The following is a 115,343-nucleotide window of genomic DNA, read 5'->3' on the forward strand; positions in this document are numbered from 1 at the left end:
AAGGAGTTTGAGCAGGCGCCAGAGCTCCGCTATGCCTCTATCGGTTTTGCCGCTATTGATATCGATAAAAACGAACTGATCGCCAGCCGAAATCCAGAACAATCCCTAATCACGGCTTCTACCATGAAGGCCATTACCACCAGCACGACTTTGGCCCTTTTGGGCGCCAATCATCGTTTTGCTACTTATCTGGAGTATGATGGTTATATCAAGGATGGGGTTTTGCATGGCAATTTGTATTTCAAAGGAACGGGCGACCCCTGTTTGGGCTCTCCTTATATGGAGGATATTCCCAGTTTAGATGATTTGGCCAATGAGTTTTGTGAGGCGGTCCGCAAGGCGGGCATTCAAAAGATCACGGGCCTCATTATTGGCGATGGCAGCTATTACGACAATTCGATTATGGTGCCTACTTGGCAATGGATGGATATGGGTAATCATTATGGGGCTGGGGTTTCTGGCCTCAATTTGCACGATAATCTTTTCTATATGCGCTTTCAACTGAGCGCCAGCCAAAGTCGTGGTCCTAAGTTTTTGGGCTGCGAGCCAGAGGTGCCCGGTCTAGAGGTTATCAATGAATTGGAAACGGGCAAGCCCCGCTCTGGCGATCAATCCTATATTTATACGGCCCCTTATCACCCTCAAGCTTGGATCCGGGGCAGCCTGCCTCAGGGCAGCAAGAAGTTTCGGGTAAAGGGGGCTGCGCCTAATCCAGAGTTGTTTGCAGCGCATTGGCTTTGGCGCTCGCTCAATGCGCAGGGGATTCGCTGTTTGCGCCAACCCGTAACGCATAGAAACTATAAAATGGCTGAAAAGCGCCGCCGTTTTCATACGCATTATTCGCCTCCTTTGGCCCAAATTATTCAGCATGTGAATGAGGCCAGCCGAAATCTCTATTGCGAGTCTTTTCTCAAAACCTTGGGCAAAAAATTTAAGCAAGAGGCCTCTACCGAGGCGGGCATTGGGGTCCTGATGGACTTCTGGCAAAAGCGGGGCGTTTCAACTAAAGGCTTTTTTATGCAGGACGGCTCTGGACTCTCTGCCCGCAATGGTGTACCCGCCAAAACCATGGCCCAAATTATGCGCAAAGTGTATATTGATCAAAAAAGCTTTCCCAATTTCTATAATCTATTGGCTGTGGCGGGTAAAACAGGAACTTTTAAGTACCTTGGCCGCAAAACGGCCCTAGAGGAAAATCTGCACGGCAAAGGCGGCTCTATGAACCGAGTTCGCTCTTATACGGGCTATATCAAAAGCCGATCGGGCCGCAGAATTGCGTTTTCTATTATCGTCAATAATTATAATTGTGCATCCTGGACCATCCGCAAAAAGCTAGAGAAAGTCTTGCTGGCTATGGCCGAATATAATCAGTAGGATTTGGGGCCTCCGCAGCAAGCTGCGGCGCTACGTTTCGCAGCTCGCTGTTCGCTCGGCCCTGCGCCAGCAAGCTGGCTGGGTCTGGCCTGACGGCCACTGCTGCACATCGCTAGGCCAATAGCGCCTGGCTGTATTTATAACTTAGAACTTATGGCAAAATTTTCAGATCATTTGGGGCTTTGGGCCTTTAAAACGGTGCGCTTTAGCTTTCGGCTAACGCCTTTTTGGCTTTTATATGCCTATTCTAATTTTCTTTATTTGGTCCTTTATAAGTTGTTGGGCTACCGCAAGCAGGTGGTCCGCGACAATTTGCTGCGTTGTTTTCCAGAAAAAACGGAAGCAGAAAGGACCAAAATCGAGCGGCAGTTTTATAGCCATCTTTGCGATATCTTTTTAGAGAGCCTTAAGGGCCTAAGCATGAGTGAAGAAGTGGCTAAAAAGCGCTGGAAGGTCGTCAATGGCGATATTTTTGACCCCATTGCCCAAAAAGAAGGGGCGGCCGTTTTGGCTGGGGCGCACTACAACAACTGGGAGTGGGGCGGAGCTGGTCTTGGCTTTCAGACGCCTATGCTCAGTATGGTCATTTATAAGCCTATGGCCAATAAATTGATTGAGGCCGAGATGTTCAAGGGCCGCAGTTTGTCGGGTAATGTGATTGTACCTACCTATGAAACGGCCAAGCAATTTGAGGCGCATCGTTCGCAGTCTCCGCTTTTGGTCCTCATAGCCGACCAAAACCCGAGTAGCGTAAAAAAAGCGCATTGGGTAGAGTTTTTTGGCCAGCAGACGGCCACAATTCACGGCCCCGCCCGCTATGCCCAAGGCTATACTATTCCCATCTATTATTTTGATGTACAAAAAGTAAAAAGAGGAGTGTATGAGGTCCATTTTGAAGAGCTCATTAAGGACCCTCAGGCGCATACTGCCGAAGAAATCAGCCAAATTTACATGGCCAAAGTAGAAGCTCAAATTCGAAAGGATCCCGCCTATTGGCTCTGGTCGCATAAGCGCTGGAAGCACAAGCCGCCGCAGGCTTAGGGCCAAAGAAAAAGGGCAGAAAACCATGGTTTTCTGCCCTTTTTTAGGCTGGAGCGGAGCCTTGTTTTGGTCCTTTTTGCGTCTAGCAGGCCCGAAGGGCCGAGCAGGCTTGCGAGCTGCGACACAGCCCGACCCGCCCGCAGGGCGGGGCAGCCCCAAACCCTTAAATCAGTTCTAAATCTCGCTGTACAACAATGACTTCATAGCGATCTTGGATATGTGCTCGGAGAAAAAGCTTTCCTTTTCGGCGAACTTCTTTGAGGAGATTTTGGACCTCTTCGGTCCAGAAATCTTTGGGGGTTTTGAGGTAGATGGTCCGCAGCTTTTTTTTGCGCCAGTAGGTAATTTCTAGCTTTTGGATCTTGAAATTTTGGCCTTGGATACTGCGGACAAAAAGCGATTCATTTTGGAGGAGCGTCTTTAGTTCCTTTTTTTTGAGTTGGTTGCTTTGGCTGGGGCCCGACCAGAGCAATTGGTACTCTTTTTCTTGGGCCGCATCTAATAATTTATTGAGTTGGAAGCGGATGGGCAGCTCGATCCAGCTTTTGCTTGCTTGGCCATCTTTTAGGGCCGGTTGAAAGCCCTTGATTCCCCTGAGCGTTTGCATAACGGCCTCATTGATGGCTTTATTGACCCCTTTTAGGATTTTGACTTTAGCGATTTGGCCCTCTTCATCCACCTCGAAGGCGGCGACCACTAGGCCCTCCACTTCTTCTTGCAGGGCGGTATCGGGGTAGGGGCAATGTAGGTGAATATATTCTAGGAGTTTTTTGCGGCTGCAATCCTCTTGTTGGGCTAGGCTAATGAGTGGGTCGCTACAAGAGGGGAAAAGTGCGGGGCGATTTTCTTGGGCCCAGAGCGTGGCGGAGAAGAGGAGGCAGCAAAAAAGGCTATAATAAGGCATAGTGTAGAGGTATTGGCCAAAAAAAAGACGGCACAGCCGTCTTTTTGTTTAATTCTTAAACTTCACGTCAATCTCCCACTCCATATCTATGGGATTTCCTTCGGGGTCGGTGCCCGGAATCCATTTGGGCATGAGATTGATTAAGCGGATGACTTCTTCATCGCATCCATGTCCTAGACCTTCTTTTACGCTTGGGGCGCTGATAGAGCCATCTGCTTTTACGGTAAAACTGGCCACGACAGTACCTTGTACATTGGCGTCTTTGGCGGCCTGAGGGTGTTTGAGATTACTAAAAAGAAACTGCAGCATTTTCATATCTGCGCAGTCATAATCTAAGGCATCCTCACAACCGGGAAAGCGAGGCTCTTCTCCTTCTTGGGCGTGTACTTGGCTAAGGCCAAGGCTGCTGATGAGGAAAAAAAGGGCAAAGATTTGTTTCATAATATCGTTTTTTTCTAGGCCCAAAGAGGGGGAGCTGGGCAGTCAGTAGTTCTTAATAAGTCTTATTTTGTAGGCAGAGATTTGTTCTTGCTCTCCTCTCTGAAAATCATACCAAAAAGACCTATTAGTAATATCTATTGTGTGGGCCATTGTCGGCCGAACTGCATTATTTTGCTTTTGCGGTATAATTTAGGGCAAAAATCGCCTCAAATGGCCATATTTGGAATAAAAGTTTTTATTACAACTAATAAATTAGGTATTCCACCTAGGCCCGAATACTGGCTTTTTCCAGTTCAATTTCTCCGGGAGAGCAGTCTCTCCAGGGAACGACCCCCGACCAGGGCCCTATTAATTTGTATTTTCGATCTTGGAATCGGAAGTGCAGGGGCATTTTTTTGAGGCACCAGGCGGCTCTTTCCTTAATTTCTTCATTGGTAATTTCAATATCTTCTAGGGTTACTTTGGTCCCCTCTAATCGTCCTTTGATATTAAAATAGCCAAACATGCGCCCGGCCCGAATCATGCCTGTACCGACAATATCTTGCCCATTGAGGCTGAGTTCTACTTCATAGTAATAGGTTTTGGCAATGCCTCCTTTTTCTTGGGTGAGTTTGCCGGTCCATTTTCCAGAAAGCATCAGGGGGGCCATTACGGCTAGTTCTTTTTCTTGGGCGCTGAGGCTGGGCAATAAGAAGAAGAGGCTAGTCAGCAGTAGGAAGAGTCGCATAAGGCATTATTTTTTTATCCAAGTTTTTGCTTTTGGGGTCGACCAGCTTTGTAGTTGTCCCAAGCTATCGACATAAATGAGGTGAGCTTCTAGATCTTTTTGTTGGGGCAGTAGTTTTTGGGCGCGTTGGAGGCCCATAGCCATGCAGGCGGTAGCCCAGGCATCGGCTCGTCCACAATTGGGGGCAAAAATAGAAGCGCTGAGTAGTTGGCTTTTTTCTGGATAACCCGTTTTGGGGTTGATGGTGTGGGCGTATTTTTGGCCCTCTACTTCATAAAAGTTACGGTAATTTCCAGAAGTGGCCAAACTATAGTCTTTCATCTCGACAATATTCTGAATTTCTTTTAGTCCCGCCTCTGTTTTGGGTAAATTAATGCCAATATACCAGCCTTGGGCGCCTTCCTGATGTCCCCGCAAACGCAGCTCTCCCCCAATTTCAACCATATAGTTCCGAACGCCTTTGGATGCTAAATAACGGCCTAGTTCATCTACGGCATCGCCTTTGGCTAGGGCGCTAAAATCGAGTTCGTTTCCAGCTTTATTTTTATACAAATAGCCTTTGTCTAGCTCTAGTTGGGCAAAGGCACAAAGGGCCCTTAGGCTGTCTACTTTTTGGCTATCTACGGCAAGTACGGGCCGTTTTTGGGTATAGCCAAAGCCCCAATAATTGACCAAAGGCATGAGGCTGGGGTCTAGCCAAGCTTCACTTTCTTGAAATACTTGTTTGGCCAAGAGGTAGTTGCGCAAAAAGTGGGGGTGCTCATCTATTTTTATGCCCTCTTTGGATTGGTTCCACTGACTAATGGTGGAGCTGGGAATATAGGTCGATACTTCGGCATTAATGGCCCCGAGTAGGGAGTCGATGGCTGGACCAAAGTTGCGCCCTAGGCTGTCTTGGTAATTAATGCTGTAGCTGGTGCCCATGGTCTGCCCACTGAGTTCTAAATATCCCGAATTTTGAGGAGATTCGGATTGGCAACTCAGTAGTATTAGGCTAAGGCTGAGGTAGATAAGTTTTTTCATGCTGTTGTTGTTTTTTTGGGGCCTCCCGCAGCTTTGCTGCGGGCGTTACGTTTCGGGGCTCGCAGGTCTGCTCGGCCCTGCGCCGCCTTCGGCGGCTGGGTCTGGCCTTCGGCCACCCCTACACATCACTAGGCCAAGGCGCTTCGCGCCTTTCTGGACCAAAAATGGCCCAAGCTCCCCCAATGGATTCCTTAGGGAATCCATTGGAGGGGAGGGTGGGCGGGTTATATTGATGAATGAGGAGCGAAGCGACGAATACCTTTTTAGGGAATCTGAAAAGCAGCGCTCATATTTTGGCGAATACTTTGGACGATCTGGCTAGAATCATCTCTGTTAAAGGCGATGCCTCGCAATAAATCCGAATAATCTAGGGCTATATTTAAGTTGAGATCTTCATCAAAAGAGCCCGAAAGGGCCAAGGGGAGTTCTACCCAAAGGGTGTCGCTCAGGACATATTGGCTGCTATCGTTGCCCACTACCGCCTGCATTTGGGCCGATTGATAGGCAGAGTTTTCATATAAACTAGCCGTAAAACTACTGCTGAGGGCCAAACTGCTTTCTATCTCATTTGGGGCCAAATCGGCCCAGTCGGCAGGGGCGCCCACCAAAAAGCGGAGGCGATCAAATTCTCTGGCTTGGTCAAAACTGCCCAAATCATACAAAAAGCTATTGTTTCGCCAAATGACAATATCGCTAGGCAAATAACGGCTGCTGCCATTGGCCAAAGGGTAGAGGAGGCTATCTTGTACCTGCCACCATTGGCCACTACTATCGCGGAGGGCAAAGGAAGATACAAAAAAGCGGAACTGCTCTAATTGAAAGCTATCGCCTTGCATATCGGCATACTTACTAGACCAACTAAAGCTGCTGGTATCGGCCCAAATGCCCGAGCGATTGAGGCGCAAATTAAAATACTCGCAACAACAGTCTGTATCGGCCTCGGGGGCGTAGTTCTCGGCAATGGGGTCGGTGCAGCCTTCTTCCAAATCGCAGGAGCTAGCCAAAAGCAATAACCCTAAGGTCCAAAATAAATACTTCATAAATTGTTTATTTCGCTTTAAAACTCCATTCAAAATAGAAGCGAGAGACCAAAATATCTTGTCCATCAGGGCCAGTCATATAGCCCTCTGAAATGATCTCAATTCGCTGGCCCTCTCCAGTATCTATAGCTTTTTGCATACAGGCCTTAATCTCTTGGCCTTGTTCGCAGACAAAGCGAGCTGTTTTATTGACCTTAAAGTATTCGGCTCGCATACCGGTAACCAACATAGACATTTTGGGCCCTTTGTAGAGGAGCATATTGGCCAAAATTCCGGTAGAGAGTTCGGCCGCTGCAGCTTGGGCCGCAAAATAAGTGGATTTAAACGGATTTTTGGAGTACCAGTTAAAAGGCAAATGAACAATAGAGCGCTCAGGCGTTAGGGTTTTCATTTTGACCCCCATAAACCAAGCTGCGGGCAGCTTGCTGAGCAAAAATAACTTTTGCTTGAGGGGCGACAAAAACAATTTCATAAACTCGGGGGCATATTGCCCTAAAATAGGAGCTTGCATAATACAATATGATTGATGGTGATTGATGATGACAAGAGTTGGGATGGGCTGGCGGAATAGCCAGCCCTAGGGCCGCAGGCCCTAAATGGCCTAGCGCTGTGGAGGGGTGGCCGAAGGCCAGACCGAGTTTTGAGCGCAGCGAAAAACGAAGGGCCGAGCGAGCAGCGAGCCCCGCAACATAGCGCCCGCAGCTTAGCTGCGGGAGGCCCCAAAATATCCACTTAAGGATAAAGTAAATACTTTTGGCGCAAGACCTTATACTCTTCTAATTCTTTGGCCCAACGGGCTCGGATTTGCTTCTCATTTTCGCCCTTTTGGATGGCGTTTCGGAGCCAGCTATTGCCCACTAATTTATCGAAAAAAGCCTTTTGAGAAAAGAATTTTTGCTTCAAGTTGGCGGGGGCCTCCTCATAAGCCTTTAAAAAATACTGCAGGGGGATTTGTTTTTGGGCCTGCAGGCTATCGAGGGAAATCAGAGAGAGGTCCTCGCCCCAGCAAAGCTGTTGATTTTGGACCGGAGACTTGGCCCCGGGCATGGGCGCAGGCTTGAAGGAATATTGGCGGCTGGGAAATGCCGGATGGCCATAGCACTGAAACTGTTTTTGGGTGCCTCGACCAACCGAAAATTGGGTGCCCTCAAAAAGGCAGAGCCCCGGATAGAGGTAAATGCTGCGCATATTGGGCAAATTGGGAGAGGGCTTGATGGGCAGCTCATAGTACTTATCATGTCGATAATTGAGGCAGGCCACATATTTCAAATCGCATTGCAGGCTATCGCTCAACCAAAACTCCTCATTAATCATGCGGGCGTATTCGGCCAAAGTAAGGCCATGCACAATCGGGACGGGGTGAAGGCCCACAAAACTGCGCTGCTCCTTTTCCAAAATAGGTCCATCTATATAATGGCCCAAAGGGTTGGGGCGATCGAGGACCAAAAAGGGAATTTTTGCACGGGCGCAGGCCTCCATCATATACGTCATGCTAGAACTATAAGTATAAAAGCGAACCCCCACATCTTGGATATCAAAAATAACGAGGTCCAAATCGGCCAACTCTGCGGCCTTGGCCTTGCGGTTTTTGCCATAAAGAGAAACAATGGGCAAGCCCGTTTTGGGGTCTTTGGCATCTAAAATCTTTTCGCCTCGGTCTGCCGTTCCGCGAAAGCCATGCTCGGGGGCAAAAATCTTTTTTACATTTAGGCCCAGGGCCAACAAGCTATCTACCAAATGCGTTTCCTTAATGGTCGAGCTATGATTGACCAACAAACCTAGCCGCTTGCCTTTGAGGAAAGGGAGGTAGTGGTGCATTTGCTCGGCCCCTGTTTTAATCTGGTTATCAAAGACTTCTGTTTGAGCAGGGGCTTCTTTGGGCGGCCAAAAAAGGAAAATAGGTAGACAAATGGCGACAAAAAGGAAGTAAACTGGGCGCATATTCTAGATTTTGGCTGAAGATAGCGTCTTTTGCCCTTAAAAAAAAGTAGCCCTTTTAGCGACTAAAATAAAATGAGTTCGAGATCTTTGTGCTCTCAAAAAGTAATGAATGAAATTTGGTAAACTGACAGATATCACTAAAGTAGATTTTTCGCTGCCCAATTTGGCCGAGCGAAGCACTGCTCTTTTGGCCAAAGAACAGCCAGAGCAGCCAGCGGTCTATATTGGCTGTACGGGCTGGGCCATGAAGGAGTGGGTAGGGCGCTATTATCCGCCCAAAACAACGCCCAAAGATTATTTAAAAGCTTATGCCGCCCAATTTAATGGCATAGAACTCAATTCTACCCATTACCAATTGCCCAAAGTAGAATTATTGGAACGTTGGCGAGAGGAAACGCCCCAAAGCTTTCGGTTTTCGCCCAAACTGGGCCAAAATATTAGCCATGCCGCCGACCTAGGCATCAATCTGGGCCTAGGCCCAAGCTTTGCCGAACGAATGCAGGAACTCGGCCCCCGCTTGGGTTGGGGCTTTATGCAGTTGCCCCCGCATTTTGGTCCCGCTAAGCTGCCTTTGCTCGAGCAGTTCCTCAAACAATATCCCCAAAGCCTTTTCCCGATCTGTATAGAAGCCCGCCAAGCCGATATCTTTGCAGATCCTGCTGCCCGCAAAGACTATTTTGACCTTTTGCAGCATTATAAAGTAGGCACTTGCATTACGGATGTCGCTGGCCGAAGAGATGTTTTGCATCTGGAATTGACGGCCCCCGTTTTGATGCTCCGCTTTGTGGGCAATGGCCTGCTTCCTAGCGATTACCAAAGAGTAGATGCTTGGATAGAAAAAATAATGAGCCTGCAAACCCAAGGCTTGAAGGAGTTTTATCTCTTTTTGCATGAACCAGACAACCTCCTGGCCCCAGATATTTGTCAGTATATGGCGGAACAATTGGCCAAAAAAACAGATTGGTCCATCAAAATTCCTACACCTTATCAAGACCCTCAACTCCAACTATTTTAATGAAATCTATGCCCTATATCATCCTTATTTTAGCTCTTTTCGTAAGTCATTTAACACAAGCTCAAAATATTAAACTCTACCCAGAAGATAGCGTCTTTGTCGATATCAACGGCGGAAGAGTGTATTTGCTGCATCAGGTAAAGCGCAAACAAACGCTTTACTCCATGAAAAACTTTTACCAAATCAAGCTAGCCGACCTCTATTATTGTAATCCAGGCCTCTCTAAACGTAGCCTCAAAGTTGGCGAAAAACTACGCATTCCCATTAGCGCAAAGGCCATCTTAAGAACTAAACCTCGGCCCTATATTGATAGCAATTATGTGAAGGTGTATTATCAGGTCAAAGCAAATGAAACCCTCTGGCGAGTCGCTCGAAAACATTTTAATGTCCCCGTAGAACTACTCCAAAATCGTAATCAACTTAGCTCAGCCGTCCTCTATGAAGGCCAACGCCTACAAGTAGGTTGGTTCTCTTTAAAGGGAGTTAGTGACAGCCTAAGTAAACATACAGGACTGGAGGGCGCCCTGGCCGAAGAAAACCGAAAGTGGCGAAAAAAGTATGAAATGGGCCTGATGAGAGGCAAAACCGAAAAAATGGAGGAGGGCAGAGCCTGCTGGCCCAAATATGAACAACTTAGTCAGCAAACAAATGGCCTATATGTTCTGTATGATGGCGCCCAAGTCGGAGACGTCATTTTAATCGAAAACCCTATGATTGAACGCCGAATATATGCAAAAGTTCTAGGATCTGTGCCCGATACGCCCTTTGCAAGAGGCTCTATCGTTATGCTTTCTCCTATCAGCGCTCAAGCATTGGGAATCCTTGACGCTCAAGCATATGTGAAAATTAGAAAGCTTGTTAAATAATAGATTTTTAACAAGTTGATATTTGGATTTATTCCTGATAATAAAGAGATTGTGATGATTTTGACGGCTCAAAAGCCTGTGAAAATATAATTTATTAACTATTTTGTGACAACCAACGACTTAAAACTAACCTAACGATCAGAAAATCCTCAATGTCCCCTCATTCAGGATCTGTTTTGCTAACTTAAAAATGGACAGTATGAAGTATAAAAGTTCTTATCTGCTCTTCTTGTTCAGTTGCCTTTTAACCTACTCCTGTAGCTCTGGTAACGATATGGATTTGCTCAACCTCCCTAAAGAAACCGTCTATATTTCCGATGGATTTTTTGAGGATGAAGACCTAGACGGTCAAGAAATTAGTACCCTCACCGAACAAACTCGCCCCAAGGCGGGCCCCCTAAAAATGGCCCAGCTCAACCGCCCCTACAAAAGAAAAAGTAATAAGCCCGAAGAGCTGGCCAAGGCTTCTGTTTGGTATGCCATCAATGCCGTTTATCCAGAGCCTTTTCAGTCGCCAGGACTAGAGGTGCTCAAGGCCGATCTAGACGCTAGCCAACTGGTCATGGATCTCAAAATTTCTTGGCGAGACCAATGGGTGAGCCACCCCTATATCATCAAGGGCCAACTAAAGGTCCGACCCGACGGTAGCCAAGGGAGCTTCCGCATCAAAGAGAAAAACCTAGAGGCCGAAGCCCTAGAACTTACCCATGCCAATAGCCCCGCCCTGATCGAACTGCCACAACTTTAAGATCTGGCCGCTTTCTAAAGGCGCAAAGGTAGCTTTCGTAATTATTATTTACGGAAGCTGCTTTTTTTTTGGATCTTTGGGGCCTCCGCAGCTGCGCTGCGGCGCTATGTTGCGCAGCTCGCAGGTCTGCTCGGCCCTGCGCAAAAAAAGCGAAGCTTTTTTTGCTTGGTCTGGCCCTTCGGGCCACTGCTCCACAGCGCTAGGCCAAAAAAAACGCCTTGCAGGCGCCAAAATGCGGCCTGCGGCCGCAACAAAAAGGACCAAATTCCTTCGCATCACATCAGAACGCTAAAATAAAATGGCAAAAAAAGCAAATTATCAGCTCATCGCAGAAACTAAGGATTTTATTATCGTGAATAAGGCCGCTGGCCTGCTCAGCATTCCCGACCGCTTTCGCCCCGATGAAGTCCCCAATCTCTATCATATGCTAAAAGCTGATTTTGGCGAAATCTATATCGTCCACCGCCTAGATAAAGATACTTCTGGCATTATCTGCTTTGCACGAACAGCCGAAGCACACAAAAACTTAAGCCTTCAGTTTGAAGAGCGGAAAACCAAAAAGACCTACTGGGCACTGGTCCTTGGCCAACCCTATCCAGAAGAGGGCCGCATCGATGCCCCTATCGCCAAACATCCTACTATTGCTGGCCGTATGGCCGTCGCCCGAAAAGGCAAACCCTCTATTACCGATTACTCGACCCTAGAGAGCTTTAAACAACATAGCTTGCTCGCTTGCGATATCTTGACCGGCCGCACACACCAAATTCGCTTGCATCTCAAACATTTGGGCCACTCTTTAGTGGTAGACCCTAGCTACGGAGGCCAAGATCAGTTTTTCCTCTCCGAAATTAAGGGCCGAAAATATCGATCGGCCAAATATGCCGAAGAACGTCCCCTGCTAAAAAGAGTGCCCCTGCATGCCTACCAATTGCAAATTGCAGATCCTAGCTCTGGCGAAAGCTTGAGCTTTCAGGCAGAACCCCCAAAAGATATGCGGGCTACCCTCAGCCAATTGAGAAAATGGGCCAAGGCCTAACTGCTGCTTTGCTCGACTGCGGCAAGGCCGCAGTTTTTGTTGGCCTAGCGCTGTGGAGCAGTGGCCGAAGGCCAGACCCAGGCAGCTTTGCTGCCGCAGGGCCGAGCGAATAGCGAGCTGCGCAACATAGCGCCGCAAGGCGAAGCCGCAGCGGAGGCCCCAACAGAAAAAAATAAAACAAAAAAGCGCTAATCATCTCTGAGACGATTAGCGCTTTTTGAATAGGGGAGAGGGCTTAGTTTACCTCTACCCAACCGCCAGCTTTATTGGCAAAAATGCTGTGGTCATACATGGCCTCACAAGACTGATGAGGCAGGTAAAAGCGGCCCTTATAGGCAGCGTTCAAGTAAATTTTGAAGGTCATTTTTTGGCCTGCGCCCAAATCAAAGAAGCTATAGACCCGATCATCGCGAATATCCTGATAATCGGCTCGGCTATTGCCTGCGCCCAAAGCGGCATTCATGCGGTTAGACAAAATCTCCCAACCGGCGGGAAAAACCTGCTCTAGGGCCAGTTCTTCATAGCGGCCTCTTTGGCCGGGGTTGGCCACCTCTACAATCGCAATAAAGTCGGTCCCTTGCTTGATTTGTTTAATATCGAGCTTTTTGCCCTCCAAATCTTGGTAGTTCACCCTCAATTTAAGGTCATTGCTAATTTCTTCAGTTTCATCTTGCAGGGCTTGTCCCTCTAGCAAAACCTGAACAAAAAGCGGTCCTCCACCAGTATTTTTCACTTTGAGGGCTTCGGATTGACTACCAACGGGCAGCTCCGTTTCAAAAATAGGGGCTTGCTCCAAGCTCGCACTTTCGTTGAGCTGGGCAAAGCTAAAGCTATAGCTATTTTTGGCCTGAGCACCTCCTTTTTGTTGTTTGACAAAATCGGCTGCGGCCAAAAGGGCGTAGGCGGTAGACTGCGTAGAGTACCAGCGATCTGAGCTGAGTTTTTGGGCCAATTGCTGCAAGACTTTGGCGGCCTCGGTTTTTTGTCCCAAACGGTTGAGCGTTTCTAGAATCATGGCCTCATCTCGGAGGTCAGAACCATAGGTGTAGCTCATTTCTCGGTAGCTACCGACTTCTTTTGGCAGGTTTTTGCTCATGTTTTTGGCCAATTGGCTATTGCCCGTCAGGGCGTAGGCTGCCGCCAAGCGCCATTTGGCATTGCTGGGGAGCAAAGGCTGATTGCGAAGCAAGTTCATGGCCGCCAACTCCGATTTACCGGCTAGGGCCAAGGTATACAGACGATAAGCTTGCATCAAAGGGGCATTGGACTGTTGGTTGAGCTGTTCGCCTCTGGGCATTCTCCAAATGCGAGACATACTCTTTTGGTAATTGCTCCAGTTGTCGAGCATGGCTTGAGGGACCAAATAGCCCTCTTTTTTGGCTGCCAGCAAAAAGTGACCAGCATAACTGCTACCCCATTCAGAGGCTTCGCTTCCACCGGGCCAGTAGGCAAAACCACCCGTGGCAGTTTGGAAGCGGGCCAAACGCTTAATGGCCGCTTTTACATTTTGCTCGACTTCGGCCGATTCTTTTTTGCTTAATGGCATGAGCGAGCCCAAATACAACTGCGCAAAAACAGCAGAAACAGTTTGCTCAACGCAGCCATAGGGGTAGCGTTTGAGGTAGTGCAATCGCTTTTGCAGATTGAGGGCGGGAATACGAGAAAGCTCTAGGCTAGCGCGGTTGGTACCAGGCATTCCAATGCGGGCCAGTGACTCTTCCCAGTTTTCGCCGGGCTGCAAGACGGCCGCATAAGTTTTGCTAATCCGTGGATTGGGGTTGCGTACTTGGACCTCTAGCTCGTAGCTAGCTGTTTTACCAGCAGCTTGGGCCACAACCTTAATTTTGGCTACGCCCAAACCTTCTGCGGCCTCAATATCAAAGGATAGCATTTGCTCTCCGACTTGATCAAAGCGGAGTTTTTTGCTTTTCTCTCCTTTAATCTGTAGTAATTCATTGGTCTCTAGGCGAACTTCTACATCCTTAATGCCTTTTTCCATGGCAAAAACGGTAACGGGAAGGGCCAAGCGTTCCTTGGGCGATAGCACCCTAGGTAAGGAGGCCAAAGTCATAAGGTCTTTGCGTACAGGAGTTGTTTTTTCTGCCTGTCCATAAGCAGCATCTTGAGCCGCCACTAACATGGTCCGAACCGAACCGATGTAGTTCGGAATTTTCACTTGATGTTCGGCTTTGGCTCCAGCTTTTAGCTCAAAAGGACCCAAATAGCGAACCATAGGTTTAAAGCGGTTGGCTTTCTTGGCTTGGGCGGGGTCCATGCCGCTACCCCCACCAATAGTAATGATTCGATCTAGTTGTTGGCCAAAGGCACCCAAAACTTGCTCATAGAGGTCCCAGGTTTTTACGCCCAAGGCTTCCTTTTTATAGAATTCGGGCCAGAGATCAGGCGTTTTGAAGCGAGTGAGGTCGAGTAAGCCCTCATCTACCATGGCAATAGTGTAGGTCATTGGGCGGCCTTTGGCCTCTTGGACCTTAATGCTAACGGTACTATTGGGCTGTAATTTACTAGGCATCTCTAGTTGGGGCTCTAGGCGAGTGGCGGGATCTTCTACACGGATCGGAATCACCCCATAGCTGCGGATAAGCAGGTCGTTGAGGCTATTCTGATGAGGTTGGACCAAGCTAATGTGCGCATAAATGGTGGGGCTCATTTGGCCATTCACCTTAAAGCGAATCTCTTGGATGCCCTTGGGGTTATCCTGAATCTTAATCCAGCGATGCTCTAAAATCTTTTTGCCATTTTCTAAGCTCAAAAGGGCACGGCCCGTTTTGCCTGCGGGCAATTGAAGGACCACCTCTTCGCCAGGGGCATAGACCTCCTTGTCTGCAGAAAAAGCAAGCATACTAGCGGCAGAACGATTACCAAAATCGCTATCATCCCAAGGCGAACCTGCATAGAAGAAGTCACCCGTACAGTGTCCGCTGCTTTCTTCGGTAATTCGGACCATATAGCGGCCCCATTCTTCGGGTGTAACTTGATAGAGGGCTTTACCCTGGGCATCTGTGGTCAATTCTATGGTAGAAATAGCCCCTTTATGGTAGCTACTGCTAAAACGAGAGAGGTTTTCATAGCCATTGTCCCACCACCAGCGCCAGTCTAGGCGATAGAGTCCAACTTTGACCTTTCGGTTGGCTAGGGGCTGCCCATTTTGGTCCAGCACCACTAAGTTGATTTTATTGCCATCTTTCACCTTGAGCGTTTTACGTCCCCCTGCATCTTTGGGGATCTCAATACCGACATAGGCGGTAAAGGGAGAAAAAGGCATAGAGAAATTATCTACGCTAAAGTCTCCGCCAGATTCAAAGGCGCGGACATTAAAGCCTGCGCGGAGTTTACCTGCAGGTAGGGCCTCCATTTTGATTTCGCCCTGAAGTTGGGCAAAGCCCTGTTCGTTTAGGCTGGCATCAAAGAGGGTAAAAGGGCTGCGGCTATAGTTGAGGCGAGTAGGATCATCAAAAACAAAGTCGGGATATTGCTCAAAATCAGTAGGCATGGGCTCTAGGCTCATTTGTACTCGGCTGCGGATTTTGGCCGCAGGGGCACCATGTAGCCATTTCACCTTGAGGTCGGCCTTAAGTTCTCGGTCTTCGGCCATGAGTTCCTCTTTTCCAAGGTCCAAGTCAATTTTGAGACGGTTGGGTTTTACCGTTTCAATCATGATTCTTTTGCTAAAGTTGAGTCCACCAGCGGCTACCTCCGCCGACCAGTTTCCGGTGGGGGCATTGTCTTCGGTCTTTATCTTAAAGCTATAGACCCCATTGAGGTGTTGCCCTTCTGTGCGGCTATAAACAATTTGTCCGCGAGGGTTGCGCAATTGCAACTTTAGGGGATATTGCATGGGCAGGGGCTCTTCTTTGCTTTCCAAAACTACGGTTAAGAACAGAGAATCACCAGGGCGCCAAACGCCTCTTTCTCCATACAAGCTCCCTTTTAGGCCCTTAACGGTTTGGCTGCGGCTACCGCCTACTTCAAAGCGGCTTAGCGAAAGGTTGCCGCCTTTAGGCATGCGCAAATAGCCTTTTTGCTTATTGTATTCGGCAACGACCAAGCTAGGTTCATATTTGGTGGTCGTTTTGGCAAAGCCATCACTATCTGTTTGTAGTTCGGCCATCAGTTGCTGAAAACGGTCATAGATTTTAACGGTAGCTCGGCCAATCGGCTCGGTAGTTCTTAGATCGGTTAGGGCAACAAGCACTTCTTTATTCGGTCCTCTTTTGGCAATCATTCCAATGTCGGAGGCCAAGAGGTTGCGGCGAACAAAGCGGCTATAATTATAATAGTCATCCGTACAAGGGTCATTTCGGCGGCTATAGTTGTAGCTATAGAACTCTGGCCGCTCAAAAAAGCTAATGAGCTCTTGGCTTTCTTCATCTTCCTCATAAAGCGCTTGGGTGCTTTCTAGGCCCAAAGAGGCCGAAGCGCCACAACCAAAGGCTTGGTATTCTTTTCTAAAAGCGATAGCGACCTGATAAATAGCGCCCGGCTCTTGCTTAATGAGTTCGTCTAGGGCCAAGGCGTAGCGGGTCCATTCATTGGGGTTGGCATTGGGGGCCAGCTCTTGCAAAGAAACTCTTTTTTGGGCCACCACTCTGCCCATATAATTGAGGTATTCATCATTGAGGTCATTATTTTGCAAAAATTGCAATACATTATTTTCATAAACCTTAATGACCTGCACATCTACGGCCTTGAGGTTGATGGCCTCAAAGGGGAAAAATAGCCCTTTGTTGTTGGGCAAAATGCTTCCTCGGCCCAATAAACGAACAGCAGGCTGCGCAGAGCGGAGCTCTAGGCTAAATTCTGCTTCTCCCTTGAGCTTATCTCCAGAATAAGAACGGAGGTCCTCATTAAGGACCAATTTAAATTCGCCCGTCGTATTTTTATTTCTAGGAATACATTTGAGCTCGTTCTTTTCAACAAAAATGTCAAAACGACGACTTACCTCATAGTCCGACTGAAAAATGCTGATATAATCTAGTTCTTGCAAACTATTGTTGGGCAGAATAATATCATTGTTAGTTGTTGGCGTAGTGTACTGGGCCAAGGGCTGAGAAAACTGAATAGAAAAGTAGGGATAGCCCGATTCATCATTCAATACCTTAACTTGGGCCACCTTAAACAGCTCAGAAGGCATGCTGATGGTATCTACGCCCTTTTTATCTAGGCCCAAAGCTTGTCCGTCCCAGCGCAAAAAGAGTTGGCCATCTTCGCCGCCTTTTTTGAGCTGAATATTTTTGATGGTAAATTGATGGGTTCTTTGGTCGGCCAAATGTTTCCAGACCAGCTCTAGGTTTTCTTGGCCCGGATAATCTACCTGCAGGAGTTGCTGCACCAGTTCGGGGCTAGCCACATCGGCGGTATAAAGGGCGCCTTCTAGCTCTAGTTGATCGGCTTGGTTGGCCTTGGGGATAAAAATCCGGTGGCTGCTAATTTCAAAATCTTGGGGTAGGGCCTTAAAGGCGAATTTAAAGTTTTCTAGGCCTTCGGGTAGCTTTTTAAACAGCTTATTGAGGTCCAAAATAGCCCGAAAGCTTTGCTTTTGGGGCAGATTTTCTGCAGGTTCAAAGCGGAGCGTAGCGGCATCTTCCCAAAAGAGTTTTCCTTTTAGGGCGGGCTCAAAGCTCAGCAGTTCGGCATTGGCGGCTTGGCCAATTTGGGCCTTGCTGGCCAAATCGGAAGAAAAGCGAATGCGGATGGGGTCGGCTGCAGAAATCAGGCCTGCGGTATAGGCCGAAATATAGTTTTTGTAGGATTCATCGGCTGCTTGAAACAGCTCTTCTTCTGTGGGCGGCTTGTTTTTTTTGCTACAAGCAGAAAGGCCAAACAGTAAAAATCCCGAGAGCAGTAGACTGCTCCAAAATAAAGGGGAGATAAGTTGACGCATGGGTAAGTATAATAGAGGTTAAGAAAGTTTTGTTTTGGGGCTGCCCCGCCCTTTGGGCGGGTCGGGCTGTGTCGTGGCTCGCAGGTCTGCTCGGCCCTGCGCAAAAAAACAAGTTTTTTGCTTGGTCTGCGGCTGCGCCGCCCCACTATCCATCCCTCAGCCAGGCGCTGCGCGCCTAGGCGGCGGCTTTGCCGCCTTTTGGGCCAAAGGCTCAGTTAATTAAGATAAAGCGATTCCTTTAGAATCTAAACAGAACGTCATTTTATCTGCCGAGAAGCGAAGAAAAAAGGCTGGGGCGGGCCAGTATAGGCGGCGCAGCCGCCTTGGCCCGAAGGGCCAAATGGCCCAGCGCTGCGGAGCGGGTGGCCGAAGGCCAGACCGAGCCAGCGAAGCTGGCGAAGGGCCGAGCGAAGAGCGAGCCCCGCAGCATAGCGGCGGCCGCCCCTCTGAAAAGGGCGGCCGCGGGCCCCAAATCCAACTAGTTAATCAAACCGCCCACATTAGAGGCAAAGAGCTTGATGGAAATGGCTAAAAGAATGACGCCAAAGACCTTGCGAATCACGTTCAGGCCCGATTGGCCCAGCAATTTTTCGATGCGGCCAGAGAGTTTAAGGACCAGATAGACCACGATTAGATTAACGACAATGGCAATAATAATATTGGGTAGGGCGTATTCTGCCCGCAAAGAAAGCAGCGAGGTCATGGTTCCGGCCCCCGCAATCAGAGGAAAGGCAATGGGCACAATCGAGGCCGTTTCGGGGGCATCTTCCTTATAAATTTGGATGCCTAGCACCATCTCGATGGCCAAGAAAAAGATGACAATAGCCCCGGCCACCGCAAAAGAACTAACATCAATACCGATGAGATTGAGAATTTCTTCTCCTACAAATAAAAAGGCAATCATAATAATTCCGGCCACCAAACTCGCCTTTTCGGATTGAATATGGCCCACCTTTTTGCGCAGGTCCAAAATGATCGGGATACTACCAATAATATCAATTACCGCAAATAAAATCATGCTAGCCGTAAAGGCATCCTTGAAATTCATAAACAATTGTTTTAGAGCTATTTTTTATGATTACTCAATAGATAGTAAAAAATGAGCGCAAAGCTATAAAAGTTCCTTATTTTCTGCGAGTCGTCTACGTTATGATAAACTAAAGTAAGTCTTAATTTAAGGCTAAGATGAGGTGATTGAGCAGGGCTTTGTTAAACAAAAACAAAAAAACACTTTTTTATTTGGCTGTCAATTTTTATATTTGTAAGTTTGTACTGTAACTATTACAGGTTCATAATAGTTAGTTAGGTTAATGTATTTTGGCAGAAGCGGGAGGCCTGAGGAGGTCGCCCGCTCTTTTTTTTTTGGACCCATTTTCCCTTAGGGGCAAAAAAAAACCTAGTTGCATAGCAACTAGGTTTTTTTTATTGGCTAAAGTAAAGGCTTAGTTATTGGCCTTAAATTTAGCGAGAGCGGCATTGAGTTTGGGCACCACATCGAAGAGGTCGCCAACAACGCCATAATCAGCAGCTTTAAAGAAAGGTGCTTCTGGATCTTTGTTGATCACAACGATCACCTTAGATTGGTTCACCCCAGCCAAGTGTTGAATTGCTCCAGAAATACCGATAGCAATGTAAAGCGTGGGACGGATAGCCACCCCAGTTTGGCCTACATGCTCATGGTGTGGGCGCCAGTGTACATCGGCCACTGGGCGAGAGCAAGCGGTAGCGGCACCAAGTGTACCAGCTAGTTCCTCGATGATTCCCCAGTTTTCGGGACCTTTCATACCGCGGCCAGCAGAAACCACCAATTCGGCTTCGGGCAAAGGAACGGCACCAGTGACGGTGTTCAATTCTTTTACCGTAATGCGGCCAGTAGCGGCATCTACGCTTACTGATTCAACAGCAACAGCAGCGCCTACCTCAGTGGGTCGGAACGTATTTCCGGCGATAGTCACTACTTTTTTGTCTGTTTTGAGGGCATAAGTGGCAAAAGCTTTACCAGAGAATACCCCTTTGCTGATATGCAAACCGCCATCGGCCACAGTAGGAATGCTAGTTGCGGCGGTCACCAAAGCGGCATCGAAGCGAGCAGCTAGGCGGCCGGCCAAAGACTTTCCAGAAGAAGAGTGAGCAAAAACGATAAGGTCAGCGCCAAATTTATCGGCCGCTTGGCCCAAAATGCTGGCATAAACCTGAGCGTCAAAATCGTTGCTAGCGTCTACATTGTACACTTTAGCAGCGCCATAAAGGCCCAAATCGCCAGCGCCATCGGCTTGGCCAATTGTAAGGGCGATACATTCTGTACCCATAGCTTGGGCAGCCTGATAACCGTAGGCTACGGCCTCTTGGGCAATTTTCTTGATACTGCCTGTTAGGCTTTCGGCAAATACTAATACAGCCATAATATATTGAGATAATTTTTGGTCAAGGAAAAATTAGATGACTTTGGCCTCATTGTGCAAAAGTTGAACGAGTTCGTCCATATTGTCTGCATCAATAAGTTTAACATCGCCTTTTTCGGGCGGGTAGGCATAGCTCACCAATTCGGCACCTACAGCAGCTTCTACAGCGGGAACCACTTTGATGGGCTTACGCTTGGCCATCATGATACCGCGCATGTTGGGGATGCGTTGTTCGGCCATTCCTTTGGCGCAGCTCAATACAAATGGAGTATCTACAGTAAGTACTTCTTTACCGCCTTCAATATCGCGCTGAACAGTAGCAGTAGTTCCCTCTACGCTCATTTCGATACCATAAGATACGAAGGGGAGGTCGAGGTATTCAGATACCATAGCAGGTACTTCAGAACCGTTGTAGTCAATGGTTTCTTTACCAAAGAAAAGAAGGTCAAAACCTTCTGCTTTGGCATATTCTGCAATTTGTTTGGCAACAAAAAGCGAAGACTTGGCTTCGGCATCAATGCGCACGGCATTGTCTGCACCAATAGCAAGTCCTTTGCGGATCACCGCTTCATTTTCTTTGGGACCAACATGCAAAAGGGTAACGGTTCCACCTACTTGCTCCTTGAGCTCGAGGGCGCGCACAAGGGCATACCACTCATCGTAGGGGTTCATAATAAACTGTACACCATTTTTGTCAAATTGGCTGTTATCTGCCGTAAATTTAATCTTGGCAGTGGTATCAGGTGTCTGGCTAACACACACTAATAACTTCATAGACGTTAGAATTGAAATTATATGATAATTGTTGGCCAGCGGGCTGGCCAAATTTTTTTTTGCTTTTTCGAGCTTCGCCAAATATAGAGAGTTGAAGCTGAAAATTATAATGCTAAACTACTTTTTTTGTTCACTGAACTATGGGCCAAACTATAGTAAATTCAGGCCTTCCAGCTGGCTTCTACCTCTTGCCAACGCTTTTTGCGTATGCGGTTGATGATGAGGTCTACACTTTCTATGACTAAATCATTGGCCAAATTATCTTTTTCGCCTTTGCTGTGCTCGCTCATCTGAAAAATAACCTCCAAAACAGCGGCCACGGTGGTTTCCAAAACCACCAAATGCTCTTTGTTGGCTAGGTCGGTGGTCAAGCGGTCGATCACCCCAAAGGTAATGCTCGAGACGGCCTGCTCTACATCCTGCTGTATAGATTTGCCCAAAACGGGAATCTTCTGCAGCTGCTTGAGCTCTTTGTTCCCATGCGTGATTTCCTCAATAATATCTTTTAAGTAGGCCTGTATTTCATAGCGATGCCGATGATAATGCAGTTGCAAGCCCGCCTGAATATGCCCAGCCGCCCAGTCAGTTAGCTCCGCATGCTTGGGCCGAAATACATCCTGGGCCAAGGCTTTGGACAAGGGCGTCCCCCGCCGAATCTCAATTTTGGCCTCTTCCAATAAAGAAATCGCTACCCGATCAGAAATCTCCTCTACCGCAATGTTATAGTAATGAATGACTAAACGAAATAGGCTGTAGTTGTACAAATTGATGAATTTCCATTTGTGCAAACTATACAATAATGCAATGACCCGCAAAAAACGCAAGACCCGAAAAGAACTCAAGGGAATACAACCCAAGACATCATACCAATGCACAATGGGGTAGAAAAACCATTTGGCATAACGCTTTTTCCAAATGGCCCAAACCCAACGCAAACTAATTTCTACAATAAAAAAGGTCCCGAATATCGTCGACTCATAAAGCAAAAAACTCTGATGCACTTCCTCAAAGTACCAACTGCTAAATTGAGGCAAAAAAGCATCAAAGAGTTGTTCCCGAATGAGCTTGATGCCAAAAATTTGATCAAAGGCAATCCAACTCAAGTCCAAAACGACCAAAATTAACATCAATAGGTCCAGTAATATCGCCTGCCGATGGGCTATTTGTTCTCGCTGCTCTGCTGTACTCATATTCTTTTCTGCTGCTTCTTTTTTATGATTTGGGGCTGCCCCTTCCGCAGGGTTGAAACCCAGCGCAAAGCGGCATCGCTTTGCGAGCTTATACAAAATGAGGGTTAAAACCCTCATGAATGATTGCTCGGGTCGGGCTGTGTCGGGGCTCGCAGGTCTGCTCGGCCCTTCACAAAACTTCGCTAGCGCTCGTTTTGTTCGGTCTGGCCTTCGGCCCCCCCTTTCCATCCCTCAGCCAGGCGCTGCGCGCCTTCTGGATCCACTAGTCGGCCAAGCCCTTGAGCAAGCTTCTTCTGTTGTTTTGCTCCAAGACCTTAAAGGTATAATTATACAAATTTTTTTGGTCCTTCTCATGCGCCTGCTCGCTCAATAGGGTCCAGTCTTCTGCCTTGAGTTCAGGAAAAAAGGTATCGGCCCCCTGTAAGTCAATTTCTACTTCTGTCAAATAAAGTTTATGGCAAAAAGGAAGCGCCTGCCGATAAATTTGCCCCCCGCCAATAATAAATACTTCTTCGCAGCCCTCCTTTTTTAGGGTTTTCAAACTCTCCCAAAGAGAAGGAAAAACCTCTATGCCTTCTGCACCGTATTTCTTTTGTCGGCTCAATACGATGTTGCGCCGCTTGGGCAAGGGCCGCCCCAAAGAAACAAAGGTTTTTCGGCCCATAATGATGGGATGCCCTAGGGTGGTGGCCTTAAAGTAACGCAAATCAGCCGGCAAATACCAAGGCATTTTATTGCCCTTGCCAATGGCTCGGTTTTGGTTGCAAGCCACAATAGCAGATATAATCATAGCAAATGTTTGTTAGCAAAATAAAAGAAGTTCGTAACTATTGTTACAAGGAACAAGTTGGCAAAAGTTTAAGTTAAGTAAAAAAAAGTAGAGTTAGGGACTAGTTGAAATGCGGTCCCCAAAAAAAAGAACAATGAAAGCAAAATTTATTCGCCATCTGCAGGCAGAAATCGCTCAAAAATTACCCGGACAAGCCGCACAAAAAGAAATGATGGGCCAAGCCCTCGCCCGAAGAGCAGACCAAGAGTCGCGCTTCAAATTGCCCAAAAAATATAAAGAAGCGGCTACTTTGCTTTTGCTGTATATGCACAAAGGAGAATGGCATACGGCGCTAATGCAACGGCCCGCTTCGCCTTATCCCCATAGCAAGCAAATTAGTTTTCCTGGTGGGGGACTAGAGGTCTTTGATGCCGGCCCCGCCGCCGCCGCCCTCCGAGAAACCGAAGAGGAGTTTGGCGTTTTGGCCGAAACTGTAGAGCTCTTAGGCCCTATGACTCCACTCTATATTCCCGTGAGTAATTATTTGGTTTATCCCTTTGTGGGCTACCTAGAAGAACGACCCCATTTTGTCCCCGATGCCGAAGAAGTGGAAGAGATTATCGAAATCCCTTTGGCCGAATTGCTCGATTCTACGAACCGAAAATCTAAGGATATTCAAACCTATAATGGCCGCATTTTGCCCAATATGCCGTATTTTGACCTTTGCGGAAAAACGGTTTGGGGCGCCACTGCTATGATGCTCAGTGAGTTTGTGGCCCTTTGTAAGGCCTTGGCCCAAGAAGCCGCCTGAAGAAATTAACCCCCCAAAAAAGGGCTGTCGATAACCGACAGCCCTTTTTTTATGGAAAAATATCTTACTTTTAGAAGGCGGGGCCCAATGGCCTAGCGATGTGTAAGGGGGCGGCGAAGCCGCAGACCAAAGCCGCCAAAGGCGGCTGCAGGGCCGAGCAGAGAGCGAGCCCTGAAACGTAGCGCCGACGACCGAAGGGAGGCGGAGGCCCCAAAAATAAATTGAATCAACAACAGCAGAAATAAATACAGCAGCTTAACGCTATGGGAAGAATTGGAATTGAGGGCATGGAGTTTTATGCCTATCACGGATTTTATGAGGAAGAACGCAAAATGGGCGGCCGCTATCGCCTAGATGTGTATGTGGAAACGGCTACGGGCAAGGTGGGCAAAACCGATGAATTGGGCGATACCGTGAATTATGAAACCATTTATCGGGCGGCTAAGGTAGAAATGGCCAAGCCCTCCAAGATGATTGAACATCTGGCCCAGCGGATTATGGACCGATTGCGCTCTATTTTGAGTAAGGCGGCCGATATTGAGCTGCGCCTTTCTAAGTTGGACCCACCCCTGGGTGGTCCCGTTAGCCGCACTTTTGTTGAGCTGCGGCAAAATTTTGTGGTCAAATGTGGCAAATGTGGCAAAAGCTTTTTGCAGCATGAAGCTGGCGAATGTTGGGAAAAACATGGTTTGATTTATCCCGAAACCAAGGCCACCCTCATCCGAAATCATGGCCCCAATATTTGTGCAAATTGTATTCAACCCCACCTGATTAAAAATAAAGATTAGATGTCTAGCTCTCCCGCCAATCGTTTTTTAGCCCCCGTTTTTCAAGCACTCAGTCCCCGCCTTTGGGAGCTGAGTACGAGCCCCTATTTTCAGGGACAGGTCCTTATTGTTGGGGCTGGTTTGGCTGGCCTGACGGCGGCCTATATGCTTAAGCAGCAGGGCTTACGGCCCATTATTGTAGAGGCTAAAAAGCGTCCCGCTGGCCGCTTGGCCAATCTCCGAAACTGGGCCGATATGCCGCTAGAACTAGGCGCGGAATGGCTGCATGGGCAGCGCTCTACGCTTTTCCGCTGGTTAGATGGCCAGTACCAAAACCAAATTGTAGAAGATGAAGGGGAGGAGTTTGTGCCTTACAAACAGCAGTTGCGGGCCCTAGAGGATTATCCCGGCGCAGAGGTTTTGCTCGAGCGACTCAATGAGTTGGGCTATGAAGAAGCGCCCATTAAAGGCAATTTATTGGATTGGGCCGAGCAAAATGGCATTGATCAGGCGCTTTATCCTTTGCTGGAGTATTGGGCTGGCGAATGGGGCTGCTCGGCCAAGGAGTTGGGTATAGAAGCCCTAGCCAAAATCAATAGACAATGGTCTTCTGGCGATCTGGACTTTAAGGCAGAGCCCTCGCTCTATGATCTTATTGATGAGTCGCTGATCCGTCCGCTCCGCCCATATTTGCAGTTGGGCCAAGTCGTAAAACATATTGATTATAGTGGGGCGCAGATTAAGGTCTTTACTCAAGATCAAACGATTGTGGTGGATAAGCTGCTACTGACCGTTCCCCTGCCTGTTTTGCAAAAGGAGAGCATTAGCTTTGCGCCCAGTTTGCCTAGCGCCAAAACTGCAGCAATTCAGCGATTGAAAATGGGCGATGGCCTGAAAATCTTCTTTAAATTTAATCGCCTATTTTGGAGCGGCGATATTATTGGGGCCAAAATGGCCAGCAGTTATATTGATACGCAGGCCTATAAGTCGGGCAAGGATGCTATCCTTTGCGCCTGGGCCTTTGGCGAAAAGGCCGAAATTCTACGAAATATGGGCCAAGAGCTCGCTAGCCGAGCCATTTTAGCCGAATTAGATAGCCTTTATGTGGGGGCGGCCAGCAGCCATTTTGAAAAATATTATTGGCAGGACTGGAGCCAAGAGGAGCACATCTGGGGCGCCTATTCTTATCCCTCCAATAGTGAGCAGCCCGGCGATAGAGCCGAACTACAAGCTCCGATCGATTATAAATTGTATTTTGCTGGCGAAGCCTGCCACCCTAAGGGGCATATCCAAAGCCTTCATGGGGCCTTTGAAACAGGTTATGAGGCCGCCCTACAAATCTTGATGGACCTAAATGTATCTTAATGAAAACGACCTATAGAGGAATTCAAAAATCTTTGGCTCACCCCAAAGCCCAGGCCTTATTTAAAGGCGATTTTTTCTGGGATAGCCGCGACCAACTAGCACCTTTTGGGGCCATGGAGGGCTACCAAAGCCTAAAAGCTTATTTGCTTTGGCGAGAAACAGCGCCCCAAGCAGATCCCCTAGAGTTTGTTAGCGATTGGATGAGCAAAAGGAGAAAGCTGAATCTGGCCCAATATGGTCCTCATTTGCTCAACCGAAAAAAGCTAGAAACGCAAATTGCCGATCGCCGCTTTCGCGATGAGTTAGAAATTCTCTCTACCGATAGTTATCTTCTGGCGGCCTGCTTGGCCCCTTTGGTCCTTGAAGGCGAGCTGCCCCGAAGCCTTTGGCCCTATCTGCAAACCGCTATGGACCGCCTGATGCTTTGGAACGAACTGCAGCCCGAATTTGGCCCAGAATGTAGCCAGCAGATTATGTATCTCTACCAAATAAAGCAAGAACTACAGCCCATTTTTAGCGCCCAATAAATCTTAGCCACTATGAGAAAACTCGCCTTAATTGGCCTTTTGGCCCTCTTTATTTCGCCTAGCTTTGCCCAAGGCCTCTTGCCGCCCAAAGATAAAAAGCCCAGAGAACGCATCCTCTCCAATAAGTCGGAAGAGGGGATGACGCACCTCATTATCCGACTCGAAAAACCAGCATACAGGGCCCAAAGAGCAATTGGCTATAAAGAGGCCCGTGCTAAGCTGAAGGTAGAGTTTACGGTCTATGATATCCGAAATCGAGGTACCGATTTAGGCAATACCTATATTGCCTACTATGATCCCAAAGGAGATGAATGGGGCATCTATTTGCCGCATAATACAGCCTTTAAAGTGCGTATGTCGCACCCCAGTTTCAAAACGATTACTCGCAATTTTATTACCGCCGAGCATCCTGCCGACCTCATGGAGGAGCGCCTAGAGGTAGAGGAGGTCCCTTATACTTATCATAAGGGCGTAAAAACCTATTACCTCAAAACGATGCTCCGCTTTTCCGAAACAATTGTGGTCCATTTTAATGGGGGCGATCCCATGGAGCATATGACTTATCTGCAAGAAAATTTCAATGCCGAAAAGGTCCAAAAGCTACCGCATGTCAATAGCTTTTTCTTGACCCTCAATATCCAGAGCCAAGAGTCTTTGGCGGAGATTCTGCTGCGGCAAGCTCTAGGCGACAAAGCCTTGCCTGAGGGCTATTATTTTGGTCCAGCCATTACCGAGGCGATTGAGAAGTTGCAAAAGTATCCTTTTACCAAATATGCAGAGCCTAGTTTTGTCGTTTGGCCCAATAAGGAGCCTTATCTCTCCAAAAATGATTATAGCCAGCTCTCTAATATGACTGCCGACTTTAAGAAACGAAAGTTTACGGAGCATATCCTCCTGAACCCCGATGATTTCGAGAAGAGTAAGGATTATAAGCATAAGCTTTTACTAGAATTACAAAAGTAAGGCGCCAAAATCTCCTCAACAGTTTACTGTTGGGGAGTTTTTTTTTGGGCCCGCGGCCGCCCTTTTGAGTAGGGGCGGCCGCCGCTATGCTTCGGGGCTCGCTGCTCGCTCGGCCCTGCAGGCAGGCTTTGCCTGCCTTTGGTCTGGCCCTTCGGGCCACCCGCTCCGCAGCGCTGGGCCCTCAGCGGCCCTTCGGGCCTTCGCAGAAAAGCGGTATTCGTCGCTGCGCTCCTCATTCGTTTTCACGACCCCGCCCACCCGCCCCTCCTCGGGAGTCCCTAAGGAATCCCTCAGGGGTACTGTTGGCGGGGTTTTTTAGAGACTGTTTAAAATTTTGTGTATGGGTTAAAAAAGGGGTAAAGATTAGGAGGTTTAATATCAATTTAATTACTTAGAAAAAAAGTACCGCTATGGACAAGAAACAAGAAGAGTTATTAAACCGCCTACTAGGAGATGTGAAGAACATTGAGGAGCTAGACAAGCTAACAGATGACCTCAAAAAACGAGGAATTCAAAGTTTGTTAGAAGGAGAAATGTCAGCGCATTTAGGGTATGCTCGTGGCGAAGAAGTCCAAGGAGAAAATCGCAGAAATGGCCATTCTTCAAAGAAGATCAAGACGGAAAGTGGCAAATTACAAATAGAAATACCAAGAGATCGAGAGGGTAAATTTGACCCTGTAACAGTCCCCAAACACAAATCGATGACGGCTAAGCTGGAGAGTGTGATTACACTATTGTATGCTAAAGGTATGAGCCTGTCTGATATAGTAGAGTATATGGATGAAATTTATGGTCAGCAGTACTCTAAGAGTCAAATTACAACCATTACTAATAGCCTCTTAGATAGTATTCGAGAGTGGCAAAATCGGGTTCTTGATGAGAAGTATGCGATTCTTTGGATTGATGGGATTCACTATAAAATTAGAGAGGATGGGCAGATTAAAAGCAAGGTTTGCATGATTGTACTTGGGGTTAATTTAGCAGGCTATCAAGACATTATTGGCATGTATCTCTTTGAAAAAGAGACTGCTGCAAATTGGGCCACAACTTTGAATGACATTAAAACAAGAGGGGTAAAGGATGTTTTATTTATCTGCTCAGACAATCTAGCTGGCTTGGACCAAAGCGTTGAGGCCGTCTTTCCTCAGGCAGCTCATCAAATTTGTGTGGTCCATCAAATTCGCAATTCTATGAAGGTTGTTGAAGCCTCTAATAGAAGAAAAGTGGCCAAAGATATTAAGCTCATTTATACAGCTCCTAATGAAGCTGAGGCCAGAAATCGGCTTCAAGATTTTGAAGAAAAATGGGGTGATCGCTATCCTTACATCATTAAATCTTGGGAGAAAAACTGGGACAATCTCACTGTCTTTTTATACTATCCTCAAGAAATCAGAAAGCTTATTTATACCACAAATATTATTGAAGGCTTTAATGCTGGCCTGAGAAAATATACCAATAACAAACGCTCATTTCCAAATGATGCTGCGGCTATAAAATCTATCTATTTAGCCGCCATGCAAATTCAAAAACGATGGAAGGTCAAACGAGCTGGTTGGACCAAAGTTTTCAGCCAGCTTTGTGTCTGTTTCCCTGACAGAGTCATCTAAATTTTACCACTCGCCTCCTAGTCTCTATGACCAAATTTTATTCTGATACACAAAATCCTGAACAGTCCCGGTTTTTACAAAGAAACAACCCCATCTCCTAGGCCCTCAACTCCCAGGATTAAAAAACAACCGTCTAGCGCCCAGCTGCAGCCCAGCAACAAGCCTGGCCTTGCGCCAGCCTTCATCTGCAGTTGCAAAACGGTCCTATACAGTCGTTCAGAGGCAATCTGCAACTGCAAAACAGCTCTGGGGAATCCCTGGAGCTAATCTGCAACTGCAAAACAGCTCTATACAGTTGTTCAGAGCTAATCTGCAACTGCAAAACGGCCCTATACAGTCGTTCAGAGGCAATCTGCAACTGCAAAACAGCTCTGGGGATTCCCCAGAGCTAATCTGCAACTGCAAAACAGCTCTATACAGTTGTTCAGAGCTAATCTGCAATTTACAAACTCCTCCGGGCGTATCTCTAAGGTTCTATCTTTTTTTTCTGGACTCCCCCTACTATAGTTTAACTATAGCCGCTTAGAATCGAAATATAGCGGCCAACTAATTTTTGGACCAAAAAAAGGCGCAAAACTCAAGTTTTGCGCCCTTAATGAGACCTTCCTCTAGGCTTCCTTTTTTTTGGACCAAAAGCGCCTCCTGTCCAAAGCGCATCTTTGGCTATACCAATTTTTAAGCCCTAAGACTCAAAAACAATCTTGCCCAGGCTATCATCTCCTCGATGCTCTTGGCGCAAACGGCTCATTTCCTCTACCTCTTCCTTCAGGCGATCAAAGCGATAGACCAGTTGGTTTTGAGAATTTAAGCTCGACTCTCCCCCTAAGTCATGAATCACTTCCTGCATCAGGGCTTCTACCTGCTCCTCCTTGAGCTTCTCCTCGGTTTGGGCTTGGTCGTTGGCTACCTGGGTCAGCATCTTTAGACTAATAGGAACACGAACATGCTGAAAGATCACTTTCATCAATCGTTTGCGGGCATTTTCTTGCCGCTGCTTTCGCTTGAGGGGCAAGAGCCTAAAGTAGCGAAAAGCGGGAATCAAAAAGAAGAGCAGGGAATAAGTAAAGGGAATCGCCCCCAAAACGACTTGGGCCAAAAAGGGACCGTTCGCAATGGGAATATCAAATTCGGCAAAAAAGTTAGGCTGGGCCAAAAAGAAGAGCGAAAAAACCAAGTTCAAGCTATTCATGCCCACAATGGCCCAATTTCGTCCAGTTTTATTGCCCGTAAGTTCATATTCGGGCTCGTATTCATCCCAATAATAGATAATAGGGGCCTCATCGGGGCGGTTGGCCGAGCGGTTTAGCTGGCTAAAGTCGCCATAAAGGACCGCAGAACGCTCCGAAATCTTGGCTTGGCCATCATAACGGCCCAAAAGCTCTGTCATAAAGTTTTCGGCCTCATCTCTGCGCCAACCGGCCAAAGCCTGTAGCTCTGCAGTAGAAACCAAGCCCTTGTTTTCTTTTAGAAAACTGGCCACTTCTTTATGGTTAGCATAGGGATCTGGCTGATAGCGAACTGGTCCAAAAATAAAGTCATAAACAGAGGCCACAAAGCCTTTTTCCTCCTTAGAGCTTTTGCGATTTTTACGCAACTTGGCCAATTGGCCAGGCTTCTCTACATAATGTTTATAGGGATAACCATAGTCGTCGCGGCTGCGGTAGGTATAATCATAGCCCAAAATGGTACTCCACTCAAAAATGGAGATAAAAACTCGAAAAAGGACCAAAAAGAGCTTGCCTATTCCCCCCGATTTACTATCATTATCTGAGTTGCCCCCTTGCGATAAGAGACCGACAATCAAAGCAATCAGGATGACCACAAAAAGCACAAAATAAATGAGGAGAAAAACGGCCGTGACAATTCTATAGAAGATCTTGAAGCCTTTCCAGAACCAATCGGCAAACTCTGCTAGGCGTTCGCCAAAGCTTTTTTCTGTACGGCGGTGCAGGCCCGTAAAATCATAGATTAAATCGCCATTTTCGGTCACTTTGAGCTTGCAATCGTAGCGTTGCATCAGCTCTCGAATAGCCGACTCGCTCTCAATAATAGGCATACCCGTACTAGCGGCAGCATCCTCTAGGGTAAATTGTTGGTTGCTTTTGAGCAAGTATTTTTCTAGGCGAAGATTGACTTCTTTTTGTTCGTATGACATGGCTCCAATATTTGCGTTCCGAGGCGGCGAAGCCGCCGGCTTAGGGATGGATAGCGGTGCCGCGAAGCGGCAGACCAAAGTTTTTTGAGCGCAGCGAAAAAACTGCAGGGCCGAGCAGACCTGCGAGCCGCGGCACAGCCCGGCCCGCCCGCAGGGCGGGCAAGCCCCTAAAAAAACAGCAGCCTAGAAAAATAGACTGCTGCATCTTGTTTTAGGTCCAGCCCAATTTCTGGAATAAGGTATAAATTTTTAGGCCCAAATAGGCATCTGTGGCGGCATAAAAGTTTTGGGCTTGGCTGAGGGGCTCTCGCTCCCAGTTCGAGGTCTGTTGGGATTTCGAAATCCGTTTGCCCAGAAAAATCGCCGTAAGATTGCGGGCCCCCATTTGCTGAATGCCGTTGGCCTTGGCAATATCGGCAATGTCCTTAAAGCCCTTGGCTTTAAAGGGCCGCAGCCGCTGCAAATCACGGATGTCGTCTCGGAGAGCGGGGCCTGCCTTGACAATTTTGGGGTTCTCGAAGAGGGCCTTGAGGCCATCGCTAAAGCCAGATTTGAGGTTGCGAATCAGAAAAACCTTATCGGGCATGGCCAATTGGATGAGCGAAACGGGATGATATTCGCCCTTGCGAAAAGAGGGTTTACTCTCGGTATCAAAGCCCAAAATTTTGCATTGATTGAGGGCCAAAAGGGCCTCTTCTAGCTGCTCTTCGGTTTCTATGGTAATAATTTCGCCCTCAAAATGCCAGAGGGGGAGTTCGTTGACCTCTGCTTTAGAGATCTTGACGGGGTATTGCATGTTAATGAGTTTATTGGGGCCGTTTTATGGCCCAAATGAGGTAGTTTAGCTTAGTTCTTTAAAGGCGCGGTATAAATCGGCCCATTCTTTCCGCTCTTTGACCACCGTTTCTACATATTCTTGCCAGGCTTCTTGGTCTTGGCTGGGGTCTTTGACCACCGCACCAATCAGGCTAGAGGCCAAATCTCTGGCCCGCAGTTCGCCATCGCCAAAATGAGCGGCTAGGGCTTGGCCATTATTGACCACCGAAATCGCCTCGGCGGTACTGAGGGTAGAGCTGGGCTGCTTGATTTTCTGACGGCCATCTTGGGTCACGCCCGAACGCAGTTCTCTAAAAATCGTCACTAGGCGCTCAATCTCTTTGAGTGGGGCCATTTTGGCGGGAATCTCTAGGGCGGCGCCCAGCTTTTCTACTCGCATTTTGACAATCTTGACCTCCTCTTCCAAAGAAGCGGGCAGGGGCAAAACGACGGTATTAAAGCGGCGTTTGAGGGCCGAAGAAAGTTCATTGACGCCCTTGTCACGGTCGTTGGCCGTGGCAATCAGGTTAAAGCCTTTTTGGGCCTGAACTTCGGTGTTGAGTTCGGGAATCGGCAGTAATTTCTCCGACAGCATCGTAATGAGGGTATCTTGCACATCGGCGGGCACACGGGTCAATTCTTCTAGTCGGGCAATGGCCCCATCTTGCATCGCCCGCAGCAGGGGAGAGGGCACCAAAGCCTCTGCAGATGGGCCTTTGGCCAACAATTGCGCATAGTTCCAGCTATAGCGCATGGCCTCTTCGCCAAGGCCGGCCGTGCCCTGCACCAAATAGGTCGAGCTGCCGCTAATGGCCGCGGCAATATTCTCGCTGACCCATGATTTTGCCGTACCGGGCACCCCCATCAACAGCAGGGCGCGGTCGGTGGCTAGGGTGGCTACGGCCAGCTCAATCAAGCGGCGGTTGCCAAAATATTTGGGCTCAATTTCGGTCCCATCTTCCAAGCTTCCGCCCATAACAAACTGCACCACCGCCCAAGGCGAAAGCGCCCAATTATGGGGTTTGGGGTAGCTATCCATTTTTTTGAGGGCCTTGAGTTCCTCTGCATAAAGCACCTCGGCATGAGGGCGCAACAATTGTTCTGCTGCCTTTTTTCGCTTAGCCATATAGTATTGTATTAGATAATCGTCAAGCTATTTTTTTGGGGCCTCCCGCCTTCGGCGGGCGCTACGTTTCGCAGCTCGCAAGTCTGCTCGGCCCTGCGGCGCGGGGCGCCTTGGTCTGGCCTACGGCCACTGCTCCACATCGCTAGGCCTGCGGCGGCTTCGCCGCCTGTCCGCTGCAAGTCCCTAAAGGGCCTTGAGTTGGGCCAGTTCTTTACGGAAAGAGATTTGGGCGCTAAATTGGTCCAATTCCTTTTGCCAGGAATAATCCAGTTGAGGCCAGTCATTAAGTAGTTCTTTGTCCTCAAACAGACTTTCGTCTAGGGCAAAGGCCGCTCGTTTGAGCAGGGTTTTGTGGTTCCACTGAAAAACGGAAAAGCCCTGGGCCAAACTGATTTTCATGGCCTCTAAAACCTGCCGGCCCAATTCGGCCTCCCAGCTTTGGCCCTCTTGCAAAAGCAACTGCATAATAGGATCTTCATCATCTATGCTTCTTTTGCCCGAGGCCCGAAGGTAAGCCATGGCCAATTCATTAAAAAATGAACTGGGCAAATCATAATACAGAAATTCTAGGGAAAAGAAAAGGGCTTGTTTCCCTTTAGGTTCATTTTGCATAAAGAGCTGATGAAAGGCCATCAGCCAATCTAAATCTTTGAGGCGGTGGGCGGCCTTGCTCCAGCCCCAAATCAAAGCCTGCCGATAGTCAGAGTTTAGGGCCAACTGCAGGCAAGCCATAGGCGAAAGTTCCCAGTTTTTGGCCCAATAACTGGGCGCTACCGAGGCGATCATTTGCGCCAGCCAATTGCTGTTTTTCCCTTCGCTAAAGGCTTGGTAATGCTCCCGAATGCCATCTTTTTTGAGCTGGGTACTCAGTTTTTCGGGAGCGGCTACCTTTAGTAGTTCTCCATCATACTGAATCAGTTGTTCGAGGGCGGTTTGCATTCGCTTTTCGAGGGCGGTATTGGGCAAAAGCAATAAAAGCTCTACAGCGGCTTGCCTGATCTCTTGGCGGCGGTCGTTTTGGACCTCCTCCAGAAAGGCTTCATCAGCCTTAGAGAGCTCAATATGCAGCAGTTCGAGCACTTCTAGACGCTGTTTTTTGCTCCATTCTTTCCAATACTGCTGAATCACTTTTAGGGCATTGGCGGGGTCCAAGCGTCGCTCTTGCTGTAGCCAAAAGAGCAGGCTAGAGAAGTCGGCTTGGGCCAATTCTTCTTCCTGCAATTCTTTGATGGCGGCATAGGACCAACTTCTTTTGAACTGGGCTAAATAGCGGCCCGTTTGTCCCAAAACAGAAATAATAGCGGGCCGCAATTCTTTGTGGCGGCTGCCAAAGGTTAAGATATCGGCTAAATTATCGGGCGCCACTCGCCAGTTTTGGCTATGGGCCAAATCGATCCAGGCGGGCAAGAGTTCTTCTTGTCTGCGGCTAAGGATTTGTTGCAGCATCCAGCTGGCTTTTTGGGGTGCGGCCTGCTGCTCATCCTGAATTTTCTTGGTTTTTTGGGCTTCTTCGGGCAGTTGGCCCAGGGGCAGCTCTGCTTTCTTAAAGAGCGATTGGGCCGCCAAAGCCTGCAAATATTGGAGCTCTAGTTGTTCTTGGCCAATCTGCTGCAGTTGCCAATGCTCCAATTGGAGCTGGCTTTCTTTGGGTAAGGGGCCCGCTTGGGCGCTGCCCAATAAAAGTTGTTTGATGATGAGGTTCCAGCTTTGCATAAAACTTAAAGCGCTTGAGGTTGACCTTGTTTAAAGATAGAAAGGGGACGGAATTGGCCGTTTTGCCATTCGCCAATCAGATGAATGTCGGCTTCGGCGGCATAGGCCAAGATGCGCCAGAGGCTCTGCTCTATTTTGGTCTGAAAGGGAAGAAATTGCCCATTTTGGTCCAAAAGGATAAAACGTTCATCGGCCTGCTGTTCTAAGCGAAGGTTTTGGACCAAGAACAATTGGTAATTGAGCCAGGGGTTTTTCCCTAGGGCTTGGGCGTATTCTGTTTGGGCTTCCTGCCAGTTTTCGGCCATCCGAATTTGGAAGGGGCCTTTTTGAGCGCTTTGCTGCTGCTCTTGCAAGATAGCTCTTTGGGGGTAGGCACTGGGATAATAGTAGAGTTTTGCGCTTAAGAGCTGGCCCAAAAAGTAGTTTTGCTCAAACCCACGGCTACCAAAGCTATAATCAATGAGTAGGGCGTTTTTGCCTGTTTGCAGGCCTTGCAGCCAAACTCTGCGCATATTTCGGCCTTCTGCATCAATTTCTTCTAGTTGGGCCAAGACTAGCCACTGATCTTCAATGGGGGCGTTTTGGGCCACAATATCTTTTTTGCGCTGCACTCGGCCCAGGGCATCCAGTAAATCTTCTAGCTGTAGGGGCGAGAGCTTCTCTCTTTGCTTAAAGCTTTGCAGCAGCAGTTGCAGCTCGCCAATTTTCTGGCCCAGAAAATCCATCCAGTTGCTTTGAAAGGGAAGGAGTTGGGCGGTTTCTCGCAGGGCATAAGCCAGGCGGCTCATTTTTGCATCGGTCATTTTTTGGGCCAGCTGTTCCCAAAAGCTTTTGTCTTGGACGGGCAATTGGGCAAATCCCTGTCGGCTGAAATCTTGTAGCCATTGTTCTAGTTCTTCCATGCCGGCTTCCATTTGGGCTAGTTTTTTGGCTTGGCGCTTGGCTTTGGCCAAGCGCTTTTTTTCTAGCTCTTTTTGGTCCAGCGCTGCAGCGGGGCTTGTTTTGGCCGTTTGGGGTTGCTGCTGCAGATACCAATGGAGGATATTTTTTGGGGGCGTTTTTTGCCGAAAAAGCGGGGCAGATTCGGTAAAAAGGAAGAGCAGGGCTAGGGCGTGTTTGCAATGTACTTGTCTTTGGGCGCAGTTGCAAAGCAGTTCTGGCCCTTTGAGGTAGATCTTAACTTCATAGGCCATACTGCCGATGCCGGCTCCTTTGCAATAGCCCCAGATACAATCTTCATAGCGGCCCAGGGACTCCCATTTTGGGGCCTGGGCAAGTCGACGTGCACGATTTTCGGTAGCTACATCTGGGGCAAGGGCAGAAATTTCTGAGGGCGTCCAATTCATGGGCAAAAGAGAATATTTTTGGGCTTTAAATGTACAAAATAGCAGTGAAGAATGGAAGGTCTTGGCCTAGCGAATCAGCAAATGGCCTTTTTCCCAAAAGAGGCGGAAGAGGGGTTTCTTTTTATCGTAAAAGCTACTTAAAGGGGTGCCTAGGTCAATTTGCAAGGGATTTTGGCCCAATTCCAACTGGTAAAATGCGCCCTGCTTGCTAATTTTGGCCCCTTTGGGGAGCCGTTCGGCCAATTCGGCCCAGCTTTTTTCTTGCAAAACATCTTTGGTCAGCTCCCAATTTCTGCGATTTTGCTGATAAACGCCTAGGGTGAGCGTTTGGCCATTTTCGTTTTGTTCTTCGGCCCAGACCATCAGTTGCATATTGGGGTAATAGGTTAGCACTTGAAAGTAGAGGCTGAGCTTTTTGCCATCTCCCGAAAAGTCGTCAAAAAAGACCTGCATGGCTTGGTAGCGCTGCATTTCTCGGCCGGCTAAACTAAGGCCAGAGGGGAGTGGAGTGGGCTCATTTTCGGCCAGAAAATAAATGCCTGTTTGTTCGTCTTGGGTAAAGGGCAATTCCTTTTGTCGTTGGGGGAGGTTATTTTGGGCCAAAAAGTCGCGATAAATGCCATTAACGGCCTCGATGAGTTGTTCGGGATTGCGTTTGCTGGCATTTTGTTGTCGCATATCGGCAAAGCTACGCAACTTATCTTCTCGGTAGTAGATGCCGTCTAGGCGGCCTTTTTGGCCCCAGCGTGCCCGCAAAAATAGTCGCCAACTTTGGGGGCTTTCCTGGCTTTCAAAGGACCAATATTGCCCTTCCTGATGATATTCGCCAATTAAGGGGAAGCGTTGTCTGCGGTTAATATCTATATAATAGGCTTCTAGTTGCCCATCGGCCTTTTCGGTCCAAATAAGCTCCATGGGTTCGCCACCCAAAATCCCTTTATAGACTTCATAGTATTGTGCCTTGGCCCAAAGGCTAAGCAAAAGGAAACAACAACTGAAATAAATCTTTTTCATATTCTTCAACTAATTTTTTCTGTTTTTGGGGGCTGCCCCTTCCGCTGGGTTAAAACCCAGCGCAAAGCGGTATCGCTTTGCGAAGCTATATAAAATGAGGGTTGAAACCCTCATGAATTATCGGTCGGGTCGGGCTCTGTCGTGGCTTGCAGGTCTGCTCGGCCCTGCACTGCCTTTGGCAGTTTGGTCTGCGGCTTCGCCGCCCCACTTTCCATCCCTCAGCCGAGTCGCTTCGCTCCTTGGCGGGCGCTTTGCGCCCTTTGGTCCAAAGGTACAAAAAAACGCAAGGCCATCCAGATAAGATGAGCTTGCGTTTTGCAGGCGGCGCAGCCGCCGCAGGCAAAAGCCAAATAGAAGTCCTGTCTCTTCTATCCTTTGATTTAATTTCTTGCTATTCATCGTTATTTTTTGCGGCCATAGCGAGGGCTATGCCTTTAAAAAATGCCTTGACTAGCTTAAAATTTTTATCAAAGAATGGTCGAAGCGCAGAACTTCCATTTGGCCTAGCGATGTGTAAGGGTGGCCGTTAGGCCAGACCCAGCAGGCGAAGCCTGCGCAGGGCCGAGCAGACCTGCGAGCCCTGAAACGTAGCGCCGCAGCTTTGCTGCGGAGGCCCCAAAAAAGGATTAGACTTGCACGGCCATAATGGCTTCATAGGCAGAATCCCAGAGCATTTTCCGCATTTGCAGGGCTTGGAGGACATATTGTTCGGCTTCGGCCCATTTTTCGGGATCTTGGCCACAGAGTTGGGCCGTCATAGAGAGGGCCAGGTGGCTGTGGTGGTCGCCATCCACCTCAATGTGGCGGTCTAGATAATACTTAAAGAGGCTGAGGTCGTTGGGAAAGCGGGCGTTGAGGTCGTCTACCATGGCTTGGAACATATCGGGGATCAGGTCCTCGCGGCCAAAAGTGAAAACGGCCGCCATGATATGGGGTTTGCCTGTGGCGATCACCTCAAAGGTAAAGTTGACAAACTTTTGGGCGCCCTCGGGAATCTTGGCAGTTTGCAGGGCTTCTTTTACCGTTTGGCCTTCTTCAAGGGCCTTTAGCAGGGCTTGAATTGGGCCTAGATCGGCCTCGGCCTTTTGCATTGCCTGCAGATAGAGCTCAAAATGGCTAATATGGCTGCCATCGGGCAGTTCGTCAGACTCTTCGCCCACCACAATTTCATTGATGAGAAAGCGGGTTTCGGCATTGCCTGTTGGGCGCCAGGGGAGCTGCATGCAGGTCAGCTCAATTTGCAGGGCTTTGAGCAGCGACATAAAGTCCCAAACGGCCAGCACATGATGCTGCATAAAGGGGTGCAGCTCTTCGGGCTTTTGGATACTTTTATAGAGTGGGTGTTGGATAATTTGCGCTTCGATGGGCGCAATTTTGGCCTGAAGGGCCTGAATTTCCTTGGGTAGATTGGCCATAAAGTGGTATAGATTATTCTTCGTCAATAAGTTCTATATCAAACCCATAATCTTCAATGGTTTCGATAATTTTTTCGGCTTTGATATCATCGCCTTCCGCATAGAGTTTTTTATCGGCATCGGCTAGGTCGAGCCGCCAATTCAGTCCGGGAATAGCGTTGAGTTCATCTTGCACTTTGGCTTGGCAGTTGGCGCACTGCAAACTGGTTTTAAAAACGAGTTTCTTCATTTTAGAGCGTACTTTTAGAGTAGAATAGAAAAAGGAGAAATTGGTTTAGTTAATATCTCGATTTTCGTCTTTTAGGTGTTGTAGCAGCAATTTATCTAGGGGATCGGCTAGGGGTTCTGCATTGGGGGGCTGAGGGTTTTCCTCTTGGGTTTCTATGCTAAAGTGGTTATTAAACTCCTCTTCGCTTTGTTGCATTTCTAGGAGCATTTTGCCAAAGTCATGCACTTGTTCGAGGTGTTCGTAGGATAATTTTTCGATAAGTTCACGACATTTATTTTGTAAATCTTGCTTAGTCATCAGCTTGTTTTTTTTGCAATTTGTAGATCGTTCGCCAAAAGTAGAGGTTTAATTTGATGAGTAGGTAGAAGAGAAAGGCAAAGGGGCGGAGCAGTTGAAAAAATATATTTTTGCGCAGGGAGATGGCTGGGGTATAGAGGTTGAAAAGGCCGTAGTAGAGTTTTGTTTGGTAGTTGAGGACCACTTTTCCATCTTGTTGATATTGTTCAAAGAGGATGCGCAGGCCTTTTCGGGCGCGTTCGTATTCTTCTTGTTCTAGGCCAAAGGCTTGGGGGCAAGCTTGGTAGTGGGCTTCTAGTAGGGGCCAATCGAGTCGGAGCTGATTGGCAAAGCTTTGGGCTTTGTAGTTGCTGGGATAAAGTTGGTCAAAGTTTTCTTTTTGGGGGAGGTGGGGGTAGCTGTTTGGGCCGTGTAATTGTCTGAAAAACTGGCTAAAGGCCCAAGAAAAGCTGCGTTCATTTTGGTCCTCTAGTTCGTGTCTGAGTACAAAAACATAGCTATTGAGGCGAAGCAGGCGTTGGAGTTCTTTTTTCCAAGCGGCAGGGGAGGCGGGCAGGGGGTCTAGAATACAGACCATATCGATACTATCATCATCTAGTGGAAGTTGGGCTAAATCGCCTTTTTGCATCCATATTTCTTGGCTGGGGTCTAGTTCTTCGGCTAGGGAGATGGCGGCCTGATCGGGCAGGAGCAGGCAAAGCAGATGCAGGCGTTTTTTCCAATGCTTAATAAGTTGTAGGGCATCGGCACCGACACAAAGGGCCAGGTAGCGGCGAGAAATCTGCAGTTCTTCGCTTAGAAAGTCGAAAAGGCTGATCGGGATTTTGGGGTGGGCCATCAGTTGGGCCCGATAGTTCTTGGCCATTTAGTCTTGTTTTTGAGTAGATGGCAGCGGCTGGCTGCGGGACTGTGCTGGCTGTTTTTTTCGGCCCAATTTGCGCCAGTTTTCCCAGATTAGCCGAGCATCTTCTGACCAATAATAGTCTTTGGCATAAAATAGATTGATGCGGTGGAGGCTGTGTTCTTCATCGGGCAGTTGGGGCAGGCTATCGGCAGGGGAGAGGACTGAAGGGCGGAGCTTGGGCAGATGCTGTAGTTTGCTGTCTCCCTTGGCATAGCCCAGCCAGCTTTTTTGGCCCCAAAAAACAGCCCAAGCATTGGCGATAAAGCCGAGGGGAGAGGCGCAGCTCCAAGCTAAAATAGGAGAAAAAAGCAGGAAAATGAAACTGCTGCTCAAATCCAACAGCCTTTTGTTGCGTTTGGCCATGGTTTCGGCAATCTTGAAGCCCAGCTCTAGGGTATAGAGGTCGCCTGCAGAGTTTTTGGAGTTGGAGCCCACAATGCTCAGGCTGTCTTCGGCCACAATTTTATAGGCGACTTCTGGTCCCAAGCGGTTCATCCAATAAATGATTTGTTCGGCCCGCAGGTCTTTGGCGCAAAAGATAATCTCTTTGATTTTATAGATTTGGACCAGCTCTTCTAGTTGGTAGATCGCCCCCAAAAACTGCTTGAAGTCGGCCTCAGATTCGCTAGGCGCTACGGTGCCAATGAGGTTATTTTGCACTCTAGCTTTATAGAGTAGGCGTTGCACGCGCTCGCTTTCCGACAAGCTGCCCAAAATGACTACATTATGCAGTTGTTGGCCTTGTTCTAATGGTCCCTTACCCAAAAGGGCCAAGAGATAGCGCCAGCTCCAACTGCTGCCAATGGCCCAAATCGTGCCCAGTACAATCAGCATACGAGAGGCCCGAAGATGGGAGGGTAAAAAACCATAAACCGCCGCAATGAGCAGGCTGCCCAAGGCAAAGCCCGAGACCAGTTGTCCCGCCTTGAGCTTTTGGTCATAGACCCCACGAAAAAAGGCGGTGGTCAGCCAAATGCCTATATAAAGCGGATAGTTAAAGTAGATTAAGCTGGGCTTAAAGTAATCGGGATCATCAAAACGGAGATTGGCCCAAATATCTTTGAGCAAAAAGAGGCCAATAAAGATGAGCAAAGCATCCAATAATAAGGGAAACAAGCGCTTGCTCCAATTGGCCAAAAGCGTAAGGCTGGCCCGAAAATAAATGGCGGCCCGCAACATGCCCACATAAAGCCCAGCCTGAGGACCACCAAAATGCTTTTGGGCAAAAATAATCATGGCATTATAAAAGGTCTTGACATAATTCAAGCTGCCCTTTTTGGTGCTTTCTCCCTTATAATGAATAATGGTGGTGCCCGCAAAATAATAATTCTTATAGCCCGCTTGGACCACCCGATAAGAGAGGTCAATATCCTCTCCATACATAAAAAAGGCCTCATCCAAGTAGCCGATTTGCTCCAAAACAGATTTGCGCAAAAGCATATAGGCCCCCGAAAGTACTTCAATTTCATGAGTCTCATCGGCGCTGAGGTAGCCCAAATGATAACGATTGAAGCGAGTGGATTTGGGAAAGAGCTTAGAGAGCCCAAAGGCTTTGTAAAAGGCCACTTCAGGACTAGGAAATCCCCGCTTAGATTCGGGCAAAAAACAGCCCTTGCCATCAATCATTTTTACGCCTAAACCGCCTGCTTCAGGATGCGCATCCATAAAGGCCAAGGGAGCCGATAAACTATCTTCTCGGATAACGGTATCGGGGTTGAGCAAAAGCACATATTCTCCCTTGGCTTGCGCAATTGCTTGGTTGTTGGCCTTAGAAAAGCCCAAGTTTTGGCTATTGGCCATGAGCTTGACCTCAGGAAACTTCTCCCGCAACATTTGCACAGAATCATCTACTGAGTTGTTGTCTACCACAAAAACCTCTACGGCTAAGCCCTTGGCGGCCTTACGAACGGCCAAGAGCGCCTGCTCCAAAAAATATTTCACATTGTAGTTGACAATGACAATGCTCAGTTTCATGCTCAATTTAGCTTTGTTTGTAGGGCAAACGGCCCAAAATAGAACGCCCTAAGGTCAGCTCATCCGCATATTCTAGCTCTCCACCAAAAGAAACCCCTCGGGCAATGGTCGAGATTTTAATCGTTTTGCCTTCTAGCTGCTTAGAGATATAATAAACGGTAGTATCGCCCTCAATGCTAGGGCTCAGGGCCATAATTAGCTCTTCTACCTCATCTTTTTCAATGCGCTCTATCAAAGAGGCAATCTCAAGTTCGTCGGGGCCAATGCCATCAATGGGCGCAATGAGCCCCCCCAAAACATGATAGGTTCCCTGAAATTGCTGGGTGTTTTCAATGGCCATGACCTCCTTAATGCTTTCTACCACACAAATAACTTGCTTGCTGCGGGCAGGCGATTGGCAGATGCTGCAGATTTCTTGGTCCGAAATATTATGGCATTTTTGGCAAAACTGAATCTTTTGCTTCATATCGAGCAGGGCCTTGGCAAAATCAACCACCTCCTCTTCTTCGGCTTGCAAGAGGTGTAGGGCCAAACGAAGGGCCGTTTTGCGGCCAATACCCGGCAGTTTGCTAAAGGCTTGTACGCCTTCTTCTAATAGTTGAGAGGAAAGGGGCATCGCTACTTTATTTCAAAGAAATTTTAGAATGGGCGCAAGATACAAAATTTGTAAGTTTTCTTTTTGTGCAGATCGAGGAGAAGAATTTGGGGCTGCCCCTTCCTGCGGTCGGGTCGGGCTGTGTCAGGGCTCGCAGGTCTGCTCGGCCCTGCGCGGGCTACGCCCGCTTGGTCTGGCCTAACGGCCACCCTTATCCATCCCTCAGCCAAATAAGGCAGCGCTGCGCGCCTTTTAATAGTTAATTGGGCCGAAGCCGCCCGCCCAAAAGGGAACTAGCCCGATGAGCGGCCTACTTGCCTGTAGCAGGGCGGCGCAGCCGCCGACCCAGGGCTAAACGAACTGCAGCCCGCAGGGCCGAGCAGGCCTGCGAGCTGCGAAAGGGAAGGACCCTAGGGCGCTTTGCGCCCTAGGGGAGGCCCCAAAAAATTCATTCCTTAATGAAAATAGCGGAAATCATGCTGGTTTTCGATCTTCTGAAGACTTTCAAAAATGAGCTGAATCACATGCTTGACATCTTCCTTATGGGCCATCTCTACGGTGGTGTGCATATACTTGAGGGGCAGTGAAATAAGGGCCGAGGGCACGCCTGCGTTGGAGTAAGCAAAGGCGTCGGTATCGGTGCCCGTCACTCTAGAAGAAGCCGAGCGTTGGAAGGGAATTTCCTTCTCTTGGGCCGCCTCAATAATAAGCTGGAGCAATTTGTTGTGCACCGCAGGGGCATAAGTGAGATCGGGGCCATCTCCGCCCTTGATATCGCCATGTTTGGCAATGCTCACTAGGGGCGTGTGGGTGTTGTGGCAAACATCAGTGACGATAGCCGCATGAGGTTTAATGCGGTTGGCAATCATTTGAGCACCGCGGAGGCCCACTTCTTCCTGAACGGCATTGACGATATAGAGCGCAAAGGGTAATTTGACCTGTTCCTCATGTAGCAAACGGGCCACCTCGGCAATGCAGAAACCGCCCATGCGGTTATCGAGGGCGCGGCCCATATAAAAGCGGTCATTGAGGACCTCAAACTCATCGTCGAAGGTAATCACACAACCCACATGAATGCCCATTTCTTCTACTTCTTCTTTAGAATCGGCTCCCACATCAATAAAAATATTGTCGAGTTTGGGGGCCAATTTAGCATCCTCGCCACGGCGAGTATGGATAGCGGGCCAGCCAAAAACGCCGCGGACAATCCCTTGGGGCGTATGGATATTGACACGTTTGGAGGGGGCAATCATGTGGTCAGAACCGCCATTGCGAATCACTTTGAGGTAGCCATCTTTGGTAATTTGATGCACAAACCAAGAGATTTCATCGGCATGGGCCTCAATGACCACACGGTAGTCGGCAGTGGGGTTGATCACACCCACTACGGTGCCGTAGTTATCGACAAAATACTCATCGATATAGGGTTTAATATAATCTAGCCAAAGTTTTTGGCCAGGGGTTTCGAAGCCCGTAGGCGAAGCATTGTTGAGGTATTTGGCCAAAAATTCTTCAGAAGCTGGCGTGATAATATTCATAAATTGTGACATTTTGATGAGGCCCTTAGGGCCTTGATTTTTGATCTAAAACAAGCTTAAATATAAGCTTTTCCCGCTCATTGGCAAGGACAGATAAAACAAAAAAATAAAGCCTTAGTTTGCAGCAGCTTAGGCGGCTGCTGTAAAATAAAAGTTAAGGAAACTTAAACTTTAAGACAATAGGGCTTTTAAAATCAAACAGAATAAATTATCTTGCTAAGGCAAACGAACCGCATATATTACTGCGATTTTAAAACCAAAACAGCAATCTATTATGAGAATTCTACAACAGAAACTTTTTCTTTTTGCCTGCCTGCTTATGGGCTTCGGTCTATCTGCCCAGCAGTTGGAGCACCCCATGTTGGTAGAGGTCAACTCGCCCTCTAACTTGGCGGGTTCTTATATCTATGGTTTTCAGTCGGATTGGGGACCTACCTCTTTGGCTGCAAGTGTAACTGGAGAGGCCGTTTGGGCCAGAACTGCAGTAGGCGATTCTATTTCTTGTGACTCTGTAGTCAATGATTTGACGGGCAAGATCGCCCTTGTTCGCCGTGGCGCTTGTAACTTTAGCCTAAAGGCCCTAAATGCACAAACTCAAGGAGCTATTGGTTGTGTGATTTGTAATAGCCAGCCCGGTGGTGGTGTAATTAACATGGCCGGAGGTACTTCTGGTGCTTCGGTAACCATCCCCACGGTAATGTTGAGCTATGAAGACTGTGAGCTTTTGGCCAATGCCATTACTGCCGGCGACTCTGTAAGCATGACTTTCCGTAAGCCTGCTATCGCTAATGCGGTAGGTACTTTTGCCTATGGTACGCCAGAGGACCACATCCAAACGCTAGATGGAATCAATGTAGATGTAATCAATGCTAGCGCTTCTTCTGCTAGTGCTACAGTTACCGCTATTGTAACTGATCCTGCTGGGGCTACTCAAACTTTGACAGAAACCCTAACTATTGATGCCGATACTACTGTTAATGTAACTTTCACACAGACTTATACGCCTGTAGATACGGGGATGTATCAAATGGCTTTCTTTAGCTCTTTGGCTAATGATACTGTATTTGAAAACTTCCGCATTACAGAGCATAGCTTTACACTTGATGAAGGCGATGAAGATGAGTTCACTTGGATCGGGGTAACTGACCAAGGCTTTGCCGATGCTGGCTACCGCTTTGATATGGGGAATGCTTATATCGCTGGTCCCAATGGTGGTTCCGCAGCTTGGGCTTCTTTTGCACTAGACAATGGTTCTGAGTTTATTGGCCGTTTTTTCGATATCATACTTTATGATATTACTGGCGCTACTGGTCAAGATGCAGATTACTCTACTTATAGACCTGTCGGTGCTGCTCGGCACTTCATCACTGCTGCTGATACCCTACCCAATACAATTATCACTGATCGTTTGTACGACGTCTATGATGGAGCCGATACTGTTGTTTTGACCGCCAACACCCAGTACCTCCTTGTGGTAAAATACCAAGGGGATAGCACAATTCCTACTTCTCCTCGCTTTACTTATGGCGGAACTGGAGATTTCATTAGCCTAGGTTCTACGGTATATACTGACCGTCTCTATCCTGGTGGATTTACTGGTGGCTACCGCCCCGTTATCCGTCTACATCAAGCTGCTTTTATGGCAGGAACGGCAGTAACGCCTGTTGCTCAATTGGACCAAAACAGCTTGGCTGTTTTCCCCAATCCTGCTAAGGACTACCTCAATATTCAGTTGTCTCTAGAGGAGCAAATGGATGCTCAAATTAGCTTGATCGATATCCGTGGACAACGTCTTCAGGAAATTAGCTTGAATGGCGCTCAAAACCAAACGGAGCAAATCAATATCAACGACTTGCCTGCTGGTGTCTACTTTATCCGCTTGGCCACTAGCGAAGGAATTGCGGTTAAGGAGTTCATCAAGCAATAGTAGATAGATCTTAAAAAGCTGTACACAATAGCTTTCAGTGCCGTCTCCCGACAAAGGAGGCGGCTTTTTTTGTGCCCTCTCTTTTTTTTAAGATATTCGCCCCCTAACCAAAATACAATAACTGTGAAGTGGGTTTATTTTTTACGCCATGCCAAATCTTCTTGGGAACAGCCCGAACTAGACGATATTGATCGCCCGCTCAACCCCAGAGGAGAGGAGGCCGCCCAACTCATGGCCCAGTTGTTTAAGCGCAGAGAGCTGCCGCTGGACCATATTCTCTGCTCTCCAGCAGAGCGCTGCCAACAAACGGCTCTGCATTTTTGCCAAGCCCTTAATCGCCCCGCTGGCGATATCGAAATTAGTTATCGCCTCTATGAGGCCGAGCTCCCACAGGTCTACCAACGCCTCCGAGAGTTGCCCAATCATATCAATAAGGTCCTGGTTGTGGGCCACAATACTAGCGCCACCAACTGGGTCAATGCCTTCAAGCCAACGCCCATCGATAACCAACCCACGGCCGGCCTGAGCCTAACCATTTTTAGTATCAATGATTGGCAGCTACTAGACCGCAGCAATGGAGAGTTCGCTTTTTGGGATTACCCCAAGCTCTATAAAAAGAAGTACCGACAACTAGATTTAGATCTACAGCCCCCCTTAGAAGAAAAAGAATTTTAGGAATAATTTGGGGCCCGCGGCCAACTAGCTGAATGCTAGTTGGCCGCCGCTATGCTGCGGGGCTCGCAAGTCTGCTCGGCCCTTCGCTGGCTGCGCCAGCTCGGTCTGGCCTGCGGCCACCCGCTCCGCAGCGCTGGGCCGCTCAACAGCTATTTCTAAGCTAGATTTCCCGCTTCGGCCAAGGAAAAAGGCGCAAAACCTAGGTTTTGCGGAGACTGTTTAAAATTTTGTGTATGGGCTAAAAAAGGGGTAAAGATTAGGAGGTTTAATATCAATTTAATTACTTAGAAAAAAAGTACCGCTATGGACAAGAAACAAGAAGAGTTATTAAACCGCCTACTAGGAGATGTGAAGAACATTGAGGAGCTAGACAAGCTAACAGATGACCTCAAAAAACGAGGAATTCAAAGTTTGTTAGAAGGAGAAATGTCAGCGCATTTAGGGTATGCTCGTGGCGAAGAAGTCCAAGGAGAAAATCGCAGAAATGGCCATTCTTCAAAGAAGATCAAGACGGAAAGTGGCAAATTACAAATAGAAATACCAAGAGATCGAGAGGGTAAATTTGACCCTGTAACAGTCCCCAAACACAAATCGATGACGGCTAAGCTGGAGAGTGTGATTACACTATTGTATGCTAAAGGTATGAGCCTGTCTGATATAGTAGAGTATATGGATGAAATTTATGGTCAGCAGTACTCTAAGAGTCAAATTACAACCATTACTAATAGCCTCTTAGATAGTATTCGAGAGTGGCAAAATCGGGTTCTTGATGAGAAGTATGCGATTCTTTGGATTGATGGGATTCACTATAAAATTAGAGAGGATGGGCAGATTAAAAGCAAGGTTTGCATGATTGTACTTGGGGTTAATTTAGCAGGCTATCAAGACATTATTGGCATGTATCTCTTTGAAAAAGAGACTGCTGCAAATTGGGCCACAACTTTGAATGACATTAAAACAAGAGGGGTAAAGGATGTTTTATTTATCTGCTCAGACAATCTAGCTGGCTTGGACCAAAGCGTTGAGGCCGTCTTTCCTCAGGCAGCTCATCAAATTTGTGTGGTCCATCAAATTCGCAATTCTATGAAGGTTGTTGAAGCCTCTAATAGAAGAAAAGTGGCCAAAGATATTAAGCTCATTTATACAGCTCCTAATGAAGCTGAGGCCAGAAATCGGCTTCAAGATTTTGAAGAAAAATGGGGTGATCGCTATCCTTACATCATTAAATCTTGGGAGAAAAACTGGGACAATCTCACTGTCTTTTTATACTATCCTCAAGAAATCAGAAAGCTTATTTATACCACAAATATTATTGAAGGCTTTAATGCTGGCCTGAGAAAATATACCAATAACAAACGCTCATTTCCAAATGATGCTGCGGCCATAAAATCTATCTATTTAGCCGCTATGCAAATTCAAAAACGATGGAAGGTCAAACGAGCTGGTTGGACCAAAGTTTTCAGCCAGCTTTGTGTCTGTTTCCCTGACCGGGTCATCTAAATTTTACCACTCGCCTCCTAGTCTCTATTGACCAAATTTTATTCTGATACACAAAATCCTGAACAGTCCCGTTTTGCGCCTTTTTTTATGCCCAATTGTTAGCACTTTGTTAAAAACTGAAAAAACGCAACAAAATGAAAAAAGGCAAAAGTTATGTCTGGAAGTAAACTAGTTATGTCTGGAAGTAAACTAGTTATGTCTGGAAGTAAACTAGTTATGTCTGGAAGTAAACTAGTTATGTCTGGAAGTAAACTAGTTATGTCTGGAGGTAAACTAGTTATGTCTGGAAGTAAACTAGTTATGTCTGGAAGTAAACTAGTTGTGTCTGGAAGTAAACTAGTTATGTCTGGAAGTAAACTAGTTAGGTCTGGCGGTAAACTAGTTAGGTCTGGCGGTAAACTAGTTAGGTCTGGCGGTGAACTAGTTCGGTCTGGAGGTAAACTAGTTAGGCCAATCATCGCCTAGGGGCTTGTCCCTAGGCAGCAAAAAGGAGAAAAACAAAATTTTAAACAGACTCAAAAAAAAACTGCCCCTCGATTAGCTCGAGGGGCAGTTAAATCAAATAGAATGAGCGGACTTATTCATGGCGTCCTACAGGCTCGAAGGCAATGGCCAAAGCAGCGGGATTAAATCTGGCCTAGCGATGTGCAGCAGTGGCGCGCAGCGCCAGACCGAGCCGCTGAAAGCGGCGAAGGGCCGAGCGAACAGCGAGCTGCGGAACGTAGCGCCGCAAGGCGAAGCCGCAGCGGAGGCCCCAAAACAGCAGCGAGCTGCGCAACGACAACAAGAACTTTAGTTCGCAGTTCGACGACCGAAGGGAGTAACCGCCGCATTTAAACCACTAGCGGAGGCCCCAAAACAGCAGTTAGAACAGCATATTGAGGAGGAAAAAGAGGACGAGAAAGATCCAGAGGGCATCTAGGAAATGCCAATAGACGGTGAGGAGTTCTAGGTGGAGTTTTTTGGCGGGGTCGGAGAAATAGACCAATACGCTAACGGGTTCTTTCATGCGGACCGAGGCCACATACATAAAGTAGAGCAGGAAGGGCAGGCCGCCAAAAACGTGGGCAAAGTGCAGGCCCGAGAGGGCGTATAGGTACTGTTTGCCATTGCCAATATTTTCGCCCATCAGGGCATCTTTGTAGAGGGTCCAGGCGAGTACCTGCATGACCAAGAAAATGGCCGTGAGCAGAAAGGTCAGGTTGAGGGCATTTTGGTACTTCTTAGTTTCATCCTCTTTATAGGCTGTATTGGCGGCCTTGATGGTCAGGCTGCTGAGGAGGAGCAAAACCGAGTTGGCGATAAAAATGGGGGGTAGGTAAACGCCCTGGCCCACCTCATTGGCCGAGCGGGTATAGACATAGCCGATGGCAAAGGCGACAAAGAGGAACGTGAGGCCTACCAAAAGGAGGTAGAGATAAATTTTTTGGTAGGGGAGATTAAAGACCGGCTTTTCGTATTGGTCTTGGGGGTACTGTTTTTTATTGGCCATAAGTTGGTGCAGTTGAAAAATGAGGTCAAAATAAACAAAGGGCTGCCATGAGTTTAAGCAACAAGAATCACAGAAGACAGCTTTGAGAAAAATAACTTATGTTTGCCTCTTAACAAACATATAAGAAAAGAGTTGGGGCAGCCCAACGCAAAAGCAGAACTTATGAATCGATTACTAGCATTTGGCTTTTTATTATTGAGTCTTTGGTCTTGTCAACCTAGTCCGCAGGCGCCAGGGGGCGCTAGTCCGGCCCCAGCGGCAGAAGAGCAGCTTTGGACAGCGGAGCAGTTATTGGCAGATCTGCCAGCGGGTCAGGGGGGGCAATTGGTGCGTCATCAATTTTATCAGCTATCCTATCGTTTGGATGCCAAAAATGCGGAATGGGCCATGTATCGGATCGACAGCCAGTCGGTAGCGGATGAGCGGGCGCCTAGGCGTTCTGGTTTTATACAGGACCCTGAATTAAAAGGGCAAACGGCTAGCGATGCTGATTATCGGGGTTCGGGTTTTGATCGGGGGCATTTGATTCCGGCCGAGGATATGGATTTTGATCCCAAGGCCATGGACGAAAGCTTTTATTTATCTAATGTATCGCCTCAGGACCCCAGTTTTAATCGGGGGATTTGGAAAAAGCTAGAGGGGGATTTGCGAGATTGGGCCTTAGAGAAAGGCGATTTATTGGTCATTACTGGGCCTGTTTTGCCGGCGCAACTGCCTGTGGATGCTCCAAAAATTGCGGGAGACATCTTGGTGCCTTCGGCCTTTTACAAAGTCATTGTAGACCTAAAGGCTCGGAAGAGCATTGCCTTTTTGTTGGCTAATGAAAAGTCGGATGCAGACTTAAGCAGCTTTGCTTTGAGTATTCGGGAGTTAGAGAATAAGACGGGCCTCAACTTTTTCCCTAAACTATCGGTGCAGCAGGCAGATGCTCTAGAACAGCAGAAAGAACTAGGCGATTGGTTGAAGGAATAGAGGGGATTTGGGGCAGAGAAAAAGAACAAAACTTTTTTTTTATCAAAAGTTTTGCATTTATGTAGAATGCTTCTATCTTAGCTAATAGAAAACGACAGTATTGGGGCCAATTCGCTTTTGGTTCTTTAATACAAGCGTTAGAATTTGATTGATTTTTGGTGATTAGAAGGTTTGTAAACTCGGTTTACAAACCTTTCTTTTTTTTCAGCAAAACTGTATATTCAGGGCCTTAATACTACAACTATGCGTCAATTTTTAGAAACCGAACAGAAAGCCCTAGAAATCAACCTCGACCCTAGGATTTACGGCTCCTTTGCCGAAATTGGGGCGGGGCAAGAAGTGGCTCGATATTTTTTTAAGGTAGGCGCTGCGGCGGGGACTATCGCCAAAACGATTTCGGCCTACGACAAAGTGGTCAGTGATGACATTTATGGGCGAGAGCCTTCTGGCCGCTACGTTTGCGAGTCGAGATTGTATAAAATGCTAGACCATGAGTATGAGTTGTTGTTGGATCGATTGAGTGGGCAGCGGCCCGACCTCTGTTTGTTTGCCTTTGCCGATACCATTACCACCATCAATTACCACCGCACCATTAAGGGTCAGGGTTGGATGGGCATGCGCTTTCAGTTGAGTCCGCATGCAGAGCCCAATGAAATTGTTTTGCATATAGAGTTGCAGGATGGCAATGCCAATTTGCAGCAGCAGGCGGTGGGCATCTTGGGGGTAAATTTATTATATGCCTGTTATCGCTATCATGCGGATTATAAAGAGCTTTTGGCCTCTTTGCTCGATAAGCTGGAGGACCGGATTCGGATTGATGTGGTACGCATGAAAGGGCCCGATTTTGAACATATTGACAACCGCTTATTGCTCTTATCTTTAATAGAGCAAAACCTAACCGATGTGGCTGTTTTTGATAAGAAGGGGCAGCCCGTTCATATTTCGGAATTCTTGTATAAGAAAAACCTCTTGTTGGTTCGGGGCAACTACAATCCGTCTACCTTACTGAGCCTAGATATGATTCGGGCCTCGGCGGCGCAATTTAGGGCCGACTTTAGTCGGCGGGCTATGGACTGCTTTGTCATGACCGAGATGACCCTTGATAGTCTGCAGGGAGAAGAAAACACCACCGATGAGAAAAACTTTTTGGAACGGGCGCGGCTGCTCAATCATTTGGGGCAGTATGTAATGATTACCGACTGCGACCGCTACCACAAGCTCATTCAGTACGCCTTTGATTATCGGATTCAGCATTTGGGTTTGGTCCTTGAAAACAATTTGCTGCTTAGCTTGCTATCGGGCAAATATGAGCGGAATAAAGATGGGCGTCTGCTCACGGCCTTTGGCGAGGTATTTACCCGCAATGTGACTCTTTATGCCTATCCAGAACTCAAGGAAGGCAGCGGAGAGCTGTTGCAAACGCATAATTTGCCCATTCCAGAAGGTATGCGCAACCTTTATCAGCATTTGCTAGACCAGCGGCAGATTCGAGATGTAGAAGGCTATAATGAGGATGTTTTACATATTCGCTCTAGAGAAGCCCTACGCAAAATACAGGCAGCAGAAGAAGGCTGGGAGGCCATGTTATCGGATCGTGTAGCGCGTTATATTCAGGAGAGAGGGGCCTTTGGTTTTCCATTAGAAAGCATGGAGTTTGACTATTAACCGATAGGCCAAAAAAGCCAAAGAAAAACTTAAATAGGGGCACATTTTTTGATAGGCAAACGGCCGAAGTTAAATAGCATGGAAAAACAATAAATCAATGAAAACCAAAGGACTAGCGCCTGTACACTATCTTTTATTTTTAGTCTTCTTACTCCCTACTGGCAGTTTTGCCCAACTGCAGTTTAAGTTTCAGCCCCGAGAGCAAGAAAAAGGGGCCTTCCGATTTTTTGAGCCCAAGGCCGAAGGCATTTCTCCGATCAATTTATTCTTTTTGGCCAAGTTCTCAGAACTGATGTATTTAGAGCGGATGGAGTACCAGCTGCGCTATCTAGAAAATGGCTATCAGCCAGTAGACAGCATTCCAGACTCGGAGTGGATCAAGCAATATGCAGCAGTTAATGACGACAATTTTCAGGAGGCTTTTCAGCTGCGCTTTGCTCATTATTTTGATTACCCCCGGCAGTTAACGGGCATGAAAGAGGAGCAGCCTCCGCAGACCAAGAGTACTTTCCACTTTATGCGGAAAATGGCCTATTTGGGGGGCAAGAAAGATCAGGGGTTAGATCCCGAGTTGATGATTGTCAATACGCCTAGAGCAGTCGTTTTGGTCTATAGAGGCACCGATAAAGTAGAAGAAAACGAATGGAGCGAATGGAAGGGGACCGATTTCAGAATTCAGTTGGTTCAAGCGGGGGGCTTTCTCATCAATACTAAGGTGCATAAGGGCTTTTGGCAGAGCTTTGACCTGATTCGAGATGAGTTGATGCGAACCTTACAGCAAAAAGAGTTTAAACACAAACCTATCTGGATTACTGGACATAGTTTGGGGGGCGCTATGGCTATTATTTCGGGGGCCTATCTAAAATCGGCTGGCCTGCCCGTGCAAAATGTCTATACTTTTGCTTCTCCCCGAACCATTGGAAATAAGAAGTTTGCCGAAAAACTAGCGCAGCTACTACCGAATAAGGTCCACCGATTTGAGTATTATCTTGACCCCGTGAGTATCCTTTGGGCGCCGGGCTACACCAATTGCGGGCAGCGGCATTGGTTTGATGCTGAAGATCTTGGGGGCTATCAATTGCATGAAAATGTAAGAGAACGCTATACTCCGCTTTCTCCTTTCAAGTTTCATAAACACCCTTTTAGAGATAAAAGAACGCTGGGCGAACTTCGCCTGAAAAAGGAAATGGAAAATGCTTGGTTGCCGGCCTTGCCTATTCGCGTTTGGTATCATAATCCGCAGTTTTACGTAAAAGCAGCCTATGAGCAGCTCACCGAAGAGCAAAAGAAGGTCTTACCCGGAGTAGACGATAGTTTTCCCTATCTCTACTTTGGCGGAAAATCTGGCATGCCAGGCTCTAAGTAGTTGGCTATTTTAGAGCTAGCAGCTCTGCCCTAGAAAAAGGCCCAAAACTAAGGTTTTGAGCCTTGTCCAAAAAATACTGGGTTCGCTTAAAAAAAGAGACTAAAAAGATGTAACAAAATGAAGCCCTAGCCATTTATAAAATGGCTAGGGCTTTTTTTAGAATGCTAGCCTTTGCTGTTTTTTAGGTTGGTCAAAATAATATATCTGTAAAAGGGGGCTTTTATTGCCTTAAATTTTGCTATATAATGCCCTAACTACTTACTTTTACATTGACTTTTGGTCAAAAAATCAGCAAAATTCAATTGTCTAACTAAAACTAACGTTCATGAGATTACTCTACACATTACTTCTTTTTACCGGACTGACTACAGGTCTTTTGGCCCAAAAACCAGCCAACGCGCCCCGAGCTGCCCAAAATCAAACTAGTTTTCAACGCACGCCCTCTGGCCATATTCGCTGCGCCACTGTTGAAATGGAAGCTGAACGCATGCGCAAGCAGCTCAAAACAAATTATGTAGAAGATTTTGAACGCTGGATTGCCCCTAAAGTAGCGGAATACAAACAAAAAGCGGCTAGAAGCGGGGCCAAATCAGTGGTCTATAGAATTCCCGTGGTGGTGCATGTACTACATAATGGCGACCCCGTAGGCACAGACGAAAATATTTCTGATGCGCAAATCTTGTCACAAATTCAAGTGATGAATGAGGACTTCCGAAAACTGGCGGGGACTCCTGGCGATGGATCTGGGGTAGATGTGGAGATCGAGTTCTGTATGGCCCAATATGATGAAACAAATGGACCATCAACTGGAATTAACCGTGTAAATATTGGACAAACAGGGGTTACTAGAAACCAATTAGAAAATACGATTAAGCCTAACACACAATGGGATCCTACTCAGTACCTAAATATGTGGACCTGCCGTTTTGTGGCACCTGATAATGGACTTCTTGGTTATGCTCAGTTTCCTAGCGCCTCTGGCCTAGGAGGAATGCCCGCAAATGGTGGTGCCGCAAATACAGATGGTGTGGTGATGCTTTTTAGTGCCTTTGGTTCTTCGGCGATTGCGCCCGGCGGAACCTATAACGCACCCTACGATTTGGGCAGAACAACTACTCATGAGGTGGGCCACTGGCTTGGCCTTCGCCATATCTGGGGCGATGGAGATTGTACTTTAGATGACTTTTGTGCAGATACTCCCGAATCAGATGACCCTAACTATGGTTGCGCTACGGGCCATGTTTCTTGTGGGACTACAGATTTGGTCGAGAACTATATGGATTATTCCAATGATGCCTGTATGAATAACTTTACTGCCGACCAAAAAGCAAGGATGGTCGTGGTCATGAATAACTCGCCTCGTCGGATGGAACTAGCTAGCTCTACCAAATGTGCACCTCCAACTCCAACTATTGCCTTTGATTTGGACCAAACGGCAGTAACCGAAGGGACCGATTGTAATTTTCAGGAGTTTACCCTAGATCTCAATATTGCTCTTCCTCCTTCTGATGATGCGGTGATTACTTTTGTTCCTTCTGGAACGGCTACCCAAGGCGAAGATTATGACTTTTTTCCTAGCTCAGTCACTTTTTTAGCTGGCCAACAAAACACCCAAACCCTAACGGTTCGTATCTATAATGATGGAATTATTGAAGCAACTGAAGACTTTACTATTGGCATGAATCTAAGCACCGTAGGCGATGCCGCAATTACGACAACCGATAATCGCCAACATGTATTTACGGTCCAAGATGACGATTATGCGCCTATCGCCAACCAATTAGTTGATGTTATTAACGTAGACTTTGAATCTGGTGCTGGCGGATTTACTACCTCTGGAAATACAGCAAATAATATGTTTTCTTTAGGTACTGCCGCTACAGCTTCTAGTCAATATTGGACCATCGACAACAGCAATGCAACTACTTTTGCCTATACCAATGATGATGGCTGCAATGCCTGCGATAAGTCTGCAGATTACCTCTTCTCTCCCGTCTTTAGCTTGCAAAATGCTAATTCTACAACCTTTAGCTTTGATCATGCTTTTGCCGATGAAGCCCCCGAAACTGGCATTGTATCTATTTCTACCAATGGCGCCGCTGGTCCCTTTGTTCCCCTCCTAACGCTAAGCAATACTAGCACAAATGGTGGAAATGGTCTTCGGATCACACCTTGGGTAACCGTCAATAGTAACCTAGATGCTTACCTTGGCCAAAATAACCTTATGCTTCGCTTTGAGTATAGCGATGGCGGCGACTGGATGTATGGCATGGCCCTAGATAATATCCTTTTGCAGGCTACCTTTAATACGGATATCCAAGAGGCTGTAAATACGGCCAATAATGATGACCTTCCCCTTGGGCCCAACAATATGGTGTATTTCTACGATCCCGCTACTTCTAATGTGATGGGAAGCATTGAAAATACTTCGGCCTGGGACTATGGTTGTACCACCCTAGAGGTAGACCGCTCTACGGCGAGTAATGCTGGACCTACAGCTCCTTTCATTGATCTCCTTGCGGCCAATGCCCTAATGGCCAAAACCTTCTATCTAGATCCCTCTAGCAATAATGCTTCAGGAACCTATAACGCAACTTTCTATTTTACAGAAACAGAAATTGCCGCTTGGGAGGCCGCTACTGGAAAAACAAGAGCCGATCTCAAAATTGTAAAGGTGGCCAATAATCCAATTTCAGATGTGACGCCTGGCAATTATGCGAGCTATAATATCGAGTATGTTCCAGCAACTATAGCTAGCTTTGGGGCCAATGGCGTAACGCTTTCGGCTAACTTTAGCACTGGCTTTTCTGGCTTTGGTTTTGGGGATCCTAGTCCCACTTTATTGTCTAATAACCTACTCTCTTTTGAGGCCAAAAGAGCCGGAGACCAAGCTTTGCTAAGCTGGGAAACAACCGCCGAGGAAGGCTGCAATAGCTTTAGCCTACAGCATTCTGCAAATGGAATTGACTTTGAAGATCTTTTCCAAATTACGGCAGAAGGCCAAGCTGCTAGCTACCAGAAAGTTCATGCACGGCCGCTCAATGGCTATAATTATTATCGCCTCTTGCAGCATTTTGATAATGGCAGCACTTACTACTCTTCGGTCCGTGTACTCGATATGCGCCGCAATACTTTAGAGGCCATTCGCCTACAACCCAACCCCGCCCGAGAGCAAATTAACCTGCTATTTTACAGCAACTACAATAGTGAAATCCAAATTGAAATTGTAGATGCTTTGGGCCGACAAATTACGCCTCCAACAAGAGTGAGCGTGAGTGAAGGGGAGAACCAATTCCAGTTCCCACTTCAAGATTTGGCCGCCGGAATTTACTTCTTGCGCATTCAGCAAGGCGGACAAAATTACCACCGCCGCTTTGTCAAACAATAATAGGCAGCTACGGCTTGATTATTAAATAGACAGCTCAACAGTTTTGTTGGGCTGTTTTTTTTTGGGGCTGCCCACTCGCTTCGCTCGGGTCGGGCTGTTTCGCAGCTCGCTGTTCGCTCGGCCCTTCAGCGCTGCGCGCTTCGGTCTGGCCCTGCGGGCCACTGCTGTCCATCCCTCAGCCAGATTTAATCGCGCTGCTTTGGCCATAGTTTGCTATGAATTTTTGGCTAGGCCAGCTATTTTTTAAGGGCATAGCCTTCGCTATGGCCGAGAAAAATAGGGCCGACTAGCGGGAAATTGCTGCAAACTATAAAAGTGAGTGCGTTTAAATCTGGCTATTGCCTGCGGCGCTTCGCGCCTGTAGGGCGCAGATTTGGACCTCATCAATATATTATTGCGTAGCAATACCGCTTTAAAGGGCCGAAGGCCCGCGGCTGAGGGGCTGTAGCAGGGCCGCCGAAGGCGGCAGACCCAGCGGGCGCAGCCCGCGCAGGGCCGAGCAGACCTGCGAGCTGCGCAATGGCCCGACCCGCCCGCAGGGCGGGGCAGCCCCAAAAAATTAAGAAAAATAGAAGGAAGATATTTGGGTTTTAGATTTCCCTTGGGCTGCTTATCTTTGGAGCTTATATAAAAAATGAAACATGAAACGGATCGGATTACTAGCCATTATTTTAATCATCTTATTGGGCTTGGCCTATTGGCTTTGGCAAGGGCGCGAGGAGTACAAAGACAGCTTTGCAGAGGTAGAGCATACGCAATTTGCGGTAGAAAATGCTCGGGAGGTTTTGCATAAAATCTTTTTGGCCGATAAGCAGGGCAATCAGGCCCTTTTTGAAAAGCAGTCGGATGGCAGCTGGACCTATACCAATCAGGCGACGGGCAAGGTTTTTCGGCCTAGCCCCAATGCCTTTAACAACTTGATGGAGACCGTAGAAAAGGTAAGGGCCAGAAACCGAGTGCCTGCGCCTTCGGTCAATTCGGTCCTCAAAGGGATTGGAAGTATTGGCATCAAGGTAGAGCTCTACAACAAACAAGATAAAAAAATGCGGACCTACTACATTGGTGGTCCAGCCGATGCCGGGCAGGCTACTTTTGCGGTCATGGAAGGTTCTGAGGTGCCTTATATGGTCTATTTGCCTAAGTTTTCGGGCAGTATTGACACCCGCTATACTTGTAGAGAAGAGGCTTTGAGAGATAAGGCCATGTTGCGCATCAACCCCAAAAAAATAGCTTGGTTAGAGATGGAATATTACTCGCCAGAGCAGCGGCCCTATTCTTTTCACATTGATTGCAATGGGGGAGAGGACTATAAATTGCGTCCTTTATACCAGATGCCCAATGGAGAGGATGTAGCCCAGGGGCAATTGAAAAAAGAGTATATTTCGGCCTATTTGGAGGAAATGGAATTCATGGGGGCCGAGCGTTTGATTTATGATGCGCCTTTGCGGGATTCTATTGTCAAAACGGTTCCTTTTGCCCAATTGCGCTATGAATTTGAGAATGGAAAAAAGGAGCAATTGAGCATTTATCCGGTGATTAACCCTTCTTATGATCGTGGCGATGGTCGTCCGGGTTTGCGCGAGCGCATCATTCGATATTTTGTCGATCGGGATGAGGATCATTTTTATTTGGCCCAGAATCTCGTTTTGCAAAAGCTGCTACGTCCATATGACTTTTTCTTAGTGACGGAGGCTCCCCAGGCTCCTCAACAATAAACTTATGCCCAATCGATTTACTACCGACGAACTGGCCAACTTATTACTGCTGCTGCGGAGTTCGCAGCCCGAAAATGTAGAATTGGCCTTTAGCCTTTTGGCAGAAGGGCCGCAGCCTCCCCAGCTGCTGGCCGCCCTTTTTTATGTCTATCAGTTTGCGCCTACTGCTTCCATTGCCGAGGCGGCCGAGCGTTTGCTGCGGGCCAATCCGAGGCTAGCGGCTTCGGGGGTAATGGATTTTTATTGGCAGCAGATTAGCCGATCGCTTCTTTTATCTTCTCAGGAAAAGACCTTGGCCCAGCAGCTTCATCTTTGCGAGGCCGAGGCCGATTTGCCTGCCAAGCTATTGGCCGAATGGCTTTATGAGGACCATAAATTGGGGGCCTACTATTTATTGGATGGGGGCCGAAAGGCCGATGCAGATTTGAGTTTTTGCCAAAAGGGCGATTTGATCGACCTTTCTCAAGCGGGCCTAGAAGAGTTTCCCTTGGCCGTTTTGGCCCATAAAAATCTTCGGCATCTTCGGCTCAATGATAATTTTTTGCGCCGCCTCCCGCCAGAAATTGCCGAGCTAGAGCAGCTAGAAGTCCTAGAGCTATCGGGTAATCAATTGCGTAAATTGCCCAAGGCGTTGTTGTCGCTCAAGCAGCTCAAGCGCCTAGAATTAGGCCGCAATAACCTCAAGCAATTTCCCAGCTTTTTGGCCGAGCTTCCTCAGCTAGAAGCCTTAGAACTGACCGGCAGTTGCCAGGTAAATTTGCAAAGGGGCTTGGCCCTGCCCGAAGAATTTTGTCGCGCGCCAAAGTTGCGGCAACTAGGCTTGGCCAATTACAAACGGCCCTCGCAGAGCCTCAAAGCCTATACGCCCTTTCATAATTATCCGCATTTTAGCGAGCTTCAGCTGCCTGTAGGGCAGCGTCTTCCCTTAGAGCAGCCCTTGGCCATGGCCGCCTTGGCTTTTGAGCAGAACAAAGAGGGCTTGGCTTTTTTGCTTCGCTATAGCGAAGACTCGGAGCAAAAACGTCGCTTATTGGCCCATTTTTATCAGGAAGAAGCCAAAACCATGGACCTTTCTGGGCAGTATTTAGAGCATCTTCCCGCTGAAATTGCCGATTTTGATATTGAGATTTTGGACCTTAGTCAGTGCCGCCTAGGCTTGGTGGGCAGTTACTACAAACAAAAAGACGAGCTCTCGAAAGGGGCGAAGCAGGTAGACCGAGAGCGGCTTCATATTTTGGGACAATTGAAGAATATGCGGGCCTTGTCCTTAAAAAACTGTAGCCTTACGGCTCTGCCCGCCTCCTTATTTGATTTGCCCAATTTAGAGGATTTGGACCTCTCTTACAATCTCTTAGAGGAGTTTCCAGAAAACTGGGCTGGCCTGCCCAATTTGCAGCGCCTTTCCTTTTATCAGAGCTTTTCGGTCTATAGTCCCTCTTTAGAATTGCCCAGCAGTTTTTTGCAACTCAAGCAATTGCGAGAGCTTCGGTTCTATTTGCATCGGGCGGCCAAAGAGGGCGTAAAAGAGCAGATTAAGGCGCATTTTGGGCCAGAATTACAATATTTACTCGATTAGTTTTGCTTTTCCCAGGCATAAACCAAAAGAATCATGCGGTCATAGGAGGCCAAGCCCTCTTCTACGCCTTGCATTTGCAGGTAGGTTTCGTAGGCAATGCCATGTAGGCCTGGAACAAACTCAAAGTAGGGGCCCATTTGCGCATAAATGGCGGCTAAATCTTGATGCACCCCTCTGTCGATTTGCGCTCGCAGATAGCGATAATAGCCGTAGTCACTATACTTTAGCTCGGAGAAAATGTAGCGCCAATAGGCCAGTTGGCCGGTATAGCGGATAAAGGCATTGGGAGAGGCCCTACAAGCCAAATAAGCCAAAAAATTGCAGCTAGCCTCATCGCCAAAGCCGTAGCCATGGGCCAGTTCATGCGCAATGGTAAAGGGTTGTTGCAAAGGGTGTAGGGCCGATTCTATATGGGCTTCTCCCGTAAAGGGCCAATAAAATCCAGAGGCATTAAAGCCATAGCCCAAGCCCTTGGGCTGCAAGGCCCGCAATCTAAAATTTGCCTGATGCGGATAGCCCAGTTTGGCCAGCTCAGCCTCCAAACAAGTACGCAGATGAGGCACTAGATCTTTGGGCAAAATGGCACTATCTAAAGCAAAACTATCTAATGGACCAATTTCGGCTCGGGCTTGGGCTACTGCTTCAAGTATTCGGCTGCCCTCGGCCCGCATTTCTTCTTGAGAAAGTGGGCGAACGGCCAATTTTAGTTGTTCTTCTAAGGGAATTCTTGCATAATTATAGCCCCAAAGGCCCAAAAAAAGACTAACAATTAGGCCTATGAAATTGGCGGTGGCTCGTAGCTGTAAGCCTAAAAATGCTCGCCAACTGCCAAAAGGCCGGGCCTGAAACATGGCCCAAATCCGATAGCTGGCCCAAAGAAAAAAGCTGGCCCAAAACAAATAAAAAGCTGCAAAAGGCAGGGGCGAAAAAAGCGCATCTAGTCCTTGGCGGATCCATAAAAAGAGGCCTCTGGCGTAGTAGGTCTCGCAATGGGCCGGAAAAAATCCCCAAAAAACTCTTAGCAAAAGGGCCAAGAGGCCAAGCAGGAAAGGGAAGTAGTTTTTCAGGAAAAACCGCATATTTTCTATATTTTGGACAACTGATTAAAACGAACTCATTTTGGGGCAGCCTAGCGCCCTTTAGCAATAATACTCAAGTTATGGATTTCCTTTTGGCGCTCAAAGCCTTTTTCTTGGGCTTGATTTACCTAGGCGGTATTTTTGCCTTGGCGGGCTTTCTTTTGCCCATTTTTCCGCTCCCCCTGCTCTTGTATATCCGTCAAAAGTTACTCTATTTTAGTGATAAGGTGGCCGTAAAAAATGAGGCTAGAGGACGCCAACTATGGCGCTTTTCTAGGGGCCTAATGATGGGCATTTCGGCCCTTTTGCTCTTGGGCCTTATGGCTTACGCTAGCTACAGTTTTCAGTGGGTTTTGGGGCAGTATATCGCTGTAGAAACGCCTGCTTTTTGGGGCTATTTTGCCTTGGGGCTGGCCCTTCCTCTTTTGTATTACTTTTGGGTGGTTTGGAAAATGTACAAGCGGCAGTTGGCTACTTTCTAATGTATAATTTGGGGCTGCCCCGCGCGGCCAACTGCGGCCCAAGGGCCTTGTTGGCGCTTAGGTCGCTCCACTTCGCAGCTCGCAAGCCTGCTCGGCCCTGCAGGCTTTTTCGCTTTGCTTCAAAAGCCTTGGGTCTGCCGCCTTCGGCGGCCCTGCTTCGGCAGCTCAGCCTGCGGCGGCTTCGCCGCCTGTCCGCCGCAGAGGGCCAAATTATCTTGCATAAAACATCAGCTTATGAAAATTACCTTAGTCCAAGCAAATTTGCATTGGGAAGATGCTTCGGCCAATTTGGCCCATTTTGACCAACTTTTGGCGCCTTTGGCCCCCAAAGAAAGTGATTTAATCATCTTGCCCGAAATGTTTACAACGGGCTTTAGCATGAGTCCCCAAAAATTGGCCGAGCCCATGATGGGGCCCGCTATGCAATGGATGCAGCAAAAAGCCCAAGCATTGGAGGCGGTTTTGGCGGGCAGCCTCATTATTGAGGAAGGGGGAAAGTACTACAATCGTTTTGTTTGGATGCCTCCTTCAGGCGATTACCTCTGTTACGATAAAAAACATCTATTTACGATGGCCCAAGAAGAGTTGCATTATGAGGCGGGCCAAGAAAAAATAATCATCGCCTATAAAGGCTGGCGGATCTGTCCTTTTGTTTGCTATGACCTTCGCTTTCCGATTTGGAACCGAAACCGCCAAGAGGAGCGCTACGATTTGGCCATTTATGTGGCCAATTGGCCCGATAAGCGCAGCGCACATTGGCGGGCGCTGCTTCAGGCAAGAGCAATAGAAAACCAAGCTTATGTTGCTGCCGTAAATCGGGTAGGGGTTGATGGTACAGATTTGTATTATTCTGGCTACAGCAGCCTAATTGCTGCCGATGGCAAAATATTATTTCAGTTAAAAGATAAAGAGCAAATAAAAAATATAAAGATATCTATAGATGAATTATTAGCTATACGGAAAGGGCTCCCTTTCTTGAAGGACCAAGCAAAATAGACTTTTGTATAGAATTATTCTATTTAGAGCCTTAAAGGGAGTGAAAACTTAAATTATATACTATAATTAATTATTATATAGTATATTTGAAGACTTGTTCTTCATACATTTTTAGGGGTTAGTACCTGCTCACATTTTTGTGGGCAGGTCTTTTTTTTTACATATAGTGCGTGAAAAATATACATCATGTCATTTTCAGGTGAAAAACTGTTAAAAAATAGTAATTCGTTGAATTTCTATCAAAATACATTATATTTGGACTACTTGTTCTTCATACATTTTTAGGGGTTAGTACCTGCTCGCATTTTTGTGGGCAGGTCTTTTTTTTGCCCTAAGGTAAGGGTTGGGCTTGGCGGCGCAGCCGCTAGGGCCCGAAGGGCCCATGGCTGAGGGATGGAAAGTGGTGCGGCGCAGCCGCAGACCCAGCGGGCGAAGCCCGCGCAGGGCCGAGCAGACCTGCGAGCCACGGCACAGCCCGACCCGCCCGCAGGGCGGGGCAGCCCCAAAAAAAGAAAATAAAAAAGGGAGCATCGGAAAAAAATCCAATGCTCCCAAAATTTTAGAGAAAGAGGGCTTAGTTACCTCGACGTTTTTGCGTTTTGGCTTCTTCTTCCTTTTCTTCCTCTGTTTTAGTAGTACTTCCACGACGTTTTTGGTCTTTAGTCGAGGTTTTTGTCCGCTTATTGCTTTGCTTTTTATCGTTTACCGTAGATCCACTATTGGTAGAGCTATTTTGGTTATTATTATCAGCTTTGCGGTCGGCGGTATTGCTTGTTCCTCCTCCGGCATTATAAGTAATGGCAAAGGTTTGTGTGGTACTTCCGTTATTGTTTGTGGCGGTAATTTCGAGCAAGTTGCTACCTGGGCGCAGGCCAACATTATTAGCTTGGAAATTGATGCCTGAAAGTTGGAAGTTCGACATATTCTGGCCGTTGAGCTTAAAGCGAACTTGGCTACGGTTGTCTACATTCGTGATGGTAGCGCGAACATTGACGGTACGGACCGAGCTCGTTCCAAGGCGAGGGCTAGTAAAGGTAACAGAAGGTTTGGGGCGGCTATTGGCGCCATTATTTCCTCCTGAATTTCGAGGGTCCTTGGTATTGTTATTTCCGCCGATGGTGCTAGAGTTTCCGCCAGAAACATTGAGAGAGCAATCGGCTAGGCTAGCGCGTTTATTTTCGGAGTCGTTACCGCCAGCAGTTTGTGCAGAAACGGTAAAAGTGATTGCGCCAGAGCCTAGATTGCTTACATCTACGCGGGCGTTCAAGCGGCTACCGGCTAGGGTAAAGTCAGAAACTCTACGGCCATTAACTTGGAAGCTCACTTCATTTTTGCTGCTCACATTAAGGACCTCGGCCGAAACGGCGGCGAAGCACTTATTGAGGTTGGGGCTAATAATTACATTGAGGTTGCGTACATCTGGAGTTGGAGCGGGTTTATAGATCAGGGTAACGGCATCGCTAGCGGTACCCGCGCTATTTTGTCCAGAAATGCTAATGCTATTATTGCCTTGGCGTAGGGGGACATTGGTTGCGCTAAAGCTAGTTCCACTAAAGCTAAAGTTACTCACTGCTCTACCATTCACCAAGAAGCTGACATTACTACTGCTACTTACATTTCGGATAGTCGCCCGAATTGTCGCGCTATTGCTAGCGGCCGTATAAGGGTTGCTAGAGGGGGTAGTAATATCTACTGTTGGTGGTTGTGGGGCGGGTTGATAGATCACCACGGTTTGGTCAGAGGCGTTGCCTTGCGCATTGCTTGCGCTAACGACAACGGTATTATTGCCCGTATTCAATCGGATATTGGGGGCGGTAAACTTATTGTTGCTAAAGCGGAAGTTGCGGTTGGTTTGGCCATTCACTGTAAAGCGGATATCATTGGCTGAATTGACATTAAAGACATCGGCTTGAATATCGACTTTGTTTTGGGCCACTGTATGTGGATCTGCAGAAGGAGAAGTAATTCTCACTGTAGGTGCAGGTGCTGGCTTGTAGATAATCACGGTTTGGTCGCTGGCGCTACCATCTTGGTTGCGCACCTTGATACTAATTTGATTGCTTCCTTGCTTAAGATTTACCGAAGCGGTAATTCTATTATTGGCAAAGCTAAAATTAGACACATTCTGATTATTCAGGCTAAAGCTAATTTCTGATTTGCGGCTAATATTGCTAGTTGTAGCAACGATACGAGTATTGGTATTCGGGCTGTTGTAAGGATCTGTCGAAGGCGTAGTAATCTTCACTGTGGGTGGAGTAGAAATACGCTGTGGTTTAAAGATCACTACAGTTTGGTCCGAAGCATTGCCATCTTGGTTATTGGCCGAAATGACAATGGTATTATTACCTTGTTGTAGGCGGACATTATTAGCGACAAAGCTGCTTCCGCTAAAGCTAAAGTTGCGAACGGTTTGTCCGTTTACCGTAAAGCGAACATTACTGCTACTGCCTACATGCTGGATGCTAGCTTTTACTGTTGTGCTGTTGCTTGTAGTTGTATAAGGATCAGCTGAAGGCGTTGTAATATTGACCGTAGGGGGAGTGGGAACTCGCTGCGGCTTGTAAATAATCGTCGTTTGGTCCGAAGCATTACCATCTTGGTTGCTAGCCGAAACGACAATCGTATTATTACCTTGTTGTAGGCGGACATTATTAGCGACAAAGCTAGTTCCGCTAAAGCTAAAGTTGCGAACGGTTTGTCCGTTTACCTTAAAGCTAACCGCACGGTTGTTATCTACATGCTGAATTCTGGCTCTAATTGTCGTGGTATTGCTCGGCGTGTTATAAGGATTGGCCGAGGGCGTAGTAATATCTACTGTAGGTGGTGTAGCTACGCGCTGCGGCTTGTAGATAATGGTGGTTTGGTCCGAAGCAGTACCATCTTGGTTGCTGGCCGAAATCACGACTACATTACTCCCCTGTTGTAGCGAAACATTATTGGCGCTAAAGCTGCTGCCGCTGAGGCTAAATCGACGAATTGTTTGCCCATTTACCTGCATTTGCACATCATTGCTGTTATTCACATTGCGAATGGTTGCGCGGATGCTTGTTTGACTAGCACTAGAGGTATAAGGATCTGCAGAAGGACTTGTAATACTTACTGTAGGTGGATTGGGGTTGCGCTGTGGCTTGTAGATAATCGTGGTTTGGTCTGAAGCTGTACCATCTGGGTTGCTAGCCGAAATCACCACTACATTATTACCTTGCTGTAGATTCACATTGGTCGCCACAAAGTTGGTCCCCGCAAAGCTAAAGTTGCGAATCGTTTGCCCATTTACCTGCATTTGCACGGCATTGCTATTATTCACATTGCGAATTGTAGCTCTAATCATGGCCCGATTAGTAGAAGCCGTATAAGGATCTGCAGAGGGGCTAGTGATGTTTACCGTGGGAGGTGTGGGGGTACGTTGCGGCTGATAAATAATCGTCGTCTGATCCGAAGCATTACCATCTTGGTTGCTGGCCGAAATAACAATAAAGTTATTGCCCTGCTGTAGGTTGATGCCCGTGGCCACAAAGCTAGTTCCGCTAAAGCTAAAGCTACTAGAGGCCTGACCGTTTACGGTAAAGCTGATGTCGCGGCTAGTGCGTACATTGCGAATGCTCGCCCGAATGGTCGCATTATTATTACTGCTGTTGTATGGATTGGCCGAAGGTGTCGTAATGTTTACTGTGGGAGGTGTAGCATTGCGCACCGGCTGGTAGATAATGCTCGTCTGATCCGAACCATTTCCATCGCTGTTGCTAGCTGTAATGACAATGTTATTGCTTCCTTGCTGCAAGTTGATGTTGCTCGCCACAAAGCTAGTTCCACTAAAACTAAAGTTGCGAATTACCTGACCATTTACGGTGAAACTGATGTTGCTGCTGCTCCGAACATTGCGAATAGTCGCACGAACGCTCGCACTGCTGCTCGAGCTGTTATAGGGATTAGAAGAAGGACTCGTAATGTTTACCGTAGGGGGATTGGGGTTGTTGGTGTTTACTGGCTGCTTATAAATAATGACGGTTTGGTCAGAGGCCTGCCCCGCATTATTACTAGCCGATACGACTACCGTGTTGCTGCCATTTTGCAAAGAAATATTGCTCAAGCTAAAGCTGCTTCCACTAAAGCTAAAGTTATTAACCGATTGACCGTTTAGCGTACAACTTACATTGTTGCTGCTGTTTACGTTGCGAATGGTCGCTCTTACACTAGCAGAACTGCTGCTTGTGGTATAAGGATTGGCCGAGGGAGTCGTAATGACTACGCTGGGGGGAGGATCCTGACGAATAATGGGCTCGTAGTTAATAGTGGCCACATCTTGGTCGGTTCCAGAGGGGTTGTTTGCCCGAATGTTGATGTTGTTGGCTCCCTGCTGCAATCGAATCGTTACTTGAAAAGTCCCATTGCTATAGCTAAAGTTGTTAATCACCTGCCCATTCTGAATAAAACGAATATCACTGGCCGAACGCACGTTCCGAACGGTCGCCCGTACCGTATAGCTACTATTGTTGGTCCTGGCCGAACTGCCCGAAGGGTTCGTAAAACTTACCTGCGGAGGCGCTGCCTGAGGATCTGGCAAAGGCTTTACTTCCTCCTCATGATGGTCCGTCAAACGACCATGAATAAAGAAGTTGGAAAAATGATGAATCTCATTGTTGCCATCCCGAACAATCCCGTCAAAGTTGTCCGTTAAGGTCCAGTTCACTCGATGCCCAAAACCAATAGCAAAACGTGGCGTTACCCAATAGCCCAACTCAAAACCAACAGAAGGCGTAAAGATGACGTCATAATCACCAAATTCATTGGTAAAGGTCTCATAGTCGCCATCACGGCCCCCCACAAGCTGGTCCACAATCTCAGAAGAACTTAAGGTCGAGTCTCCCGCTACACTATTATAAAGGTTGATGTACTCATCATCCAAAAAAACACGCTGGTCCAACTGATCATAAGCTACCCGATACCAACCCAATCCAATTCCACCATAAAGCGATAACCAGATGTTGTGATTCCGACGTAGGTTCTCAAAGTTGATTCTCGCTTCCAATGACAAATCATTAAAGGCGGTGCGGTGGTTGTGGTACACAAAGTTGCTCCCTCCATTACTCAGCGAGTAATCAGGGTCAAACAAAGAATTAGACTGCCCATTCAACAAACTGTTGTTGCTGATATCGGTCAACTGATCGTCCTGCCCATAGGTCACGGTCCCCATATAACGCATCCGCAAATCTAAAGATAAGGGCCTACTCGGACTGTAATAAATGTTCTTTCCTAGGTAGATGGTCCAACCACCTCCCAGTTGCGTGCAAGCGTCGCTCTGCTGCCAAGCAACACCTCCACCACCGCCCAAAAACCAATGACCGCCATAGCCATCGCTCTCCTGAGCCTGTAGCTGCCCCAAACTCCCCAAAGAGAGCAGAAGCACTAATACTGAATAAATAAATGATCGCATAAATTAAGGTTTAAGTTATGTATGTATGTCCGTTTTATTTGCTTTGCTCTCAGTCTACTTTCGTGCCAAGCCAATTTTTTTTACAGCCTCGGGAACTAAAACTTAAGTAGGCCCAAAAGTACCATTTTTAACGCAAGGGCCTTTATTCCTAGCCTTTAACTAAATCTTTAGGCGTAAAATAGCTCAGCAATAAACTCCAAAATCTTAGTATGTTAAAATTAAACAGTAACATTTTTTTAACAAAATTTAAGGGCTTTTCTTTTGGGGCCTCCCGCCTGCGGCGGGCGCTACGTTTCGCAGCTCGCTATTCGCTCGGCCCTGCAGCGGCTGCGCCGCTTTGGTCTGGCCCTGCGGGCCACTGCTGCACATCGCTAGGCCGGGCGCTACTGCGCATCGGTTACTCCCTTCGGTCGTCGAACTGCGGCCTAAAGGCCTTGTTGTGGCCGGGCGCTTCGCGCCCCCAAACCGCAAATTTGGTCCAAATTTAAAATTAAGTGTATTTAACTGTTGATTATTTGGTTCTTAGTCTTTATAGTTAGTGGTATACGCAGTTTTTAGTGCTGCATTTTTTTATCACCTCATTTAAATGCCTTAATTTTGGGAAAAGAAGAAAAAAAGATGATCAAGGATCGCTATATCAATCCACTGACCGACTTTGGATTTAAGAAGCTTTTTGGCGAGGCCGCCAATAAGGAGCTACTCATCCATTTTCTCAATCAGCTGCTGCCCGAAAAGCATCAGGTGGAGGACCTCGAATATCTTCCTAGCGAACGCCTGCCCTCCAGCTTTCTGGACCGAAAAGTTATTTTTGATATCTATTGCACTAGCAGCCGAGGCGAGCAGTTTATCATCGAGCTGCAACGCAGTAAGCAAAATCACTTCATCGACCGCTCTATTTTTTATAGCACTTTCCCTATTCAAGAACAATCCGAAAGGGGCGATTGGAATTTTAAGCTCTGGCCCATTTATACGATCTGCATTCTCGATTTCAAGATCAATCAGCCCAATCCCCATAATCGAGTGATCCGCTATGTACAGCTCAAGGACCAAGACAAAGAGCTCTTCTTTAAAGACCTCACCTATATTTATATCGAGCTGCCTAATTTCACCAAAACCCTAGATGAGCTAGAAGATCTACAGGATAAATGGCTTTATCTTTTCCGCTATTTGGCCAAATTAGAAGATCGGCCAGCGGCCCTGCAAGAGCGCATTTTCACGGGGCTTTTCCATGCCGCCGAAATTGCCAGCTACTCTATTGAGGAGCGCCAAAATTATGAGGTCTCCCTCAAAAAGCATCGAGATATTAAAAATGCTATCGACACCGCCCTAGAGGAGGGCTTAGAAAAAGGCAGCGCCGAGGGCTTGGAAGAAGGCCTGAAAAAAGGAGAAGAACGAGGCTTAGAAAAAGGGCTCGAACAAGCTAAGGAAGAAGGCGCATTAGCCGCCAAAAAAGCCATGGCCAAGCAAATGCAGTCCGCCAACTTAGCCCTAGAACAAATTGCCCAAATTATTGGCTGCTCCCTAGAACAACTTAAAAACTGGCTAGAAGACTAGCCCTAAACAATAGAAAGCTTGAACCTCAGTAGGTTCAAGCTTTTTTTAGGTCCTACAGGCCCGAAGGGCCGCAGGCTGAGCTGCCGAAGCAGGGCCGCCGAAGGCGGCAGACCCAAGGCTTTTGACGCAAAGCGAAAAAGCCTGCAGGGCCGAGCAGACTTGCGAGCTGCGAAGTGGAGCGACCCGCCCGCAGGGCGGGGCAGCCCCAAAAAAATCAAAAATCAACAATAATATCTTTGCTCTGAATCCGCTGCTCAAAAATATGAGGATAATAATGGCGGAGCTCCTGAATAAAAAGCGCAAGCGGAAGGTCTGCAAAATGACCATACTCCTTTTCGTAGCTCATAAATGGCTGTCCAGATTTATCCGATTCTTGAAAAATGGCCTCATCTTGCCCATTAAAATCTAGAGGGGCCACATTAAGGCGCTCACAAAGCGTTTTATTGAAAACGGGGGTGAGTTTGATCCAGCGATTGTGCAAAAAGACCTCGGTGTAGGCATGAAAAACCATCAGGTCGGTCCGCAGATATTCCTCCACTTTTTTTGTGGCCAAATGGTTGCGCACATTGGCAAAACCGAGGCGGGCGGGAATTCCTATGGCCCGAAGACAACTGGCAAAAAGGACCGATTTCTCGACGCAATAGCCATAGTCTTTTTGCAAAATATAACTGGCCCTCAGGGCCTCTTTTTTTAGGCGAAGATGATAAGGGTAGTAGCTCCAACCGTCTCGAATAGCGTAATACAGGGCTTGAACTTTTTCTGCGGGACTTGCAGCCTGAGCCGTGATTTTTTGCGCATAACTTTGGATATCGGGATGCTCGGCCTCTATAAAATAAGTGCTAGCCAAATAAGGCGATAGATCTTGCATAATGATTGATTTTTGGATGAAATTAACTGGCCTCAGGCGCTGCTTTTTCGGACCAAACCGCCAACTCATTGCCGCTGGGCTCTATAAAGTGAAAACGAGCCCCGCCAGGAAAAACAAAAATATCTTGGCTGATTTCTCCCCCAGCAGCCTCTACTTGGGCCAAACAAGCAGGCAAATCTTCGGCATAAAGGACCAATAGGGCGCCTCCAGATTTTACCGAAGAAGCCAAAGGCGCTTCATAGAAGCCCCCCTCAAAATTAGTGGCAAAAAAGGCCGTATAAGCTGGACCATAGTCCTCAAAACGCCATTGAAATACTTTCTGGAAAAAGGCTTTAGTGGCCGCTAAGTCTTTGGCAGCAAATTCTATGTAAGCAGGTTTTGACATATATTTATCAGTTGATTTGTATTTTTTTACTTCAAAAGAAGTAATTTATGTAGATAGAATATTCTTAATTTTTGACCTAAAATATAGGCAAAGGCCTATTTTATGCGGCTTATGAAGCAATTGCTAATGCTTTCTTGTGACAGTTGTTTTTATATTAAGTTCTTGATTTGCAGTAATTTATGAAACAAAATTAAAAACTTGCCGTAAAAGACATACATACCCCAAAAATGGATGATTACAACAAGGTTTTTTCACCTCAAAAAAACTAAGATATGAAATCCCCAATCTTACCCCTTCTTTTTTTGGCCCTTCCCCTTTTTCTGTGGGCCCAAAAGCCAGTATCTACTGGCGGCACGCAAACTTCATTGAGCTGTGTCGGCTGCTTTGTCAATCAAGCCGAAATGGCCTTTGATGCGAGCACGAGCACGGCTGCCTTAATCGACCCCAGCGCTCTGCCTCTTTCGACAGTTGGCTACGTTTCTCAAGATTATTCTTTTGCGGCCCCCTTAGCAGTGGGCTCAGAACTTCGTCTAGACCTCGCTTTTAGCGATAATAGCATTCTAGCAGGTCTTTTAGGAACTCTAGCCAATGGCCTAGTTTTCGACCGCCTAGAAGTTGAGTTGCTCAACGGAACAACTGTCGTGAGTACCTATGGCGGTAGCTCCGGAACCTCTTTGGCCGAGCTGGATGTGGTTGATGCGGCTAGCTCTAGATTTAATTTGCTCATTCAGATTCCAACGGCTAATGTCGATGGGATCCGCATCCGAACAGGCGCCTTAGTTTCTTTAGGTCTTGGTATAACACCTTCAGCCCTAGAAGTCTATGATATTAAGGGCATGCCTACCAACCGCTACTACGCTAGCCGATTTACCGGAAACTCTGGCCAAAATGGCCTTGCTCTAACGCTTTGCCTCAGTTGTGGAGTTTTCAATGAGGCGCATGCCGCTAGCTTAGGAAATGACCCTAACTCTCAGTATGCACAAATGCGCTGGGACATTGGCCTCAGCCTCTTGGGTACCGAGTACCAATATGTCGAGTACGATTGGGACGCTAGCCCTAATACCGACTTTTTAGGCGATGCCGATGGTACCCCCGATGCGGTCCTTGTTCAGTTGCAGGAGGTTGCCCTGGCCAATTTAGACCTAGATTTAGGCAGCAATCTTTGGGATAATAACGGCTTGGCCCTAATGGTGCAGTATACTGATGGCAGCAGCAGCCTGCTCGATAATAGCTCTCCTCTTTTGTCCGCTAATTTGTTAGGAGCAGGCTCTGGCCGATTTCAACTGGTCCTCAATATTCCCACAGGAAAAACCCTAGAGCGCATTGAGGTCCGCAGAAATGCCCCCACCTTAGGCTTGTTCACAGAGCTCCGTATCTATAATATTTATACGGCCACTCAGGCAAGCCTGCCCCTCAAGTTAGCCGATTTTAGACTAGAAAAAGACCTCTCCCAAGGGATTTTCTTGCAGTGGCAAACAGAAAGTGAGTACGATATGAACCAAATTGTGGTGCAACGAGCTGATGACGATATGCTCTTTGAGGACCTTTATTCCCTAAGCGCCCAAAATGACCCGCATCAAAGCGCAAATTATGAGTTTGTCGATAAACAGCCGCTTTGGGGCAATAATTATTATCGCCTTAAGTTTATCGGCTTTGCCGAAAATGACATTAGCTACTCAACCGTTAAGGTCGAAAATTGGCAGCAAAATAAAAGCTTTACCCTCTATCGCCAAGGAGATTATCTCCGCATCCAAAAGATGGAGCAAGACCGCAAAGAATTGCTCCGATTAGAGGTCTATAGCCTTCAGGGCCAATTGTTGCTGCAGCAAAATTTTGCTGATGCACAAGCCGAATTAAATACGGCCGATTTGCCCAATCTCTTTCAACTACAAGTCGTAGGTGAAGGACAAGCTTACTACCAAAAGCTCATTCCAAATCCTTAGGAATAGCTTTATGTCACTCCTTTTTAGACGCTCCCTTTTTTTAGGGGGCGTTTTTTTGGGGCTGCCCACTCGCTTCGCTCGGGTCGGGCTGTTTCGCAGCTCGCTGTTCGCTCGGCCCTGCGCAAAATTTCGCTGTGCTCATTTTGCTTGGTCTGCGGCTTCGCCGCCCTGCTGTCCATCCCTCAGCCTGCGGCCCTTCGGGCCTGTAGGAAGCAGATTTGGACCTAATTGGCCAATGCCTTTTTTCTTCTGCCCACAAAATTACTCACTACTTCAACCACCTCTTTGTGGCGAAAATGACGAGAGTGCCCTCCATGTCGACCATAAAATACTTCTACTTTATCCCAGCCCGCCGCCAAGGCCCTGATCTTTTCAAAACTAGCCACCTCATCTAGCTCGTCATGCACCAAAAGGACCTCCTCTACAGGCAGTTTATAGCGCTGCTCATACATATTGTATTGCGAAATATCCCAGTCAATTTGTCCTTGGATTTTATTAAATATTTTGCGAAAAAGCGCATCGGGTACTTGCATGAACTCCTTGAAAGTTAAAAAGAAATGATAGGGAATAGGATAGGCGCCCATCATTACTAATTTTTGGATATGGACCTCTTTTCGCTCTTCTAGTCCCGCAAAAAAGGAGGCACAAGCCCCCAAAGAATGCCCAATCAAGGCATACACTTCTTTCTCTTTGCGAAGCAGCTCTTTTAGACCCATCATAAAAATGGGCAAATTGCTGGCTTGTCCAGCCGCCGCCCCATGGGCCGCAAAATCAATAGAAATGATGCGGTAATCATCAGATTGGGCCAAAAGGGCTTCTATGAGCCGCTTGAAATCGGGCGTCATGCCCTCCCAACCATGGGCCAAAATAATGGTTTTTGGTCCTTCCCCCCATTCAAATAAACAGTATTCATGGCCCTCTACCTCAAATCGGCTTTTGTTTTTGGCCGTAGCCAAAAACTCCTTATGCCAATCCTTAATTTTACGAGGATTGGGCCGAGTAAAGAGCTTCCAAAATAACTTTGTAGAATAATTGGGGGCAAAACTGCCCAAATGGCGGAAATAAAAGCGCAAGGCTTTTACGGCTAAGGGCAATTCTTGCTTTTTGTAAAAATTACCCAATTCTCCAGCTGGCTGTGCTTGTTGTTCCATAATATACCGATTGGTTTTATTTATTGTAGGGGAGCAGGGGATAGCTGACAATCTCTGAGTATTTCTTGGGCCAAATCTGTGGCATCCAATAAATACTGGCTGTTGTTTAGACTAAGCGTCATGAAAATAGCGCCCTCTAAAAGGGAAAAAATCTGCCGACTAATTTTTTGCTCATCTAAGTTGGGCCGAAACTCTCCGGCTTGCATAGCGGCTAAAATTAGGCGGCGAATATGATTTTCTAGTTTTTTAATTACCTCGACTACTCGGGCCAAAAATTGAGGATGTTGTCCCTGGGCATCTATCCCCAAATTAAGAATAGGACAACCCCCAAAAGGGATGGCAAAATGGTGGTAATCCTGATAAAATTGGAGAATAGCCGCTAGTTTATCGCTAGCTCGATCTTCTGCATCAACCCTTTTCATGATGGCTTGGCTAAGTTGGCGCAAGTTGTAATTAAAGGCCGCTAGGGCCAATTCTTCTTTATTTTGGAAGTGGCCATAAATGGCCCCCTTGCTAAGTCCAGTGGCTTGGCAAAGGTCTGTTAAACTACTGCCGATATAGCCCTGTTGGTTAAAAATAGGCGCAGTCGTTTCTATAATATGTTGCCTTGTTTTGGCCGATTTTTTCATGGCTGTTATTGCTTATACTGTAAAATTACAAAAAATACCGATTGGTTTATTTATCTTGCAACGGATTAATGTTTTTTTAATCCCAGGCCGCTATTGGCCCAGCGCTGCGCAGCGGTGGCCGAAGGCCAGACCGAACAAAACGAGCCTTGGCGAAGTTTTGTGAAGGGCCGAGCAGACCTGCGAGCCGCGCAGCATAGCGGCGGCCGACCTAGCCGAAGGCTAGCCGGCCGCGGGCCCCAAAACATCATTATATCAATCAAATATTTACAGTTATGTCTATTTGGAAAAGAACAGCCAGCCTAGCTCAGCTCAATCAGTTATCGGAAAATACTGTGGTGAGTTATTTGGGCATTGAGTTTATAGAAATTGGGGAGGATTATTTGAAGGCCAGAATGCCCGTGACGGCCAATCAGGTGCAGCCAGCGCGGATTTTGCATGGGGGTGTTTCTGTTGTTTTGGCCGAAACGCTGGGTTCTGTGGCCTCGGTCCTTTGTATAAATGAGGATAGTGGAAAGCAGCCCGTGGGTTTAGAAATCAATGCCAGCCATTTGCGTTCGGTGCCTGAAGGAGGCGAAGTAGTGGGGATTTGTCGCCCTATTCGCATTGGTCGTCAGGTTCACTTTTGGGAGATCGAATTGCAGGACCAAAAAGAGCGCCCCATTTGTAGTAGCCGCCTTACGGTCATGCTAAGAGATGCTAAATAAGCCCCTTGAAAAGCCCTTTTTTAAGGGCTTTTTTTTATTTTGGCGCCCTTGATTCGAGACTTTACAAAAAGAGATATGTCAAAGAAATATACCCTTACTGCAGCCCTTCCTTATGCTAATGGGGCCTTGCACCTTGGCCATTTGGCGGGGGCCTATTTGCCTGCCGATATTTATGCCCGTTTCTTGCGCCGACAAGGCAAAGATTTGGCCTTTGTTTGTGGTTCTGATGAGCATGGCGCAGCCATTACGATTCGGGCCAAAAAAGAGGGGCGGAGTCCTCAGGAAATTATTGACCATTATCATGCGCTCAATAAAAAAACCTTTGAGCAGCTCGGTATTTCTTTTGACATTTATCATCGGACCAGTAGTGAGCTGCACCATAAAACGGCCCAAGATTTCTTTTTGCAGCTGTTGGAAAAAGGCGATCAGTTTGAGCAAAAGACTACGGAGCAATATTATGATGAAGACTTTAAGCAGTTTTTAGCCGATCGCTATATTCAGGGAACTTGCCCTAAATGTGGACATGAGGAAGCCTTTGGCGACCAATGCGAAAAATGTGGCTCTACGCTTTCGCCTACAGAATTGATTAACCCTATTTCTACAATGAGTGGAAAAACGCCTGTGCTAAAGGAAACTACGCATTGGTATTTCCGTTTGGACCAGCATGAGGCTTGGCTCAAAGAATGGGTAGAAAAAGGGCAGGTCGATGGCCAGCAATTGCATGATCCCAGCCAATGGCGCAAGCATGTTTTGGGCCAATGCCTTTCTTGGATCGAGGGCGGCCTACAACCCAGAGCCATTACTCGCGATTTGGATTGGGGAATCAAATTACCCATTGAAAATGCCGAGGGCAAAGTGCTTTATGTTTGGTTTGATGCCCCCTTGGGCTATATTTCGGCCACTAAGGCTTGGGCCGAAGAGCAAGGCAAAAATTGGGAAGATTACTGGAAAGGAGAGGATACCGAATTGATCCATTTCATTGGAAAAGACAATATTGTTTTCCATTGTGTGGTTTTTCCCGCCATGCTCAAAGCAGCAGGCGATTATGTTTTGCCCAAAAATGTTCCCGCCAACCAATTTTTGAACTTAGAAGGCAAAAAGTTTTCTAAATCGAGAGGTTGGGTAATTGAGCAGCATCAATATTTGCAAGACTTTGCCGAATTTCCCAATAAGGAAGATGCGCTGCGCTATGCCTTGATTCGCAGCTTGCCCGAAAATAAAGATGGCGATTTCAAATGGGAGGAATTTGTGGCCCTACACGATAATGAGCTAGCCGATAACTTGGGGAACTTCTTCAACCGAGTGCTCAGCTTTATTAAAAAATATAGTGCAGGCAAACTGCCCGCAGCCGATTTAGATTTGCTGATTCAGGGATCTGAGGTGGGCAGTGAAAGTAGCTACAAAAAGTTCTGCCAAACAGAAATTCTGCCTTTGGTAGAGCGTTTGGAAAAAGAAATCATGGCTTTTGAGCTGCGCCAAGCTATTCAAACGGTCCTAGAACTCTCTCGTTTGGGCAACGGTATGTTCCAAAATAACTCGCCTTGGAAAGTGGCCAAGGAGAACCCCGAAGCGGCAGAAGTACAAACCGTTTTGGCCCTTGGGGTACAGATTGCCGCTTGCCTTAATATTTTGCTAGAGCCATTTTTGCCCTTTGTGGCCAAAAAAATGCAAGAGCTCCTCAACTGGTCTGCTGATTTGGATTGGGAGGGCTTGAAAGCAAAACTAGCTGCAGGCCAAAGCCTTTTGGCAGTTGGTCATGCTTTGGCTGAACCCAAAGTCATCTTTGCCAAAATCAATAATAAGAAAGATAAGCGCTGGTCCGATTTGATCTTGCAACAAGAGCAGTTGTTGCAAGATCGGCTCAAAGCTTTAGAGGCGGAGGCCAAGCGCAAAGCCCAAGAAGAAGCCAACCAAAAGCGTTTGCCCGAGATCGAGTTTGATGATTTTACGAAGGTAGAAATGCGCTTGGCCAAGGTGATCTCGGCTAAAAAGGTGAAAAAAGCAGATCGATTATTGGAAATTGAGGTTGACTTGGGCAACGAAAAACGAACGGTGGTTTCTGGTTTGGCCAAATTCTATACGCCCGAAGAGCTCTTGGGCCAACAGGTGGTGATGGTGGTCAATTTGAAGCCCAGAAAACTCAGAGGAATTGTTTCGCAGGGAATGATTTTGACAGCCGAAAATCCAGACGGTAGCCTCTCTTTGCTCCAACCCTGGAAGGGCATGCAAGATGGCGCCTTGATTAAATAAGCTTCCGTTTTTGCATCTAGAAAGGCGCGAAGCGCCTTGGCTGAGGGATGGAAAGTGGGGCGGCGAAGCCGCAGACCCAAGTTTTTGAGCGTAGCGAAAAAAACTGCAGGGCCGAGCAGACCTGCGAGCCACGACAGAGCCCGACCCAAGGCCGAAGGCCGCAGGGGCAGCCCCAAAAAAAGAAAACATAAAAAGCAAAAGGGCAATCAGCGAAAAAACTGATTGCCCTTTTTAGTGTTGGAGGTCTATGTCTTAGCGTTGGACCGTGCTTTTGTATTCTTGTTGGAATTGTTCCCAGGGGGTTTTTTTGTAGTGGTCCTCGGCCAAATAATGCAAAATAGTATCAAAAATACCGACCTCTAGATAGCCCGGAATGCGTTGAATGAGTTGAAAATCCTCATTGAGAAAAACCACCGTAGGATAGCTCATTTTGCCATCTAATAAGACGGCGGCCAGTTGGTGGTAGCCTCTGCGGCCCTGGGGAATATACTTAAAGGTATTGCCCGCAAAGAGAATATCTTCTCGGTATTCGGCATCTAGTTTTACTGGATAAAAGTTGTTGTTGAGATAGGCCGAAATTTCTTTTTGCTGAAAGGTATTTTTGTCCATTCGCTTACACCAGCCGCACCAATCCGTATAAATATCGATGAAGATTTTTTTGCCTTTCTGGCCAGCGGCCTTATCGGCTTGGAGTTGAGCAACGGCCTGCTCATAAGTCATCCAATTGACGTTAGACAAAGGGCTTTCTTCTTCGGTTTCTTCGCTTTCTCCTCTAAAGCTTTTCAGCTCAAAGGTGGCGCTATCGGCAGATTTAGAGCTAAGGTTTTGGGGCGTACTGGAACTACAAGCGAGGTAGATTCCAGAAATAGAAAGAACTAAAGTAGTGGCAATTCTGAACATATAACAAATTATATTTTATAGACAGCTTGCTGTCTTAATTGGGGGAGGACAAGACTATTGGAGCAATAGTTTTGTTTGATGACAACACAAGAACGCAAGAGTTTTGCCCTTAGATGAATGTCCCGCAAGCTTTTGTTTATATTTAACAGAGCTCAAGATTAACAAAAGAAAGGCCAATAACAAAGCCCCCTTTTCTCTATCCTGAAAAAAGGGGGCTTTTCCAAAAGCAGCCAAGCTTACTTTTTGGTCCGCTCATATTGGTTCATGAACATAGCCGTATGCGCCAAAAAACGCTGGTCGGTAAATTTCTCTGCCAAGGTCTTATTGAGGAGCTCCTTGCTGCTTTCTTCCATGGGCTTTTGCTCTAGGGCAGTCACCACATCGGCCTCCAAACGAGTCTTTAGTTTGCTCCAGTAAGACTTTACATGAGGGTTAATCATGCTGCCGTTAAACTGCTTATTGAATTCCATCAAAAGGATATCTACCAACTGTTCTAGGTCCTTTGTATAATCGGCCATTATTTTAAATTTATGGGATAAATGAGAAATAGTGTTTAAAATAGCATGCTAAAACTACAATCTATTTCCAAATTTTCAAAACGCATAGGGGCAAAAAAAGTGAGCAGCTACTTTCCCCAAAGTAGCTGCTCTGTAATCCCCATGATTTACCCCAAACTTAATTGAAGTTAGAGCAAGTATTTCCTTTTGCTCTATTGCAAATTTACAGCAAGAAATAACTCTTTTTATAGGCCATTTGGGCAAAAGCTAAATTTAGGTATTATACTTATTTTCCTATCTGCTCGCCCATCCGAACCGCGGTTTCCATCCCTCTACGACTGTTTTCCAATAAATCTGCGCTCAATTCAAATTGCCCCGGCTCTAAAAGCATGACCACCGTAGAGCCCCCAAAGGCAAAATAACCCATTTCTTGCCCCTTTTCTAGCTGGGCATTGGGCGGATAACTAAAATGGATGCTGCCCACCATGGTCGCCCCCACCGGAGCCAACAAAATATCGCCCCGATCAGCCGTTTTTAGAATACTATAGGCCCTTTTGTTTTCGCAAAATACCTTAACAAAATTTCTGGCCAAGGCATAAGGTGAAACCGAATAGTAACGCCCCATAATCTGCTGGGCCTCCTCGGCCTGCCCCGCATAGGGAAAATGATAGCGATGATAGTCATGCGGCGCCAAGCGAATGATCAATAAACTCCCCTTGGCATAACGCTCAGCCAAGGCCTCATCACCCAAAAAACGCTTCAAATTAAAGGCCTGCCCCTTCACAAAAAAAGCACGCAGCTCATCAATATGCTCAAAAGCAAGCAGTTTGCCATCGGCCGGAGAAACCAAACCCTCCCCAATAGGCCGAGCCGAAGGATGTAATTTTCGACAAAAAAAGGCATTGAAATTTTCAAATTCCTCCACGCTCCGCAGCGCCTCGCTCATATCAATGTTATAAGCGGCCACAAAATCCGCAATCTTTTTCGCCGATTTCTCCTTGTCCATCCGCCGACCATACCAAGCCGACAAAAATTTTCTGCGCACCAATAACTCCAAGGGCAGTTTGCCCAACGGACTCTGATACAAAAACCGAATGTATTTTTCCGCCGGCGGCCGCTCCTCACAAAGCGCTCCCGTTTTGCGGTCTATATATTGTATTCCTTGCATGCTCTCTTTTTTTGACTATTACTTATCTTTTGGGGCCTCCGCTGCGGCTTCGCCTTGCGGCGCTACGTTTACTCCCTTCAGTCGTCGAACTGCGGACTAAAGTCCTTGTTGTCGCAGCTCGCTGCTGTTTTTGTGGGGCCTCCGCCTCCCTTCGGTCGTCGGCGCTACGTTTCGCAGCTCGCTGTTCGCTCGGCCCTGCGGCCTGACGGCCTTGGTCTGCGGCTGCGCCGCACTGCTCCACATCGCTAGGCCTGCGGCGGCTTCGCCGCCTGCTTTCTCCAATTACAGCAAATCGCCTATGAAATTACTATTCCCTTTTGTTTTCTTTTTTCTCCCTTTTGGCCTTTGGGGCCAAGTAGAGGACCTACAGCAACAAGCTCGGCAAAAATGGAGTTTGGGCCAAGAAAAACAAGCTTTTTTTCTCGCCCACAAAGCCCTTAATGCCGCTAAAGATCAAGCCAATTCGGCCCACTACAATAGCCTGCTGCTGCTGTTTGAACTGCATTTTGAATTGGGCCATATCGAGCAAGCCCGACAGTATGGCGCCCTAGCCCTACAACTAAATGAACAAGCGGGCTTCCGCTTGGGTTCAAGCCAATTGCTCTATAAGCAATTGGCCCGCCTAGAACAGCTTGATGGCCAATATGAAGCCGCCGAGCTCTTTCTGATGCAGGCCCAAGAACAACTCCCGCCCTTGCTCGGCCCGCCTAGCCTCGACCGCCTGCAGCTCCTAGCCCAATTGGCCGAGGTCTATCAGCTGAAAGGACAGTTGAGGGCCGCTCAGCGAATTTATGACAAAATTTTGCAGCAAAAAAATATCCCCCTAACAGAAAATCTCCAATGGCGCTATGCCGCCGCTATCTTGGCCCAAAAAAATAAGGAGGGCCAAAAGGCCGAAAGACTGTTCCAAGAAGCCCTAGCTCTTACTGGCCCCACTACCGCCTACCAAAGCGAAGTCCTAAAGGCCGCCCTGGCCCAAAATGCCTGGAAAATGGGAAAAACCAGCCTGGCCAAAAAACGCTATGAACAACTCTACCAAAATCGAAAAAAGAATTTGGGCCAGGATCATCCGCTCACACTCAGCCTAGCCGGAGAAATAGCCTATTTCTATGAAAGTCAAGGCCAATTGGACCAAAGCGAAACGCTCATGCAGCTTTATATCCAAAGCCTGATCCAAGAGATTGATGAATTGGCCCAATATACTAGCTACCAAGAGTTTTTGCGGCTCCAACAAAGCTTAGCCCCCGAAATTAACCGCTTTACCGCTTGGGTGAGCAGACATCCCCAACAAAAATGGCTCAAATGTTTGGCCCAACTCCAATTAGCCGCCCAAGCTAGGGGCCAAGAGGAGGCCACCGCCTTTAGACAAGCCCTAAAAGCCCTAAGGTCGCCCCATTTAATAGACCTCAAAATGGATTGGGCCGAAGCCGTAGAAAAGCTGGCACATAGCTATCGCCTCAGTAAAAAAAAGGCGGCCCACCGCTTCCAACAAGCCGAACAAAAAGCAGCGGTAAAAGCAGTAGAAAAAGAACTAAAGGCTGCCCTTCGCCAAAATGATATTCCCTTTTTAGCTCAAAATTATACCCTAGAACAACTACAAGCCCAATTAGATAGTACCGAAATGGCCATCAATATTTTACACTATCAAGACCATAATGGCCAAGCTTGGCTAAGCGAGGCTAAATTTGCGGCCCTGATCTTTAGCCAAGATAGCCTGCTCATTTGGCAAGAGCTCTGTACCGAAGAAGCCATAGCATCTGTCTTATCAGATATATTTAGACTCAAAACAATAAAGGATATTAACCGCAGCTATTTGTCTATTCCCGGACTAAGCCAATTGTTAGATAAAAAGCTTTGGCAACCCCTGCGCCCACATCTAGCAGATAAAAACTGCCTGCATTTCCAATTGCCCGCCATCTTGCAGCCGCTTTCTTTTGAAGCCATTCTGCAAAGCCATAATGAACGTTACCTCATAGAAGATTATGAACTGCATTATTATAGTAGCTTTCATAAATTAAAAAAACAGCCCCAAGCTTATGTCAGCAAACAAGCCTTTTTAATGGGGGGCGTGGATTTTGGCCGCAAACCCAAGCGTAGCCCCTGGCTGCCTTGGGATCCCCTGCCCGCTAGCCTAGAAGAAGTAGAGGATTTAGAAGTGGCCCTATATAATGCCGCCTGGGAAACTGATAAATTGACCAGCGGCTCGGCCAATGAAGTACACTTTTTAAAACTGCTGCAAGAAAAGCGTTTTCGCCTGATTCATCTGGCCACTCATGCCTACTTTTTTGAACGCCCAAAAGAAGGCGATGAAGGCGGAATTTTCTTTGAAGAAAGCAGCCGACAACTCAGCCTAGAAAAACAATTGATCCAAGAAGAAGAACAAGCCCTGATGCGCTCGGGTTTGGTCTTTGCCGGGGCCAACCTGAGCTGGCAAGGCCCCGCTAGCAGCTCTATGGCCGAGGCCGACGGTATTCTCACAGCCCTTGATTTACTCAGCCTAGAGCTAGAAGGCTGCGAACTGTTGGTCCTTTCTGCCTGCCAAACGGCCCTAGGACAAACGAGCAGCCAAGAGGGCCTGCTCGGCCTGCCCACCGCTTTTCAGCAAGCGGGAGTAGACTATTTTATGGGCAGCCGCTGGAGCGTGAATGACCAAGTTACCGCCCTTTTTATGGAGCTGTTTTATGAGGCTTATCTCGCAGGAGATTCGCCCCCCATCGCTCTGCGAAAAGCCCAGTTGGCCCTGATGAAAAAAGAAAAAGGACGCTATGCCCACCCTTATTATTGGGCCGCTTTTCAGTTGTTGCGCTAGTTTGCAGGGGACAGGCGGCGAAGCCGCCGCAGGCCACAACAAAGCCTTTAGTCCGCAGTTCGACGACCCAAGGGAGTAACCGTAGCGCCGACGACCGAAGGGAGGCGACAACAAGGCTGCAAGCCGCAGTTCGACGACTGAAAGGAGTAACGCCCCAAAACCATAAAAAAAGAGCAGATACCTTTAACCGTATCTGCTCTATCTAATTTAAGGCTATGCTTTAGCCATTAAGCCTCGCATTCTGCTTCATTTTCATAGCTGCTGAGCGGGGGACAAGTACAAATCAGGTTTTTGTCGCCATAGGCGCCATTGACCCGATGCACAGAGGCCCAAAATTTATTCTCCCGCACAAAGGGGAGGGGATAAGCGGCTTTGCTTCTGGAGTAGCTATGGCTCCATTCATCGGCACTGAGCTCGTGAATAGTATGCGGCGAATTGATTAAGACATTATCTTCTGTACTAGCGGCACCGCTGGCAATTTCATCAATCTCTCGGCGGATTTGCAAAAGCGCATCGCAAAAGCGGTCTAGCTCAGCCTTATCTTCCGATTCGGTGGGCTCAATCATGATGGTACCCGCCACCGGGAAGGAAAGGGTAGGGGCATGAAAGCCATAATCGATGAGGCGCTTGGCCACATCTTCTGCAGAAACATGCAACTGCTTAAATTTGCGCAAATCAATGATCAATTCATGAGCTGCCCGACCTTTTTCGCCAGTATACAATACATCATAATCTTGCTCCAAACGGGCCTTGATGTAGTTGGCGGTTAGAATCGCATAGGCCGTGGCATCGGTACAACCCTGCGCCCCCAACATACGGATGTAGCCATAAGAAATGAGCAAAATACTAGCCGATCCCCAGGGGGCTGCAGCCACCGCTTTGGTGCCCTGGACTCCACCTACCTGATCAGAAATATAGTGCTTGGGCAAGAAAGGCTTAAGCTTATCATTGACGCAGATGGGGCCCATGCCAGGTCCACCGCCCCCATGCGGAATCGCAAAGGTTTTGTGCAGGTTCAAATGGCAAACATCGGCGCCAATGAGGCCTGGAGCCGTTAGGCCCACCTGCGCATTCATATTGGCCCCATCCATATAGACCAGCCCGCCGCAATCGTGAATCTTTTGGCAAATCTCCTGAATGGCCGTCTCAAATACCCCATGCGTAGAGGGATAAGTAACCATTAGGCAAGAGAGCTGATCCTTATATTTGTCGGCCTTTTTATGGAGGTCCTCCACATCAATATTGCCCTTTTCATCGCATTTTACCACCACGACCTTCATGCCAGCCATTACCGCAGAGGCGGGGTTGGTGCCATGGGCCGAAGAGGGAATCAAGGCAATGTTGCGCTGCGATTGCTCATGGGCCAAATGATAGGCCCGAATGCTGAGCAAACCGCTGTATTCTCCCTGCGCACCAGAGTTAGACTGTAGCGAACAGGCGGTAAATCCAGTAATGTCAGATAAATAACGCTCCAATTCATCAAAGATTTGCAGATAGCCCTCCGCCTGATCTAAGGGTGCAAAAGGGTGCATCTGACTAAAGGCGGGCCAAGAAACGGGAATCAATTCGCTGGCCGCATTCAATTTCATGGTACATGATCCCAAAGAAATCATAGAGTGGACCAAAGACAAATCTTTATTTTCCAAGCGCTTGATATAACGCATCATCTGGCTCTCTGACTGATAGCTATTAAAGACGGGATGCTGCAAATAATCGCTTTCTCTTTGGAGCTGTTCAGGAATTTTAGGCGAGGCAAAAGCAGCTGCATAACGTTCGGCCAATTGCTCGGCTGTAGCCTCCAATTTTTGTCCCTTGAGTTGGGCAAATAGATTAACCAATTGGGCAATGTCTGTCAATTTTGTGCTTTCGTCTACCGAAATTTGCACATAACGGCCCAGATCATAAAACAAGTTGATTTCTTGGGCCAAAGCCAATTCCCGCAGCTTATCCTGCTCGGCCTTTTCCAAGACATCAATTCGCAAGGTATCAAAATAGGCTTTGTTTAGTTGCTGAAAGCCCAAACGGCTCAACTCGGCCTCCAAAAGCTGCGCATGTCGATGGATATTCTGGGCAATTTTGCGAATGCCATCAGGTCCGTGATAAACGGCATACATACTCGCCATAATGGCCAACAAAGCCTGGGCGGTACAGATATTAGAGGTGGCCTTATCTCGGCGAATATGCTGCTCTCTGGTTTGTAGGGCCATCCGCAAAGCGGGCTGCCCTTTTTGGTCCAAAGACATTCCAATAATACGGCCCGGAATCTGACGGACAAACTCCTCTTTGGTCGCAAAATAAGCAGCATGAGGTCCACCAAAACCCATAGGCACCCCAAAGCGCTGCGTATTGCCCACTACGGCATCGGCACCCCATTCTCCAGGGGCTTTTAATAAGGCGAGGCTCATCAAATCGGCGGTTACAATAACATAAATACCCGCAGCTTTGGCTCGTTCTACTGTGGCCCGAAGGTCCTTCACTTCTCCTCTAGAGTTGGGGTATTGCAACAAAATCGCAAAGATTTTGGGCTCCTTAAAGCGCATGCGCTCCGGATCGGCCACGGCAATTTCTATCCCCAAAGGCTCGGCTCTGGTCTTGAGTACGTCTAGAGTCTGTGGATAAATTTCTCGGCTAACCAAAAGTTGGTTGGCTGGATTTTTCTTGTTTTTCCGATTCTTAATTCCATAAAACATCGTCATGGCCTCGGCCGCAGCAGTGGCTTCATCCAATAAAGAGGCATTGGCTACGGGCAAAGCCGTCAAATCACTGACCATCGTCTGATAGTTGAGCAAAGCCTCCAAACGCCCCTGGGCAATCTCCGCCTGATAGGGGGTATACTGGGTATACCATCCCGGATTCTCAAAGATGTTACGCAAAATGACATTGGGCGTCAGCGTATGATAATAGCCCTGACCAATATAGCTTTTGTATAGCTTGTTTTTGGCGGCGATTTCTTTGAGCTCGGCCAAATAGTCCGATTCAGAAAGGGCCGCAGGCAGTTGCAAGGGCGTTGCTCTTCTAATGTTTTCAGGGATAGTCTCCGCAATAAGGGCCTCTAAAGACGGAAGGCCAATTTGCTTCAACATATCTTGAAGCTCTGTTGCATTTGGTCCAATATGACGCTGCACAAAACGATCGGGATGCTGGAAAATAGACATCGGCGTTTAGCTTTTGAGCAAAATAAAATTTTGCCTTTTTTAAAGAGTTGAGTTGATACTTACTACTTCTTTGGTTTTTAACTGCTTAAGTAGTCAAAGGGTAAGAACGGTTAGCTGTGCCACAAAGCTAAATTTTTTAGACTAGATTCTAAACCGCTTTGCCCTAAAAAACAGATTTATCTACACAATGTTTTTCCTTTTTTGGGGCCCGCGGCCAGCAAGGCTGGCCGCCGCTATGCTGCGGGGCTCACAGGTCTGTTCGGCCCTTCGCTGGCTTCGCCAGCTCGGTCTGGCCTTCGGCCACCCCTCCGCAGCGCTGGGCCTGCGGCGGCTTCGCCGCCTGCTAAACCCCCTAAAGGCCCAATTGTTACCAATAAGTTAAAGTGCTGACTTAATGAACTTATCGCTAAAGGCTAATGAGCTAGCTTTTTGTTAGCTCAAGCTAGGATTTTGCTAGCTCGACCTAGCTTTTTGTTAGCTCGACCTCAGATATTCCTAGCTCGACCTAGCTTTTAGTTAGCTCGACTTCAGGTATTCCTAGCTCGACCTAGCTTTTAGTTAGCTCGACCTCAGCTGTTCCTAGCTCGACCTAGCTTTTTGTTAGCTCGACCTTAGGTATTCCTAGCTCGACCTAGCTTTTTGCTAGCTCGACCTTAGGTATTTCTAGCTCAACCTAGCTTTTTGTTAGCTCGACCTTAGCTGTTCCTAGCTCAACCTAGCTTTTAGTTAGCTCGACCTCAGCTGTTCCTAGCTCGACCTAGCTTTTAGTTAGCTCAAGCTAAGACGCTACTAGCTTTTTTTAGGGACTGTTCAGGATTTTGTGTATCAGAATGAAATTTGGGCCTTAGCTGGCTAGGATTTGGCCAATAGTCGCCTAGGGGCTTGTCCCCTAGCGGGCTAAAGCCCTTGTTTGCTGATAGGGCCTAGGAAAAGAGAAAATCCCCTCGAATGAGGGGATGGCAATTTTTTAGTTAGCCTAGGGCCTTGGCCCTAGGGTTTCTATAAATTTTAGGAGAGGAATATATAGTAGGCAGCAAAAAGGGCAGACACAAAATTTCAAACAGTCTCCGAAAAATTCGTCCTACAGGCCCGAAGGGCCGCAGGCCTAGGGGCCTGAAAGGGGGCGGCGCAGCCGCAGACCAAGGAGCCGAAGGCGACGCAGGGCCGAGCAGACCTGCGAGCCCTGAAAGGGCCCGGCCGCCGAAGGCGGCAGGCCCCAAAAAAACAATAAAAAAAAGCCATCCCTACAACTAGGAATGGCTTTTCGCTAAGGCTTAATGCTCAAACTGTAACTTGGCCAGCTGTTGATAAACCCCATCTTCTTTTTGGCTGAGCTCTTGGTGGTTCCCCTGCTCAATGATCTCGCCATGTTCTAACACATAAATGCGGTCCACCTCTCGAATAGTGGCCAAGCGGTGGGCAATAATGATTGAGCTGCGGCCCTGCATGAGGGTGTTGAGGGCATCCTGGACCAGCCGCTCAGATTCGGCATCTAGGGCCGAGGTGGCCTCATCCAAAAGCAAAATTTTAGGGTCCTTGAGAATAGCCCGAGCAATGGCAATCCGTTGGCGCTGCCCGCCCGAAAGCGTGATCCCCCTTTCGCCCACAATAGTATCTAAGCCCTCCGGAAACTGCTGGATGAACTCCCAAGCATTGGCCTTTTGGGCCGCTTCAATGAGCTCTTCCTCGCTGGCGTTTAGCTTTCCGTAGGCAATATTTTCTCGAATTGTTCCACCAAACATCATCACTTCCTGAGGCACAATGGCCATATTCTGACGCAATTGGCTCAGGTTATAGCCACTAATATCTTGGCCATCAATCAGGATTTTTCCCTGCTGTTGTTGGTAGTAGCGCAGCAAAAGCTGCACAATAGTCGATTTTCCGGCTCCAGAACTACCCACTAGGGCCACTTTTTCGCCTGCGGCCAACTCAAAGTTGATATTTTTGAGCACCTGAATATCAGGCCGAGAAGGATAGCTAAACGCTAGCTGCTCAAAGCGGATATTTCCCTGAAGTCGAAGCTCGCCCTCTGGCGCCTCAGCGGCTATCTCGGTATCTTGCTCCAAAATATCTAGAATGCGCTCCGAGGCCCCCACGGCCCGCACCAACTGCTCGTAGAAGTTCCCCAAACTAAAGAGCGAACCGCCCAAAAGAGCTGTATAGGTAATAAACTGGACAAAGTCATCAGAGTGAAATCCGTTGGGGTCTGCCTCGTCAATCATGCTCGCTCCAATCCAAAGAATGAAGAAGATAGCCCCAAAAAGGACCGCAATAATAAAGGCAATGAAAAGTCCACGAACTCGAGCAAAACGCAGGGAAATCTGCACCACATTATCTACCGAGCGGCCGTAGCGCTTCCGCTCAAACCATTCAGAGGTAAAGGCCTTGACCACCGCAATGGCCGAAAGCGTTTCGTCTAAAATCACATTGGTCGCGGCCAATTCATCTTGGCGGTTTTTAGACAGTTTGCGAATGTATCGACCAAAGACCATCGCAATGATAATGACCACCGGAAAGGTCCCCAGCATAATTAAGGTCAGCTTGGGAGCAATAACGGCAATAAAACTCAAGCCGCCAATCAAGATAATCAGCTGCCGAATAAATTCGGCCAAGGTAATCGAGATGGCATCTTGTAGTTGTTGTACATCAGTGGTGGCCCGGCTAGATAGCTCGCCCACTCGGCGCTGCTCAAAAAAGTGGATCGGCTGCCGAATCAATTGGCTGTATAGGTCTTTCCGAATATCGGCCATCGATTTTTCACTCACATAGGTAATGAGCAGGGTGCGGATATAAGAAAAGCTAGCCTGAGAAAGCAGCAAGGCCAAAAGCAACCAACCAATACTATTAAAGGTGAGGCCATAGGCCGCCTCTCGGTCGGGGTCGGCAATAGCGAGTAGCTCTCCAGCAGCCCAAGGGAAAACCAAAAAGACAGAGCTACCCAGCATGAGCAAAATGAGCGAAAGCCCAAAAGCAAAACGGTAGGGCTTGATATAAGCAAGTAGTTTGAAGGCCCGCTTGAGCCCATCTTTTTTGAGTTTTTTTCGCCCTTTTGGGGCCTGATCATCTTGTTTAGACATTGTTCATTTCTTCTTACTGGCCCAAAAATAGGCTGTTAAGGCGCAAAAGTAACAGTTTTTTCAACAATAAGCGGGAGGAAGGGTTGGCTAAAATCTCCATATTTATGTCATTTTTTGGTCCAAAAAAGGGCAAAACAACTATTGTTGTTTTGCCCTTGCCTTTACTCCTTCGGCGCTTTTACATCCGCCAAAATCAATAGCTCTACCTTTTCTTGAGGCAGATTTGTTTTGAGCGTGATGGTTTTTCGCTGCAGGCCTTTTTTGCCTTTGCTATTAAACACGACCTTAATTTTGCCCCTTTCGGCCGTTTCTAAGGCCTTTTTTGGATATTCGGGCACAATACAACCACAGCTCCCTTTGGCACTAAAAATTTGCAGGGGCATATTGCCCGTATTCTGAAACTCAAATTCAAACTCTACTTTTTGCCCCGCTTCTAGCTCGCCAAAATCATAGACCGTTTGTACAAATTCCATTTTTGGGCGGGGAATCGCCTGCTCCAAAGCCGCAATCTTCTCCTCTTTCAAGAGCAGCTCCCGATTCATCTTTTTCGTCAAGCTTTCTAGGGCCAACAGCCTAGCCATCATAGAATCTTGGCGGGCAATGCTGTTGTTTAGGGCCTCTTGTAGGCCGGCCTGTTGCTCCAACATCCGCAGTTGGTTCAGGCTCTCTTGTTCTAGCTTTTCAATTCGGGCCAATAACTCTTTTTTCGATTGGGCCATTAGGCTGCTGCCCAGAGTACTAAGCAGTAGACAAAGCAGAAGCAGTTTCATTTGCTGAAATCTCATGATATAACTAGGTTTTAAATGATATGATTGAATTGGGGCTGCCCCGGCCTGCGGCCGGGTCGGGCTGTTTCGCAGCTCGCTGTTCGCTCGGCCCTGCGGCGGCTCCGCCGCCTAGGTCTGGCCTTCGGCCACTGCTGTCCATCCCTCAGCCTGCGCGGGCTTCGCCCGCTGCTAGACCGAATAAAGGCCAAAAATAAAAAAACTAAGGATTCCATTTCTTTTTGCCATAGGCATAAAGTTCTTGCAGGGCCATACTACCCAAAACCGCAATACAGGCCGATGTGCCCAAGGCCCCCCCATAGCCCTTAAAAAATTGACTCTGGGCAAAAAAGAGGGCCGCAAAAATGAGGGCCGAAACCAATTGGCTGGGCAAATTGGGCAAACGATGCCCCTGCGACATGCCCGCAAAACTAGCCCCAAAAAAAATAAGAGGCAACTCTTCTAGCCAAAAATCATCCAAGGGATAGGGCCATAAAAACAAAAAAAGCGCTAAGCCCAAGCTCGGAGCGGCCGAAGCCAATACTGCCGAAAAATGGGCGTAGCGCTGTAGGTACAAGCTGCAGTTTTGGCCCAAAATGCTAATCAAAAAGATAAGAAAAAAGCGAATCATGGACCAAAGGTAAGCAATCGCTTAGATTTTTTGTATTCGACTAAGGCCACGGCGACCTTTTAGCCACTGACGAACCTCTAGGAGGTAGGAGCCCGCTGGCAAATCTGAAATGTTAAGCTGGATTTGGGCCGATTCACTCTCTTGCCGCTGCATAAGCTGCCCCGCCATATTATAAATGCTGATTTGGCAGGGGCCCTCGGGCAAGTCTAGCTGGACCAAATTGCTGCTCGGATTGGGGTAGGGGCGTAACTCTAGGGCATTTTCCATCTGGGCCACTGCCGTAGACTGAATGATGCTTAGGCCGCCAACAAAGGGATCGGACCATTTGGGGTCGGTATAGACATTACTGCCAGAAAGGGTAGCCAAAAAGGCGGCTAGGGCATCTTTTTGGGCCTGCGTCAAGTTTAGCTGTCCTCCAGCGCCTGTCAAGCGAGCATCCAAATTGGTATTGTTGGGGTTTTGAGGAACCGCATTATAGTGGTTAATCAATTGCTGTAGATTTGTAATGTTCCCATTGTGCATCAAGGGACCATTGAGCTGCCCCTGAGGATTAACAATATCCCGCAAAGAAGGCGCCCGGGTATTTGTCAGATCTATGCCTGAGCCATCTGCAGTAGCAATGATGCCATTGTTGTTGGTCGCCGGGTCAATATCAAATTCGGGGGCGCGGTGGCAACCTTGGCAGCCCGCTCCACCAATAGTGGGGGGATCAATAAAGAGCAGCTTCCCTTGGTTTTCTTGGGCCGTAAAATTACCAAAGTTCTGATTGATGTTGCCATTGGCTTGGGCCAGCCCTTGGTCAAAACGGCTATCAAAAGATTGGATAGAGCGCACAAACTGAGAGAGGGCTTCCTGCATACGCGCCTCTGTAACAATGGTGTCGCCATAAACAAAGGTGAAGAGTTGTTGGTAGCGAGGGAGTGCACTAAGGCGGCGAATAAGAGAATCTAAATCAGGCTGTCCATTGCTGCCCGAAAAACCCATCTCTAGATGGTCCTGAATGGGGTGTGTGGTCTGCTCGGCTAAGCTCAGGGCACGTTTATCCCAAAAGAATTTTACCTCCTCGGCAAAGCGGGCATTGATGAGGCGCATAGAGTGGCGGCCCGTGAGCCCACCATCTAAGCCTAAAGATTGTTTGGCCGTATCGCCAAAGGCAAAGGCCTGCTTGTGGCAGCTCCCACAAGAAATTGTGCTGTTGGCCGAGAGTGCCTTATCATAAAATAAAACACGGCCTAAAGTAGCCACCGCATCACTCATCTGTTGGCCTGCGGGCAAATTGTCTAGCTGAATATAAGCGGGAACAGCTTGATTGGCGTAGTTGTCTAGCTGGTCTAAGTCAATAGTGCTAGCGCCAAGCACCAGGGCCATTAAGGCTGCTGCAAAAACAAAGGATAATCGCATAAGTTGTGGAGTAAAGGGGAAAGAAAGCGTTTAAGGGCTTTAGGACAGTACTGATGGACAAAGGTTTAAACATTTCTTTAACAACTTAAGTCTTTTTGATAGTATTTTCTAGCTAGATAAATTTTAAATTGAGGTCCAAGCCTTAGTGACTAGACGCAGGCAGGCCGTTGTTCCTGAAGAACAACGGCCTGCTTTTTTGGGCCAAATTGGCCTTTTTGTCGAGCTCGGGCGCGCAGCGCCAGCCGGCTGAGGGATGGGCAGCAGTGGCCCGAAGGGCCAGACCCAGCCGCCAGAGGCGGCGCAGGGCCGAGCAGGCCTGCGAGCTGCGATACAGCCCGACCCGCCCGTAGGGCGGGGCAGCCCCAAATCCTAGATATTGAGTGGATTGTGATAGAACATCCAGATAAAGGCCAGGATAACCGTGGGCAACATAATGCCTCGGGTAAACTCATCGAATCGGCGGCGGTTGGCTATGGCCACGGGAATCAAGTTGCCGCAGATCGCAATCAGGTGGAGCGTGCTGTCCTTAAAGCCTGGCCAAGCCGTGGCATAGGTGTCCAGGACTCCAGATTGTAGTAGAATTTTATTGATGGCAAAGACGAGGGCAAAGCTAATCAGGGGCGTAATGAGTCCCCAAGCCAAGCCATATACCAATTGATCTTTAAACAGTTGCATAGCTTATACTTCTTCCAGAAATTTGAGATGATTTAGAGCGGGATAGGCCGTGAGGTCGTGCATAGAAGGCACCACCGAAACGTAGCCATTTTCTAGGGCGCAGACGTCGGCATTTTCGTCTTCTTTGGCTAGGGTAAACTTGCCCGTGAGCCAGTAGTAAGTGCGGCCCATGGGGTCGGTATTTTCCAAAAAGTCTTCGGCCCAATGCCCCTCTGCCTGATGGCAAACCTTAATGCCTTTGATGGCATCGGCGGGTAGTTTGGGGATATTGACATTAAGGAGAAGGGTTTCTTTTAGGCCTTGTTCTAGGACCTGCTTAATAATCTTGCGGGCATAGATTTTTGCGGCCGAAAAATCGGCCTCAATGCTATAGTCGAGCAAGGAAAAACCGATAGAGGGAATCCCTTCTACGGAAGCCTCCATGGCGGCCGACATGGTGCCGGAGTAAATGATATTGATCGAGGCATTGGAGCCATGGTTGATGCCCGAAACACAGAGGTCAATATCTTCATTTTTGAGCAAAACATGCTTGGCCAATTTGACACAATCTACTGGGGTGCCCGAGCAGGCATAGGCGGGGATATTAGGGCCAAAAATGCGTTGTTCTTTGAGGCGGAGGGGGTGTTCTAGGGTAATGGCATGCCCTTGTCCAGATTGCGGACTATCGGGGGCCACTACATAGACCTGCCCAAATTCTTGGGCCACTTCTACTAGGGCGCGGATGCCCGGGGCGCTTAGGCCGTCGTCATTGGTAACTAATATGTTTAGCGACATAATTTAGGTAGCGTTTAAAAGAGTTTAGCCATTAGATATTCGTCAATGTACTCGCCATTGACTCTGGCCGAATGTTTTTTGGTGCCTTCTATTTCAAAGCCTCGTTTTTTGTAAAGGGCGACCCCTCTTTCGTTATGGGTCATGACGGTGAGCTCGAGGCGATGGATGCCGTTTTCTTGGGCCCAATCTTCTAGGGCGGCAAAGAGGGTGTTGCCTAGCCCTTGGCCCCAAAATTCTTTGAGGACCGAGATGCCAATATGCATAGCGTGCTTAATGCGCTCGCCCCGACCATAGGGGAAGCTGCCCGCAATATGGCCAATGAAACGGCCGCTTTCTTCTTCTACCGCCAAAAAGATGCGATGAATGCCCGTAGCAACCGCCATGCGTAGCTGAAAGCTGTTCATTTGCCGCTCGCCAGGCTCTTGCAACATAAAGTTACTCTCGGCATCGGTGGTTTGCAATAGCTCAATAAAGGCCTTGGCATCTTGGGGTTTCATGGCACGGATAATATAGCCCATAGTTATTCAGATTTCTTTTTCTGTTCTTCGGGGTACTCAATGCGCACATGCTGAATGCTGCGAAGCATTTTCTTGAATACCGCCTTAATTTGATCGAGTTCTTTAAAGGTAATGTTTGTGTTTTGCAATTGGCCCAGCTCTAATTTGAACTTGACAATTTTATCGACCAATTGGTCAATATCTTGACCCGTAGGATTTTTTAAGCTTTTGGATGCCGCCTCAATAGAGTCGGCCAACATCAATATGGCCTCTTCTTTATTTCTGGGGGCTGGTCCAGGGTAGCTGAAATCGGCCGGGTCTACTTCTAAGTCAGGATTTTCCTTTTGGTACATCCGATAGAAATATTCTACTCTTGTGCTGCCGTGATGCGTGGCAATAAAATCAACTAAAGCCCGAGGTAAACGGTATTTTCTGGCCAACTTAACGCCCTCGGTCACATGCCCAATAATCATAGCCGCACTTTCTTTATAAGTCAATTCCTCATGCGGATTATATTGGTTTTGGTTCTCTATAAAGTAAGGCGGATTGAGCATTTTGCCAATATCGTGATAAAGGGCCCCAACCTTGACGAGTAGGGCGTTCCCACCTACTTCCGAGCAAGCTGCCTCGGCCAAGTTGGCCACCTGTAAGGAGTGTTGCATGGTGCCTGGCGCTTTGAGCGATAGCTCTTTGAGCAAGGGCTTGTTGAGGTCCGAAAGTTCTACCAAAGTGATTTCAGAGATAAGCCCAAAGATGCGTTCTAGCAAGGGAATCAAAGGGTAGGTGAGTAGGGTCAAAAAGACGTTAAAGCTAATCCAACCCAAGTTACCCCATTCTACGCCCTCTTCAATCAAGCGACCATCTTCGGCCAAAACAGGCGAAAAGGCGCCTTTGTGAATGAGCTCTAGCCCCAAATAACAGCCCGCATAGGCAATCCCAATATAAAGGACCGCAAAAAAGAAGTCAGTCAAATAACGGGTTTTGCGCTTGGTCAATACGGCTACCATGCCCACAATAATCTGGACCAAAATAAATTGATAGTCCAAAGAAAGCAGCATACTCGCAATCAGAATGATCACAATATGCGTAAAGAGCGCCATCTGAGCCGAAAAGAAGTTCTTGATGACAATAGGCACAATGCAAAAGGGAATCAGATAGGAGCTCAATTCTGGCAGTTGGTCTACCGCAAAAGAAAGATAAGAGTAGCCTCCAATAAAGACCAAAATCAGGCTCAAATGCTGGTTGTTGTTAAAGAGCTCCGGCGAATAGGTCCGCATGAAAATACTAAAAATAGCAATCAGGGCCAAGGTCAAGAGCAGGTAGCCCAAATAAATCAAAAAGCCGTTTTTATGCTGGTTGATCTCTTGGTCATATTTTTCTTTGTAGGAAATCAGCTTGGCATAAGCCGTAGAATCTACCAATTCATTTCGTCTAATGATTAGCTCGCCCGCCTTGACCATCCCTCTGGTCAGCGAGACATTATCAATGGCCAAGGCTTTGTTTTTGGCGGTCAAGGAGGCGTCGTAGTTGATGTCTGCCTGGGCCATCAAACTGTCTAATAGGGCCAAAAGGAGCTCGGTTTGCTCCGAACTTTGGGGCAGTTTCCCCAAGCTATCGACCACAATCTGGGCGGCCTCTCGCTGCGAAAGGAAGTCGAGGGCCTGATGCTCGCCCAATTCTACTTGCTGCTCAATGAGGCGAAATTGCAATTCTTTGCCCTCTGCCTGATGCTGGCTGGCCAACTCAATAATGTGCTGTTCATAGGTTTTGGCCAGCAGGCCTTGCCCCAAATCTTGGGCCTGACTACTATCTATTAGGGCCCGAATGCTATCATTCAATTGCTGGTAGCGCTGGGCAAAAGCCGTTTCAAAGCTAGCAATTTGCTTTTGGCCCAAGGCCGCATTCAAGCGATAATAAGGCATGAAGTCTTTGGCCAAATATTCCTTTTCTTGGGCCAATAGGGTTTCCGATTTCTTAATCGGAAAGGCAAAAGGTGCTCTGAGGTCCTCATAACGCCAACTTTCTCCCGGCTCAAAGTTATAATCCAAACGGATGTTGTTGGGGAAAAAGAGGCTAATAAATAAAACTAAAGCCCCCAACAAAACATAGCGCACAATATGCGGAATGGTTTGTAGGTATTGCTGTATCGCATTTTTCTTTTTCATAATTGTTTTTTGCAGTCTGGCCAAAATACAAAGATTCAATGGCTTTGCTGTGGGCTCTTCTGTTTTTTTTGGGGCCCGCGGCCAGCAAGCTGGCCGCCGCTATGCTCCGCCGCTCGCAAGTCTGCTCGGCCCTGCGCGGGCTGCGCCCGCTAGGTCTGGCCTTCGGCCACGGCTGCGCAGCGCTGGGCCTGCCCGATGCGCAAATAAAAAGGCCAGCGCTCTGCAGAGCGCTGGCCAAGTTGGTCCATTCGTCAATTTAATCAGGGCGGCTCGGCCAACAGGCGGCTGTTCAGCCGCCAATCGGCTGAGGGGCTGTAGCAGGGCCGCCGCAGGCGGCAGACCCAAGGCTTTTGAAGCAAAGCGAAAAAGCCTGCAGGGCCGAGCAGACCTGCGAGCTGCGCAATGGCCCGACCCGAGCGAAGCGAGCGGGCAGCCCCAAATCCTTATCGAATAATTAGTTTTTGTACTTCTTGTTGGCCCGTTTTGCTACGATACTGCAACAAATACTGCCCAGCGGGCAAGTCCGTCAACTGAAAGCTGCTATACTGCTGCCCTTGGACCAACTGCTGCTGTTCGATGAGGCGGCCCATGAGGTCAAACAAAAAGAGTTGTCCCCCTGCTTCTAGTGGCGCTTCCCATTTTACGACAAACTCGCCTTGGTTGGGGTTGGGGAAAAGGCTAAAGCTGCTGCTTTGGGCCAATACATTATGGCTAGTTGTGGTGTCTACATAAGAGGGACGGTAAAAAGAAATTCCCCCGCGGATGTTGCCCAGCACAAAGTCGCGCTCGCCATCGCCATCCAAATCGGCCACGGCAATGCTGCTGTTTCTTCCCTGCCAAAAGCCCATAAAGTCTAGGCTGAGGGTGTCATAAAGGCCCGTTACATTACCATCAATATTATTAAACTGTAGGATTTTGCCGTCATCATGGCCCAAAAAGAGCTCAAAGTCGGTCCCTAGATCTACAAAATGTGGCGCGGCCAAGCTGCCCCCATAGGCCGTGAGGTCAAAACCAAAGGCGTTGCTGCTTGGGCTGCTTGGAAAGTCGGGGGTATTGGCGTCTCCATCATTTTCATAATAGTACATTCGGCCAATATCATTACCCACCACAAGGTCAAGGTCGCCATCTCGGTCCAAATCCATAAGTTGAGGATAAGCGACGCTGCCCGCATCAATGCCCGCAAAACTATCTGTGCGGTTGCCCCAAATCATAGCCTGGTTGGCCCCTGCGGTATTCTCAATAAGGTCTAAGGTGCCATCTACCAAACCGACCAAAAGGTCTTGGTCGCCATCGCCGTCAATATCGCCAAAAGCAGGGACAAAAGACTGTTCACCCAAGCTAGCTAAGCCCGCAAAGTCTTCATCCATTAACTGAAAGACAGGAGCAGTTGCCGTACCCACATTTTCGTAATAATGTAGGCTGGTACTAAAGACATTGAAGGTATCAGTATAGGCAAAATGCCCAACCACTAGGTCCAAAAGGCCATCGGCATTGACATCGACAATTGTAGGGAAGCTCCCCATGCCCAAATCAATCATCTGCCCTACCATAAAGTCCTTTTGCTGAAACTCCAACTGCATAGTCGAGTCGGGGCTGTTGTTGAGGTAGAGCCAAGAAACAGAGTCGGTAACGGCCTCTCCTGTAGCTAGCTCGGTGGGGCTGGCAATCATGTCTTTATCGCCATCATTGTCTACATCCACAAAGTAGCCTGCGGGATAGCTAAATACATTTACAGGAACATCATAGCTAGGGTAGGTAGTATCTTGAGAAACAAAGAGAAAGGTGTCGTTAACTATCTCGGCAGTAAGCATATTGAGCGTGTTTACACTCACATCGCCCATAAGCAGGTCCATTTTGCGGTCGGCATTCCAGTCTACTAAGGTCACGGTAGACCCAATATGTCGAGGGTTGGCCATGCGTCCCCAATAAGGGTTGCCAGCACAACTATCTACGCCAGGGCTTAGCAAGGCGGTATTGTCAAAACCACTTTCCGAGAACATGCCATGACATTCATGTTCCAAGACAAAATTTAGAGAGTCGCAGCCATGTCCATCATCCATAGAGGTGTTGCGGTAGTAGTATACATTTCGTTGAAAGGTGAAGTCTAGGGTAAAAGCGGCAATATCTAAGTCGCCATCAAAGTCAATATCTTCAATGGCGGGAACATCGGGATTAAAGATAAAGATGTCGCTGACCCCAAACTGAGGGTGGGTATATTCCAATAAGGGGTTATAAAGGTCAAACTCTAGCTCATTATCGGCATTGTAGCGTCCTTTATAGACGCCAATTCCGCCAGAGGTAAAGGGCGGTTGGTTAAAGAAGAAGAGGTCGGCAATGCCGTCACAGTTAAAGTCACGGGCCAGCATGAAGTTACGGGTCCCTTGTGGGAAGTTCTTCTGGTATTTGGGTGCATACTTATAGTTGATCTCATTGGGCCCTCCTTCATTGAGAAAAGTCAAGGCAATTTGCCCAGAACGGTCATAGACCAATAGGTCCATTTTACCGTCATTGTTCAAATCTAACTCAGAGTACTGGGGGGTATTTAACCCACCTAGCGCTCCATAGATTAAGGTATCCCCATTGCTGTTAATGACAGGGGGTAACCAAGGCTCTACAGTCTGTCCAAAGCTAAGGCCAGCAAAGAGCAAAAGAGGGAGTAGAAGGAGTTTGTGCATAACGCAAGTGGTTTTATAATGAATATATTAATATATAACAATAATCTGAGCATATTGGCTGCTTGGACTAGAAGATAAGCTTAAAATATATTGTCCTGCTCCTAGGGCCGATAAATCTATCCTTTCAGAGGCCTTCCCTTTTAGGCTTTGCTGATGCAGCAATTGGCCCAACATATTGTATACAAATAGCTTTTGGCCTGCAGTGGGGGGCAATCCCTCCAACTGAAATTGGCCTCGACTCGGATTGGGCCAAGGCTGTAGCTTGAGCTGAGGGGTTAGGGTAGAATGGCTGCTCACTAGCTGATAGTAAGCCGAAAGTCCCCCTCTGCGGTTGCCAATGAAGTAGGTGGCTTGTCCCTGCCCAAAGGCTGTAGAGGCGGCTATGGCCGTTTGCCAACCCTCATCAATTTGGTCCAAAGGGTGGCTAATGCTGCGGTAGGCCCCCAAAATGTTCTGCTCAATGCTGTCGTAGCTCCAGATCTCCCCAGTTTGGCCACCCACAAATAGCCGGTATTCTTGGCCCAAATCTAAAAAGAAGGGGGCCGAGTTGCCTTCTGTAAATCCTGCCTGACGGGTATCTATAAAGCCTAGGCTGCTTGTGGTCGGACTAGCCGAGTACTGGGCCTGACTGCTATCGCCTGTATTTTCAAAGTAGTTGATATTGCCATTTTTCTCTCCACAAACTAGGTCTAGGTCGCCATCTCGGTCCAAGTCTACCCATTGAGGGTGCGCATTCTGGCCTACATCAATGCCCTGATAGGGCAGGGGCATGGCTAGTTGTGGCGCTTGGGCCGAGCCCGTATTTTGCAAGAAGTATAATTGCCCATCATCCAAACCGACCAAGAGGTCCAAATCGCCATCGGCATCTATATCGGCTGCCGTAGGGACCAAACGGTGCAGGTTGTATTGCCGTAATTGGCCCAAATCATCGTTCTGCTGCCTAAAGCTGGGCTGAAGGTCACTGCCTTGGTTTTCAAAGTACCAAAGTCCAGCCGTATAGTTGTTGCCGGCCTGATAGCTACCATAATGGCCCAAAATGAGGTCCTGATCGCCATCGCCATCCCAATCGGCTAAAAGCGGAAAAGCATTGGTGCCCAGGTCCAACATCTCTTCAATTAAAAAATGATTGCTTTGTAGCTGTAACTGCGGTTGGCTGTTGCTGCCCGTATTTTTATAGAATAACAAACTGCGGTCCTCCGAGGCAAAGTCTCGGTTACTCGTGGCCAAAAAGTCCTTGATGCCGTCTCCATCTACATCCTCATAGAAAGCGGCGGGAAAAAGCTCTACGGCTGCCGCTTGGCCTGTCGGAAAGTTTACATTTTGTTGGTCAAACCAGGCGGTATCGTTTTGCCCACCATTGCGCAAGGCAATGAGATTGGGAAAAGAGAGGTCGCCCAGAATGAGGTCTTTGTCTTGGTCGCCATCTAGGTCCAAACTAAGCAGACTAGAGCCCGCATGACGGCCCGACTGCGGCCTCAGGGCGGTCCAACCGGCCCAATTGGCACAGCTATCTATTCTTGGACTAAGGTCCAGTTCAGCCTGCAAACCACTTTCATAGGCCCGCCCCCAACAGTCATCGGCTAAGGTGAAATGCAGACTATCGCAGGCATGCCCTTCTTCTATAGATTGGTTTTTAAAGTATTCAATATAGCCTCCAGAGGGGTTAAAGGTCAGGATATCAAGGTCGCCATCTCCATCTATATCATCAATGGCAGGAATATCTATGGTACTCAAGAAGATAGTTTCTCTTTGGCCCTGTGCATCACTGTAAAATAGTTTTTCTCCAGCAGTGCTCCAACTAAGCTGCCCCGCCAAATTGAGCTGCCCCTTATAAACAATGATCCCCCTCTGCCCCAGGCCAATATCCTGAAAGTAGCTGAAGAGGTCCGGAATCCCATCGCAGTTGTAGTCTCTTATTAGCATAAAGTGTTGCAGTTCGGCAAGTGGAAAGGCGGAGCGCAGCTCTGGCCGAGGCAAATAGCTGCCATCATTTTGTAGGCTGTAGCAGTCAATAGTTTGGCCCACTCGATCAAAGAAGATGAGTTCTGGGGCTTGGTCGCCGTCTAGGTCGGCTGTAGAGAGTTGTGGCGAGTTGAGTCCGCCCTGCCAAGCTAGCTCGAGGGGCTGCCCATTGCTCCCCATTAAGGGGAATTGGGCCTCAGGAAGCTGGGCCATGAGCTGTCCGCTCAACCATAAACAGACTAATAATAAGCTATTTTTCATCTTCTTTATGTGATTGTTTTTACATTACTTTTTTTGGGGCTGCCCACTCGCTTCGCTCGGGTCGGGCCATTGCGCAGCTCGCAGGTTTGCTCGGCCCTTCGGCGGCTTTGCCGCCTCGGTCTGCCGCCTTTGGCGGCCCTGCTACAGCCCCTCAGCCGCGGGCCTTCGGCCCTTTCTAAAGGTATTGCTTTGCCATCTTATAGGAATGAGGGTTAAAACCCATCATCAATTAGATTTACAGCTAGCAGGCGGCAAAGCCGCCGCAGGCCCAGCGCTGCGGAGTGGGTGCGGCAAAGCCGCAGACCGAGCGGGCAAAGCCCGCGAAGGGCCGAGCGAACAGCGAGCCCCGCAGCATAGCGGCGGCCGACCTAGCCGAAGGCTAGCCGGCCGCGGGCCCCAAATTCTAATCTTCTGGACAAGCGCTCCAGATAGCGGGAAAATCTGCTTTTGGAAAACTTTGGGCCAGATAGTCCCAAGCTTGATCATCCTGCGCCTTAATCTCCTGCCACCAACTGGGGCTAAAGACCTGGCCAAGCTCCTCCCCATTCTTTTCGGCTTCTTTAAGGGCCTTTTGGACCAAAGCGCTCCAGTAGGCTTGTTTTTCCTCGGCCGTTTTGGCGGGGTAGGTTTCGGACCAAAATAAATCAGTACTCTTCTTTAGCTTTTCGAGCCAATTGTTTTTTTTCTTTTCTTTCATGGTAGTTATAAGTTATCTTTGCGCAAGATAAAGAAATTCCTGGCGGCCCTGCTGCCTAGGAGCAAAATACCGATCTATGCGCTTACTCTCTGTTTTCTTTTTTCTCCTGTTGTCTGCCCCTAGTTTGTTGGCCTGCGATGTTTGCGGCAGTGGGGCTGGAGATAATGTGTTTGGCCTACTGCCCAATTATCGCAGTCGGTTTATGGGCCTTCGATATCGTTTTCAGAAGTATTATACAGAGCATCCGCCCTATTTGTTGGAGGAAGGCGAGGCCCTAGAAGCCTGGGATTATCTGCAAAGGGCCGAGATTTGGGGCCGCTATGGCTTGCTTAAAAATCGCCTGCAATTGTTTGCTAGTCTGCCCTATCAGCATTATAGCAATTATGAGGGCGGCCAGTGGAGCTATAATCAGGGCCTAGGCGATGCCAGCCTGCAAGCCAATATTACCCTTTATAATAATACGGATAGTGCAGAATATAAGCTGCGCCACTTTTTGCAATTGGGCCTTGGCCTGAAGCTGCCCACAGGCCAATACCAACGCCAATCTGTGGATGGGGAGCTGCTGCCCGCCAATTTGCAAATGGGGACCGGCTCTTGGGATTTTCCCTTTATGCTGCTCTATAATTGGCAGTACCGAAGCTGGGGCGGGGGCCTAGAAATGAGCTATACCCTCAATACGGCAGCGCCAAAGACCAATTATGAGTTTGGGGACCGCTGGAATACCAACTTATACGGCTTCTACCGCCAAAAGATTAAGGGCAATTCTATCTCTTATCAGGCCGGCCTGCGCTATGAATACCGCAACCCCGATTATCGGGGCAATATTCCCGAAGAGTTTACTTTTGGTTGGGCCCTTTGGGGCCGCCTTGGGGCCGACCTCTTTCTGCAAAACTATGCCTTTGGGGTAGAGGCCCAACTGCCCATTCAGCAAGCCCTAGGAGAAGGCTATGTATATGGCCGCTGGCAGGCTAGCCTCCGAGCGATTTATCTTTTCTAAACAAATAATATTATGCGTTATCTTATTATGCTCAGTCTGCTTTTGAGCTTGGCTCTATTGGCTTGCGAAAAGCCGCCTATAGCGCCCAGTCAAGAAGAAGTAGATCGCTTTCTGTTGAGCCCTCAGCCTGGGGATACCTTCCGTAGGGGAGAAACGATTCGGATACAGGCCAATTTTTCGGCAGAAGATTGGGAAATGCACGGCTATGAGCTCTATGTCTTAGATACGAGCACTTATGATTTGCTCTTCTCGGCAGGCTTGCATACCCATGATGGTTTATTGGCTATTGATACTAGCTGGGTCTATATCGATAGCCTCCCTCGAGCAGCAGAACTGGAAATCCGCTGCCATATAGATCATAAAGGAAATTATGTGCAGGAGTTTGTTCCTATTACTTTGGTCCCTTAGTCTATTTAAAGCAACAAAGCCCCAAACTAACCGTAGTCTGGGGCTTTGTTTTTCTTCCCCCTATAGATGGTTTTAGCCAATTATTTGGAGGGGGTACTGTACCCCTAAAGAGGGGGTGCCGAACCCCTCGAAAGGGGGACGTAACCCCCTCAGGGGGATTCTTTTACCCCCAGCCTAGGACCTATGGAGGTGGTCGCTAGGACCTTCTGAAATGGTCGCTAGGATTTGTCTAGATCCTCTTGAGGACCTCACTTAATGGTCAGTAGGACCTACTTAAGTCCTCTCGAGGACCTCCTTTAATGCTCCTTAGGACCTAGGCAGATCCTCTGGAGGATGTCTCTTAATGGTCGCTAGGACCTAGACAGGTCCTGGCGAGGACCTTCCTTAATCCTCCTTAGGACTTAAGCCCCCCCAAAGCCTTATTTCCTTTCAGGACTTCAGGAGAAAGCCCTATCTTTGGGCTAAAACAGCATGCGGCAGCTACTACTATTTATACTTTTACTTTGGGCCTCAATTAGTTGGTCTCAGCAGGGGCATAGTTGGGAAATGGGCCTGCATTATGGGGGCTTAGTCAAACATCGGGAGTACATCAATATTCCGGTAGACCGTTTGCCGCCTACCTTAGGGGGCGAGATTAACTGGCTGTATCAGAGTCATGGCAAAAAGGATTGGTCCGCTTTGGCGGCTTATCCAGAGTTTGGGCTCATTTTATCCTTTCAAGACTTTGCGGATGCTCGTTTGGGTTGGGGCATTGGGCTGATGCCGCAGCTCAAGTTTCCTTTTTGGCGGTCTGGCGACTGGGAGATTTATGCTCGCTTGGGCCTAGGCATTGCCTATGTATCTAATTATGGCAATAGTTTTAGGAATCCCGACAACAACATTATTGGTTCGCATTGGAACAACAACACAGCTGTGCGTTTGGGCTTTCAGTGGCCCTTGACTTCTCGTTTGCTTTTGCAGCCTTCTTTTAGCTTTACCCATTACTCCAATGGGGCCTCTCAGTTTCCCAATTTGGGCATCAATGCGGCTAGTTTTCATTTGGGTTTGCGTTATCGGCCCTATGCTTTGCAGTCGCAGGATTATCGGCCTGCCCCAGCGGATTATCAAGTGCCCAAAAGATGGGGTGTTGGGGCTGATTTTGGTCTAGGCATGACCGAGGTGCGCCGTACTGAGCGGGGACCAAAGTTTGCCCTCTACAGTGCTACAGTTTACGGCAGTTATCGCTATGCCGCTACTAAAAGTCTGCGTTTTGGCCTGTTGGGGGAGTACCATAGTGGGGTAGAGGCCTTTTGGTTGAGCAACCTGACCCTAACGGCCCAAGAGGCTCGACAAAAGGCGCAGCGTTTGTTGTTTTGGGCTGGACATGAGTGGATTATGGGCAATGTTGGCCTTGGATTGCAAGTTGGTTATTATATTACAGAACCGGTCGTCAGGCTCCCCTACACTCGGGCCAGCATCGCCTACTATCCTTTTTCGCCCCTAAAGCATAAGCATACGCCTTATTTGGCGGTACGCATCAAGGCGCATGGCATCACGGCCGACTTCTTTGACTTGGCCATAGGATTAGATTTTTAAATGAATTTGGGGCTGCCCCTGCGGCCTGCGGCCTTGGGTCGGGCCATTGCGCAGCTCGCAGCTCTGCTCGGCCCTGCAGCCCTGCGGGCTTTGGTCTGCCGCCTAGGGCGGCCCTGCTACAGCCCCTCAGCCGACGGCCCTTCGGGCCTTTTATGCCCAGCCGCTAGGCACTTAAGCTAAGGCCTGGTATTTTGAAAACAGAACAAAGAAAACAGATGAAAGCCCTAGTTCCCCTCCTCTTGTTTTGCCTCCCTTTTTTTGGGCAGGCCCAAAACGCTCCCCAACAGATCTATGAAGAACTACTAGAAAGCGAAGAAGAGTTATCGCCTATAGTAGATCGCTATCTAAGTCTGGCCAGCAGCGCCCCCAATTACGACAGCTATGCGGATAGTGTGTATCAGTTTTTAGAAGCCGAAGCTCCTGCTAAGCTCACTATATTTTACCTAGAGCAGATGATTGATCGAGCCCAAGCAGGAAAAGAAAAATACTACTGGCAAAACAGTTTAGCTTATTATGCTATAGAGCAAGAACAGTGGGATATGGCCAAATCGCTACTTTCTACGGCCTTGGCGGAATGTCCTAAAACAGACCCTTACTACGCTAAATTTTATTATACCTGGGCTTGTTACCTTTATTATAGTGGCGACTACAAGCGGGCCAAAAAGGCCTTAGAACAAAGCTTACTCCAGCTAGAAAGTAAAGAGGATAAGAGTAAAATTTACAATTTGTTGGGGGCCATAGCTTATCAAAATGATGCCTTAAGCGATGCAGAGCACTACTTTTTAGAAGGCTTAGCGCTTTTGCAGGCCGATAGTTTACTCGATGAGGAAAGTGAAAGCACCTTCCTTAATAATTTGGCGCAACTATATAAAGATATGGGGGCCTTAAGCAAGGCCTTATCTTTTCATGCCCAGGTAATGGCCATTGATGAGGCTTTTTATGGCAAAGAACATTACTACTATGCTATGGACCTTGATTTTTTGGCTGGAATACAGGCCTTAGATGGACAGTTAAAGTTGGCCAAGGAAAATGAAGAAAAGGCTCTTGCTATTATTTCTGCTAGTTTGGGTAAGCAGCATAGTTTATACTTTGAGCTAAAGGCCAATTATGGGGCGATCCTGAGCAGCTTAGGTGAAATAGAGGCTGCTGTTGCCAATTATGAGGAGCTGCTTCGGGAAGAAAAAAAAGTAGTTGGCCCCTCCCTAGAATATGCGGTCAGTCTAAACAATACTGCTGTGGCCTACTTTAAAATGGGGAAGCGAAAAAAGGCCATGCAATATATGCAAGAAGCCCTAGCCCTGAGGAAAGGAAAAATGGCCAAGAATCAACTCGGCTTACTACAAAATCAATATTCTATAGCCCGATTACACTACTATAATGAGGATTATGAGCTGGCTAAAGAGGGCTTTTGGGAGGTTATTCAGGCCAATGCAAAAGATGAAAATTGGCTAGCGCCAGAAGAGTTACTAGAGGCCGATTATTGGCATCCTGCATTTTTTGTTCAAAGTCTAGAGGCTTTGAGTCAGCTGTATAGAGATAATGGGCAGTTGGAAAATGGTTTAGACTCTGCGGCCCTTTACCTTGACTTGGCCTTAGACTACAACCGTAAAATTCGTCAGGAGCTTCGACATGAGGCAGATAAGCAGCGGACCTTAAGTTTGGGGCAGCGTTTGCTCAATCGGCAGTTTCAGTTGCAGTTATTGCGCAAGCAGCCAGCGGCTAGTTTGTTTCAGTTGGCGGAAGAGCAAAAGGCGGTTTTATTTCAGGAAGAGCAGCAGTTGGGGGCTTGGGGCCTACAATTGCCCGACAGCATATTGGACCAAAGGGCGGCCCTAGAAGAGGAGTTTATGGCCCTTAAGCAGCAGCGGGCCCGCAGCTTGGAGTCTTCAGAAAAGCAGGCTTTGGATGCGCAGATTGCGCAGCAGGAGTTGGCCATTACGGCCTTTGAGAAGACCGTCAAGCAGCAGTTTTCCGACTACTTTGCCCAGCAATTAGAGACAGCGGGATTGGATGTAGGGGCTTTACAACAGCAATTGGCTGAAGAAGAATTACTGCTGGCCTATTTCTGGTCTGAAGAGGGGCTCTATGCCTTTGCGCTCAGTTCGGAAAAGCTACAGCTCTATGAGTTGGAGCAAGAAGGCTTGGCCGAGGACTGCTTGGCCCTACAAAAAGAAATGCAGGCCTTTACTTCGCTATTAAATGATGCAGAGGGGAGTCGAGAGCGCTACCTAAAGCTAGCCCTTTCGGTGAGTGAGCAACTACTTTGGCCCATATTGGCCGAGCAAAAGGGGCAGCGTTTAACCCTAGTTTTAGATGGGCCGATGAGTTATTTGCCCTTTGAGGCCTTATTGAGTCGGGAGGTAGCGCTTTCTACGCCCTATGCTGAGATTCCCTACCTAATCAAAGATTGGGAAGTTAGTTATCAATCTTCGGCTAAACTGTATTTGGAGCAGAGTCGGCGCCCTTTATATCCCTATAATAAAGTATTGGCCTTTGCGGGCAGCTATGCTGCTGGGGGAGAAAAAGCTCAGGCCTTGCGAAGTCCTCTACTAGAAAACCGTCGCTCTGTATTGGGGCCTTTGCCAGCGGCCCAAAAAGAAGTGGCCTATTTAGAAGCCTTATTTGATGGGCGGTTTTTGTATGAGCAGGAGGCTAGTGAGCTCAACTTCAAGCGGCATCAGCAGGAGGGTTATGGCTTATTGCATTTGGCCCTACATGGCGTCTTAGAGAAGCGGCAGCCCTTTTTATCTTCATTAGTATTTACGGAGACGGCAGATAGTACAGAAGACAACTTTTTGGAGGCTTGGGAGTTGGGGCGTTTGCAGGTCAATAGTAATCTACTGGTCCTTTCTGCTTGTGAGACCGGGACGGGAGAATATCAGTCGGGAGAGGGTTTATTATCTTTGGCTCGGGCCTTTCAGTTTGCGGGCAGTTCTTCTATTGTGGCTAGTTTGTGGCAGGTCAATGACCAGAGCACGGCCTATATTATGCAGCGTTTTTACAGTCATTTGCAAGAGGGGGCGAACAAGCCCATGGCATTGCGTTTGGCCAAATTAGATTATTTGAATGGGATTGGGGAGCCTAGTTTGGGGCATCCGGCCTATTGGGCGGCCTTTATACAATTGGGCGACCCTCGTCCGATTCCTTTGGCCAAGAAGGGGCGTTGGGCAGATTACTGGCCCTATGCTTTGGGGGGGCTGCTGGCTTTATCTATCCCGATGGGTTTATTTCGTCGGCGGAAAGAAAAGGCGGCCTAGCCTATTGGTCCAGTTTGGCGAGCGCAGCGAGCCTGGTCTAGCAGGGCGCGAAGCGCCCGCAGGCCTAGCGATGTGGAGGGGTGGCCGTCAGGCCAGACCGAGCCAGCTTGCTGGCGAAGGGCCGAGCGAATAGCGAGCCCTGAAACGTAGCGCCTGCCGAAGGCAGGAGGCCCCAAAACAGCAGCGAGCTGCGACAACCAGCCCCTATAGGGGCGCCAGTTCGATGACCAAAGGGAATAAATGTTTAGGCCGCAGTTCGACGACTGAAAGGAGTAACGCCCCAAATAGAAAATAAAAGAATGGCCCATCTTCTGAGGAGAGAGATGGGCCATTGCATTGTTAATTAGAGGAGAGGAAAGTCATATTGAGGATATATCCTTTTTCTGCTTTTTGTTCCCAGGGGATGCCGATACAGTTGGCGATATTTCCGTTGCATTGGGTATCTAGGATCAGTTGTTCTTTATAGATGAGGCCATAATTTTTGGCATATCGTTCTAGGCTATAGCGGCGTTCAATATTATTGATTTTATCGACTTGCAGGACCGTCAGTACGGAGTCGAAGCTTTGGCCATTATAGGTATAGCTGCCATCTAGTTCAATAATCTCGAAGGCGTCCCAATCCTTATAAATATCGATACTGCCGCCGGGGATACTAATCACGGTATCTCTGCGGATATAGGGAATGCCATCCCATTGGCGGTTTATTTTTAGGGGGAAGCTCAGGTTGATATAGCGTTGATTATTTTCTATGCGGTAGGCAAAGCTTCCTTCAATTTGGATAGCCCAGACCTCGGCCAGTTGCCAGGGCGAGCTATCTCTTTTATAATATCGGTTGAGGCGTTGGTAACTTTGGTTGCGGTTATCGGTTTCTTGGCCGCCGACTTCCTCCTTAATGAGTAGAGAAACCGTGTCGATAGTCCGATCAAAATCATTATAATAGATGCTATCTACTTGATAGATCACATAATGTCCGCTATCGCTGGGGAAATAGCTAAGCTCGAAATCGGGGAAGGATTCCGTTTCTTTTTGGCAATTGATTAGGAGGAGCGAGAGGGCGAGGAGCAGGAAAAAAGTAGGCCGCATAATAGGATGATTTGGAAGAAGCAAAGAAAAAGGGGAGTTTTTGAATCGGATCACTGTACAATGATAAATAAAAAAACTATTTTTGGGCAAAATTTGAAAGCGCTCTTTAGGGAAAGGGCTTTGAGATGGGGGAGAACTTCTAGGATTTCATTGAGTATGAGGTATTAGGGAGACATTTTTAATTTAAACGTAAACGCTAGAGCTTTTGGCACTATTAAAATCAATTTCGGGAACTCGGGGAACAATTGGGGGTGCAGTAGGAGAGAACCTCACCGCTCAAGATTTGGTAGAGAGTACGGCGGCTTATGCCTATTGGATTAAGCAAGAGACGGGCAAAGATGCGCCTGCGGTAGTATTGGGAAGAGATGCGAGAGTATCTGGAGAGTTGATCGAGCAGTTGGTTTCGGCGACTTTGCGGATGATGGGGGTAAATGTCTACAACCTTGGTTTATCGACTACGCCCACGGTAGAGGTAGCGGTGATGCAAGAAGAGGCTGATGGTGGGATTATTTTGACGGCCAGTCATAATCCAAAGGAGTGGAATGCCTTAAAGTTTGTGAATCATCGGGGCGAGTTTATTTCGGCTAAAGATGGTAGTGAGATTTTGCGTTTAATTTCTTCTGGAGAAGTGGAGTATGCGCAGGTGGACCAGTTGGGGACTTGCCGCAAGAAAGTGGGCTATATTCAGAAGCACATTGATTTGATTATGCAGCTCAAGTTGGTTCGTTCAGAATTGACTAAGGAGAAAAAATATAAGGTAGTGATTGATTGCATCAACTCTACGGGCGCTATTTCTATGGTGCCTTTATTGGAGCAGTTGGGTTGCGAGGTGATTGCGATTAACGATGAGGTAACGGGGCGTTTTGCGCATAATCCAGAGCCTTTGCCAGAGAACCTTTCTGCCTTATCGGCCGAGGTGCTCAAGCAGAAAGCTGATTTGGGCATTGCGGTAGACCCTGATGTTGATCGTTTGGCTTTGATCTGTGAAGATGGAGAGCCCTTTGGCGAGGAGTACACCCTAGTGGCGGTAGCCGATTATATTTTGGGCCAAGAAGGGGGCGGGAACACCGTCTCGAACCTATCTTCTACCCAGGCTTTGGCCGAACTGACTAAAAAGCATGGGGGCAAGTATACGGCTTCTGCTGTTGGAGAGGTCAATGTGGTGCAGATGATGAAAGAAGTAGAGGCGATTATTGGAGGAGAGGGCAATGGCGGAATCATTTATCCGGCCTTGCACTATGGTCGAGACGCCATGGTAGGTATTGCGCTCTTTTTGTCATTTTTGGCGAGCACAGATAAGCGGGCTTCGGTTTTGCGTTCAGATTATCCCAATTATGTCATCATTAAGGATAAAATTCAGTTGACGCCACAAATTGACATCGACCAATTGTTAGCTGCTTTAGAGAAAAAGTATGTCAACTATCCTAAGAATACAATTGATGGGCTCAAGATCTTTATTGATGAGAACTGGATCCATCTTAGAAAGTCGAATACAGAGCCGATCATTCGCATTTATACGGAGAGTGCTTCTTCTGTAACGGCTCAAAACTTGGCAAATAAAATCAAGTCTGATGTTCGCGAGATCATCATGGCTTAATTGGAGGCTTTTTGCTATTTAGCAGATGGTTTTAACAGTTCTTTGAGAGAAAATAAAAGGTTGCACATTCTTTAGGGATGCGCAACCTTTCTTATTGTTGAGTTAGCCTTTGGGGCGAACTTATCATTTATACAGCAAACAACAACATCTTATGCAACGAATTTATTTTGACAATGCGGCAACGACGGCCCTTCGGGAGGAGGTCCTTACGGCTATGCTCCCTTTTTTGCGTCAGCAATATGGCAATCCATCATCTATTCATGCCGAGGGACGGGCGGCTAGGGCGGCTGTAGAGAAATCTCGCCGCAATATTGCTCGGGCTATTGGGGCCAAGCCTTCGGAGTTATTTTTTACTTCTGGTGGTTCGGAGGCCAACAATACGGCGATCAAGGGGGCGGTAGCGGCCTTGGGCGTCAAGACCATCATTTCTACCGAAATTGAGCATGCTTGCGTACGCAATTCTGTTGGACAGATGCAGGATGCTGGGGTCAAGAGCATTGATTTAGCGATCGATCAGTTTGGCCGGGCCGATTTGGGCCAATTGCGAACCCTTTTGGCCAAGGCCGAGGGCAAGGTGCTGGTCAGCCTGATGCACTCTAACAATGAGCTGGGCACCCTCAACGATATTGCCGCTATTGCTGCTCTTTGCCAAGAGTTTGGCGCCTATTTTCATACCGATACGGTGCAAACCCTGGGCTATTATCCCATAGATGTCAAGCAAATGGCACCCATCCATTTTATGTCGGGTTCTGCGCATAAGTTGCATGGGCCTAAGGGCGTAGGCTTTTTATACATTCGCCAGGGCATTCATATTCCGGCCCTGATTGTTGGCGGCGGCCAAGAGCGGCAGCTGCGTTCGGGCACCGAGAATGTGGCAGGCATTGTGGGCTTTGCCAAAGCTGTTGATTTGGCCTTGGCCGAAATGTCGGAGCATCGGGCGCATATTTCGGCCCTAAAAACTTACCTCATCGATCAGTTGCAAACTCATTTCGGAGAGCGGCTGTCCTTCAATGGCGACTGGCAGGGAGAGAGTCACTATAAGGTGCTTTCGGTCAATTTTCAGAGCGAGCTCCCCACCGATATGTTGCTCTTTAAGCTCGATTTGGCAGGCATTAGCGCCTCTGGTGGCTCGGCTTGTAGCTCGGGCGCACTCAAGGGCTCTCGGGTCTTGTCGGCGCTAGGGGTGCCCGATGAATTACGCAGTTTGCGCCTCTCTTTTTCCTATGAAAATACAAAAGAAGAAATAGACCGCTGTATTGCGGCTTTATTGAAGATTGTCTAGTTGTTTTTGGGGCCTCCGCCTCGCTTCGCTCGTCGGCGCTACGTTTCGGGGCTCGCTATTCGCTCGGCCCTTCGCCAGCAAGCTGGCTCGGTCTGGCCTTTGGCCACCCCTCCACATCGCTAGGCCTGCGGGCGCTTTGCGCCCTGCGTGCTGCTCCTCCCTTTGGTCGTCGAAGGGAGGAGCATTTCTTTGGAGAGAAAATCAAAATAAATCCCCCAAAAGGGGGGTGTTTTTACTAAAAAAAATAAATAAAGACCTATTTTAAAGCGCAAAGATCAAAAGATGAACATCAAACAACATACAGAGCAAGAGCAACAACTTTTATTAGAGTTGCAAACCTGGAGCTTAAGTAGAGACTTAGAGCGCCTAAGTCATTATTTTGATGGGATGCCTGGCCCTTTATCGGTGGCCGTTATGCATGCTCGCCGCTTTGATTTTGCCTATGTCAATGAAAGTTTCCGGCAATTCTATGGGGTAGCCGAGGAAGAAGATTTAGTCAGCTTTGGCCGAGAGCGTTTTCTTAGTTTTGTAGAGCCGAGCAGCTTGGCGCATTATCTTCGGCTGCAGCGTTGGCGAGACTGGAAAAAGGAATTGAATCCTTATCAATTATTGGTAAAGATGAGCTCTGTATGGACCAAAGAGTATCAGCTGCGTTTGGCCTCTCATCAGCCCTCGCAGGACGGAAACTGGCTGTTTTCGCTCAGTGTCCCTGTCAATGAGGCGGGCATTTGGAGCCAGCGGCTAAAACGACAGCTCCGAATTAGCAGTTTGCAGCTGCGGTACTATGAGCATTATCGGCGCTTATCGCCTAGAGAACTAGAGGTCCTAGCGCATTGGGGAGAGGGCAAAAGCATGCAGCAAATGGCAAGCCTACTCCGTTGCTCTAGCGAAACGGTCAAACAACACCTTAGTAACTTGCGGGCCAAGCTGCCTTTTAGCAGTTTTCATGAGTATATGCGCTTTATACAAGCTTTTGAGATTTACCCTAAAATAACAGGCTAATGCAAGAAAAAGAGCCCGCTAATTATTGCTTATTTGCTCCCCTTGTTTGTGGACAGCAATCGCTGCTTTGTCGCTTGCAAACTGGAGCCAAGGAAGGCCCCTGGGGAGGCGGTTGTCAGCCCGTATTCAATCAAGAAGAAGAAGGACATCACTGGCAGTTGTGTCAGCGCAAAACTGAGGGGAACTGGCAGTTGGATTTGGCCCATTATCAGGCGGATACAGGGAAGTTGTCTATCCGAGCCATACAGTTTGGCCCCTTAGGAGCTTATCAGTTTTCTAAAGAAATGCTCGAGCAAGAGCTAGTAGAGCAGGCCGATAGAGATAAATATGCTCAATTAAGTGCAAGAGAAAGAGAATTGTTATTATATTGGGTAGAAGGAAAGACGGCAAAAGAAATTGCCGTACTTTCGGCCCGTAAAGAAGCTACCATAAAAACCCAGCTCAAGCAATTGCGCAAAAAGTTGGGCCTGAAGAGCAGAGCAGAGCTTTGGCACTTTGCCGATCGTTTGGGTTTGTTGGATAGTTGATTAGGGATCAATAACTTAAAGAAAATATAACCGTACATTCGTTTAATAGATAATAGAAATTATGCAAGTTCACGTAACCACAAAAAATGACATTTTGGTCCTTAGCTTTGAGGGCAGCCTAGATACAGGAACCGCTAGCTTTGCCGAGGCCGAGATCAATAAGCATATCAATGCACATAGCAAAGTCATCTTCAATTTGGACCAAACTAAATTTGTGAGTAGTGCGGGACTACGTGTATTTTTGGCCACAGCCAAAAAAATGTTGGGCCTAGGTGGCTCACTTAAAATTTGTAATGCCAATGAGGTCGTTACCGAAATTCTTGATATGTCGGGCTTTAGCAGCATCATGGATGTGCAACCTGACCTAGATGCAGCTATGGCGGCATTCGCTTAAGGGTGAATAACTAGGAGCCCCCTAACTCCTTCTCCATGAGCCCCAAGAATAAATTTCACTAAAATGTCACTAACCTGCTCCAATTTCAAAAACCGCTTCTTTATCCAAGATGAGCAGTTGGCGCTTTTGCAAACTGTTTCTGAACAGATGTTAGACCGCTTGCCAGCTATTATTGATGAGCTGTATGAGTATATGCGTCAGTTTCCAAAGTTTAAGGATTATTTTCACTCTGAAGACTATATCGCTAAGGTGAAACAGCTGCAAATAGAGCACTGGCGCTCTTTCTGGGAAGATGACCTAGATGATGCTTATTTGCATAAGCGAGTACGCATCGGAGAGGTACATGCCCGCATCGGTCTGCCCTTAGATATGTATTATGATGCTGTCATGATACTCAATAAACTCTTTGAAGATGAATTTAATGCTTTGGGGGTAGAGACGGTGGCTTTGTCTACTGCCTATCACCGACGGGTGGCTTTGGATGTCTATATTGTTGTAGATACCTACAACAAAATCATGAAGGAGCGCCTAGAGGAGCAAAATGAAGCTTTGCGAGAAATGTCTACTCCAGTAGCCCAAATCGCCGAGCATATTTTATTGTTGCCTTTAGTGGGAATTATTGACTCTAAACGTGCTCAGGAGCTGATGAGCAGTATGCTTGACAAGGTGGGGCAAATGGCTGCTAAAGTCTTTATCTTAGACATTAGTGGAATTGCTGTAGTGGATACCGCCGTAGCCAACCACCTCATTAAAATGACTAAAGCTTCTCGCTTAATGGGCTGCGATTGTATTATTTCAGGCATCTCGCCTGCAGTGGCCCAAACTATTGTAGAGCTAGGGGTGCAAATTGATGAAATTATCACGGAGGGCACTATGCGGGCCGCTTTAAATGAGGCCTATAAACTGACTGGCTTAGAACTTCGACAAATTAAAAAATAGATGGAACAACTCCATAGAATACCTGTACAGCGCTCAGAGGACAAATTGATTGTTCCTATTCAGTATGA

89 protein-coding genes (2 of these 89 cut by a window edge) are annotated in these 115,343 nt (G+C 47.7%); 40 read left to right on the forward strand and 49 right to left on the reverse strand.

Annotation, left to right across the window (positions count from 1 at the left end):
• Nucleotides 1-1,374, forward strand: partial view of a D-alanyl-D-alanine carboxypeptidase/D-alanyl-D-alanine endopeptidase gene (gene dacB / locus SGRA_RS14105; RefSeq protein WP_015693429.1) — the 3' portion only. 87 nt of this gene lie to the left of the window's left edge; 1,374 of the gene's 1,461 nt are visible here — the last part of the coding sequence; its start codon lies off the left edge, out of view; the stop codon is at nt 1,372-1,374.
• 153 nt (nt 1,375-1,527) lie between these two features.
• Nucleotides 1,528-2,415 (forward strand): lysophospholipid acyltransferase family protein, encoded by an 888-nt coding sequence (locus SGRA_RS14110; RefSeq protein ID WP_015693430.1) that lies wholly within the window; start codon nt 1,528-1,530, stop codon nt 2,413-2,415.
• Between the two features lie 163 nt (nt 2,416-2,578).
• Here SGRA_RS14110 and SGRA_RS14115 read toward each other — a convergent pair whose 3' ends face one another.
• The 7 genes from SGRA_RS14115 to SGRA_RS14145 form a co-directional block, all read right to left on the reverse strand.
• The gene (locus SGRA_RS14115; protein WP_015693432.1) at nt 2,579-3,319 is read right to left on the reverse strand and encodes an energy transducer TonB; all 741 of its coding nucleotides are present in this window, start codon (nt 3,317-3,319) and stop codon (nt 2,579-2,581) included.
• 48 nt (nt 3,320-3,367) lie between these two features.
• Nucleotides 3,368-3,760, reverse strand: coding sequence for an energy transducer TonB (locus SGRA_RS14120; RefSeq protein WP_015693433.1), 393 nt, complete (start codon nt 3,758-3,760; stop codon nt 3,368-3,370).
• A gap of 265 nt (nt 3,761-4,025) precedes the next feature.
• Nucleotides 4,026-4,487 carry a hypothetical protein gene (locus SGRA_RS14125; protein WP_015693434.1) on the reverse strand — a complete coding sequence of 154 codons (462 nt, stop codon included), beginning with the start codon at nt 4,485-4,487 and terminating at the stop codon, nt 4,026-4,028.
• Between the two features lie 6 nt (nt 4,488-4,493).
• Nucleotides 4,494-5,510, reverse strand: coding sequence for an FAD:protein FMN transferase (locus SGRA_RS14130; protein WP_015693435.1), 1,017 nt, complete (start codon nt 5,508-5,510; stop codon nt 4,494-4,496).
• 263 nt (nt 5,511-5,773) lie between these two features.
• Complete coding sequence (locus tag SGRA_RS14135) at nt 5,774-6,550, reverse strand: MbnP family protein (RefSeq protein ID WP_015693436.1); 777 nt, start codon at nt 6,548-6,550, stop codon at nt 5,774-5,776.
• A gap of 7 nt (nt 6,551-6,557) precedes the next feature.
• Nucleotides 6,558-7,061: a DUF4442 domain-containing protein gene (locus SGRA_RS14140; RefSeq protein ID WP_015693437.1), complete on the reverse strand. Its 504-nt coding sequence runs from the start codon at nt 7,059-7,061 to the stop codon at nt 6,558-6,560.
• Nucleotides 7,062-7,282: 221 nt separating this feature from the next.
• Nucleotides 7,283-8,491, reverse strand: a complete 1,209-nt coding sequence (locus SGRA_RS14145; RefSeq protein WP_015693438.1) for an exo-beta-N-acetylmuramidase NamZ family protein — start codon at nt 8,489-8,491, stop codon at nt 7,283-7,285.
• 109 nt (nt 8,492-8,600) lie between these two features.
• Between SGRA_RS14145 and SGRA_RS14150 the strand changes: the two genes are divergently transcribed.
• The 4 genes from SGRA_RS14150 (at nt 8,601) to SGRA_RS14170 (ending at nt 12,156) form a co-directional block, all read left to right on the forward strand.
• Nucleotides 8,601-9,506 (forward strand): DUF72 domain-containing protein, encoded by a 906-nt coding sequence (locus SGRA_RS14150; protein WP_015693439.1) that lies wholly within the window; start codon nt 8,601-8,603, stop codon nt 9,504-9,506.
• A gap of 8 nt (nt 9,507-9,514) precedes the next feature.
• On the forward strand, nt 9,515-10,372 hold the full coding sequence (locus tag SGRA_RS14155) for a LysM peptidoglycan-binding domain-containing protein (protein ID WP_245538563.1): 858 nt from the start codon (nt 9,515-9,517) through the stop codon (nt 10,370-10,372).
• A gap of 199 nt (nt 10,373-10,571) precedes the next feature.
• Nucleotides 10,572-11,120, forward strand: coding sequence for a hypothetical protein (locus SGRA_RS14160; protein WP_015693441.1), 549 nt, complete (start codon nt 10,572-10,574; stop codon nt 11,118-11,120).
• A gap of 298 nt (nt 11,121-11,418) precedes the next feature.
• On the forward strand, nt 11,419-12,156 hold the full coding sequence (locus SGRA_RS14170; protein ID WP_015693443.1) for an RluA family pseudouridine synthase: 738 nt from the start codon (nt 11,419-11,421) through the stop codon (nt 12,154-12,156).
• 235 nt (nt 12,157-12,391) lie between these two features.
• On the opposite strand, the gene SGRA_RS14175 is transcribed toward SGRA_RS14170, so the two are convergent.
• The 6 genes from SGRA_RS14175 to SGRA_RS14210 form a co-directional block, all read right to left on the reverse strand.
• Nucleotides 12,392-18,058 carry an alpha-2-macroglobulin family protein gene (locus tag SGRA_RS14175; protein ID WP_015693445.1) on the reverse strand — a complete coding sequence of 1,889 codons (5,667 nt, stop codon included), beginning with the start codon at nt 18,056-18,058 and terminating at the stop codon, nt 12,392-12,394.
• A gap of 478 nt (nt 18,059-18,536) precedes the next feature.
• Nucleotides 18,537-19,106, reverse strand: coding sequence for a MarC family protein (locus tag SGRA_RS14190; protein WP_015693448.1), 570 nt, complete (start codon nt 19,104-19,106; stop codon nt 18,537-18,539).
• 394 nt (nt 19,107-19,500) lie between these two features.
• Nucleotides 19,501-20,460: an electron transfer flavoprotein subunit alpha/FixB family protein gene (locus SGRA_RS14195; protein WP_015693450.1), complete on the reverse strand. Its 960-nt coding sequence runs from the start codon at nt 20,458-20,460 to the stop codon at nt 19,501-19,503.
• A gap of 33 nt (nt 20,461-20,493) precedes the next feature.
• Nucleotides 20,494-21,234 carry an electron transfer flavoprotein subunit beta/FixA family protein gene (locus tag SGRA_RS14200; RefSeq protein ID WP_041329937.1) on the reverse strand — a complete coding sequence of 247 codons (741 nt, stop codon included), beginning with the start codon at nt 21,232-21,234 and terminating at the stop codon, nt 20,494-20,496.
• A gap of 161 nt (nt 21,235-21,395) precedes the next feature.
• Complete coding sequence (locus tag SGRA_RS14205; protein WP_041329676.1) at nt 21,396-22,424, reverse strand: ion transporter; 1,029 nt, start codon at nt 22,422-22,424, stop codon at nt 21,396-21,398.
• Between the two features lie 262 nt (nt 22,425-22,686).
• Nucleotides 22,687-23,214: a dihydrofolate reductase gene (locus tag SGRA_RS14210; protein ID WP_015693453.1), complete on the reverse strand. Its 528-nt coding sequence runs from the start codon at nt 23,212-23,214 to the stop codon at nt 22,687-22,689.
• A gap of 133 nt (nt 23,215-23,347) precedes the next feature.
• Here SGRA_RS14210 and SGRA_RS14215 point away from each other — a divergent pair, with 133 nt between their 5' ends.
• The 6 genes from SGRA_RS14215 (at nt 23,348) to SGRA_RS14240 (ending at nt 29,233) form a co-directional block, all read left to right on the forward strand.
• A complete protein-coding gene (locus SGRA_RS14215) occupies nt 23,348-24,004 on the forward strand; it encodes an NUDIX hydrolase (RefSeq protein ID WP_015693454.1) in 657 nt (218 codons plus the stop codon).
• Nucleotides 24,005-24,267: 263 nt separating this feature from the next.
• Entirely contained in the window at nt 24,268-24,792 is a 525-nt protein-coding gene (gene folB, locus SGRA_RS14220; protein WP_015693455.1) for a dihydroneopterin aldolase, read from the forward strand.
• Complete coding sequence (locus SGRA_RS14225) at nt 24,793-26,136, forward strand: flavin monoamine oxidase family protein (protein ID WP_015693456.1); 1,344 nt, start codon at nt 24,793-24,795, stop codon at nt 26,134-26,136.
• A complete protein-coding gene (locus SGRA_RS14230) occupies nt 26,136-26,663 on the forward strand; it encodes a hypothetical protein (RefSeq protein WP_015693457.1) in 528 nt (175 codons plus the stop codon). The genes SGRA_RS14225 and SGRA_RS14230 overlap by 1 nt, the downstream gene beginning before the upstream one ends.
• A 12-nt stretch (nt 26,664-26,675) precedes the next feature.
• Nucleotides 26,676-27,626, forward strand: coding sequence for a hypothetical protein (locus tag SGRA_RS14235; protein WP_015693458.1), 951 nt, complete (start codon nt 26,676-26,678; stop codon nt 27,624-27,626).
• 410 nt (nt 27,627-28,036) lie between these two features.
• The gene (locus tag SGRA_RS14240) at nt 28,037-29,233 is read left to right on the forward strand and encodes an IS256 family transposase (RefSeq protein ID WP_015691783.1); all 1,197 of its coding nucleotides are present in this window, start codon (nt 28,037-28,039) and stop codon (nt 29,231-29,233) included.
• A gap of 682 nt (nt 29,234-29,915) precedes the next feature.
• Here the strand turns inward: SGRA_RS14240 and SGRA_RS14245 are convergent.
• The 13 genes from SGRA_RS14245 to SGRA_RS14310 form a co-directional block, all read right to left on the reverse strand.
• Complete coding sequence (locus SGRA_RS14245) at nt 29,916-31,388, reverse strand: hypothetical protein (RefSeq protein ID WP_015693460.1); 1,473 nt, start codon at nt 31,386-31,388, stop codon at nt 29,916-29,918.
• Between the two features lie 211 nt (nt 31,389-31,599).
• On the reverse strand, nt 31,600-32,184 hold the full coding sequence (locus tag SGRA_RS14250) for a 3'-5' exonuclease (RefSeq protein WP_015693462.1): 585 nt from the start codon (nt 32,182-32,184) through the stop codon (nt 31,600-31,602).
• A gap of 45 nt (nt 32,185-32,229) precedes the next feature.
• Entirely contained in the window at nt 32,230-33,330 is a 1,101-nt protein-coding gene (locus tag SGRA_RS14255) for an ATP-binding protein (protein ID WP_015693463.1), read from the reverse strand.
• 183 nt (nt 33,331-33,513) lie between these two features.
• Nucleotides 33,514-35,043 (reverse strand): DUF5691 domain-containing protein, encoded by a 1,530-nt coding sequence (locus SGRA_RS14260; protein WP_015693464.1) that lies wholly within the window; start codon nt 35,041-35,043, stop codon nt 33,514-33,516.
• A gap of 5 nt (nt 35,044-35,048) precedes the next feature.
• Nucleotides 35,049-36,389 (reverse strand): SWIM zinc finger family protein, encoded by a 1,341-nt coding sequence (locus tag SGRA_RS14265; protein ID WP_015693465.1) that lies wholly within the window; start codon nt 36,387-36,389, stop codon nt 35,049-35,051.
• A gap of 66 nt (nt 36,390-36,455) precedes the next feature.
• Complete coding sequence (locus SGRA_RS14270; protein ID WP_015693466.1) at nt 36,456-37,403, reverse strand: hypothetical protein; 948 nt, start codon at nt 37,401-37,403, stop codon at nt 36,456-36,458.
• Nucleotides 37,404-38,029: 626 nt separating this feature from the next.
• Nucleotides 38,030-38,818, reverse strand: a complete 789-nt coding sequence (locus SGRA_RS14280) for a DUF3050 domain-containing protein (protein WP_015693468.1) — start codon at nt 38,816-38,818, stop codon at nt 38,030-38,032.
• A 13-nt stretch (nt 38,819-38,831) separates the two neighbouring features.
• A complete protein-coding gene (locus SGRA_RS14285) occupies nt 38,832-39,047 on the reverse strand; it encodes a heavy-metal-associated domain-containing protein (protein WP_015693469.1) in 216 nt (71 codons plus the stop codon).
• Between the two features lie 45 nt (nt 39,048-39,092).
• Nucleotides 39,093-39,344 carry a hypothetical protein gene (locus SGRA_RS14290; protein ID WP_015693470.1) on the reverse strand — a complete coding sequence of 84 codons (252 nt, stop codon included), beginning with the start codon at nt 39,342-39,344 and terminating at the stop codon, nt 39,093-39,095.
• On the reverse strand, nt 39,337-40,209 hold the full coding sequence (locus SGRA_RS14295; RefSeq protein ID WP_015693471.1) for a methyltransferase: 873 nt from the start codon (nt 40,207-40,209) through the stop codon (nt 39,337-39,339). The genes SGRA_RS14290 and SGRA_RS14295 overlap by 8 nt, the downstream gene beginning before the upstream one ends.
• Nucleotides 40,210-42,222 (reverse strand): glycosyltransferase family 2 protein, encoded by a 2,013-nt coding sequence (locus SGRA_RS14300; RefSeq protein ID WP_015693472.1) that lies wholly within the window; start codon nt 42,220-42,222, stop codon nt 40,210-40,212. It abuts the gene before it with no gap.
• A 7-nt stretch (nt 42,223-42,229) separates the two neighbouring features.
• On the reverse strand, nt 42,230-42,838 hold the full coding sequence (gene recR / locus SGRA_RS14305) for a recombination mediator RecR (protein ID WP_015693473.1): 609 nt from the start codon (nt 42,836-42,838) through the stop codon (nt 42,230-42,232).
• A gap of 434 nt (nt 42,839-43,272) precedes the next feature.
• Nucleotides 43,273-44,355: a M42 family metallopeptidase gene (locus SGRA_RS14310; protein ID WP_015693474.1), complete on the reverse strand. Its 1,083-nt coding sequence runs from the start codon at nt 44,353-44,355 to the stop codon at nt 43,273-43,275.
• A gap of 274 nt (nt 44,356-44,629) precedes the next feature.
• Between SGRA_RS14310 and SGRA_RS14315 the strand changes: the two genes are divergently transcribed.
• The 4 genes from SGRA_RS14315 to SGRA_RS14330 all read left to right on the forward strand — a co-directional run bounded on the left by SGRA_RS14315 (nt 44,630) and on the right by SGRA_RS14330 (nt 48,922).
• Nucleotides 44,630-46,282 (forward strand): T9SS type A sorting domain-containing protein, encoded by a 1,653-nt coding sequence (locus SGRA_RS14315; protein ID WP_015693475.1) that lies wholly within the window; start codon nt 44,630-44,632, stop codon nt 46,280-46,282.
• 123 nt (nt 46,283-46,405) lie between these two features.
• Nucleotides 46,406-46,957, forward strand: a complete 552-nt coding sequence (locus SGRA_RS14320; RefSeq protein WP_015693476.1) for a SixA phosphatase family protein — start codon at nt 46,406-46,408, stop codon at nt 46,955-46,957.
• A 303-nt stretch (nt 46,958-47,260) separates the two neighbouring features.
• Nucleotides 47,261-48,457, forward strand: a complete 1,197-nt coding sequence (locus SGRA_RS14325) for an IS256 family transposase (protein ID WP_015691783.1) — start codon at nt 47,261-47,263, stop codon at nt 48,455-48,457.
• 153 nt (nt 48,458-48,610) lie between these two features.
• Nucleotides 48,611-48,922 carry a pseudouridine synthase gene (locus SGRA_RS14330; protein ID WP_015693477.1) on the forward strand — a complete coding sequence of 104 codons (312 nt, stop codon included), beginning with the start codon at nt 48,611-48,613 and terminating at the stop codon, nt 48,920-48,922.
• Nucleotides 48,923-49,322: 400 nt separating this feature from the next.
• Here SGRA_RS14330 and SGRA_RS14340 read toward each other — a convergent pair whose 3' ends face one another.
• The gene (locus SGRA_RS14340) at nt 49,323-49,949 is read right to left on the reverse strand and encodes a cytochrome c oxidase subunit 3 (RefSeq protein ID WP_015693479.1); all 627 of its coding nucleotides are present in this window, start codon (nt 49,947-49,949) and stop codon (nt 49,323-49,325) included.
• A gap of 162 nt (nt 49,950-50,111) precedes the next feature.
• Between SGRA_RS14340 and SGRA_RS14345 the strand changes: the two genes are divergently transcribed.
• From SGRA_RS14345 to SGRA_RS14375, 6 genes are all read left to right on the forward strand, one after another.
• Nucleotides 50,112-50,921, forward strand: coding sequence for a DNA/RNA non-specific endonuclease (locus SGRA_RS14345; RefSeq protein ID WP_015693480.1), 810 nt, complete (start codon nt 50,112-50,114; stop codon nt 50,919-50,921).
• A 243-nt stretch (nt 50,922-51,164) separates the two neighbouring features.
• Complete coding sequence (locus tag SGRA_RS14350) at nt 51,165-52,586, forward strand: hypothetical protein (RefSeq protein ID WP_015693481.1); 1,422 nt, start codon at nt 51,165-51,167, stop codon at nt 52,584-52,586.
• Nucleotides 52,587-52,683: 97 nt separating this feature from the next.
• Nucleotides 52,684-53,952, forward strand: coding sequence for a lipase family protein (locus SGRA_RS14355; RefSeq protein ID WP_015693482.1), 1,269 nt, complete (start codon nt 52,684-52,686; stop codon nt 53,950-53,952).
• Between the two features lie 325 nt (nt 53,953-54,277).
• A complete protein-coding gene (locus SGRA_RS14360; RefSeq protein WP_015693484.1) occupies nt 54,278-57,340 on the forward strand; it encodes a M43 family zinc metalloprotease in 3,063 nt (1,020 codons plus the stop codon).
• A 641-nt stretch (nt 57,341-57,981) separates the two neighbouring features.
• Nucleotides 57,982-59,055, forward strand: coding sequence for a hypothetical protein (locus SGRA_RS14370; protein ID WP_015693486.1), 1,074 nt, complete (start codon nt 57,982-57,984; stop codon nt 59,053-59,055).
• A 4-nt stretch (nt 59,056-59,059) separates the two neighbouring features.
• Nucleotides 59,060-60,631 (forward strand): leucine-rich repeat domain-containing protein, encoded by a 1,572-nt coding sequence (locus tag SGRA_RS14375; RefSeq protein WP_015693487.1) that lies wholly within the window; start codon nt 59,060-59,062, stop codon nt 60,629-60,631.
• On the opposite strand, the gene SGRA_RS14380 is transcribed toward SGRA_RS14375, so the two are convergent.
• Complete coding sequence (locus SGRA_RS14380; protein WP_015693488.1) at nt 60,628-61,710, reverse strand: DUF3810 domain-containing protein; 1,083 nt, start codon at nt 61,708-61,710, stop codon at nt 60,628-60,630. The genes SGRA_RS14375 and SGRA_RS14380 overlap by 4 nt on opposite strands.
• An 80-nt stretch (nt 61,711-61,790) precedes the next feature.
• Between SGRA_RS14380 and SGRA_RS14385 the strand changes: the two genes are divergently transcribed.
• Both SGRA_RS14385 and SGRA_RS14390 read left to right on the forward strand, forming a co-directional pair.
• The gene (locus SGRA_RS14385) at nt 61,791-62,192 is read left to right on the forward strand and encodes a hypothetical protein (RefSeq protein WP_015693489.1); all 402 of its coding nucleotides are present in this window, start codon (nt 61,791-61,793) and stop codon (nt 62,190-62,192) included.
• A gap of 234 nt (nt 62,193-62,426) precedes the next feature.
• The gene (locus tag SGRA_RS14390; RefSeq protein ID WP_015693490.1) at nt 62,427-63,188 is read left to right on the forward strand and encodes an amidohydrolase; all 762 of its coding nucleotides are present in this window, start codon (nt 62,427-62,429) and stop codon (nt 63,186-63,188) included.
• A 574-nt stretch (nt 63,189-63,762) separates the two neighbouring features.
• Here SGRA_RS14390 and SGRA_RS14400 read toward each other — a convergent pair.
• Nucleotides 63,763-68,622, reverse strand: coding sequence for a beta strand repeat-containing protein (locus tag SGRA_RS14400; protein ID WP_015693491.1), 4,860 nt, complete (start codon nt 68,620-68,622; stop codon nt 63,763-63,765).
• A 618-nt stretch (nt 68,623-69,240) separates the two neighbouring features.
• Here SGRA_RS14400 and SGRA_RS14405 point away from each other — a divergent pair.
• Nucleotides 69,241-70,176, forward strand: a complete 936-nt coding sequence (locus SGRA_RS14405) for an Rpn family recombination-promoting nuclease/putative transposase (protein WP_041329938.1) — start codon at nt 69,241-69,243, stop codon at nt 70,174-70,176.
• A gap of 214 nt (nt 70,177-70,390) precedes the next feature.
• Here the strand turns inward: SGRA_RS14405 and SGRA_RS14415 are convergent, their stop codons facing one another.
• Both SGRA_RS14415 and SGRA_RS14420 read right to left on the reverse strand, forming a co-directional pair.
• Nucleotides 70,391-71,044, reverse strand: coding sequence for a transglutaminase-like domain-containing protein (locus SGRA_RS14415; RefSeq protein WP_015693494.1), 654 nt, complete (start codon nt 71,042-71,044; stop codon nt 70,391-70,393).
• Between the two features lie 22 nt (nt 71,045-71,066).
• On the reverse strand, nt 71,067-71,429 hold the full coding sequence (locus SGRA_RS14420) for a VOC family protein (protein ID WP_015693495.1): 363 nt from the start codon (nt 71,427-71,429) through the stop codon (nt 71,067-71,069).
• Between the two features lie 272 nt (nt 71,430-71,701).
• Between SGRA_RS14420 and SGRA_RS14425 the strand changes: the two genes are divergently transcribed.
• The gene (locus SGRA_RS14425; protein WP_015693496.1) at nt 71,702-73,372 is read left to right on the forward strand and encodes a hypothetical protein; all 1,671 of its coding nucleotides are present in this window, start codon (nt 71,702-71,704) and stop codon (nt 73,370-73,372) included.
• A gap of 224 nt (nt 73,373-73,596) precedes the next feature.
• On the opposite strand, the gene SGRA_RS14430 is transcribed toward SGRA_RS14425, so the two are convergent.
• Nucleotides 73,597-74,523 carry an alpha/beta fold hydrolase gene (locus SGRA_RS14430; RefSeq protein ID WP_015693497.1) on the reverse strand — a complete coding sequence of 309 codons (927 nt, stop codon included), beginning with the start codon at nt 74,521-74,523 and terminating at the stop codon, nt 73,597-73,599.
• Between the two features lie 20 nt (nt 74,524-74,543).
• Nucleotides 74,544-75,152, reverse strand: a complete 609-nt coding sequence (locus SGRA_RS14435) for a TetR/AcrR family transcriptional regulator (protein WP_015693498.1) — start codon at nt 75,150-75,152, stop codon at nt 74,544-74,546.
• Between the two features lie 272 nt (nt 75,153-75,424).
• On the opposite strand from SGRA_RS14435, the gene SGRA_RS14445 reads away from it, so the two are divergent.
• Both SGRA_RS14445 and metG read left to right on the forward strand, forming a co-directional pair.
• On the forward strand, nt 75,425-75,856 hold the full coding sequence (locus tag SGRA_RS14445; protein WP_015693500.1) for a hotdog fold thioesterase: 432 nt from the start codon (nt 75,425-75,427) through the stop codon (nt 75,854-75,856).
• A gap of 75 nt (nt 75,857-75,931) precedes the next feature.
• A complete protein-coding gene (gene metG / locus SGRA_RS14450) occupies nt 75,932-78,106 on the forward strand; it encodes a methionine--tRNA ligase (RefSeq protein ID WP_015693501.1) in 2,175 nt (724 codons plus the stop codon).
• Between the two features lie 252 nt (nt 78,107-78,358).
• Here the strand turns inward: metG and SGRA_RS14455 are convergent, their stop codons facing one another.
• The 3 genes from SGRA_RS14455 to SGRA_RS14470 form a co-directional block, all read right to left on the reverse strand.
• Nucleotides 78,359-79,006 carry a thioredoxin family protein gene (locus SGRA_RS14455; protein WP_015693502.1) on the reverse strand — a complete coding sequence of 216 codons (648 nt, stop codon included), beginning with the start codon at nt 79,004-79,006 and terminating at the stop codon, nt 78,359-78,361.
• Nucleotides 79,007-79,242: 236 nt separating this feature from the next.
• Nucleotides 79,243-79,524, reverse strand: a complete 282-nt coding sequence (locus tag SGRA_RS14465; protein WP_015693504.1) for a hypothetical protein — start codon at nt 79,522-79,524, stop codon at nt 79,243-79,245.
• A gap of 265 nt (nt 79,525-79,789) precedes the next feature.
• Nucleotides 79,790-80,671, reverse strand: a complete 882-nt coding sequence (locus SGRA_RS14470; RefSeq protein WP_015693506.1) for a phosphatidylserine decarboxylase — start codon at nt 80,669-80,671, stop codon at nt 79,790-79,792.
• A gap of 298 nt (nt 80,672-80,969) precedes the next feature.
• Here SGRA_RS14470 and SGRA_RS14480 point away from each other — a divergent pair, with 298 nt between their 5' ends.
• The gene (locus tag SGRA_RS14480; RefSeq protein WP_015693507.1) at nt 80,970-83,480 is read left to right on the forward strand and encodes a CHAT domain-containing protein; all 2,511 of its coding nucleotides are present in this window, start codon (nt 80,970-80,972) and stop codon (nt 83,478-83,480) included.
• A gap of 227 nt (nt 83,481-83,707) precedes the next feature.
• Here the strand turns inward: SGRA_RS14480 and gcvP are convergent, their stop codons facing one another.
• From gcvP to SGRA_RS14550, 12 genes are all read right to left on the reverse strand, one after another.
• The gene (gene gcvP / locus SGRA_RS14485; protein ID WP_015693508.1) at nt 83,708-86,635 is read right to left on the reverse strand and encodes an aminomethyl-transferring glycine dehydrogenase; all 2,928 of its coding nucleotides are present in this window, start codon (nt 86,633-86,635) and stop codon (nt 83,708-83,710) included.
• Nucleotides 86,636-87,909: 1,274 nt separating this feature from the next.
• Nucleotides 87,910-89,712 carry an ABC transporter ATP-binding protein gene (locus SGRA_RS14495; protein WP_015693510.1) on the reverse strand — a complete coding sequence of 601 codons (1,803 nt, stop codon included), beginning with the start codon at nt 89,710-89,712 and terminating at the stop codon, nt 87,910-87,912.
• A 161-nt stretch (nt 89,713-89,873) separates the two neighbouring features.
• Nucleotides 89,874-90,497: a DUF1573 domain-containing protein gene (locus SGRA_RS14500; protein WP_015693511.1), complete on the reverse strand. Its 624-nt coding sequence runs from the start codon at nt 90,495-90,497 to the stop codon at nt 89,874-89,876.
• 202 nt (nt 90,498-90,699) lie between these two features.
• Nucleotides 90,700-91,107 carry a hypothetical protein gene (locus tag SGRA_RS14505; RefSeq protein WP_015693512.1) on the reverse strand — a complete coding sequence of 136 codons (408 nt, stop codon included), beginning with the start codon at nt 91,105-91,107 and terminating at the stop codon, nt 90,700-90,702.
• Between the two features lie 21 nt (nt 91,108-91,128).
• Nucleotides 91,129-92,508 carry a cytochrome c peroxidase gene (locus SGRA_RS14510; protein ID WP_015693513.1) on the reverse strand — a complete coding sequence of 460 codons (1,380 nt, stop codon included), beginning with the start codon at nt 92,506-92,508 and terminating at the stop codon, nt 91,129-91,131.
• Nucleotides 92,509-92,877: 369 nt separating this feature from the next.
• Complete coding sequence (locus SGRA_RS14515; protein ID WP_041329683.1) at nt 92,878-93,183, reverse strand: hypothetical protein; 306 nt, start codon at nt 93,181-93,183, stop codon at nt 92,878-92,880.
• A gap of 3 nt (nt 93,184-93,186) precedes the next feature.
• Nucleotides 93,187-93,957: a 5'/3'-nucleotidase SurE gene (surE, locus tag SGRA_RS14520; RefSeq protein WP_015693515.1), complete on the reverse strand. Its 771-nt coding sequence runs from the start codon at nt 93,955-93,957 to the stop codon at nt 93,187-93,189.
• A gap of 14 nt (nt 93,958-93,971) precedes the next feature.
• The gene (locus SGRA_RS14525) at nt 93,972-94,475 is read right to left on the reverse strand and encodes a GNAT family N-acetyltransferase (protein WP_015693516.1); all 504 of its coding nucleotides are present in this window, start codon (nt 94,473-94,475) and stop codon (nt 93,972-93,974) included.
• Between the two features lie 2 nt (nt 94,476-94,477).
• Entirely contained in the window at nt 94,478-96,619 is a 2,142-nt protein-coding gene (locus SGRA_RS14530) for an HD family phosphohydrolase (protein ID WP_015693517.1), read from the reverse strand.
• A gap of 443 nt (nt 96,620-97,062) precedes the next feature.
• Complete coding sequence (locus tag SGRA_RS14540; protein WP_015693520.1) at nt 97,063-99,294, reverse strand: FG-GAP-like repeat-containing protein; 2,232 nt, start codon at nt 99,292-99,294, stop codon at nt 97,063-97,065.
• Nucleotides 99,295-99,321: 27 nt separating this feature from the next.
• A complete protein-coding gene (locus SGRA_RS14545) occupies nt 99,322-101,517 on the reverse strand; it encodes a T9SS type A sorting domain-containing protein (protein WP_015693521.1) in 2,196 nt (731 codons plus the stop codon).
• A 403-nt stretch (nt 101,518-101,920) separates the two neighbouring features.
• On the reverse strand, nt 101,921-102,214 hold the full coding sequence (locus SGRA_RS14550) for a hypothetical protein (protein WP_015693522.1): 294 nt from the start codon (nt 102,212-102,214) through the stop codon (nt 101,921-101,923).
• A gap of 76 nt (nt 102,215-102,290) precedes the next feature.
• On the opposite strand from SGRA_RS14550, the gene SGRA_RS14555 reads away from it, so the two are divergent.
• The 4 genes from SGRA_RS14555 (at nt 102,291) to SGRA_RS14575 (ending at nt 108,451) form a co-directional block, all read left to right on the forward strand.
• Nucleotides 102,291-103,211 carry a transporter family protein gene (locus tag SGRA_RS14555; protein ID WP_015693523.1) on the forward strand — a complete coding sequence of 307 codons (921 nt, stop codon included), beginning with the start codon at nt 102,291-102,293 and terminating at the stop codon, nt 103,209-103,211.
• Nucleotides 103,212-103,223: 12 nt separating this feature from the next.
• The gene (locus SGRA_RS14560) at nt 103,224-103,619 is read left to right on the forward strand and encodes a hypothetical protein (protein ID WP_015693524.1); all 396 of its coding nucleotides are present in this window, start codon (nt 103,224-103,226) and stop codon (nt 103,617-103,619) included.
• Between the two features lie 471 nt (nt 103,620-104,090).
• Nucleotides 104,091-105,194 carry an acyloxyacyl hydrolase gene (locus tag SGRA_RS14565; RefSeq protein WP_015693525.1) on the forward strand — a complete coding sequence of 368 codons (1,104 nt, stop codon included), beginning with the start codon at nt 104,091-104,093 and terminating at the stop codon, nt 105,192-105,194.
• A 215-nt stretch (nt 105,195-105,409) separates the two neighbouring features.
• Nucleotides 105,410-108,451 (forward strand): CHAT domain-containing protein, encoded by a 3,042-nt coding sequence (locus tag SGRA_RS14575; RefSeq protein WP_015693527.1) that lies wholly within the window; start codon nt 105,410-105,412, stop codon nt 108,449-108,451.
• A 339-nt stretch (nt 108,452-108,790) separates the two neighbouring features.
• On the opposite strand, the gene SGRA_RS14580 is transcribed toward SGRA_RS14575, so the two are convergent.
• Nucleotides 108,791-109,534, reverse strand: coding sequence for a hypothetical protein (locus SGRA_RS14580; RefSeq protein WP_015693528.1), 744 nt, complete (start codon nt 109,532-109,534; stop codon nt 108,791-108,793).
• A 205-nt stretch (nt 109,535-109,739) separates the two neighbouring features.
• On the opposite strand from SGRA_RS14580, the gene glmM reads away from it, so the two are divergent.
• From glmM to SGRA_RS14615, 7 genes are all read left to right on the forward strand, one after another.
• Nucleotides 109,740-111,131 (forward strand): phosphoglucosamine mutase, encoded by a 1,392-nt coding sequence (glmM, locus tag SGRA_RS14585; protein WP_015693530.1) that lies wholly within the window; start codon nt 109,740-109,742, stop codon nt 111,129-111,131.
• Between the two features lie 151 nt (nt 111,132-111,282).
• Nucleotides 111,283-112,413, forward strand: coding sequence for a cysteine desulfurase family protein (locus tag SGRA_RS14590; protein ID WP_015693531.1), 1,131 nt, complete (start codon nt 111,283-111,285; stop codon nt 112,411-112,413).
• Nucleotides 112,414-112,695: 282 nt separating this feature from the next.
• Nucleotides 112,696-113,415 (forward strand): helix-turn-helix transcriptional regulator, encoded by a 720-nt coding sequence (locus tag SGRA_RS14595; RefSeq protein WP_015693532.1) that lies wholly within the window; start codon nt 112,696-112,698, stop codon nt 113,413-113,415.
• Nucleotides 113,415-113,942 carry a helix-turn-helix domain-containing protein gene (locus SGRA_RS14600; protein ID WP_015693533.1) on the forward strand — a complete coding sequence of 176 codons (528 nt, stop codon included), beginning with the start codon at nt 113,415-113,417 and terminating at the stop codon, nt 113,940-113,942. Before SGRA_RS14595 ends, SGRA_RS14600 begins: the two co-directional genes overlap by 1 nt.
• 61 nt (nt 113,943-114,003) lie before the next feature.
• A complete protein-coding gene (locus tag SGRA_RS14605) occupies nt 114,004-114,336 on the forward strand; it encodes an STAS domain-containing protein (protein ID WP_041329686.1) in 333 nt (110 codons plus the stop codon).
• A gap of 63 nt (nt 114,337-114,399) precedes the next feature.
• Nucleotides 114,400-115,275 (forward strand): protoglobin domain-containing protein, encoded by an 876-nt coding sequence (locus SGRA_RS14610; protein ID WP_015693535.1) that lies wholly within the window; start codon nt 114,400-114,402, stop codon nt 115,273-115,275.
• On the forward strand, nt 115,276-115,343 hold the start of the coding sequence (locus SGRA_RS14615; RefSeq protein WP_002657047.1) for an STAS domain-containing protein. Its footprint extends 292 nt past the window's final position; 68 of the gene's 360 nt are visible here — the first part of the coding sequence; its start codon is at nt 115,276-115,278; its stop codon lies beyond the right edge, outside the window.

Origin of the sequence: Saprospira grandis str. Lewin (assembly GCF_000250635.1) — a bacterium.
Taxonomy (GTDB): domain Bacteria; phylum Bacteroidota; class Bacteroidia; order Chitinophagales; family Saprospiraceae; genus Saprospira; species Saprospira grandis.

Excerpts from the sequence above, each read along its gene's own strand:
- SGRA_RS14425 (WP_015693496.1), top strand. The coding sequence starts at position 71,702 with ATGAAATCCCCAATCTTACCCCTTCTTTTTTTGGCCCTTCCCCTTTTT.
- SGRA_RS14250 (WP_015693462.1), bottom strand. The coding sequence starts at position 32,184 with ATGCAATACCCCGTCAAGATCTCTAAAGCAGAGGTCAACGAACTCCCC.
- SGRA_RS14295 (WP_015693471.1), bottom strand. The coding sequence starts at position 40,209 with ATGGCCAAGAACTATCGGGCCCAACTGATGGCCCACCCCAAAATCCCG.
- SGRA_RS14550 (WP_015693522.1), bottom strand. The coding sequence starts at position 102,214 with ATGAAAGAAAAGAAAAAAAACAATTGGCTCGAAAAGCTAAAGAAGAGT.
- SGRA_RS14610 (WP_015693535.1), top strand. The coding sequence starts at position 114,400 with ATGTCACTAACCTGCTCCAATTTCAAAAACCGCTTCTTTATCCAAGAT.
- SGRA_RS14340 (WP_015693479.1), bottom strand. The coding sequence starts at position 49,949 with ATGGCCAATAAAAAACAGTACCCCCAAGACCAATACGAAAAGCCGGTC.
- SGRA_RS14140 (WP_015693437.1), bottom strand. The coding sequence starts at position 7,061 with ATGCAAGCTCCTATTTTAGGGCAATATGCCCCCGAGTTTATGAAATTG.
- SGRA_RS14565 (WP_015693525.1), top strand. The coding sequence starts at position 104,091 with ATGCGGCAGCTACTACTATTTATACTTTTACTTTGGGCCTCAATTAGT.
- SGRA_RS14155 (WP_245538563.1), top strand. The coding sequence starts at position 9,515 with ATGCCCTATATCATCCTTATTTTAGCTCTTTTCGTAAGTCATTTAACA.
- SGRA_RS14405 (WP_041329938.1), top strand. The coding sequence starts at position 69,241 with ATGATCAAGGATCGCTATATCAATCCACTGACCGACTTTGGATTTAAG.
- SGRA_RS14540 (WP_015693520.1), bottom strand. The coding sequence starts at position 99,294 with ATGCACAAACTCCTTCTACTCCCTCTTTTGCTCTTTGCTGGCCTTAGC.
- SGRA_RS14115 (WP_015693432.1), bottom strand. The coding sequence starts at position 3,319 with ATGCCTTATTATAGCCTTTTTTGCTGCCTCCTCTTCTCCGCCACGCTC.
- SGRA_RS14160 (WP_015693441.1), top strand. The coding sequence starts at position 10,572 with ATGAAGTATAAAAGTTCTTATCTGCTCTTCTTGTTCAGTTGCCTTTTA.
- SGRA_RS14265 (WP_015693465.1), bottom strand. The coding sequence starts at position 36,389 with ATGAATTGGACGCCCTCAGAAATTTCTGCCCTTGCCCCAGATGTAGCT.
- SGRA_RS14455 (WP_015693502.1), bottom strand. The coding sequence starts at position 79,006 with ATGTTCAGAATTGCCACTACTTTAGTTCTTTCTATTTCTGGAATCTAC.
- SGRA_RS14175 (WP_015693445.1), bottom strand. The coding sequence starts at position 18,058 with ATGCGTCAACTTATCTCCCCTTTATTTTGGAGCAGTCTACTGCTCTCG.
- SGRA_RS14310 (WP_015693474.1), bottom strand. The coding sequence starts at position 44,355 with ATGAATATTATCACGCCAGCTTCTGAAGAATTTTTGGCCAAATACCTC.
- SGRA_RS14545 (WP_015693521.1), bottom strand. The coding sequence starts at position 101,517 with ATGAAAAATAGCTTATTATTAGTCTGTTTATGGTTGAGCGGACAGCTC.
- SGRA_RS14215 (WP_015693454.1), top strand. The coding sequence starts at position 23,348 with ATGAAAGCAAAATTTATTCGCCATCTGCAGGCAGAAATCGCTCAAAAA.
- SGRA_RS14280 (WP_015693468.1), bottom strand. The coding sequence starts at position 38,818 with ATGGCCAATCTACCCAAGGAAATTCAGGCCCTTCAGGCCAAAATTGCG.
- SGRA_RS14195 (WP_015693450.1), bottom strand. The coding sequence starts at position 20,460 with ATGGCTGTATTAGTATTTGCCGAAAGCCTAACAGGCAGTATCAAGAAA.
- SGRA_RS14360 (WP_015693484.1), top strand. The coding sequence starts at position 54,278 with ATGAGATTACTCTACACATTACTTCTTTTTACCGGACTGACTACAGGT.
- SGRA_RS14390 (WP_015693490.1), top strand. The coding sequence starts at position 62,427 with ATGAAAATTACCTTAGTCCAAGCAAATTTGCATTGGGAAGATGCTTCG.
- SGRA_RS14605 (WP_041329686.1), top strand. The coding sequence starts at position 114,004 with ATGCAAGTTCACGTAACCACAAAAAATGACATTTTGGTCCTTAGCTTT.
- SGRA_RS14470 (WP_015693506.1), bottom strand. The coding sequence starts at position 80,671 with ATGCAAGGAATACAATATATAGACCGCAAAACGGGAGCGCTTTGTGAG.
- SGRA_RS14500 (WP_015693511.1), bottom strand. The coding sequence starts at position 90,497 with ATGAGATTTCAGCAAATGAAACTGCTTCTGCTTTGTCTACTGCTTAGT.
- SGRA_RS14315 (WP_015693475.1), top strand. The coding sequence starts at position 44,630 with ATGAGAATTCTACAACAGAAACTTTTTCTTTTTGCCTGCCTGCTTATG.
- SGRA_RS14430 (WP_015693497.1), bottom strand. The coding sequence starts at position 74,523 with ATGGAACAACAAGCACAGCCAGCTGGAGAATTGGGTAATTTTTACAAA.
- SGRA_RS14505 (WP_015693512.1), bottom strand. The coding sequence starts at position 91,107 with ATGATTCGCTTTTTTCTTATCTTTTTGATTAGCATTTTGGGCCAAAAC.
- SGRA_RS14555 (WP_015693523.1), top strand. The coding sequence starts at position 102,291 with ATGCGCTTACTCTCTGTTTTCTTTTTTCTCCTGTTGTCTGCCCCTAGT.
- SGRA_RS14120 (WP_015693433.1), bottom strand. The coding sequence starts at position 3,760 with ATGAAACAAATCTTTGCCCTTTTTTTCCTCATCAGCAGCCTTGGCCTT.
- SGRA_RS14375 (WP_015693487.1), top strand. The coding sequence starts at position 59,060 with ATGCCCAATCGATTTACTACCGACGAACTGGCCAACTTATTACTGCTG.
- SGRA_RS14235 (WP_015693458.1), top strand. The coding sequence starts at position 26,676 with ATGAGAAAACTCGCCTTAATTGGCCTTTTGGCCCTCTTTATTTCGCCT.
- SGRA_RS14465 (WP_015693504.1), bottom strand. The coding sequence starts at position 79,524 with ATGGCCGATTATACAAAGGACCTAGAACAGTTGGTAGATATCCTTTTG.
- SGRA_RS14150 (WP_015693439.1), top strand. The coding sequence starts at position 8,601 with ATGAAATTTGGTAAACTGACAGATATCACTAAAGTAGATTTTTCGCTG.
- SGRA_RS14200 (WP_041329937.1), bottom strand. The coding sequence starts at position 21,234 with ATGAAGTTATTAGTGTGTGTTAGCCAGACACCTGATACCACTGCCAAG.
- SGRA_RS14595 (WP_015693532.1), top strand. The coding sequence starts at position 112,696 with ATGAACATCAAACAACATACAGAGCAAGAGCAACAACTTTTATTAGAG.
- SGRA_RS14240 (WP_015691783.1), top strand. The coding sequence starts at position 28,037 with ATGGACAAGAAACAAGAAGAGTTATTAAACCGCCTACTAGGAGATGTG.
- SGRA_RS14210 (WP_015693453.1), bottom strand. The coding sequence starts at position 23,214 with ATGATTATATCTGCTATTGTGGCTTGCAACCAAAACCGAGCCATTGGC.
- gcvP (WP_015693508.1), bottom strand. The coding sequence starts at position 86,635 with ATGTCTATTTTCCAGCATCCCGATCGTTTTGTGCAGCGTCATATTGGA.
- SGRA_RS14345 (WP_015693480.1), top strand. The coding sequence starts at position 50,112 with ATGAATCGATTACTAGCATTTGGCTTTTTATTATTGAGTCTTTGGTCT.
- SGRA_RS14245 (WP_015693460.1), bottom strand. The coding sequence starts at position 31,388 with ATGTCATACGAACAAAAAGAAGTCAATCTTCGCCTAGAAAAATACTTG.
- SGRA_RS14530 (WP_015693517.1), bottom strand. The coding sequence starts at position 96,619 with ATGAAAAAGAAAAATGCGATACAGCAATACCTACAAACCATTCCGCAT.
- SGRA_RS14330 (WP_015693477.1), top strand. The coding sequence starts at position 48,611 with ATGTCTGGAAGTAAACTAGTTATGTCTGGAAGTAAACTAGTTATGTCT.
- SGRA_RS14380 (WP_015693488.1), bottom strand. The coding sequence starts at position 61,710 with ATGCGGTTTTTCCTGAAAAACTACTTCCCTTTCCTGCTTGGCCTCTTG.
- SGRA_RS14590 (WP_015693531.1), top strand. The coding sequence starts at position 111,283 with ATGCAACGAATTTATTTTGACAATGCGGCAACGACGGCCCTTCGGGAG.
- SGRA_RS14400 (WP_015693491.1), bottom strand. The coding sequence starts at position 68,622 with ATGCGATCATTTATTTATTCAGTATTAGTGCTTCTGCTCTCTTTGGGG.
- metG (WP_015693501.1), top strand. The coding sequence starts at position 75,932 with ATGTCAAAGAAATATACCCTTACTGCAGCCCTTCCTTATGCTAATGGG.
- SGRA_RS14230 (WP_015693457.1), top strand. The coding sequence starts at position 26,136 with ATGAAAACGACCTATAGAGGAATTCAAAAATCTTTGGCTCACCCCAAA.
- recR (WP_015693473.1), bottom strand. The coding sequence starts at position 42,838 with ATGCCCCTTTCCTCTCAACTATTAGAAGAAGGCGTACAAGCCTTTAGC.
- SGRA_RS14580 (WP_015693528.1), bottom strand. The coding sequence starts at position 109,534 with ATGCGGCCTACTTTTTTCCTGCTCCTCGCCCTCTCGCTCCTCCTAATC.
- SGRA_RS14205 (WP_041329676.1), bottom strand. The coding sequence starts at position 22,424 with ATGAGTACAGCAGAGCAGCGAGAACAAATAGCCCATCGGCAGGCGATA.
- SGRA_RS14525 (WP_015693516.1), bottom strand. The coding sequence starts at position 94,475 with ATGGGCTATATTATCCGTGCCATGAAACCCCAAGATGCCAAGGCCTTT.
- SGRA_RS14135 (WP_015693436.1), bottom strand. The coding sequence starts at position 6,550 with ATGAAGTATTTATTTTGGACCTTAGGGTTATTGCTTTTGGCTAGCTCC.
- SGRA_RS14130 (WP_015693435.1), bottom strand. The coding sequence starts at position 5,510 with ATGAAAAAACTTATCTACCTCAGCCTTAGCCTAATACTACTGAGTTGC.
- SGRA_RS14190 (WP_015693448.1), bottom strand. The coding sequence starts at position 19,106 with ATGAATTTCAAGGATGCCTTTACGGCTAGCATGATTTTATTTGCGGTA.
- SGRA_RS14495 (WP_015693510.1), bottom strand. The coding sequence starts at position 89,712 with ATGTCTAAACAAGATGATCAGGCCCCAAAAGGGCGAAAAAAACTCAAA.
- SGRA_RS14385 (WP_015693489.1), top strand. The coding sequence starts at position 61,791 with ATGGATTTCCTTTTGGCGCTCAAAGCCTTTTTCTTGGGCTTGATTTAC.
- SGRA_RS14145 (WP_015693438.1), bottom strand. The coding sequence starts at position 8,491 with ATGCGCCCAGTTTACTTCCTTTTTGTCGCCATTTGTCTACCTATTTTC.
- SGRA_RS14225 (WP_015693456.1), top strand. The coding sequence starts at position 24,793 with ATGTCTAGCTCTCCCGCCAATCGTTTTTTAGCCCCCGTTTTTCAAGCA.
- SGRA_RS14255 (WP_015693463.1), bottom strand. The coding sequence starts at position 33,330 with ATGGCTAAGCGAAAAAAGGCAGCAGAACAATTGTTGCGCCCTCATGCC.
- SGRA_RS14435 (WP_015693498.1), bottom strand. The coding sequence starts at position 75,152 with ATGAAAAAATCGGCCAAAACAAGGCAACATATTATAGAAACGACTGCG.
- SGRA_RS14420 (WP_015693495.1), bottom strand. The coding sequence starts at position 71,429 with ATGTCAAAACCTGCTTACATAGAATTTGCTGCCAAAGACTTAGCGGCC.
- SGRA_RS14370 (WP_015693486.1), top strand. The coding sequence starts at position 57,982 with ATGAAACGGATCGGATTACTAGCCATTATTTTAATCATCTTATTGGGC.
- SGRA_RS14260 (WP_015693464.1), bottom strand. The coding sequence starts at position 35,043 with ATGCAAAGCTGGAACCTCATCATCAAACAACTTTTATTGGGCAGCGCC.
- SGRA_RS14350 (WP_015693481.1), top strand. The coding sequence starts at position 51,165 with ATGCGTCAATTTTTAGAAACCGAACAGAAAGCCCTAGAAATCAACCTC.
- SGRA_RS14480 (WP_015693507.1), top strand. The coding sequence starts at position 80,970 with ATGAAATTACTATTCCCTTTTGTTTTCTTTTTTCTCCCTTTTGGCCTT.
- SGRA_RS14300 (WP_015693472.1), bottom strand. The coding sequence starts at position 42,222 with ATGAAACTGAGCATTGTCATTGTCAACTACAATGTGAAATATTTTTTG.
- SGRA_RS14575 (WP_015693527.1), top strand. The coding sequence starts at position 105,410 with ATGAAAGCCCTAGTTCCCCTCCTCTTGTTTTGCCTCCCTTTTTTTGGG.
- SGRA_RS14355 (WP_015693482.1), top strand. The coding sequence starts at position 52,684 with ATGAAAACCAAAGGACTAGCGCCTGTACACTATCTTTTATTTTTAGTC.
- SGRA_RS14325 (WP_015691783.1), top strand. The coding sequence starts at position 47,261 with ATGGACAAGAAACAAGAAGAGTTATTAAACCGCCTACTAGGAGATGTG.
- SGRA_RS14110 (WP_015693430.1), top strand. The coding sequence starts at position 1,528 with ATGGCAAAATTTTCAGATCATTTGGGGCTTTGGGCCTTTAAAACGGTG.
- SGRA_RS14170 (WP_015693443.1), top strand. The coding sequence starts at position 11,419 with ATGGCAAAAAAAGCAAATTATCAGCTCATCGCAGAAACTAAGGATTTT.
- SGRA_RS14285 (WP_015693469.1), bottom strand. The coding sequence starts at position 39,047 with ATGAAGAAACTCGTTTTTAAAACCAGTTTGCAGTGCGCCAACTGCCAA.
- SGRA_RS14510 (WP_015693513.1), bottom strand. The coding sequence starts at position 92,508 with ATGCGATTATCCTTTGTTTTTGCAGCAGCCTTAATGGCCCTGGTGCTT.
- SGRA_RS14560 (WP_015693524.1), top strand. The coding sequence starts at position 103,224 with ATGCGTTATCTTATTATGCTCAGTCTGCTTTTGAGCTTGGCTCTATTG.
- SGRA_RS14290 (WP_015693470.1), bottom strand. The coding sequence starts at position 39,344 with ATGACTAAGCAAGATTTACAAAATAAATGTCGTGAACTTATCGAAAAA.
- SGRA_RS14415 (WP_015693494.1), bottom strand. The coding sequence starts at position 71,044 with ATGCAAGATCTATCGCCTTATTTGGCTAGCACTTATTTTATAGAGGCC.
- SGRA_RS14445 (WP_015693500.1), top strand. The coding sequence starts at position 75,425 with ATGTCTATTTGGAAAAGAACAGCCAGCCTAGCTCAGCTCAATCAGTTA.
- SGRA_RS14270 (WP_015693466.1), bottom strand. The coding sequence starts at position 37,403 with ATGAAAAAGATTTATTTCAGTTGTTGTTTCCTTTTGCTTAGCCTTTGG.
- surE (WP_015693515.1), bottom strand. The coding sequence starts at position 93,957 with ATGTCGCTAAACATATTAGTTACCAATGACGACGGCCTAAGCGCCCCG.
- SGRA_RS14600 (WP_015693533.1), top strand. The coding sequence starts at position 113,415 with ATGCAAGAAAAAGAGCCCGCTAATTATTGCTTATTTGCTCCCCTTGTT.
- SGRA_RS14515 (WP_041329683.1), bottom strand. The coding sequence starts at position 93,183 with ATGCAACTGTTTAAAGATCAATTGGTATATGGCTTGGCTTGGGGACTC.
- folB (WP_015693455.1), top strand. The coding sequence starts at position 24,268 with ATGGGAAGAATTGGAATTGAGGGCATGGAGTTTTATGCCTATCACGGA.
- SGRA_RS14125 (WP_015693434.1), bottom strand. The coding sequence starts at position 4,487 with ATGCGACTCTTCCTACTGCTGACTAGCCTCTTCTTCTTATTGCCCAGC.